The following is a 115343-nucleotide window of genomic DNA, read 5'->3' as shown; positions in this document are numbered from 1 at the left end:
ACAACAGCGACGACGAGCGGGGTCTGGTAGTCCTCGGACTTCACCGGGTCACCAGCGCCGACGTCGGCGGCGAGGGCCTTCGCGGCGGGCAGGTCGGCGTCGTCGCGGTAGAAGACGGTTGTCTCATCCATCTTCTTGCCGTTGCCGGAGGTGACGTTCTCCCAGCCCTTCTCGCGCAGCACTTCGGTCCATTGGCCGGCGAGGCCGTTGGTCTTCGAGGCGTTGTTGACGCGCACCTTGATGGTGCGGTCCACGCTCTGCTCCTCCTCCGTGGGGTCGGCCGATGCTTCGTCGCTGGGTGCGGCCGATGCGGTGGTCTGCGGGGCGGGGTCCGGGGAGCGGGTGTAGGTGTCCTTCTCGCCGGTGAACTGGCTGATCAGCAGCAGGGCACCGATGAGGGCGAGAACGGCGATCGCCGCGATCACGATGTAGTTCAGGTTGGACTTCCAGAACGGTTCATCGGCGCGGTGCGATCCGCGCAGGGGCGCGTTCGCTGCTTCCCGGTCGAATTCGTCTGCCGGGTAGGGGTAATCAGTCTCTGCCACGGTCCTACACTAACGCGAACCACGCCTGATCGCGGGTGAGGCGACGCTCCGTGTTACCGGCGCCGCTCCCGAAGCTCTACCGGCGCCGCTCCCGCAGTCGGTTGATGAGTCCCGGTGCGTACGCCAGGGCCGCCGGGTCGTCGAGCAGCCGGTTGAGCCGCACGTGGTACTGGATGCTGGTCAGGCCGAGCTCGTCGCGGATCCGCTTCTCCTTTGCGCCAACGGATCGGAAGGTGCGCGATTCGAGGTCGATCAGGGCGCGCGCGTCGTCGGACAGCCCGGTGGGCTCGCCGGGCTCGGTGGGGTCGGGGGCGTCGGTCATGCGCAGCAGTCTAGGGGCCGACGGATGCGGCACCCGTCGGCCGCCCCCGGCTGGCCGACCAGCCGGCCCCGCTAGCCTGACGGCATGCCTGACCACGAACCCCAGCCGCCCACTCAGTCCGCCGCCGGTGCATCGCCCGGCCCGAAGCCGCTGAGGGAGATCATCGACCCCGACTGGGCCCGCGCTCTCGCGGACGTCGAACCCGTCGTGCACCGCATGGGTGACTTCCTGCGCGCCGAGCAGGCCGCCGGGCGCGGCTTCCTCCCCGCCGGGGACGCGATCCTGCGAGCCTTCACCACGCCGATGCCACAGGTGCGGGTGCTGATCGTGGGACAGGACCCCTACCCCACCCCCGGCCACCCGATCGGGCTGAGCTTCGCGGTCAACCCGGACGTGCGGCCGATCCCGCGGTCGCTCGTGAACATCTATCAGGAGCTGCGGGACGACCTCGGCGTCGCCACTCCCGACCACGGCGACCTCAGCGCCTGGCAGGACCAGGGCGTGCTCCTGCTCAACCGGTGCCTCACCGTGCAGCCCGGCGCACCCGCCAGTCACCGCGGGAAGGGATGGGAGGAGGTCACCGATGCGGCGATCCGCGCGCTCGTAGCCCGCGAGGAGCCCCTGGTGGCGATTCTGTGGGGGCGCGACGCCCGCTCACTGAAGCCGCTGCTGGGCGACACGCCGACTGTTGAGTCCGCGCACCCGTCACCGCTGTCGGCGCGGCGCGGGTTCTTCGGGTCCCGGCCGTTCTCCACCGCGAACCGTCTGCTGCAGGAGCAGGGCGCGCACCCCATCGACTGGGCGCTCTCCTGACCGAGCAGCCACGTGGTGGCCCCAGTCAGGGTCCGGGCCGGGAACAGTGATAGTAATGAGCCCACTGACCACCACCGCCGCCGAAGGAGACGCCGATGACGCAGCCGCGTCCGCATGATGAGGCACTGCGAGCCGACCTCGTCGCCGCCGCCACTGTCCGCCTCGCCGACCGGGGACCGGACGCGCTGTCGCTGCGGGAGGTCTCCGCCGCGTGCGGCACCTCCACCACCGCGATCTACGCCCTGTTCGGCGGAAAAGTGCAGCTCATCGATGCCGTCATCGACGAAGGCTGGGAGCGCCTCACCACCGCCCTGACCAGCATCGACTTCGACCCCCACCCGCAGCGTCGGCTGCGGGACCTCGGCGTGGCCTACCGCTGCTGGTCCCGCGACAACCGCGAACTGTACGCCGCCATGTTCACCCGCGACAGCGGCACCGACGGGGCCCCGCTGCCCGCTGTCTCCGCCGGCATCCGCAAGGCCACCGTCCCGTTCCACCAGGCGTCCTACGCCGCCATCCTCGGCACCGAGCTCACCCCCGACTCCCCCTCCAGCATCGACGACGCGGAGCAGCAGGAGCTCATCTGCAACGTCGTCACCGCGATGTGGGTCAGCCTGCACGGCTGGATGAGCTTCACCGGGCTCCGCCTCGTGGACCCCAGCGACGTCTCGTTCGAGGAGTTCATCCCGCAGCTCGTGGACGCCGCCGTGAAGTCCGGGCAGGAGCTGTACAACCCGGAGAGCGGACAGCAGCGCCACCCGTGGGCCGCCGCAGGCGCTCGCAGCCCCTACACGCCCGACTGACGCCCCGGCCGATCCGCCGACCGGAACTCCACCTCGACCTCCGGATGCCGGCGGCTGAACCGCTCACGCATCACCTCGATCGCCTGCGGGTTCTCATCCACGAGGACGAACCGCCGCCCCAGCTGCGCCGCGGCCGCGCCCGTGGTGCCCGAGCCGGCGAAGAAGTCCAGCACCCAGTCGCCCTCCCGGCTGGACGCCTGCACGATCCGGCGCAGCACCCCCTCCGGCTTCTGCGTGGCGTACCCCGTCTTCTCCCGGCCCGTGGGCGAGACGATCGTGTGCCACCACACGTCCGTGGGGAGCTTGCCGCGCGCCGCCTTCTCCGGCGTCACCAGCCCCGGCGCCATATACGGCTCGCGGTCCACATCCTCGGAGTTGAAGGAGTAGGCCGACGGGTTCTTCACGTACACCAGGATCGTGTCGTGCTTGGCGGGCCAGCGCCGCTTCGTGCGGGCGCCGTAGTCGTACGCCCAGATGATCTCGTTGAGGAAGCAGTCGCGGCCGAACAGAACATCGAGCAGCACCTTCGCATAGTGCGCTTCCCGGTAGTCGAGGTGCAGGTAGAGGGTGCCGGTGTCGGTGAGGATGCGGCGGGCGTGCTCGAGGCGAGGTTCGAGGAAGTCCCAGAAGTCGGCGAAGGTGTCGCTGTAGCCGTAGAGGGTGCCCTTGACGGTGTCGTAGCTCTGCCCCTTGAACCCGACGCGTGAGCCCGCCGTGCCGAGGGCTGATCGGGTGGTGGTGATCGACTGCCGCTGCTGCCGCCGGCCCGTGTTGAACGGCGGGTCGATGTAGATCAGCTGGAACGATTCGTCCGGCAGGGTGCGCAGAACCTCGAGGTTGTCGGCGCTGACCACCGTGTTCGGGGCGTCCGGGTGCCAGAAGTCGGGAGTCGGTGCGGGCATGGGACCAACCCTATCCGCGGTCCGCGCACGACCGATCCATCGACGTATTCGGGTCTTGTCGCGCCGGCGCTCCCGAATCCGCAGACCGATCGGCGGCACCGGAGGTGGCGAGGGCGCGCGAGGCGGGGCGGGGCAGCAGAACGCCCCGCCGGGTGGGCCGACGGGGCGGTGCGAGAGCTGGAGACGGGAATCGAACCCGCAACCACCTGTTTACAAGACAGGTGCGCTACCGTTGCGCCACTCCAGCGGGGATGGATCGGCCAGCGCGGCCGGCCGAACATCGCGCCTCAGTGTAGCCGATCGCGACCCCGCCCCCAGCACCCAGCGGGGCACCGCATGGGCGGGGTCACGAGACGGATCCGAGCCTCAATCGCTGGCGATCGGGGCGCGCTGGAACCCGTCGGCTGCGATCACTCCTTGGGGGCGTCCGCGCCCTGGACCGCCTTCTTCAGCTCACCGGGCTGAGTCCAGTTGCCCTGCCATTCCTCACCGTTGATGAACACGGCCGGGGTGGCGCGGGACAGGTCCTTGCCTGCGGGCTCGGCGTACTTCGAAGCCCAGCCCTGGTACTTGTTGGAGGAGATGCACTGCTGCGTCTCCTTGGAGGCGCCGGCGTCCTTGGCGTACTTCACCATCTGCTGGTTCGTGAGGCCGGGGCCGGTCTCCTCGGGCTGGTTCTTGAACAGTTCGAGCTGGAACTTCATGAAGAGGTCCGGAGACTCCTCATAGGTGCAGACAGCGGCGCCGGCAGCGCGGCTGGAGTAGAAGTCTGCGGAGGCGCCGTCGAGGCCGGTGCGCACGTTGTAGCGCAGCGTCACCTCGCCGTTCTTCGCCAGCTCGTTGAGGTCCTCGCCGTTGATCTTCTCGAACTCGCCGCAGAACGGGCAGTTGAAGTCGAGGACAATATCGACCTTCGGCGCGGAGCCGGGCTCAGCACCCACGACGAGAGCGGGGTCCTTCGGATCGAGCGTGGTCGTCTCGATGACCTTCGCGCGAGGATCATCCTTGCCCGCGGTGGCCTTCCAAATGCCGTAGCCGATGCCGCCGGCGAGCAGCAGGGCCAGGATCGTGACCACGGCGATGACGGCTCGGCGGATGTTCCGCTGGCGCTTCAGCTCGGCTTGGCGCTGCTTGCGCAGACGCTCCCGCTGGGCATCGCGGCTGGTGGCCTGTCCGCTGGCACGTGACGACATTCGAACTCCTCGACGATGTGGGGCTGGTGGGGCCTACCGTGTCATTAAAGCCTGGTGGGGCGGCGGCCTCCTAGTCCCTCGGGCGGACGTCACGGTCCGGCGGTCAGCGCCGCCAGAAGGCGAGGGTGTCGAACGTCGGCATGCCGGTGAACGGGAAATAGTCGATGGTGCCGCCGCGCGCCAGGATGGTGACGCCCACGGCGATCAGCAGCGCCAGCAGCAGGAACGCCATGATCATCGTCCAGAGTCCGTCGGGCGCGGCCGCATCGACCACGCGGTGGGCGCCGTTGCGGGTGAGGCGGCTGGACAGACCGATCCAGCACAGCAGGATCGTGAAGCCGACGATCCCCGCGCCGTACCAGGACAGCGGCAGGTGCGCATGGAAGCCGTAGAAGGCGACCGCGTCGATCGCGAGCACGAAGACCAGCCCGAGGATGAACGGGAACATCGCCAGCAGTATCGATTCGAGCAGGGCGACGGCGAACCTGGGCAGCGCGAACATCACGGCGCCCGCTCCCCCGCTGCGGCCGCTGCGGGCACGGGCCCGTTCGCCGGACTCCCAGGTGCGCTGCCACGTGCGGGCCAAGGCGCTGACCAGCAGGAAGACGATGATGGCGGTGAAGGGGGCGATGGCGCCGAGCGCTGTCATCAGCACAATGCCGAGCCACACGAGCCACGGCCGGCGGGGCGGCAGCATCGGGGCCGCCATCCCCGGGTGGGCCGACGGGTTCGGGTAGTGCTGCAGCTCGTAGCCCTGCCGCAGGTGGTCGGGCGCGGCCACGGGCCGGTGCTGCGGCGGTGCGTACGCCGGGGCCGGCGCCACCTGCTGAGCCGGTTGCACCTGCTGGAACTGGGCCTGCTGGGCGTAGGACTGTTGGAACTGCTGCTGGTGGTGGATCGGCTGGGTCGGGACGGGGCCGCCGTGGGGCACCCCGCCGTTCGCACCGTACGGTGCGCTGGGCGATTCGAGCGGCACCACCGGCAGTGCCTTCGTGGGGTGCTGTTCGTGGCCGTAGACAGGCAGCACCTCGGTGCGGGGCGCCTCGTCAGCCGCCTCGCCAGCGTCATCGGCGGCCGCATCGCCTGCCGAGTCGTCGAGAGCGTCGAGCCGCGCCGTTGCCATCGGGTCCGCGGCGGGCTCGTCCCGACGCTGGGGCCGCTCAACGGTCGGATGCACGGGCCGCGCATCGCGTGAGCCGCCAGCGCCGAGTGCGGAGCTGCCGCCCTTCGCGGGGGCATCCACCGCGGTCGCCGGATCGAGGTCGAGGCGGGCAAGGCGGTGGATCAGATCCTCCGGATCGGGGCGGTCCTGCACGCGGGGCTGCAGGGCGTCCCGCAGCCAGTCAGCGAGCTGAGCGGGCAGACCGTCCACGTCGACCTCGCCGCGCTCTGCGCGCAGAAAAACCACATCGGGGCGGCCGGAGCCGAACGGGTCGCGGCCGGTCGCGGCGAATGCGATCAGGCCCGCCCACGCCCACCAGTCCACTTCGGGGCCGGTCTCGTTGGTGCGGACCACTTCTGGGTCGAGGTAGGCGGCGGTGCCCATCATGAGGCCGGTGGAGGTGAGGCGGGAGTCCTCCCTCGCCTGCGCGATGCCGAAGTCGATGATGACGGGGTCGATGCGGGACCCGTCGGCCGAGAACTCCGTGAGCTCGGAGGGGCGGGCGCCGCGGATCATGATGTTCGAGGGCTTGAGGTCGCGGTGGATGATGCCGGCGGCGTGGATCTCCTGGAGCGCTTCGCCGAGGACCACGCCGATCTCACGGACGACTTCGAGGTGGAGCGCGCCGTGGCGGCGCACCGCCTCGTCCAGGGTGGGTCCGGGGATGAACTCGGTGACGATGAAGGCGCCGTCGCCGTCGAGTTCGGCGTCCAGGGGGCGGGCGATCTGGTCAGAGCTGACCCGCTGCAGGGCCGCGACCTCGCGGCGGAGGCGTGTGCGGGCGTTCTCGTCGCTCGCCACCTCGGGGCGCAGCAGCTTGAGGGCGACATCGTTACCGGCGCCGTCTTCGGCGAGGTACACGATGCCCATGCCGCCGGACCCAATCTTGCGGAGGATCGTGTACCCGGATTCGCTGAGCGCTGAGGAAGATGGCGACATGCCCTCCATGCTAGCCAGCAGGTGCCTACCGGCCCCCATCCTCGGGTATGGAGAATTCCCCATGGCCTCATCCGCTGGTCGTCAACACCGAGGGCGCCTCCTTGCCGACGCCGCACAGCCCGCGGCTCTGTGCGAGCTGAACACCCCCATACCCCTGAGGGGTATACGATGGGTGCGTTGCTGTTCCCAACCGAGGAGGATCCATGACCACCCAGACCTACGCCGTCACCGGCCTCACCTGCGGCCACTGCGCCGCCGCCATCACCGACGAGGTCAGCGAGATCACCGGCGTCAGCAACGTGAACGTCGACCTGAACGTCGGCGGCGAATCGACCCTCACGTTCGACGCCGCTGAGCCCGTCTCCGCCGACGCTCTTCGCGAGGCCATCGGCGAAGCCGGCGACGCCTACACCCTCATCGCCGACTGACGACTCCGCACCGCCGGCCCCGCCTGTGGCGCCGGTGGGGACCGCTCCCCCTCGTTCCCCGTCGATCATGCAGGCGGGATCCATTAGCGTGATCCACGACTCCCCGCCCCTCGACCTGAAGGAATGCGATGCGATCAGCAATCTTCGACCAGAAGAACCAAGAGATCCAGACCAACGAACGCTGGGCCCTCCAGTCCGACCGCCTGCTGCGCTGCGCCCTCGGCCCGCAGTCTCCTGAGATCATCGCGCGCGCCGGCGCCATGGTCGCGTACCAGGGCCAGATGGACTTCGCCTACCAGGGCTCCGGCGGCGGCATGAAGCTGCTGAAGAAGATGGCCACCGGCGAAGGCGCCAACATCATGCGCGTGCGCGGCCAGGGCGAGGTGTTCTTCGCCAACCAGGCCGAGCACGTGTTCCTCATCCAGCTCGAGGGCGACGCCATCACCCTCAACACCAAGAGCCTGCTTGCGTTCGACTCCTCCATCGAGTGGGACATCCGCTCCCTCGGCAGCGCCGGCGCCGGCTTCTTCGCCGGCGGGTTCTTCAACCTGTTCCTGCAGGGCCAGGGCATGGTCGCCGTCACCTCCGACGGCCCTCCGCTCCTGCTCGACTGCTCCCAGCAGCCCACCTACGTGGATCCGCAGGCGGCCGTGTGCTGGTCGGCGAACCTCACCCCGCAGGTGAAGAACGACTTCAAGATGGGCTCCCTCATCGGCCGCGGCTCCGGCGAATCGTTCCAGCTCGGCTTCCACGGCCCCGGCTTCGTGGTCGTGCAGCCGTCCGAGGGTGCGCCCGTCGTCACCACCAGCTGACGGCGCACAGACTCTCTCCCTCCGTCCACCCGTCGGGTCCGCTGGCACCGGGCCCGGTGGAGCAAGGGGCGTCGCTCGCGCGGCGCCCCTTCGGTCTGCCCAGAATCCGTCGGCCCAGGCGGGGAGGTTGTGTGAAGTCCTGCCGACGGGGCCCGCTTTTCATTGGGCAGCGCCCGCCCGAGCGATACAGTTAACGCAACTGCGGCCTTGTCAAAACTCGTCGCGCCCCGTGGACGCCCCTCGCGCCCCGCCGCGCACACCACAACAGGCCCACCACCCTGCGCAACCGATGAGGAAGTCAGTGACCGAAACCTTTGAGACCACCCCGTTCCGCCTCGCCGTGATCGGCGCCGGCCCCGCTGGCGTGTACGCCGCCGAAACGCTCATGCGCAGCGAACAGGTGACCAGCGGCCGCCTCGCCGTCGAGGTCGATCTGTTCGACGCCCTGCCCGCACCGTTCGGCCTCATCCGCTACGGCGTCGCCCCCGACCACCCGCGCATCAAGGGGATCATCCGCGCCCTCCACCGCATCCTCGGTCGCGGCGACATGCGCTTCTTCGGCAACGTGGTCTTCGGTCGCGACATCACCCTCGAGGACCTCCGCGAGCACTACGACGGCGTCGTGTTCTCCACCGGCGCCCTCAAGGACGCCCAGCTGAACATCCCCGGCATCGACCTCGACGGCTCCTACGGCGCCGCCGACTTCGTCGCCTGGTACGACGGCAACCCCGACTACCCGCGCACCTGGCCGCTCGACCACGAATCCGTCGGCGTCATCGGCAATGGCAACGTGGCCCTCGACGTGGCCCGCATGCTCTCCAAGAGCGGCGACGAACTCCTGAAGACCGAAATCCCCGCCAACGTGTACCTCGGCAAGCAGGATTCGAAGATCACCGACGTCCACGTGTTCGGCCGCCGCGGCCCCGCCCAGACCAAGTTCACCCCGCTGGAGGCGCGCGAACTCGCCCACCCGAAGGGCGTGCAGGTCGTCATGGACCCGCGCGACATGGAGCAGATCACCGACGCCGAGTGGGAGAAGATCCGCGCCGACAAGCGCACGGACCAGATCGTCCGCACCTTCGAGGGCTGGCTGGCCGACCAGCAGGAGCGCGAAGAGAGCGGCGAGCAGCCGACGGATGCCCACGGAGGCGAGGTCAAGGTCCGCCTGCACATGCACTTCTGGCACCGCCCCGTTGAGGTCCTCGGCTCCGGCGAGAAGGACGAGGAAGGCCAGCCCACCGGCCACGTCACCGGGATGCGCTTCGAGCGCACCGCGTTCGACGAGCATGAGCAGCTGATCGGCACCGGCGAGTACGTGGACTACGAACTCGGCCAGGTGTACCGCGCTGTCGGCTACTTCGGCTCCGAACTCGCCGACGTCCCCTACAACGCCGACCGCGGCGTCATCCACAACACCGGCGGCCGCGTCACCGACGCTGAGGGTGCTGTGCAGTCCGGCCTGTACGCGAACGGGTGGATCAAGCGCGGACCCGTCGGCCTCATCGGCGCCACCAAGTCCGACGCCCTCGAGACCGTCACCCACATGCTGGAGGACATCGAGTCCGGCGCCCTCACCCCGTGCGCCGACCGCTCCGCTGACTCCGTGGTGCGGATGCTCGAGGACCGCGGTATCGAGTACACCGACTGGGACGGCTGGATGCAGCTGCACGACCACGAGGTCGCGCTCGGCGCCGCCGAACAGGACGCCGACGGCAACGCCCGCCCGTCCGTGAAGGTCGTGGACCGTGACGAGATGGTCCGGGTGTCCCGCGAGAAGAAGGCCGACGCCAGCGCCTGATCCCGACCCGGCGCTGCCGCCGCTGTTTCCCGTAGCGGGCCGGCCGGACCGTCAGAGCACGCGGGAGAGGAAGTCCTTCGTCCGCTTGTGCTGCGGATCGGCCAGCACGGTCGCGGGGTCGCCCTCCTCAACGATGACCCCGTCGGCCATGAAGACCAGCTTGTCGCCCACCTCGCGGGCGAAGCCCATCTCGTGCGTCACCACCATCATGGTCATGCCCTCGGCGGCGAGCTCCCGCATCACCCCGAGAACATCGCCGACGAGCTCCGGGTCGAGCGCGGAGGTCGGCTCGTCGAACAGCATCATGTCCGGCTCCATCGAGAGCGCCCGCGCAATCGCGACGCGCTGCTGCTGACCACCGGACAGCTGGCTCGGCATCGCCTGGCCGCGCTCCCCCAGACCCACACGGTCCAGGTTCGCCTGCGCGACCTTGCGCGCGTCTTCCTTGGAGCGGCCCAGCACCTTCCGCTGCGCCAGGACCAGGTTCTCCATCACGTCCAGGTGGCTGAACAGGTTGAACCCCTGGAACACCATGCCGATGCGGGAGCGGACACGGTCCAACTCCGTCTCCGGGTCGGTGATGTCGATGCCCTCGATGAGGACCTGGCCGCTCGTCGGCTCCTCCAGGCGGTTCACGCAGCGCAGCAGCGTGGACTTGCCGGACCCGGACGGGCCGATCACGCACACCACCTGTCCGTGGTCCACATGGAAGTCGATGCCGGTGAGCACCTTCTTGTCACCGAACGACTTGTGCAGGCCCCGCACCTCGATCGCCGGCGCAACGGGGTCCATCTCCTGCGTGGGATGCAGGGGCTTGTGGGTGTTCGTGCGGCTCATCGGGATCCGCCTCGCTTCCTCTCCATGCGCGACACGATGCGGGTCAGCGGCAGTGTGATGGCCAGGTAGAACACGGCGGCCATCGTCAGGGACGTGGCGGTGCCGGCGGTGGGGCCGGAGCTCATCATGTCGCGGGCGAAGATGGTGAGCTCCTTCTCGCTCGCGGCGATGCCGATCACGAACAGCAGGGACGTGTCCTTGATCAGGATGACCAGCTCGTTCGTCAGCGGCGGCAACACGATCCGCAGCGCCTGCGGCAGCGTCACCTGCACCATCGTCTGCGCCGGGGACATGCCCAGGGAGCGGGCCGCTTCGATCTGGCCCGGCGGGACCGCTTCGATGCCGGCGCGCAGCGTCTCCGCGAGGTACGCGGCGGCCACCATCATCAGGGCGAGCAGGCCCGCGCCGACGGGGCCGCCGGGGGCGCGCCACCCGAACGCGATCGGCACACCGAACGCCATGAACAGGATGACGATCAGGGCGGGCAGACCGCGGAACAGCTCGATGTAGGCGGTGGCGAGCCAGCGGAACGGCGCCACCGGTGCGAGCTTCATCAGCACCAGGACGAGGGCGAAGACGAACCCGCCGGTGAAGGAGATGATCGTGTAGAGGATCGTGTTCTTCGCGCCGATCAGCAGCATGGTGGGCCAGGTTTCGGCGATGCCGTCGAGCAGGAAGAAGTTGTCGGCGATGGCGGGCCAGTCGGCGAGTGCGATCGCGGCGATGACGAGGAGGATGAACAGGGCGTAGAGCGACCAGTGGATCGCCCGCCTGCGTTGGGTACGGGTCACGGGATGGCTTTCGTCAAGGGGGAAGAGGAGTGGGCCGCCGATTCAGCGGCCCGCGCCCGGATCATTTGTCGGTGGAGAAGTACTTGTCGTAGAGCTTGTCGTAGGAGCCGTCTTCGCGCATGGCCTTGAGCTCCTTGTTGAACTCCTCGATCAGCTTGTCGTTGCCCTTCTTGGCTGCGAATCCGTACTGCTCACCCGTGTCGTACTCCTCCACGATGGCGAACTTGCCGTCCTTGGTGTGGGGGATGTTGACGGGGAGGTCCTGGAGGACGGCGTCGACCTGGCCGGCCTGGATGGCCTGCCACAGTTCGGCGTCACCGGGGAAGCTCTTCAGCTCGGCGCCGTCGAGGTTCTCCTTGGCGTAGATCTCGCCGGTGGAGCCGGTCTGGATGCCGACGGTCTTGCCCTTGAGGTCATCCTTGGTCTTGATGTCGGAGCCCTCGGCGACGAGCAGGGACTGCTTGGAGTCGTAGTAGCCGTCGGTGAACAGGAGGTTCTTCTTGCGGTCCTCGGTGATGGTCATGGCGGAGGCGCCGAGGTCGCATTCACCGGAGTTGAGGGCGAGACCGGACTGCAGGGAGTCGAACGCGGTGTCCTTGTAGACGTACTTGAGGCCCATCTTCTTGGCGACCTGTTCGGTGAGCTCCACATCGAAGCCGGTGTAGCCGCTGGGCGCGTTCTTGTCCTCCATTTCGAAGGGCTCGTAGGGTGCTTCGCCGCAGACGGTCAGGGTGCCGTCCTGGACGAGGTCGATGCCGTCGGGATTGTCGCCGCCTCCGCTGCCGCCGCAGGCGGTGAGCAGGAGCGCCGAAGCGGCGGTCAGGGATGCAAGGGTGCGAATCTTCATGCCCCGAAGAGTACAGTGAAAGTGGCCTCCACCACAGTCCGAACCGTCGACTTCTGGGTGACCCAAGCCCTACTGATCGCTTTCGCGTCCGACATTTCGGACTCGAGGGCCGACAGGTGCCGTCAGCGGCGGATGCCGGCGAGGAAGTCGCCGATGCGGTCCAGCGCGTTCGCGATTGTGTCCGCATCCGGCAGCGTCACCAGACGGAAGTGGTCCGGGCGCGGATAGTTGAAGCCCGTTCCCTGGGTGACGAGGATCTTCTTCTCCCGCAGCAGCGCGTACGCGAGCTGCTCGTCATCCTCCACGGGGTACTGCTCGAGGTCCAGACGCGGGAACATGTACAGCGCCCCGGCCGGCTTGTTCACGCTCACTCCGGGGATCTCCATCAGGCCCTCGTAGGCGACATCGCGCTGCTCGCGCAGGCGCCCGCCGGGCAGCACCAGGTCGTCGATGGTCTGGTACCCGCCGAGCGCGGTCGCGATCACATGCTGCGCGGGGACGTTCGCGCACAGTCGCATGTTGGAGAGGATCGTGAGGCCCTCGATGAAGTCGGCGGCATGGTCCTTCGGGCCGTACAGCATCATCCAGCCGGCGCGGAAGCCGGCCACCCGGTACGCCTTGGACAGGCCGTTGAAGGTGATGGTGAGCAGGTCCGGGGCGATGGACGCCATGGTGTGGTGCTCGGCGTCGTCGTAGAGGATCTTGTCGTAGATCTCGTCGGACAGGATCAGCAGGTCGTGCTCGCGGGCGACCTCCGCGATCTGCGCGAGGCGCTCCTTCGGGTACACCGCGCCGGTGGGGTTGTTCGGGTTGATCACCACGATCGCCTTCGTGCGGTCGGTGACCTTGGCGGCGATGTCCTCCACGTTCGGGAACCAGGAGTCGTCCTCGTCGAGCTCGTAGTGGACGGCCTTCCCGCCGGCGAGGGTGACCGAGGCGGTCCACAGGGGGTAGTCCGGCATCGGCACGAGGACCTCGTCGCCGTTGTCCACGAGCGCCTGCGCGAGCAGCTGGATCAGTTCGCTGACGCCGTTGCCGAGGTACACGTCCTCGATGGAGACGTCCGGCAGGCCCTGCTTCTGGTAGTACTGAGCGACCGCACGGCGGGCCGACGGGATCCCCTTCGACTCGCTGTACCCCTGCGCGGTGGGCAGCTGCTTGATGAAGTCGACCAGGATCTCATCCGGCGCTTCGAACCCGAACGGGGCGGGATTGCCGATGTTGAGCTTGAGGATGCGGTGGCCCTCCGCCTCCATCCGCGCCGCCTCTTCGAGCACGGGACCGCGCACATCGTAGGAGACGTTCCGGAGCTTCGAGGACTGCTTGAGCATCATCGCCCCAGTGTAAGCGTCGGAGCCGACGGATTCCTCGGCGCCCGTCGGCCCCTACCCCGCGGTACCCGCCGCGCCCTCGCCGCCCCCCGGCCGGCCGATCCGCCGACGGTCACGACTTGGTCAAAGCCCCCACGGGCCCGCACCCACCTCTATAGCCTGGGCCCATGACTGAGAACCCCACCGCCGCGAACCCGTTCGCCGAGGCATCCACGCTCCCCTACAACCTCCCCGACTTCTCCGCCATCCGCGACGAGCACTACCTGCCCGCCGTCCAGGAGGGCGTGGCCGAGGCCCGCGCGGCGTTCGCCCGCATCGCCGACGCCACCGACGAGCCCACGTTCGAGAACACGGTGAAGGTGCTGATCTCACCATCGGCGATGCTGGAGCGCGCCGCCATCACCTACTTCAACATCGCCGGTTCCGACGGCACCGAGGAGCGCCTCGCCGTGGAGGGAGACATCGTCTCCGCCCTCACCGAACTCGACAACGACATGGTCCTCAACCCGGCGATCTTCCGCCGCCTCGATGACCTGCACTCCCGCCGCGACCAGCTCGACCTCACCGCCGAACAGCTGCGGATCCTGGAGAAGCTGCACCTGCGCTTCACCCTGAGCGGCGCCGCCCTCAGCGACGAGGACCGCGCCGAACTCGCCGACCTCAACATGCGGATCGCGGACACCCAGACCCGCTTCAGCCAGCAGGTCACCGAGGACATGAACGACGGCGGCGTGCTCATCCACGCCGAGGAGGAGCTCGCCGGCCTCTCCCAGCAGCAGAAGGACGCCGCCCGCGCCGACGCCCAGGCGGCCGGGCACGATGAGGGCTGGATGCTCACCCTGCAGTTCCCCACCATGCAGCCGCTGCTCGCGGACCTGGAGAACCGCGAGGTCCGCGAAATGCTGCACGTCGCGTCCGTGGAGCGCGGCGATTCGAACTGGCAGCTCGCCGCTGAGATCGCGGCGATGCGCGCGAAGAAGGCCGCGATGCTCGGCTTCGAGGACTTCGCCTCCCTCGCCGTCGCGGACCGCACCGCCCGCACCCCCGAGGCCGTGGAGGGCCTGTTCGAGAAGACGGTCGCGCCGGCGATGAGGAACGCCGACCGCGAAGCGGCGAAGATCGCCGACCGCGCGAAGCAGGACGGCATCGACGAGCTCAAGCCGTGGGACTGGTCGTACTACTCCGACCTCATCTCCACCGAGGAGTTCGCGGTGGACCCCGAGGAGCTGCGCCCCTACTTCACCCTCGACCGGGTCCTGGAGGACGGCGTGTTCTACGCCGCGCACATGGTGTACGGCATATCCTTCCGCGAGCGCGAGGACCTCGTCGGCTACCACCCGGAGGTGCGGATCTGGGAGGTCTTCTCAGCCGATGGGGAGGGCATCGGCCTGTTCCTCGGCGACTTCTTCACCCGCCCCACGAAGCGCGGCGGCGCCTGGATGAACCCCCTGGTCAACCAGTCGAAGAAGAGCGGCACGAGCCCCGTCATCGTCAACAACCTCAACATCGTTCCCCCGGCTGAGGGCGCCCCCGCGTACGTCACGCAGGACAACGTGCGCACGCTCTTCCACGAGTTCGGGCACGCCCTGCACGGCCTCCTCTCGGACGTGGACTACGCGGAGGTGTCCGGCACGTCGGTGGAGCGGGACATCGTGGAGTACCCGTCGCAGGTCAACGAGATGTGGATCTACCACCCGGCGATCCTGCCGAACTACGCCCGCCACATCGACACGGGACAGGTGGTGCCGCAGGAGCTGATCGACAAGATGCAGGCCGCGGAACAGTGGGGCGAGGGCTTCGGCACCGTGGAGTACCTGCGCGCCGCCGTGCTCGACTGGCGCTGGCACCGCTTGCCGGCCTCGAGGGACGCTCAGCCGGTCCAGGACCCGGTCGCGTTCGAGAACGACGCGCTGACCGATGCGGGGCTGATGCATCCGCTGGTGGAGTCGCGCTACCGCACCAGCTACCTCAACCATTCGTTCTCCGGCGGCTACGAGTCGGGGTACTACTCGTACCTGTGGGCAGAGGTCTTCGATGCGGACACGGTCGCCTGGTACGGCGAGAACGGCGCCGGGGCCGACGGGGCCCGCGGTGACGACGACGCTGACGCGCAGCTGGAGGCGATCCGTCGCTGCGGTGACGCGTTCGGTCGCCACATCCTCGCGATCGGCGGCAGCGCCCCGATCCCGGAGGCGTTCCGTGCGATGACGGGCCGTGAGGCGCGGATCGAGCCGCTGCTGAAGCGCCGCGGCCTCGCCTGAGCCGCCCAAGCACCGATCCGTCTGCACGTTCGGGATTTTTCCGCCGATCTTTCCCGAAACTGCAGACGGATCGGGCCCCGGCGTGGGAGCCGCGCCTAGCGCCGACCACTTGTCCCCAATCACCCCGCGCCGGTTCACCTGCGCGGGAGGGGAGGTAACGCTGGGGCGCATGGTTCGAGACGATTCTCCGCAGCGCCTTCGGCATGGCGTATTCCTCGTGGGTGAGGCGCTCGCCCTGGGGGTGAGCCGCGACCGCCTGCGGTGCAATGACTTTCAACGGGTGGGTCGCGGACTCTACGCATGGTCGCGCACGCAGATCAGTGAATATCTCCTGGCTGCGGCGCTGTGTCGGCAGTATCCGGGGGCCGTGGTGTCGCACGATTCGGCCGGGCGTCTGTGGGGCATGCCGATGGAGCACAGCCGGGACGCGTGGCGGCCGGGGATGCCGATCCATCTGATGGCGCCGCCGGGGCGACGCATGCGCAGCACCGAGCTGATCACGTGGCACTACGGAGGTCTGGATGATGATGATGTGGTGCACGTCGATGGGACCCGCGGATACGGCGGCTGGGTGCCGAACGACGAGAAGCACCGCTATATCCTTCGGGTGACGTCTCGGTCGCGCACCTGGTTCGATCTGACGCGCTCACTGCCACTGGACTGGGCGGTGGCGCAGGCAGATCATCTGCTGCGCATCCCGCGCGAGCAGTTCGAGCGGCGGACCCGGCCCTATGCCACTCGGGAGTCCCTCGAGCATCTGCTGCGGCGGTGCCGGGGCCGCGCGGGGGCGAAACGCGGCCGGAAGATCCTGTCCTTCGCTCGGGTCGGTGCAGACTCACCAGCGGAGACGCGCTGCCGGCTCGCCTTCCGGTTCGGCAGGCTGCCGGAACCGGAGCTGAACGCTCGGCACCTTGCCGACGATGGGTCAGTGGTGGCGCAGACCGATTTCACGTTCCGTAAGTTCGGCGTCGTCGTGGAGTACGACGGTGCGGTGCACTTCGAGGGGGATGCGGCTCAGCGGGGGCAGCGTCGGACGATCCGCCTGCGCGGGCTCGGGCTGATCGATCTCCACCTGTTCCGCGATGATCTGCCGCGGCCGATCCCCGGGGAGAGCGATGAGAGCGTGATGCGTCGGCTCGCCACGTGCCCGGCGGTGACGGTCGTGGCGGAGGAACTGCGGCGGCAGGGATGGCGGCGCTGAGTGGCCCGTTCTCCGCGGTACCGAGCACCCTCTCTTCGCAGCGATGCTTCGCGCTCCGCCGCGGCACGTTCGATCCGTCTGCGCATGCGGGATTTCCCAGTCGAATATCCCCGAAAGGGACGAAGGATCGTCCACCACGCGGCGAGCGGTCGCGACTTAGCGCGACGACTGCGCGCCGTGGGCTGAACCGAAGGCGCGCACCAGGGTTCGGGCTGTCCTCTCCCCCGCGGTGAGGGCTTCCTCGTATTCGCGGCGGAGCATCAGCGCCAGCGACCCGAGGTACACCACGACCAGCTGTTCGCTGAGTTGCCGCGCGGCTTCGGTGTCGTGGCCGACGAGCGGCAGCGCGTGCTCGTACGTGCGGTCGTAGAGCATGGCGGTCTCCTCATCGAGGACGGCCTGGAGTTCAGGCGTCGGATCGTCGATGGAGGCGGCGGTGCCGCTGAATGCGCACCACCGTTCGGTGAGCCGCACCCGCTGGTAGGTGCGGGTCGCGCTCCAGAGGCAGAGGAGGCGCTCTTCGTCGTCGGCGGCGTCGGCGATGGCGGCGGTCCATTCCTCGCGCCAGACGTCGAGCCGACGCTTCAGTGCCGCGACCAGCAGGCCCTCTTTGTTGCCGAAATGGGTGTAGAGGCTCGGCGGGGAGGCGCCGGCGTGCTTGAGGATGCGGTCCACGGGGGCCGACGGGACCCCGTCGACGAACAGGACCGCGTCGGCTGCGTCGAGGAGGCGTTCGCGGACGGGTTTGGCAGTGCGCGTGCGGCCCTCGGCGGGGTCTGGGGACTGCTGCGTCGATCGAGTGGCGGCCACAGGTCCTCCTTGGGGTGGGCGGCCGACGGTGTCGAGGCAACTGTACGCCGTCCAGGCCGCAGGTCGGTCCAAGGGTGGGGCGCCGCTGGGTCACAGACCTCACACCTATAACGCACATTATTGCCGGCAGGTATAGCGAGCGTTATCGTGCTGTCGATGACGCTTCCGCAGCGACCCGTGACCACCGACCGCTCCGACCCGCGCCGATTCGCCCAGCACCCCCTCTGACCACTGCCCCGTCGGCCCGCGCCTCCACCAGCCCACGCACGATCGTCCGCCGCCATCCCCATCGCCCCGCCATCGACGAAGGAGAACGCCTTGGCCCTCACCCCGACATCCCATGACCACCGCACCACCGCCGACGGCGCCCCCGCCAGCCTCTTCATCGACGGCCAGTGGCTGCCCGCCGCCTCCGGCGCCACCCGGGACATCACCTGCCCCGCCGACGGCCGCCATGTGCTCACCGTGTCCGAAGCCGACCCGGCCGACACCGAGAAGGCGATCGCCGCCGCCCGCCGCACCTTCGACGACACCGACTGGCAGTTCGTCCCCTTCCAGGAGAAGGCGCAGATCCTGAACCGCCTCGCCGACCTCCTCGAACGCGACCGCCGCGAGGTGGCGCGCATGGAGGCGGAGGACACCGGCAAGCGCTACGTGGAGTCGCTGGGCGACATGGACGACATCGTCGGCGTGTTCCGCCATTTCGCGCAGATCGCCGGGCAGGAATCCGGCCGCACCATCGACACCGGTGACCCCACGATCTCCTCGCGCACCGTCACCGAAGCGGTCGGCGTGTGCGCCCTGATCACCCCGTGGAACTTCCCGCTGCTGCAGACCGCGTGGAAGATCGCGCCCGCGATCGCGGCCGGCAACACGTTCGTCCTCAAGCCCGCTGAGCTGACCCCGCAGTCGGCGATGTGGCTGATGGACGCGCTGAAGGAAGCGGGCCTGCCCGACGGGGTCGGCAACCTCATCACCGGCCGGGGCGCCCACGCGGGTGCGCCGCTGTCCACCCACGAGGACATCGACCTCGTCTCCTTCACCGGCGGTGTGGAGACGGGGCGCCTGCTGATGGCCAACGCGGCGACGACCGTGAAGAAGGTGGCGCTGGAACTGGGCGGGAAGAACCCGAACATCATCTTCGCCGACGCCGATCTCGATGCCGCCATCGACAACGCCCTCACCGCGATCTTCCTCGACTCCGGCCAGGTGTGCTCCGCCGGATCCCGCCTCATCGTCGAGGAGTCCGTGCACGATCAGGTGGTGGAGGAACTGGTGCGCCGCACCAAGAACATCCAGCTGGGCGGCATCTATGACGAGAACGCCGAAACCGGTGCGCTCATCAGTGAGGAGCACCTGCAGAAGGTCGCCGCGTTCGTGGACAGCGCCGTGGCGGAGGGCGCGACCCTGCTCGTCGGCGGGCAGCGCGCCACCGGCACGCAGGGCTCGACCGACCTCGCGAAGGGCTGCTTCTACCTGCCCACCGTCCTGGATGACTGCACCACCGAGATGGCCGCCGTGCAGGAGGAGTCCTTCGGCCCCATCGTCACCATCGAGACGTTCACCGGCGACAGCGACGAGGAGAAGGAGAAGGCGGCGCTGCGCATCGCCAACGACACGATCTACGGGCTCGCCGGCGCTGTCTGGACGAAGAACGCCGGCCGCGCCGAGCGGGTCGCGAAGCATCTGCGCCACGGCACGGTCTGGATCAACGACTTCCACCCGTACGTCCCGCAGGCCGAGTGGGGCGGCTTCAAGCAGTCCGGCTTCGGCCGCGAACTCGGCCGCGTGGGCCTGGAGGAGTACCAGGAGATCAAGCACATCTGGCACAACACCTCCCCCGCCCGCGCGAACTGGTTCGCCGACGGCGACGCCCCGTCCGTCATGCCGAACACCAGCTGCTGACCTGTCAGGGCCGACGGACGCCGCGAACCCGTCGGTCCCCCTGCTCTTCGCGCCGACCCGGCGCCCCCACGACTGAAGGAGACCCGCATGTCCAACCGCACCCACTACGACTACGTGATCGTCGGCGGCGGATCCGCCGGATCCGTCCTCGCCAACCGGCTCTCCGCCGACCCCGAGACCAGCGTGCTCGTCCTCGAAGCGGGCCGCCGCGACTTCGTGTTCGACCCGTTCGTGCACATGCCCGCCGCGCTCATGTACCCCTCGGGCAACCCCCTGTACGACTGGCGGTACCAGACCGACCCCGAACCCCATATGGGCGGCCGCCGCGTCTCCCACACCCGCGGCAAGGTCCTCGGAGGCTCCTCCTCCATCAACGGCATGATCTTCCAGCGCGGCAACCCCGGCGACTACGAGAAGTGGGCCGAGAACGAGGGCATGGAGCACTGGGACTTCGCCCACTGCCTGCCGTACTTCAAGCGCATGGAGACCACCCGCGCCGGCGCGGATGCGTGGCGCGGCGGCTCCGGCCCCCTCATCCTCGAACGCGGCCCCGCCGACAGCCCGCTCTTCCAGGCGTTCTTCGAAGCCACCCAGCAGGCCGGCTACGCGCCGACGGATGACGTCAACGGCTACCGCCAGGAGGGCTTCGCCAAGTTCGACCGCAACGTCAACAACGGCCGCCGCTGGTCCGCCTCCCGCGCCTACCTGTGGCCGATCCGCGGGCGCAGGAACCTCGACATCACCACGCTCGCGTTCGTCACCGACCTGATCTGGCAGGGCAACCGCGTCACCGGCGTCCAGTACACCCGCGGCCGCTCCAGTCACACGGTCACCGCCGGTGAGGTGATCCTGTGCGGCGGCGCGTTCAACACCCCGCAGCTGCTGGAGCTCGCCGGAGTCGGCGACCCGGAGGTGCTGAAGAAGGCCGGCGTCACGCCCCGCATCGACCTGCCCGGTGTGGGTGAGAACCTGCAGGACCACCTCGAGGTGTACCTGCAGCACGCCTCCACCCAGCCGGTGTCGATGATGCCGGCGCTGGAGAAGTGGCGCGCCCCGTTCATCGGTGCGGACTGGCTGTTCAACCGCCAGGGCCCCGCCGCCACCAACCACTTCGAGGCCGGCGGCTTCATCCGCACGAACGATGAGGTCAAGTACCCGAACCTGATGTTCCACTTCCTGCCGCTCGCGGTCCGCTACGACGGCTCCGGCGGCGGCCACGACCACGGCTACCAGGTGCACATCGGCCCCATGAACTCCGATGTGCGCGGCCGCCTCCACATCACCAGCAGCGACCCGCGCCAGCATCCGTCGATCCTGTTCAACTACCTCTCCACCGAGAACGACCGCCGCGAATGGGTCGAGGTGATCCGCGCGGCCCGGCACATCCTGTCGCAGCCCGCGTTCGATGCGTTCAGCGGCGGCGAGATCTCCCCGGGACCGGACGTGGAGACGGACGAGGAGATCATCGACTGGGTGGCGCGCGATGCCGAAACCGCACTGCACCCCTCGTGCTCCGCGAAGATGGGCGTGGACGACATGGCCGTGGTGGACCCCCACTCCATGAAGGTGCACGGCACCGAGGGTCTGCGCGTGGTGGATGCGTCGGTCTTCCCCTCAGTCACCAACGGCAACATCTATGCTCCCGTCATGATGGTTGCAGAGAAGGCCGCCGACGCGATCGCCGGCAACACAATGCTCACCCCCGAGAACCCGCCGGTGTACCGCGCGAACGCCGGGATGCCCCTCTACCCGGAGGGCGATCCCCGTAACGACGCCTGGAACGCGAAGGACGGCGTGCCGACCGCGCTCGAGGCCATGGCCGCACAGGACTTCGACGGACTCGCCCGCCGCGGCTTCGCCAACACCGGTGCCGGCGCTGAGGAGCGCTGAGCCATGGCCCGCACCTACACCTCTGACCTCCCGGTGGTGAACGAGCCGCGCCCGAAATGGCTCGTGTTCGGAGTCGCCGCCGTGTTCACCGTGGTGGTGTCCGGCTGGGCGCTGCTCGCCCCCGCCAACGCCGAGGGCGTCCTCGGCGCCGCAGTCGAAGTGATCGGCGACTGGGTGGGCTGGGCGTACATCGCGCTGGCCACCGTGGTCCTCGCGTTCGTCATCTACCTGGCGATCCGCTTCGGCCGGGTCCGCCTCGGCCAGGACACCGACCGGCCGGAGTTCTCCACGTTCGCATGGGCGTCCATGCTGTTCGCCGCCGGCATCGGCACCGACGTCATGTTCTTCGCCGTCGCCGAGCCCGCCACCCAGTTCCTGAGCCCGCCCAGCGGCGAGCCGGGGACCGTGCAGGCGGCGCGCGAAGCGGTCGTGTGGCCGCTGTTCCACTACGGCGTCACCGGCTGGGGCATGTACGCACTGATGGGCATCGCGCTCGGCTACTTCGCGCACCGCCGCGGCCTCCCGCTCGCGGTCCGCTCCGCCCTCTACCCTCTGGTGGGCCGACGGATCCACGGCGCAGTCGGTCACGCCGCCGACATCGCGACGGTGCTCGGCACCATCTTCGGCGTCGCCACCTCGCTCGGCATCGGCGTGGTGATGCTGAACGTGGGCCTCGGGATCCTGTTCGGGTTCGAGCAGGGGGTGCCGGTGCAGGTGGGCCTGGTGGTCCTCGCGGTCGCGATGGCGACGATCTCGGCGACGACCGGTGTGGACAAGGGCATCCGCATCCTGTCGCAGCTGAACGTGGCGCTGGCGCTCGTCCTCGCCGGCTGGGTGCTGGTCACCGGCCACACCACGTACCTGCTGCGCGCCGCGGTGATGAACGTGGGTGACTTCGTGTCCATGTTCCCCGGCCTCACCCTCAACACGATGGCGTACGACTACGACGCCCTCTGGATGAACTCCTGGACCCTGTTCTTCTGGGCCTGGTGGGTGGCGTGGGCGAGCTTCGTCGGCATGTTCCTCGCACGCATCTCCCGCGGCCGCACCATCCGCCAGTTCGTGATCGGCACCCTGCTGATCCCGTTCTCCTACATCCTCATGTGGGTGACGGTGTTCGGGAATGCCACCATCAAGCGCATCACCGACGGCGACACCGCGTTCGGTCAGGTCGCCGCCGATTCACCCGAGTCCGGGTTCTTCGAACTGCTCAGCCAGGTGCCGCTGGCGCCGGCGGTGATCGCAGTGGCGACGTTCGTGGGTCTGCTGTTCTACGTCACCAGTGCCGACTCCGGCGCCCTGGTGATGGCGAACCTGTGCTCCGAACTCCCCCACGCGGAGGCGGATGCGAAGCCGTGGCTGCGGATCTTCTGGGCCGCCGCCACCGGCGTCATCACGATCGCGATGCTGATCGTCGGCGGCATCACCGCGCTGCAGTACGCGACCGTGGTGATGGGTGTGCCGTTCGCGATCGTGATGGTGCTGGTGATGCTGGGCCTGCACCGGGCGCTCAGCGAAGAGGAGCGCACCAGCCTCGCCTACCAGCGCTCCGTGCGCGGAGCGGTGGTCGGGCGCATCGCTGCGCAGGACCGCAACAGCACGGGCGGGTCCTGGAAGCGCCGCTTGGCGCGGCAGTTCGGGTCCGTCACCCAGCGCCAAGCCGAAGCCGAGCTCTCCGCCCGGGTCATCCCCGCCATGGAGGAGGTCCGCAGCGAGCTCCAGGGCCACGGCGTGGACGTCGCGATCAACCATGAGGAGATCCGCCTGGAGTCCGTGGTCAAGGCCGTCACCCTGCTGGTGCCGGCGGCGGAGGAGGGCTATGAGCACTTCGAGTACCGGGTGCAGATCCGTGAGATGCGCGCACCGACCTACGGCCGCGGCATGATCGAAGCGGATGACACCACCTACGAGGTGGAGACGCTGGTGCCCGGTGGCGGTGTCTACAACATCATGGGGTGGAGCGAGGAGGAGATCGCGCACGACATCCTCAATCACTTCACCTGGTGGTCCGGCACGTTCATCAAGCCGGAGGCCGACGTCCAGGCCTGACCCTGCGGCCGCGAGGCGCGCACCGTCAGCGCATGCGCGCTTCGGCGGTGCGCGCCGCGGGGGCTTCGCTGCCGCGGAAGCGTTCGCGGATCCGTCGGGCGGTGCGGAACAGCAGGAACGCACCCGCGATCGCCCCGATGATCACGATGACCGCGACCGCGCCGGCGAGGATCGGCAGCAGGACCGCGAGGAGGGCGAGAACCACAGCGGCGATGTCCTCACCGGTGCTGACCAGTACGTTCGACACCGGCTCCGGGGAGGCGTTGACGACGGCGCGGGTGCCGGCCTTCGCGGCGTGGACGCTCAGCGCGGAGAACGCGCCGACAGCCGCGAGGACAACGGCGTTGGCGGTGTCGGTCTCGCCGCCGAGCAGGAAGCCGATCGCACCGCCGGCGATGGGGCGCACAACGGTGTGGATGGCGTCCCACACGGAGTCGAGGAACGCGACCTTGTCGGCGAGGAAGTCCACCACGAGCAGGATCCCGGTGATGACGAGGACATCAGTGCGGCCCATGACGTCCGGGACCGCGCCGACCTGGAGGAACCGGTCGGCGATGCCGAGCATGAACAGCATCAGGTAGGGGCGGATGCCGCTGACGGCACCGGAGCTGAGGGTCATCATCAGCGCTTCCATGGCGCCTCGCTTTCGTCGTGGAGCGATTCGCGTTCAGTGTAGCCACGCGGTGGGAGGGGCGCGGGGCCGGGCCGACGGGGTCCGCCCTCCCCGGAGGACCGACGGGCTCCGCCGTTCGACGCCAGCCGACGGGGCCCACCGGCCCTAGTGAGCCCGGGCCCCGGGGCGTAGTGTGGCGGCATGGCACAGTTCCGCAGACCCGCATCGCTCACCCCCGCCCAGCAGGAACAGATCGAGGGCGGCACGGATCCCGCTCTGAAGGACCAGATCGCGCACGATTCGGCGGCTGCTCTGCTGCGCGAAACCCGCGGCACCGTGGACCCGTCGGCCGTGGAGCGGATCCTCCGCCTCGCCGAGAGCGAAGGCCTGGACGACATGGCGGCGCTGTGGTCGGGCGCGCCGGCGGTGTCACTGCCGGGTGCGCTGTGGCGGCTGTACGTGCTGCACACGTGGGTGCAGCAGCAGACGGCGGAGGTGCGGCGGCGCTACCAGATCGGGACGCAGTCCGCTCCGGGGCTGCGCTACCGCTCCGGCATCGCGAACCCGCCGGACCTGGACGATATGCGCCGCACTCTGGACGAGATCCTGCGCGGCGCGTTCACCGGCGACCTGTCGATGGCGCTGCTGCGGGCCTCCGCGGTCGCGATGCTCTCGGCCTACGGAACAGCGCACCTCGCGGACGCACCGGGCTCCGGGGCCGACGACCCCTCAGCCGACGGCGCGGGCCGCATCACGATGCAGGCGGACCGTCTGCACCGTCTGGGCGAGGACCTGGAGGCGGCCGGCCGGGCAGCGGCCGGCGGCTCCCTCTTCTGAGCAGAGACCACGTTTTCCGTTGACGTCACGGCCGGTCATCTGACCATCACCTGAACGTTACCGACATGTAACTCCACTGCCCGCCCAAGAAATCCTCTGACCTGGCACAACGCCGTTGCGCAGAATTGGGACCGGGCTGGGCCCACGCGATGGGCCTGTTGTACAGTGGAATCGCGTCGGGTCGCGGCAGCCCCGGGCTCCAACCTCTGCCGCTTCGAGCGGCCTTCGCGCCGACAGGCGCTCCCGGCCCGACGCGTCAACGTCATCCTCCCCGACCGCCGATCACTCCGCCGAGCCCCGCCATCGCGCGTGCACCACGAAGCAGTGGCCGGCGGCGCCGCATCGCCCCGACTGCAGACTGGACATTCCATGCGTCTGTTCGCGCCGAAGCACCAGAAATCGATCTACGACCTCTTCGGCGATCTCTCCCAGATCCTCGTGGTCAGCAGCGAGGCCCTGTCGCGGGCGTTCGGTGAGGCCCCCTCGGAGCGGCCCGTCCTGATCCGACCGATCGAGAAGGGCGCCGCGGACGCCGCGAAGGTGACCCGCCGCATCGCGAACATCCTCGCGGTCTCCCTCATCACTCCGTTCGAAGCGGAGGTCCTGCACGAGCTGTCGCACCGGATGTCGAACGTGGCGGCGCAGATCCATCGCACCGCAGACCTGACCGTGCGCCTCGGCATGGGGTCGCTGCCGCCGCGCCTGCTCGATGCGGCGACGGTGCTGGAGCGCGCCGCCGGGCACACCGTGGAGGCCACCTGGGAGATGTCCGATGTGGCGGCGCTGTCCACGTTCTACGACGAGATGCGCCGCATGGACACCCACGTGCAGGAGCTGCTGCGCCGTGCCCTGACTGATCTGCTGCGCCCCTCGCCGCCGGAGAACGAACAGGCGGGGGCCCGTGCCGCGCAGGGCGCCCCGAACGTGGGCAGCGTGTCGACATCCACCATGGAAACACCGGACCTGTTGGGGGTTCTGCGCACGCGGGAGATCATTGCGGCGATGGAGGAGATCGCTCACGCCCACCAGGCAGTGGCCCAGACCGTCGACCTGCTGAGGGTGAAGGATTCGTGACCCTCGGCATGCTCGGGGTCGTCATTGCGAGTGCGCTCGCGATGGCGTGGATGAACGGCTTCCACGACGCCCCGAACGCCATGTCCACCACGATCGTCACGAAGAACCTTCCGGAGCACACCGCTCTGCGGATCGCCGCGGTCCTCAACGGCCTCGGCGCGGTTCTCGGGGTCGCATTCCTCATCACCGTGGACACCACGCTGGTGTCGATAGCCGGCCTGCCCGCGTTCATGGAGAACGCGGGCCCGCACTTCGGGCTGGTACTGGCTTCGGCAGTGCTGGTGTCGATCCTGTGGAACGTGATCACGTGGCTGGCGGGGATCCCGTCGTCGTCCTGGCATGCGATCTTCGGCGGCCTGCTCGGCGCCATGGTCGCCACCGGCCATCGCAGCGTTGATGCACTGGCGGTGGCGCTCTTCGTGGCGCCTCTGCTGCTCGCACCGGTGATGGGCATGGCCCTGTCCTTCGCGCTGACGCACGTCCTCGCGTCCTTCACCAGCCGGGAGATCGGTCGCACCCGCCATCTGCGACTGCTGCAGACCCTGTCAGCGTCGACCGTGGCGCTGGGCCACGGCATCAACAACGGCCGCCTGCCGATGGGGATCATCCTGGTGGCGCTGGCGGCGCACGGCGGCACCCCGATCGATCATGTGGTGGCAGACGGGGAGATGCGCGTCCCGCTGCTGGTGATGGTGGCGGTGCCGTTGTTCCTCGCCCTGGGAACGCTGGCCGGAGCCAAGCGCATCATCCGCACACTGGGGCGGCGCCTGACTGACCTGTCGACCCCGCAGGGGCTGGCAGCGGAGACGTCCACGGCGCTCGTACTGTACGTGGTGGCGTTCGGTATGCAGGTGCCGGTGTCGAGTTCGCAGACCATCACGTCGTCGATCGCGGGAAGTGCGATGGCGGTGTCGAGGCGCCAGGTGAACTGGGGCCTGTTCATGCGGATTGCGGCGTTCTGGGTGCTGACCCCCGGGTTCTGCTTCCTGGCGGCGCTGCTGGGGGCCGGCCTGGTGGCACCGTTGGTCTGAACCAGCGGACCGCTCACCCTACTTTCGGAGGACGGCCGGCGCCGTCGGCATCACCTAGACTCGCGGTGTTCGCGCGGCCGGTGAGCGGCCTGCGCATCCCGTTCCGCTGTCTGAGGAGAAGCCCATGTCCAGCAACCAGTTCCGCCCCCAGGACGACGAGTCCCGCCGTCCTTCCTTCGGCCTGCCCGGCCCGTCCCAGCCGTCGGCGAACGGTGGTGAGCCGGACTTCTCCGGGTCGGCATCGCACCCGTCGGCCTCCGGTGAGGGCTTCGACGGTTTCTCCGGCTCGATGGATCACCAGTTCGGCCAGTCGTCCGCGTCCCAGTTCGGGTCCTCGGCGCCGGCGAGCGGCGCCGGGTCGTCGGCCCACGGCTTCGGCCAGTCGTCCGCCTCGCAGTTCGGACAGAACTCCACCTCGCCGTTCGGCCAGTACGCTCCGGCGCACCCCGACCACCGCATGGGCCCAACCGGCCTGCCGACGGGCGGCCCGGGCGGCCCGCGCAAGAAGCAGAAGCCGGTGGGCATCATCCTGACGATCATCGGCGGTGTGCTGACGCTGGCGAGCATCGCCATGTTCATCGTGTCGCTCGTGATGTTCGGCAACTCGATCGGTTCCATGGCGGACCAGTTCGCCGGTGACACGGTGAACGGCTCGGCCGTGTCCGGCGGCGAGAGCTCCTACACGGTCAAGACCGACGGCATGGCTGTGGTGATGCCGGCGGTGGCCACCAAGGACCTCTCCACCGCATCCTGCACCGCTGTTGACCAGGACGGGAACGATATCGCCCCGCAGACCGATTCGAACACGGAGACGATCGGCGAGGTCGGCGGCGTGGAGTACTCCACCGCGAAGCAGGCGTTCTTCTCCGTGGACGGGTCCTCCATGACGGTCACCTGCTCCGGCGTCACGGAGCCCATCATGGTGATCGGCCCGGTGGGCATCGGCTCGTTCATGGGGGCCGGTGGCCTCCTGCTCGGTGCGATCGGTGTGGGCCTGCTGGGTGTGGGCCTGCTGATCGCCGGCATCATCGTGATGATCGTGCGCGCCGCCGGCCGCTCGAAGGCCGCTGCCTGATCACAGCATCCGACGGCCCGGTCGGGTTCCCTGCGCGGGGACCGGGCCGGGCCGTCTCATACCGTGCACCCTGCTCACCGTAGGGCGGCGACGGTGGGTACCGTAGGGAGCACTGACGTTCTAGGGAGAGTGGAATGCATCCTCGCGCCGGCAGGGTCGCCGAAGCAGGCGACCTCATCGATGTCGAAGCCCTCATCGACGCATACTTCGACCAGCACCCCGACCCGGAGAACCCCGATCAGCGGGTCGCCTTCGGAACCTCCGGGCATCGCGGAAGTTCGTTCGATACGGCCTTCAACGAGGACCACATCGCCGCGACCACGCAGGCTATCGTGGAGTACCGCGCCCAGCAGGGCATCCGCGGCCCGGTGTACGTGGGTCGCGATACGCACGCACTCAGCCAGCCGGCGTTCGATACGGCTCTGGAGGTGCTGGGCGGCAACGGCGTGACCGCGCTGATCGACGCGCTCGGCACCTACACCCCCACCCCTGCGGTGTCGCACGCGATCCTCACCCACAACCGCGGCAAGGGCGCGAGCGATCCTTCGAGGGCCGACGGGATCGTCATCACCCCGAGCCACAACCCGCCGCGCGACGGCGGCTTCAAGTACAACCCGCCGCACGGCGGCCCCGCGGACACGGATGCCACCAGCTGGATCCAGGACCGCGCCAATGAGCTCATCGCGGGCGGCCTGAAGGACGTGAAGCGGATGCAGCGTGCGCAGGCGCTGCACACGGCGCAGAAGCACGACTACCTGTTCCACTATGTGCAGGACCTGCCGAACGTGGTGGACATCGAGGCGATCCGCCGTGCTGGGGTGCGGATCGGCGCGGATCCGCTGGGCGGCGCCGCGGTGGACTACTGGGCGCAGATCGCGGAGATGCACGATCTGGATCTGACGGTGGTGAACCCGCAGGTGGATCCGCAGTGGGGCTTCATGACCCTGGATGCGGACGGCATCATCCGGATGGACTGCTCCAGCCCGCAGGCGATGGCGTCGCTGCTGGAGAAGAAGGACCAGTTCGACATCGCCACCGGCAACGACGCCGATTCGGATCGGCACGGCATCGTCACCCCGGACGGCGGGCTGATGAACCCGAACCACTACCTGGCGGTGTCGATCGACTATCTGTTCTCGAACCGACCGGACTGGCCGGCGGAGGCGGCGATCGGGAAGACCCTGGTGTCCAGCTCGCTGATCGACCGGGTGGGCGGCCGCCTGGGCCGTCAGGTGCGGGAGACTCCGGTGGGCTTCAAATGGTTCGTGCCCGGGCTGCTGGAAGCGTCCGTCGGCTTCGGCGGTGAGGAGAGCGCGGGCGCGTCGTTCCTGCGGCGCGACGGCTCCGTGTGGACCACCGATAAGGACGGGATCATCATGGCGCTGCTGGCGTCGGAGATCACCGCGGTGACGGGCAGGAACCCGCATCAGCACTACCTGGGGCTCGTTCAGGAGTTCGGTGAGACGGCCTACGGTCGCCTGTCGGCGCCGGCGGATCGCGAGGCGAAGGCGAAGCTGAAGAAGCTGTCGCCGGATGACGTGACCGCGACCGAGGTGGCGGGTGAGCCGGTGGAGACGGTGCTGACTGAGGCTCCGGCGGGCGGCCCGATCGGCGGCGTGAAGGTGCTGACCGAGTCGGCGTGGTTCGCTGCGCGCCCGTCGGGCACGGAGGACATCTACAAGATCTACGCCGAGTCGTTCCGCGGCGAGGAGCACCTGCAGCAGGTGCAGGCCGCGGCGCAGGACGTGGTGGATCGGGCGCTGAAGGGCTGACCGGAGGGGCCGACGGGTGCCGCCGGTGGCGGTGTCCTGAGGCACGGTCGAGACCATCACCCCGTGACATGTCCGAGCCCAGCCCCTAGGCTGGAGCGGTAGAGCAGTCGTCCACGATCGGTGCGTTCCGCGCGCGAAGGGGGTTCGTATGAACCACGATGCTGCGCGTCACCGCACCCGAAAAGCGGCCTTGCACGTGTCTGTGTCCGCTGCGGCGCTGAGCGCCCTGGTCGTGCCCACCACAGCCTCTGCAGAGGCTCCTGGGCCTGCAGAGCACCGGCCCGCTGCCGCAGTGGAGGCATCGTTGAACCGCTCGACTGCGCTGGACGGTCCCACTGTGAGCGGGAAGATCAGCGATTCTGGGGACTCTGACCGCGGGCGGAACAACGAGAAGCGTCCAGGAACGAGCGCACCGGAGACGCCACAGCCTACGGAAACCCCGACGCCGTCCACTTCCGACTCAACGGCCGGCGAGGAACCGACCTCGATCCCGTGGATCGACCTGGTGCCCGCGGAGCCCATCGAGTCGCCGTCGCCGACTCCGACTCCTCCGGATGAGCAGACCAGCCCGGACAGCGACCCGGTGGAGAGCCCGACGCCCACGCCGAGCCCGTCCGACCCGACCGACAAGCCGAGCCCGAGCCCGTCCGACCCGACCGACAAGCCGAGCCCGAGCCCGTCCGACCCGACCGACAAGCCGAGCCCGAGCCCGTCCGACCCGACCGACAAGCCGACTGAGACGCCGACGAAGCCCGCCCCGTCGGACCCCACCGAAAAGCCGAGCGAAAAGCCGACCGACAAGCCCACCGAGTCCCCGACGGACAAGCCGACTGAGACGCCGACGAAGCTCGCCCCGGAGAAGACGCCCACGGCGGAGCCGCAGCCGGAGGCGCCGACTCGGAATCCGAAGCAGAAGCCGGAGGAGGCGCGGCCGGAGCGTCAGCCCCGCGATCAGGGGGACGCGGTGAAGCCGAGCCCGGAGCGCACTCTGTCTGCGCAGGAGCGGGAGCAGCAGGCCCGTCAGCGCGCCGCTGAAGAGCAGGCACCGGCGGCCCGCAGCGGAGAGTTCCAGCGCAATCAGGACGACTCCCAGGCGGGCGCCGCCGCGGGTGACGGCGGTCCGGGCCAGCCCCCAGCCGCGTCGCAGGAGCCCGCAGAGGCTGAGGCGCCGCGCCCCGATACGACCGCCGATATCGCACCGTCGGAGGTGGTGGCGGTGCCGAGCACCGATGAGGGCAATGCCTTCGACCGGTTGATCAACTCCTGGGCCACCCAGAAGAACGGGTTCGGTCAGGTGCGCGTGATCATGCTGTCCACCGTGGGTCTGGGCTTCCTCGTCTCCGGCACCACGGCCTATATGACGCTGCGGGCACGCCGCAAGTAGCACAGGCTCCGCACCCGGGGCGGTGCGGGATGCTCAGTCGAGGCGGCTGCGGATCGCGTCCAGCAGCGACGGCACAGCGCGCTCCAGGCGCGCCACCATCTCATCGAACGCCGGATCATCCTCGTACCACGGGTCCGGCACGTCCAGGTCACTGCCGGTGGCGCCCTCCGGCATCGCCGGATCGAACGCTCCCCACATCCGAACCTCGGTGCCTGCGCACAGCTCCGGCGCCGCCTCCACCTGCCGCTGCAGGGTTTCGCGATGGTTCAGGGTCATCGCCAGCACCAGATCCCACTGGGCGAGCTCATTGACGTGCACCGTTCGCGCCGCGTGCAGGTCCGCGCGGTGACCGGCCCGCTGAAGAGCCGCGGCGGTCCGATCATCCATCGGCATGCCCTCGGCCTCCCAGGTGGTGCCGGCGGACCCGACCTCGACACTGTCGGACAGCCCTGCCTCATCGACCGCGGCTGCGAGCACGGCGGCAGCGGCCGGCGACCGGCACACGTTCGCCGTGCACACGGTGAGGACCCGGAACCTGTTCATCCGGTCATTGTTCCAGACGCCCCGCCGCCGCGCGACGCCCCAAGTCCCGGCGGTGTTGCCTCGGCGTCCCTCCCCGGTCGACCCGGCGCCGTCCGGTGTTCACGGAGTCGATGCCCAAAAGAGACCCTGCCGGCCCTGGAACTCCTGGTGCTCGCGGACTTCTCCCGTACACTGGCTGGGATACGAGAGACCAGCACGAACACCAGGAAGGCCGCCCATGCCGGAGATCATTCACGCCCAGGACACCGACTGGCCGCGGGTCCGCGAGATCCGACTGCGCGCTCTCAGCGCCGACCCCTACGCCTTCGGCCAGTCCTGGGAGACCGAATCCGCCTACCCCGACTCGGTGTGGCAGGAGCGCGTCGCCGAATCGGCATGGTTCCTCGCCCTCGAAGAGGGTGACCCGATCGGCGTTGTCACCACCCGCCACGAAGCGGACTCCCCCGAGGAGGAGCGCGAACTGCAGGCTATGTGGGTGCAGGCCGACTTCCGCAAGTCCGGTGTCGCCCGTGAGCTCGCCGACTCCGTGTTCGAGTGGGCTGCGAACGACGGCGCCTCGGTGGTGACGCTGTACGTGTCGCCGTCGAACCCGGCGGTGAAGATGTACGAGGCACTCGGCTTCACCGACACCGGTGACCGCTGGACCGTCTCGGAGGACGACCCGAAGTCCGCGTGGATCAAGATGGCCCGCCCCCTCTGATCCGTCTGCCTGAGAGAACGCCGCCCCGACCATCACGATGACGCCCACCCCTGTTCCCGCTGACGGCGCCGGTGAGGTCCGCCCCTTCTGGGCCGCCCGCCTGGAGGACGCGAAGAACCGCGTGGTCGGTCGTGTGCTCGATCGCGCCGGGTTCGAACCGCGCCTGCAGCCGTACGACGGCTACGGGTCCCTCACACAGGTGCGGATCCTCGGGAAGGTCCTGTACGGCCGCGCCGGCACCGGCGCCGACCACCACGACCAACCGGTGCAGGACATGCGCGGTCTCGCGGTGCGCGGCTTCCGCAACTTCCTCGGCCAGCCGATGGCGCACCACGCGGTCGAGATCGATCTGCCGACGGTGTCCGGCGTGGAGACGGTCACCGTCGTGGCGGACCGCTCCGGCATCATCGACGCCACCCTCCCCGCCGAACTGGAGCCGGGCATCCACGAGATCCGGATGCGGTCGGCGCACCCGTCGGCTGCCCCGAAGGGCTCCCACCAGACGCAGCGTCCCGCCCTGCGGGACAACACCGTCACCACCACCATCACGGTGATCGACGACTCCCAGCAGCGCCTCGGCGTGGTCTCCGACATCGACGACACCGTCATGGTGACGCTGCTGCCGCGCCCTCTGCTCGCCGCCTGGAACGCGTTCGTGGTGCAGCAGACCGCGCGCCGCGTGGTGCCCGGCATGCCGGTGCTGTACCAGCTGCTGCGCCGCACCTATTCGATCTCGCAGGGCGATGACCGCGGCCCCGGTGCCGGGTCCGTGCCCGGCATCGGCGCAACCACGCCCGGCACCCGCCTGCCGTTCGTGTATCTGTCCACCGGGGCGTGGAACGTGGCACCGGTGCTGGCGCGCTTCCTGTTCAAGAACGGCTACCCGGTGGGCCCGCTGCTGCTGACCGACTGGGGCCCCACCAACACCGGGTTCTTCCGGTCCGGTTCGCAGCACAAGCGCCGATCGCTGGCGAATCTGGCGGAGATGTTCCCGACCATGCAGTGGATCCTCATCGGTGACGACGGCCAGCACGACCCCGAGACGTATTCCCACTTCGTGGCGACCCACCCGGACCACGTGAAGGCCGTGCTGATCCGCGAACTGTCCACCGACCAGCACCAGCTCGCCGAGGGCGGGCGGCACCCGCTGCGCGCCGTCGGTGCCGCGGGCCGTTCACTGCTGTCGCTCATTCCGAAGCTGCCGCACCCCTCGGCGATGCGCGCCCAGATCCGCGACGACGCCCAGGACGGCGCCGATCATGCCGATGATCAGCAGCGCGCAGAGGACCACCACACCCTGCACGGCACCAGCGAGGTGACGGCCGAGGCCCGCGCCGCAGAGGACGCCGGTGATGGCCGCTCCCCCGAAGCCCAGCCCACCGACGAGGCCCGCGGCGTCCTCGCTGAGCGCCGGATCCCGTGGATCAGCTCCGCGACCGGATTCGGGCTGGTGACGCGCCTGCGCGACCGGGGTCTGCTGCCGGACGGCAGGACGGAGAAGTGATGGCGGGGACCGCCGGCGCGGGCGAGCAGCCCCGCGGCCGCATCGTGCCCGCCGAGGTGAGCGACGCCGACGCCATCGCCTCGATGGTGGTGCGCGCCTATCGGCTGCAGCTCGAGGGCTCCTGGACCACCGAGCAGGGCCTCGTGGAGGGCGACCGCACCAACGCCGAGGAGGTCCGTGCCCTCATCGCCGATCCCACCATGCACCTGCTCCTGGCGCGCGGCTACCGCTGGCGGGCCGGCGAGGAGGCCCGCGCCGACGGGGCCGCGGCCGAATCCGCGACGACCGGCGCGAGGGCGGATTCGATCGACGGCTGCATCATGCTGGAGATGCACCCCGGCCACGACATGCCGGAGCTCGGCCTGTTCGCGGTGGACCCGTCGGCCCAGGGGCACGGCATCGGCCGCGCCCTCGTCACCGCCCTGGAGGACGAGGCCCGCCGACGCGGCTTCCCCGGCGTGGTGCTGAACATCCTCGACCACCGACCCGAACTGCAGGCCTGGTACGAGCGGCTCGGCTTCACCACCACCGGCAAGCGCACGGCGTTCCCGCCCGCCCTCGGCGCGAACCGCCCCCTCGTGGACGGCCTGCACTTCAACGAGATGGCGAAGCGGTTCACAGAACCGACTGGATGAAGTCCTTCAGCCGCTCTGAGCGCGGAGCGTCGATCAGCTGACGCGCCGGCCCCTGCTCCACGATCTGACCGTCGTCCATGAACACGAGCGAATCGGCGACCTCGCGGGCGAAACCGATCTCGTGCGTCACCACGATCATCGTCAGGCCCTGCTGCGCGAGGTCCTTCAGCACCTGCAGCACCTCCGCCACCAGCTCCGGATCGAGCGCCGAGGTGGGCTCATCGAACAGCATCACCTCCGGCTCCATCGCCAGCGCACGCGCAATCGCCACCCGCTGCTGCTGACCACCGGACAGCTCGCTCGGGTAATGATCGGCCCGCTCAGCCAGGCCCACACGAGCCAAGAGGTCGCGGGCCTGCGCCTGCGCCTGGGCCTTCGGCATGCCCTTCACGTGCACCGGCGCCTCCATCACGTTCTGCAGGGCAGTGCGGTGCGGGAACAGGTCGAAGCGCTGGAACACCATGCCGATGCGGGAGCGCTGCGCGTCGATCTCCTTCGGCTTCAGACGCTGCAGGCGCCCGTCGGCCAGCGGCTGCTCACGGTAGCCCTGCAGCACGCCGTCCACGTAGACGGCGCCGGCCGTGGGGATCTCCAACTGGTTGACGCACCGCAGCAGAGTGGACTTGCCGGAGCCGGACGGGCCGATCAGGACGGTCACCTCGCCCTCGCGGACCGTCAGGTCGCAGCCCTTGAGGACATGCAGGGAGCCGAACTCCTTGTGGACGCCGCGCAGCTCCACCAGGGGGCGCTGCTGCGGCTCGGACGCAGCGGGGGTGTTGGGATTCTCAGTCATCACAGCTCCACCTGGGGCAGGGGGTCCTTCGGGGTCGTCTTCGCGCGGTTGATGTTCTTCTGCCGCGAGCGGGAGGGGGCACGGTCATCGAAGCCGCGGCCGAAGTACCGCTCCAGGTAGAACTGGCCCACCATCAGCACACTGGTGACCGCGAGGTACCAGAGGGCCGCCACGATCAGCAGCGGGATCGGCTTGAACAGCATGGTGGAGATCGAGTTCGAGGCGAACGTCAGGTCCAGGGTGAACGGCACCGCCAGCACCAGTGAGGTGGTCTTCAGCATGCCGATCGTCTCGTTGCCGAGCGGCGGGATGATCACCCGCATCGCCTGCGGCACGATGATGCGCCGCAGGATCAGCGAGTTCGACATCCCCAGCGCCTTCGACGCCTCGGTCTGCCCCCGGTTCACCGACCCCAGGCCCGCGCGGACGATCTCCGCGAGGTACGCGCCTTCGTTCAGGCCGAGGCCGAGGACGGCGGCGAGGAACCCGGTGAAGTAGTCGCGGGTGGAGAACGAGAACAGCTCCGGCCCGAACGGCACACCCACCGCGATCTTCGGCACGATCACCGTGAACAGGCCCCAGAACACCAGCTGCGTGTACACGGGGGTGCCGCGGAACACAAAGATGTACACCCAGCTCACCAGGCGCAGCACCGGGTTATCGGAGCGGCGCATGACCGCGGCGATCAGCGCCACCACGGTGCCCAGCAGCATCGAGGTGAACGTCAGCAGCAGCGTCCAGCCCACGCCCTGGATGATCTTCACATCCAGGATGTACTGCACCACGATGCCCCATTCGAACACGGGGTTGGTGATGAGGAAGTTGATCAGTCCGGCGGCGATCAGTGCGACGATCACCGCCGCGATCCAGGTGCCGGGGCGGGCTGCTTCGCGGGCGCGGATACGGCCGGGGATCGCGTCGGCGGTCCCGGCGCGATCAGCGGGCGCCTGCTCGGGGGTGGTCATGCGGTGGTCACTTCCAGTCGGTGGCGGGTCGGGAGGCTGCGGGCCGGTGGTGCGGCCCCGGGCGGTGCATAGTCATCCGGCGTCTGCGGGGTTGATCTCGGCGGTGTCGATCATGCCGGACTCCGTGCCCCACGCCTGCATGATGCGCAGCATGTGCCCGGAGTCGATGAGGTGCTGCACGGCGGCTCGTACCGCTTCGGCGAACTCCGGCTCCGACTTCGCCACGGCGATCCCGTTCAGCGCCGACTCCTGAATGTCCCCGATCTGCTCCAGGGTGCCGCGGGAGCGGGCGATGGCGTAGGAGGTGACGGGGGAGTCGGCGATGAGGATGTCCGCCTTCTTCCCGGCCACGTTGGTGACCGCGTCGTTGTTGGACTCGTAGGCGAGGATGCGGAGCCCGTCGGCGCCGGCATCGCGGCACTCCTGGTCCGCGGCGCGCACCAGCTCCTCCTGGTACGTGCCCACCTGGACCGCGGGGGTGGTGCCGCACAGGGCCGACGGATCAATGCGGTAGGGGTTGCCGGTCGCGACCGCGTAGGAGATGCCGGCTTCGAAGTAGGAGATCATGCTGACTGCGGCGAGGCGCTCGGCGTTGATGGTGAAGCCGGACATGCCGAGGTCGTACTTCGACCCGATCGCGGGGATGATCTGGGCGAACACGGCGTTGTCGGTGCGGGTTCCCATGCCGAGGACTCGGCCGATGGCGTTGAAGACGTCGATGTCGTAGCCGACGGGTTCGCCGTTGGAGAGGAACTCACCGGGCGCGTAGTTCGCGGCGCAGCCGTTGACGAGGGTCCCCTTGGAGCGGATGTGCTCCGGAACGAGGGCCGCGATCTCGGGGACCTCGGCGATGGGGCTGAGGTCCACCTCGGGAACGGCGTTGGTCTCCTTCGCGAGGGTGACGGAGGCGGTGGTGCAGCCGGTGACGGCCCCGGCGGCGGGCAGGCCGACGGCGGCGCCGATCAGGCCGCGCATGAGGGCGCGGCGCGATGGGGACGCACCGGTGATGGTGGGGTGGGGCACCGCTTCGCTCCTGCCGAGATCGCCACATAGTCATTCACTTGGTGGCATAGTTTTTCGTTACGTCGGCAGTCTATGCAGTGCGCGCCCCGATCAGGCGATGTCGCGGGCCGCAGAGCGACCGGATTCACGTCCGCTGAACAGGCACCCGCCCAGGAACGTCCCCTCGAGCGCTTTCAGTCCGTGCATGCCGCCACCGCCGAACCCGCTCGCCTCGCCGGCGGCGTAGAGCCCGCTGATCACGGCCCCGTCGGCCCCCAGCACGCGCCCGCCCAGATCGGTCTCCAGACCTCCGAGGGTCTTGCGCAGCAGGGTGTGCAGGCGGATCGCGATCAGCGGGCCGGCCGACGCATCCAGCAGGCGGTGCGGGGACGCGGTGCGCACGAGCCGATCCCCCAGGAATCGACGCGCACCCCGGATCGCCACCACCTGCGGATCCTTCGCATACGGATTCACCATCTGGTTGTCGCGCTCATGAACGGCGGCGGTGATCGCGGCGCGGTCCAGGGGCCCGTCGTTCAGCGGCTCCATCAGGTCCATCAGCTCCTCCAGGCCGGTGGCCTGCACGAAGTCCTCCCCGCGGTCGAGGAACGCCTGCACCGGGTCGGGTGCGCCGGGCCTGATGCGCTGGGCGACCTTCGCCCAGGACTTCCCGGTGATGTCCGGGTTCTGTTCGCTGCCGGACAGTGCGATCTCCTTCTCCGCAATGGCACGGGTCATGATGAACCAGGAGTGCTCACCGCCCCGGGTGCGCAGCTGGCGCAGCGTGGCAAGGGTGTCGAAGCCGGGGTAGGCGGGCGCGTCGAGCCGGTGGCCGGTGTGGTCGAGCCAGAGGGCGCTGGGGCCGGGCAGGATGCGGATGCCGTGGCCGGGCCAGATCGGGTTCCAGTTGCGGACCCCCTCGGTGTAGTGCCACATCCGCTGCTTGTTGATCCAGTGCGCGCCGGCGGCCTCCGCGACCTGCAGGCCGGAGCCGTCCACGTAGGCGGGCACGCCGATCACGGGGTCACGGGGCATGTCTGCGAGGTCCGCGGGCCACATGGCGCGCACCAGGTCCGGGTTTCCGCCGATGCCGCCGGTGGCGAGGACGACCGCGTCCGCGCGGGCGGTGAACTCGCCGATGACCTCGCGGGTGCTGGCCGCGCCGCGGCGGGAAGGGTCGGCCGCAAGGACGGACCCTGCCGCGCCGAGGACCCGTCGGCCGGAGACCTCCAGGTGCTCCACCCGGTGCCGGTGGGCGAAGCGGATGCGGCCGGTCTCCCGGTGCTGACGGACGCGCCGTTCGAACGGCTCTACGATGCCCTCGCCGGTGCCCCAGGTGATGTGGAAGCGGGGCACGGAGTTGCCGTGCCCCGAGGCGGAGGTGCCGCCGCGCTCCGCCCACCCGATCACGGGGAAGATGCGGTGGCCCATCTGGCGCAGCCAGGCGCGCTTCTCACCGTGCGCGAAGTGCAGGTACGCCTCGGCCCACTGCCGAGGACGGACATCATGCGTCGCGGCGGTGAACTGCGCGGACCCCATCCAGTCCTGGTGGGCGAGCTCCGGGCTGTCGCGCACGCCGAGGCGCCGCTGTTCGGGAGTGTCGATCATGAACAGGCCGCCGAAGGACCAGAACGCCTGCCCGCCGAGGTCCTGCTCGCCCTCCTGGTCGAGGAGGACCACGCTGCGGCCGGCGTCGGCGAGCTCAGCGGCGGCGGCGAGGCCGGCGAGGCCATGGCCGATGACCAGGGCGTCGGCGGTGAGCTCGCGCAGCGGGGCTCTGGCTGGGCGGTGGGGCACGGTGCTCTCCTGTCAACGGGGCGGGCGGCGCAGGAGGCCGGCGCGGGCCGACGGCGCGCCCAATCGGGACTTTGGTCGCGATCTGAGGGCCGCACATGGCCTGAGCAGGCGGTTTCGCCGACTGATCGGTGCGAAGCGCTCGACACGACCGCCCCGCCGGTGTGGGATGGGTGACACAGATTATCGTCGATCTCGCCCCACAGCGTGAATGGCGTCCCCGATTTCGGACATTGCGGTCGAATGAGGGGGTACGGGCGGTCGGCTCTGCCAGGATCGACACAACGCCCATCGATCCGCTTCTGAAGCGAGAGCACCATGAACAGTACGCACCCCGGCACAGCGCGCAACGCCCATAACCGTGTCACGCGGTTCATCCTGCTCGCTGACGAGCCACGGATCCTCGCCGATTTCTACGCCCGAGTGTTCGGCTGGACCTTCGAGGACTGGTCCGAGTTCTCGACCGTCCCCTGTCTCGGTGTGCGCACCGGCAGCGGCACCTCCGGGGTCGACGGAGTCCTCATCCCCCGGCACGACCTGTTCAAGACCCAGTCCGAGCCCGAAGACGCCATCGACTTCTCGCACCTGATGATCGCTGTGGAGAGCATTCAGGAGACGATGCGCATCGCAATCCGAAACGGGGCCGTCCCCGATGGGGATCTGGTCGACGTGGAACCGTTCCCGCGGGGCCAGCGCCTGCGCGACCCGGACGGCAACGGTCTCATCCTGGTTGAGGGAGCGGACCTGTGATGACCCACTATCTGCCGTGCTCGGAGCACGCCTCGCACACCTGTGAATGCCCTCCCCGGCCCGCTCCCAGGCCGAACAGCTCCATCAACCGCGTGGCCCGCTTCCACCTCTCCGCACACGATCTCGACCGGCTCAGCGCGTTCTACACCGCCCTGTTCAACTGGCGTTTCGAGGACTGGACGGAGTGGTACGGCAGCCCCCTCTACGGCATCACCACCGGCCCCGGCTCCCCCGGGATCGACGGCGTCGCCCAGCAGCGCCCCGCCCGCGCCATGACGCAGCAGCCGTACAACCGGCATAAGGGGTGGAACTTCCCGCAGTTCGTGATCGGGGTGCACGACCTCGACGCCGCCTCCGACGCCGTCACCCGCCACGGCGGCGAACTGGTGGGCGGTGTGGTCCACCTGGCGCTGTGCAGCCGTGGCCAGCGGTTCTTCGACACCGAAGGCAACCTGCTCGCCCTCGCCGAAGGCGACCTCCTCTGAGCTGACGCTCAGTCGGCTTCGTCGTCGTCGCGGTTGCCCTCGGAGTCGGTGCCGATGCTGACCTGCAGCACCCCATCCACTTCCATCAGCGGCGCCATCAGGTGCTGCTGCGGCCGCTGGCCGTGGAACTGGATGTCCATGTCGATGCGCCGACCGTTCGGATCATCGATGCGGCGCGAGCAGATGATGGAGGAGGAGAACCCCATGTCGGTCGCCGTGGCGAGCACATCCCGCAGAACGCCCTCACCGTCGCGGTAGGAGACGAACAGCTGGCGCTTCCGGTCCGGGTCCGGGATCCGCTTCACAATCGGCGCGACCACGAACAGGGTGAACAGGTGCAGGAACGTCACCACGGCGGCGAGGCTGAGCATGCCGGCGCCGCACGCCATGCCGACCGCGGCGGACACCCACACGGTCGCGGCGGTGGTCAGGCCGCGCACCACGTTGCGGCCCTTGAAGATCACGCCGGCGCCGAGGAAGCCGATGCCGGACACGATCTGCGCTGAGATGCGCGACGGGTCCAGCGTCACATCATTGCCCAGCACCATCGCGAAGCCGTACGCGGAGATCAGCGTGAACGCGCACGAGCCCATTCCCACCAGCACGTTCGTGCGGTAGCCCGCAGCCTTCTGCCGCACCTGCCGCTCAATGCCGATCAGGGAGCAGAAGAAGAACGAGGCCAGCACCAGCTGCACCTCGATGAGGCTGGTGCTGTTGGTGAATCCGACCAGTGACTGCACGGCTCAGTCCCCTTCCGGTGCGCGGCCCGGACCGGCTCCGGGCGTCGGGATCCCACCGGCCGACGGGTCCTCGACGCTGCCGGGCACCGCGGCCGCGGCGGTGTCACCGGCCGGCCCGTGGTCGGGCTCCTCGGCGGCCTCCTGCTCGTCGAGGTCAACGGCGGGCGCTTCGAACTGCGAGCGGTGCAGCTGTGAGTATGCCCCACCGGCGGCCATCAGGGAGTCGTGGTCGCCCTGCTCCACGATGTTACCGTGCTCCATCACCAGGATCAGGTCCGCGTCGCGGATCGTCGAGAGCCGGTGCGCGATCACGAACGCGGTGCGCCCCGACCGCAGACGGCTCATCGCCTCCTGCACCAGGACCTCCGTGCGCGTGTCCACGCTCGAGGTGGCTTCGTCGAGGATCAGCAGCTCGGGCTCTGCGAGGAACGCCCTCGCGATCGTCAGCAGCTGCTTCTCCCCCGCAGAGACGGTGGTTCCCTCATCCTCCAGGACGGAGTCATACCCGCCGGGCATCTGCATGATGAACTCGTGCGCGCACGCCGCCTTCGCCGCGGCCTCCACCTCGGCGTCGGTCGCATCCAGGCGGCCGTAGCGGATGTTCTCCCGCACGGTGCCGCCGAACAGCCACGTGTCCTGCAGGACCATCGCGGTGCGCGAGCGCAGGTCCGCGCGGGTCAGGGCGCGGGTGTCCACGCCGTCCAACAGGATCCGGCCCGCATCCACTTCGTAGAACCGCATCAGGAGGTTCACGAGCGTCGTCTTGCCGGCACCCGTCGGCCCCACGATTGCGACCGTGGTGCCCGGCTCCGCCGTCAGCGACAGGTCCGTGATCAGGGGGCGGTCCTTCGCGTACGAGAACGCAACATGCTGGAACTCGACCCGGCCGCGGCCCACCTGGTCGGCGGGGGCAGTGTCGGCGTCCAGGGCGGTGACCGCAGTGGAGCCCGTCGGCCCCTCCCCCGCCTCGGCGCCGGTGGCCGACGGGGCAGGCGCAGCCGGCGCGGACACCGCAGCGCGGGCAGCGAGTTCGGCGGTGGCGGCGTCGCTGATCTCATCGGGCTCGTCGAGCAGGTCGAACACGCGCTCCGCGGAGGCGACACCGGACTGCAGCATCGTCGCCATCGACGCCAGCTGGCTCAGCGGCTGCGTGAACTGCCGCGAGTACTGGATGAACGCCTGCACATCACCGAGGGTGAGCTGGCCGCTCACAACGCGCAGACCGCCCACCACAGCGACGGCGACATAGGACAGGTTCCCCGCGAACATCATCAGCGGCATGATCAGCGACGACACGAACTGGGCGCCGAAGCTGGCGCGGAACAGCTCCGCGTTCTCCCGCTCGAACTCGTCGGCGATCTGCTTCTCCCGGCCGAACACGGACACCACGTCATGGCCGGAGAACGCCTCCTCCACCTCGCCGTTGACCTTGCCGGTCGCATCCCACTGCTCAGCGAACAGCTTCTGGGCGCGCTTGCCCACCACCGCGGTGATCACACCGGCCAGCGGGATCACGATCATCGCGATCAGAGTCAGCAGCGGGGAGATCCACAGCATCATCGCGATCGTGCCGATCACCGTCAGCAGGCTCGTGACGATGCCGCCGATGGTCTGGATGAGGGTCTGCTGGATGTTGTCGATGTCGTTGGTGACGCGCGAGAGCACATCACCGCGCGAGGTGCGGTCGAAGTACGACAGCGGCAGCGAGTGGATCTTCTCCTCCGTCTGCCGGCGCAGGCGCTTCACCACGCGCAGCGCCACCCGCACCAGGAGGATGCCCTGCAGCCAGTTCAGCACCGCGGACACCGCATACAGGGCCGTCACCAGGCCGAGCACCGCCCACAGAGCGGAGAAGTCGATGCCGTGGCCCGGGTTCAGCTCCATGCCGCCGAGCATGTCCGCGAACTTCTCGTTGCCCGCGGCGCGGGCCTGCTCGATCACCTGCTGCTTCGTGGTGCCCGGCGGCAGGTGCTTGGAGATCACACCGGAGAAGATGATGTCCGTGGCGCGGCCGAGGATCTTCGGGCCCACCACCGCGAGCGCGACCGACGCGACCGCGGTGATGATCGCGGCGATCAGCATGGGGCGCTCCGGCCGCATCTGTCCGAGCAGCCGCTTCGCCGAGGGGAGGAAGTTCTTCGACTTCTGGCCCGGGCGCAGGCCCCGCGTCGTGTCCTTCTCGTCGGCGCTCATGCGCGCACCTCTTCGCTCTCGCCTGCGCCGTCGATCCCGCCCTGGGATTCGACGATCTCTCGGTATGTGGCGCTGCCGGCCATGAGCTCCTCGTGGGTGCCGCGGCCCACCACTTCGCCGTGGTCCAGCACCAGGATGAGGTCCGCGTCCACGATGGTGGAGACGCGCTGCGCCACGATCACCACCAGCGCGTCCCGCGTCTCCGGTTCGAGGGCCGCCCGCAGGCGCGCATCCGTGCTCAGGTCCAGCGCGGAGAACGAGTCGTCGAACAGGTAGATCGGGGGCCGGCCCACCAGCGCCCGCGCGATCGACAGGCGCTGCCGCTGCCCACCGGACACGTTCGTGCCGCCCTGGGAGATCGGCGAGTCCAGCTGCTGCGGCATCGCCGCCACGAAGTCCCGAGCCTGCGCCACGGTGAGCGCATGCCAGATGTCCTCGTCGGTTGTGCCGTCGCGGCCGAAGCCGACGGTGGAGCGCACAGTCCCGGAGAACAGGTACGGGCGCTGCGGGACGTACCCGAAGGCGCGGTCCATCATCGCGGGGTCGGCGCGGCGAACATCCACGCCGTTGATGCGGACGGCGCCGGAGGTGACGTCGAACGCGCGGGTGATGGCGCCGAGCAGGGTGCTCTTGCCGGCGCCGGTGCCGCCGATGATCGCGACCGTCTGTCCGCCGTGGGCGGTGAAGGAGACGCGGTTCAGCACGGGGCGGTCGGCGCCGTCGAAGGTGTAGGAGACGTCGTCGAACTCGAGGGTGACCCGGTCCGCGGGGCGGGCCCCGTCGGCGGGGCCGGATCCGTCGGCCTGGCGGGTCCCGTCGGCCGGGTCGAGGGGGCGTTCGATCTCGTCGGCCGACGGCAGATGCACCGTCGGTTCGGTGTGCAGCACCTCCGTGATGCGCTCCGCGGACACCATCGCCCGCGGAATCATCATCGTCATGAAGGTCGCCATCATCACCGCGATGAGGATCTGGATCAGGTACGCGATGAACGCGGTGATCGACCCGATCTGCATCTCCCCGCGGTCCACGGGGCCGGCCGCCGCCGCCAGCACCACCACGGAGGAGAACGACAGCAGGAACATGATGGTCGGCTGGATCAGCACCATCAGGTTGCCCACCTGCTTGTTCACCCGGTCATAGCGGAGGTTCGCTTCCTCGAACCGGGAGCGCTCATAGTCCTCGCGGACGAATGCGCGCAGCGGGCGGATGCCCGTGATCTGTTCGCGCAGCACGAGGTTGATCTCGTCGATCCGCTCCTGCATCTGCCGGAACAGCGGCACGCTCTTCCACACGATGCCGCCGATCACGACCAGCATCACCGGCACCATCACCGCGATCAGCCACGCGAGCCCGGGCTCCTGGTTCAGCGCCAGCACCACGCCGCCGATGCCGGTGATCGGGGCCTGCACGATGAAGTTCAGGCCGAAGAACACGAGCATCTGCACCTGCTGCGCATCGTTCGTGGACCGCGTGATCAGCGACGCCGTGGAGAAGGAGCCCATCTCACGGCGGGAGAACCCCTGCACCCGGTGGAACACCGCGGAGCGCAGGTCCCGGCCCACGCTCATGCCGACGCGGGCGGCGCACCAATTGGCCGCCACCATCGCGAGGATGTTCACCACCGTGACGGCCAGCATCCAGCCGCCGAGGCGCCAAATGGTGGGGACATCGCCCTGGGCGATGCCGTCGTCGATGATGTCCGCGTTGATCGTGGGCAGGTACAGGGCCGCCAGCACAGCGACCAGCTGCAGGACGATGACGGCGATGACGAAGGAGAGGTACAGACGGGCGTGCGCTGCGATGAGTCGGACGAGCGTCATGACGCTGATTCTATTCTGTGCACCGCGATACTGTACGCCCCCGGCAGCGGAACCCGGGCTCCTGTCCTGCTCCTGCGGGCGCTACTGTGGTGCAGTGAGCAAATCAGCCCAGCGCCTCGTGATCCTGATCTGCGCCCTCGCCCTCGTGGTGCCGGTGGGCCTCGTCGGCTTCTCCAACCTGAACGGCGGCGCGGACCCGTCGGGCGAGCAGAACCCGTCGGCCCCCGCTGACCCGAGCGGCTCCGGCCAGGGCGGGCGGGCCGGCCAGCAGGACCCCAGTGCCGACCCGAACGCCGGCCGGAAGAAGGTCGACCCGGCGTCCCAGCCGAAGCCGACCGCCACGAAGAAGCCCGCCGCGCCCGCCGCCATGTCGCAGCCCACCGACGCCGGCGCCCTCGCCACCACCGACTACCTCTTCGCCGCCTATCCGCCGATGATCGCCACCGGCGACGTCTCCCAGTGGGGCGAGATCATCGCCCCCGAATGCAAGGAATGCGGCGCCTTCATGCAGAACTCCGCGCAGCTGCACCAGGCGGGCGGCTGGGTTGTGGGCGGCGACATCACCCTCACCGACCCGAAGGCCGAAGTGAAGAAAGCCGACGGGGACCCCACCGCCTCCCACACCGCGACGGTCACATCGCCGTTCACGGAGAAGAAGTCCATCCTCATCGACGACCCGCAGTACGAGGGCCACGTGAACCCCGGCTCGAAGGGCGAGGTCACGGTGTCGCTGAAGTACTCCACCGAGAAGAAGGCCTGGAAGGTCACCGGCATCGCGCTGAAGTGACCCGGCGGGTCAGGCGCGGCGGTACAGGAACAGGTCCGTGCGGTACGGAATGCCGACCATGGAGCCGGGTTCGTGGCCCAGGTGGTCGTGGATGTACCAGTCGAGGTTGCTGAGCACCCGCGCCCGGCGCTCCTCCCCCGCCGTCGCCGTATAGCTGCGGGTCAGAGCGAGCCGGATCATCTCGTCGGTGCTGCGCGGATCCTCCCAGGTGATGACGTGCTGGCCCGTCAGTGTGAGCCCCGGGCCGACCTCGGGGCGGAAGCCCTCGCGCAGGATGTCCCCGGCGTGCATGATCCGGGAGTAGCGGTGCACCCACGGGATCGTCACGTCGAGGGTGTTCCAGATCAGGCCGAGCGTGCCGCCGGCCGCGAGGGTCCGCAGGACCTCCCCGGTCGCTTCGGCCGAGTCGAACCAGTGCCATGCCTGCGCGGCGACCACGAGATCGGCGGACGCGTCCGGCAGGCCCGTGGCCTCGGCTGGGGCGGTGACGCGGGTGAGGGCGGGACGGTCAGAGTGGGCCGGGGAGGCGGGGCCGGGTGCCGGGTCGGAGATGAGCTCAAGCATCGCCGCGCTCGGATCCACCGCCGTCACGGACCAGCCGCGGTTCAGGAGGGCGGTGGTGAGTTTGCCGGTGCCGGCGCCGAGGTCGACCGCGCGCTTTGCGGGGTCCAGGGCTGGGCCGGCGGCTCGGGAAGGGTCTGGGGCGGCGGCCGGGCTCGGGCTCAGCGCCGGGCTTTCAGCGGCTCGGGAAGAGTCTGGGGCGGTGGCGTCGAGGAGGTCGAGGGCCGCGTCCGGATAGCCGGGGCGCAGCGCATCGTAGGCGGCGCCCTGCGTCAGGTACGCCTCGGCGAGTTCGCGTTTGCGGGCATCGGTGAGCTTCGGTGCGGCGCGGCGGGAGATCGGCGGGGCAGGCCTCGGTGACTCACGCTCAGACATGCCAACAGTATTCCGCATGCCAGGGTCGTCCGCGCCCGCGCCCCCCCGGCCCAGGGGATGCCCGGTTCCTGCCCTCCCGTCCCGGCCCAGGGGGTGCCCGGTTCCTGCCCTCCCGTCCCGGCCGAAGGGGCGGGCGAGAGGCGCGAAGCTGGCGTGAGAAGAGCGGCCGTGCACTTTCCGACCGAAAAACCCCTGCAGCGCGGGATTCAGCGCGTTGGAGGGCGATTATGGTCGGAAAGTGCACACGGTCCGTGGCCCGGGCACCGTGACCCGCCCAGGGCAAGGTCAGGAAGGAGGGGGCCGGAACGAAAAGAGGACCCCACGGGGCCGGGATCAGCGCGGGGCGTGGGGAGGTCACGCGAGATGGGAGCGGAGCTGTTCAACCCTCTGCAGACGTTCCAGGCCATACTTTCCGCGCGCCTCCACCACCAGCTCACAGACGCCTTCTACCAGTGCCAACATCGGCACCAAGGTATCGGAAGGCCCAGCAGCCTTTACTGACGCCGTCAACAGCCGCTCTGCAAAAGCGGAGATCGGCGACAACCACGGATCCGTCAGGAGAACCACCGTGATCCCTTGTCCATGGGCCGCCTCGGCAAGCTTGGCAAGTTCAGGGTCGTAACGACGAACATCCGCAACGACGAGGACTCCCCGATCAGCAGCGTCCGCCATCTCCGTTGACGACAGAATCACATGAGGCTCCAGCACCCGAGCGTTCCTCCGCACTGGCGCCAATTGGGCAATCAGCGTTCGTGTCACCGCACCTGAATACGCACCCCCCACGGCGAGCAGGGGCCGTCCCTCGTCCGCCAACAGGCCAACAACGGCTTCGAGCTCAGCCGGATCATTGTCCGCAAAGGTGCTGGTTATGCCCGTCAAGTAGGCATCTCGCGCATGGTCAAAAGTGGTCCGCTCGCCCCCTCGAGCTTCAGCCTGCGAGAGGTTGGACTGGTTCTTCACTGCCAATTCCTCGCGCAACGCGCGCTGCAAACTGCGAAAACCGTCGAAGCCGAGGTGACGAGCAAAGCGGACCACTGTCGGAGCGGACACCTTCGCGTGAGCTGCCAAACTCGCCACCGTGTCCAACCCCAACGTTGGGTACGCGGCAAGCAGCGCGCGAGCGATGCTGCGCTCTGACGGTGTCAGATCCGGCATCACGCTCCGGATATGTTCAGCAACGCTACGGGTGCTGCTTCCGGCGGCGCCGTCCTCGCTGGCACCCGTCATAGCGCCGTCACTTGCGCCCATTCGCTTCTCCTCCTGCCTGCACAACGTGCCTTCGAGGGTACCGGTCCCGTCCCCGCATCCCCGCCGACCAGACTCCGAAATATTCATGACACCACTAGCCATCGTCCGGCACTTTATGTAACCTGCACTACACTCACGAACGCGGACCCCATCGGCAGGGCAGTCATCGCCCCCGCCGTCCATCGGAAAGGCCCTCACCATGTCCGAATCCGTCAGCGCTCACCGAGAGCGTCCAACAACCCGAACAACTGCGCCTCATGCATCATCGGTAAGTCCCCAGACGTCAGAAACAGGCAAGGAAGGCCAACTCTCCACACGCCGAAAGCTCTCTCTGCTCGAGGTCTCCGCCATCTCCATCGGCTTCATGGGGCCGGTCATGGCTATGAGCCTCAACGGAATCGGAGTCTCGGGTCTTGTGGGCAAAGGTGTCCCCTTCACGTTCGTGGTGTCCTTCATCGGAACACTGCTCGTCGCCTATGCATTCATTCGGCTCACTCGCTACGTCACCCATGCCGGCTCCGTGTACGCACTCGCAGGAGTCACCCTTGGACCACGTGCTGGGTTCTTCGGCGGCTTCGCCCTGCTCGGCACATACCTGTTCTTCGCCGCCTGCATCGCCGGCGCATGTGCGGTTTTCTTCGAGGCCATGCTGTCCGAGCTCGGCCTGCATCTTCCTGCCGGAGCCTGGATCGTCGTCCCGATCATCGTCGCGGTGTTCGTGGCACTGCTCAACATCCGCGAATCCGCAGTGACTGCCCGCACACTGTTGGCTATCGGGTTCGTCGGCATCATTGCAATGCTCATTCTCTCCGTGGTGATTGTGACGCGTGTCGGTTCCGGAAGTGCTCCGGTCACAACCGGCGTCGATCTGTCCACCTTGTTGCCCGGAAGTGCTTCCCTCACCGCGGTCATGACAGCGTCCGTATTCGGCTTTCTGTCCTGGGCGGGCTTTGAGTCCGGCACCTCGCTCGCAGAAGAGACGAACGACCCCAAACGAACCGTGCCCAAGGCCCTACTGCTGGCTGTGGTGATCGCCGGTGCGATCTACACGTTCGTCATGTTCGCCCAGACAATCGGCTATGGCACTGATGCAGCCGGAATCGAGAAGTTCTCCGGCGCAGCCTCCACGCTCACTGAGCTCTCCGCGACCTACATCGGCTCGTGGTACGCCGTCCTCATCAGCGTCACCGCTTTCTTCGTTGCATTCGCATCGCTGCTGTCATCCACCGCTGCGGCCTCAAGGCTGCTGTTCGCTCTCGCCCGTGACGGCTTCGGGCCCACCGTATTCGCCCGCACAAACGCCCGGACCGGGGTCCCCACGATCGCCGTGCTGTCCGTCGTCGTCCTCACCGTCGTCCTCGCGGCCGCACTTGCAGCCATCGGAGCCACCGCGGTGGATGTCTACTACTGGTACGCCACCATCGCCACTCTGTGCATGGTTGTTGCATATGCCATGACGTCGGTCGGCATCATCAAGTACGCCATCACCTCAGGAACTCGCATCCCCGCATGGGAGGTCATCGTCCCCGTACTTGGCCTCGCATTCCTTGTGTGGGTCTACGCGGTTCAGATCATCGGCCAAGAGGCCCCATACACATGGTTCCCTTGGATCGCCGGTGCCTGGTGCCTCTTCGGCCTCATCATTGTCATCGCCCAGCCGCGTCTCGCTGATCGCATCGGTGAGCGCCTCACCCAGGAGGATCTCGAATGAACCCCGCACACCACACCCCGGCCGACGGTCTGAACACCCCCGGTGGAGCACTCGCCCCCGAGGTGCGCCCCCGCCCCGGCGAACTCGTATTCCTCGCTGTCAGCGACCTATCCGGCATCACCAAGGGGCGCGCTGTCAGAGCCGAAGACTTCGATGAGACATCGTCCGTGGGATGGGTACCGGCCAACCTCGGCATCGGGCCCCTCGGCGAGATCGTCCACGGACTGCCCTACGGTTCTACTGGCGACTGCCGCCTTCGTCCCGACTACGCCTCAGCCGTCCGGATCACCGACATCCCCGGCCAGGAGCCTCACACCCTCGTCTTCACCGACATCGTTGAAACTGACGGATCGCCGTGGGCCGGAGACTCCCGCACGTTCCTGCGTGACACGGTGAAGATGCTCGAGGACGAATTCGGGTTGACCGTCACCGCCGCATTCGAGCACGAATTCACGGACCTGGGGGATGATTCCCCCACCCATCCGTTCTCCCTCGCCGCGCACCGATCACTCGAACCCATCGGTTCTCAGATCATGAACGCGCTCGACAAAATGGGTGCGGAACCGGAGAACTGGCTGCCGGAGTACGCCCCCCATCAGTTCGAAGTGACCGTCCGCCCAACGGATGCGGTCTCTGCAGCTGATCGTGCCGTGCTCGTCCGAGACACCGTTGGTGCCGTTTTTGCCGGCCACCACCGCGATGTCACCTTCTCCCCTCTGCCTAAAGCAGGTGCAGGCGGCTCCGGGGTTCACGTGCACTTCGGTCTCACCACGCTCGATGGCGACCCGGTTGTCTACGACCCCTCCCGCCCCGGCCGCGTGTCGGAAAAAGCCGCCAAGTTCGCGGCAGGAATCCTTCACCATGCACCCGGCATGACTGCCATCTTCGCGCCCCTGGTGATCTCCGGTGAGCGGCTCCGCCCGGATAACTGGTCCACGGCTCGGGCGTTCATGGGGCTGCAGAACCGCGAAGCGCTGCTGCGCATCACGCCCACGAATGAAATGGAAGGCCGGGACCCCGCGCCCCAGCTGCACTTCGAATTCCGAGGCGGCGATATCGGCGCCAACCCCTACCTGTTGCTCGGGTCGATCCTCCGCGCAGGAATCGCTGGTCTGCGTGAGGACATGGATCCCGCACAGGTCGTGCAGGGAGATCTGGACCTCGAAGGGGAGCACAAGGATCTGCCGCAGCTGCCTGAAGATCTGCCGGAGGCACTCGCTGCGTTCCAGGCCGATAGCGAGGTGTCATCATGGTTCACCCCGGAACTCGTGCAGTCGTACCTGGCGATCAAGGAGCATGAGATCGAGACGTTCAAGGACACGTCTATGGAAGAGCGCTGCAAGCGGTACGCCGAAATCTTCTGACTCCACACAACTGGCGGTGGCACGGCTTCTCCTCCGGTGGTCGCCCCGTATCCCAACCATCTGAAAGGAGCGTTCTCCATGACACCCTCTGCGCTGAGGCACAGGACGTCCGCCTCCGAATGGATCGGCTCGATCCCTCTAGTCGACCATCACTGCCACGGAATCCTTGCTACACCAGCGAACCGCAGTCGGTTCGAGGACCTGATCACAGAGTCGGACGGCCACGCGCCGCGGGGAACAACCATGTTCGACACCCAGCTTGGGTTCGCCATCCGTCGCCACTGCGCGCCACTGCTCGACGCTGAACCCTTCTGCTCACCCGACGAATACATTGAGGCGCGGTCCGCTCTGTCTGCCGACGAAGTTGGTCGACGGCTGCTGCGCCCGTCCGGATTCGAGACCCTGTTGATCGAGACCGGCCACCGAGGGGACGAGATCCTCGGTCCAGCACACATGGGCGCGACAGCGAACGCGGGCTACGCCGAGGTTGTTCGCCTGGAGGTGCTCGCCGAAGAGCTGGTCGAAGCCGGTGTGCATCCCAGCGGGTTCGTCGACGAGTATGCGCGAGTCTTGGACGAACGCCTGCGCACAGCGGTTGGAGCGAAGACGATCGCTGCATATCGGACCGGGTTGGACTTCGACCCATCGCGTCCCACCCATGCTGACGTTGCACGCGCCGTTGGCGCATGGATCGATCGAATCAGCAATTACCCCGGGTCGATTCGCCTCGAGGACCCTGTCATCATCCGACACCTGATTTGGAGCGCGATTGATCGTGCTGTACCGATCCAGTTCCACGTTGGGTACGGCGACCCCGATGTGGATCTTCATCGCTGCAACCCTCTGCTGCTCACCGACCTGCTGCGCGCCACCCGCGGGTCCGGTTCGGACATTCTGCTTCTGCACTGCTACCCATTTCATCGAGAAGCCGGCTACCTGGCCCACTGCTTTGAACACGTGTATTGCGACGTCGGCCTGGCCATCAATTACACCGGTTCCCAATCCGCACAGATCATCGCCGAATCATTGGAGCTCACTCCGTTCCACAAGGCGCTGTTCTCGTCGGATGCCTGGGGAGCAGCGGAGTTGTATCACCTCGGCGCGCTCCTGTTCCGCCGCGGGCTGGCTGAGGCACTCGACGACTGGGCACGCCGAGATCAGTGGCCGATCGCCGAACAGCAAAGAGTGGCCCAGATGATCTCACGGGACAACGCCCGTCGCGTTTACAGGCTCGATCAGCTCCCAAGCGCGACGCTCCCATCCTCAACAGCCCACCCCTCGACCCCCTCAACTCACGGAGCATCGGATTGACCTCGACAGACAGCCCCGCCGATTCGACACGAACCACGCTCACCAGGATCGCTGGCGAGTTACGTTCCCGTCTGGACGAACAGCTCTCTGACGCAGCTGCCCTGCGCCGGCGCATCCATTCCGACCCCCGCATTTCCGGCATGGAATACGACACTCGCGACATCCTCGTTTCGGAGCTCGCGGGGATCCTCCAATTCGACGAAGTCGCATCCGCTGGAGCGATAGGCCGGATCGGCCCTGACGGCCCCGCGGTCGGAATCCGCGCTGAGCTCGATGCGCTCCCGGTCCACGAAAGCACCGGCGTCGAATTCGCTGCCAGCAACGGCGCCATGCATGCATGCGGCCATGACGTTCATCAAGCCGCCCTTGTCGCACTCATCCGTGCTGCAGCGCAGGTGGATCTGCCCGTCGCGATCGGTGCTGTCCTCCAGCCGAGAGAGGAGACATATCCTTCTGGTGCATTGGACATCGTCGAAGAAAAAGCTCTGGAGAAGATCAATGTCACCCACATGATCGCTGCTCACGTTCACCCAGGAGTTCTGGCGGGCACCATCGCGGTGGGCGCGGGTTACATCAACGCAGCCGCAGATGAGATCAACATCGTCCTCAGGGGTCGTGGCGGGCACGGCGCCTATCCTCACACCGCGGCCGACCCGGTGACCGCGATCGCCCAGCTCGCGATCGGACTGCCAGAAGCTGTCCGCAGAACTGTTGATCCGATGTCGCCAGCTCTTCTGAGCGTAGGCACTCTCCGCGCTGGCGACAGCGCGGCTAACGTTCTTCCCTCAGAGGCGTACCTGCGCGCCACAATGCGCACCACGTCAAACGAGCAGCGCATCGACCTGTTCGAAGCCGTCCGGCAGATGGCCGAAGGCACCGCTGCCGCCTATGGACTATCGGCGGATATCAGCCGTGATTCTGGTGAACCGGTCCTGACAAACCATAAGGAGCTCGCAGAAGGGGCCGAAGCCTGGTTGGGAGCGATGGGTCATGACATTGCGGAGCCGATGCGGTCACTCGGTGCTGACGACTTCTCCTACTTCTGCTCAGTGATGCCGTCTCTGATGACCTTCGTCGGGGTGGAAGTCGAGGGGTGCTCTCCCGCGCCGTCGCTGCACGATCCTCGATTTCTCCCCACGGAGAGGGCGATCAAAGACGTCGCTCATGCCATGCTGGCCGGTTATCTCGCTGGCGCCGAGCGCATTCTGAACGAGCAGGTGGACGAGGAGATCAACAGATGACGACGACTGCACACAACGGCTCCGCGGCAGGAGACCTGGCCGCACGTGACGCCGATGTCATCGCGGGAGTTGAGAAGCTGCGCTTCTTCCCCTTGACGATTGCCGGCGGAAACGGCAGTGAGGTCACCGACGCTGACGGGCGCACGCTTCTTGATTTCTCTGCCGCGTGGACAGCTGTCGGCCTGGGGCACGGAAACGCGGCGGTCGCCGATGCGGTCAGAGATGCGCTGGCCAGCGGGTGCAGCGCCTCCATCCTGTCCGCCACACACGAACGTGCAGTGCTCCTCGCGGAGCGACTGCTGCAGATGATTCCTGGAAAGCCAGACCGACGCGTCTACCTTGGGCATGCAGGGACAGACGCGAATGATGTCGCACTGCGGGGGTGCCGCCGTGCGACCGGGCGCCAAGGGGTGATCGCCTTTTCCAACGGCTATCACGGCGGACTCGGCCTTGCACAAGGGGTCTCAGGCATACATGTCGAATCCGGCGGAGCCGATGCCGCTGCCGATTCTGTGCTTCTGACGTACCCGTCGGCCGCGCTCACCGACTCGGAGGCACGCACGCACATCGATCAGATTAGGCGCCATCTGCAGACCCAGACCATCGCCGCAGTGATCGTGGAGCCGATCCAATCCGATGGTGGAATCATCATGCCGCACCCTGAGTTCCTGCCCGCACTTCGGCAGATGTGCACAGAAACTGGAACGCTCCTAGTGTGTGACGAGGTCAAAGCCGGTCTTGGGCGGACTGGCCGCCTGTTGGCCATCGAGCACAACGGTGTCCAGCCTGATGTGGTGACGCTCGGCAAAGCTCTCGGCGCCGGCCTCCCGTTGTCAGCGGTGGTCGGGCCCGCATCTGTTCTTGATGAACCCGCGGCTTCCGCGTTGATGACCACCACCGGTAACGGTGCATCATGTGCCGCCGGGTTGGTGGTCCTGGATGAACTGGACGACGGCTCGATCATCGACAACGCAGCCGCGATGGGTGAAGTACTGACCGCCCTGATCAATCAACTGCGCGCCAGCGACCGCCCAGGTGCACGGCTCATCGACGAGGTCCGGGGCCGAGGATTGATGCAGGGCCTCCAACTGTTGCCAAACGGCACCGATGATGCTCTGACGACCTCCGCAAAGGCGGCGTTTCGCGCATTTGAGCTTGGACTCGTCGTCTATCCCGTCGGTGATGGTGCCCTCGAGCTCACACCGCCGCTGACTATCTCACGGGGCGAGTGTGTTCGCGGCATGAAACTGCTCGCGCAGGCGCTGGACGATGTCGCTGAGGGGGCGGTGAGCGACGCCGACATCGCTCCTTACGCCGGTTGGTGAGGTCGGTTCGACCTGCGCCATCGGGCCCCAATACCGACCCCGGTTGGAAGCGTTTCAGCGCTCTTGATCGCCGGAATGCGCGCGAAGACGCATGCAACGGCGAGGCGGCGGTGTGCGGTCAGTGCTGGTTCTTCGTCAGCACGTCCGCGAACAGGGTCAGGGCGATCACCGCGGCGATGACCCCGGCGATCAGCGCCCCGGCGTCCAGCCCGAGCAGCGCCGCACCGAGCAGTCCCAGCGGCGCCACCCAGCCCGCGGTGACCCGCTGGATCAGGTAGATCGGCACCGGCCCCAGCTCGGGCGAGCTGATCGTGGTGAGCACACCGTTGACCTGGTCGGACAGCGCCCGCGTCGGCCCCACCAGGCCGTGCGTCACCGCCGCGGCCGCAACCGCGGCGAACACCAGCACCAGCCACGGCTGCCCGCCCTGCACCAGGTGCACCACGGCAGCTGCGGCGAACGGCACCAGGGCCGTCACCGCGAGTCCCGCGAGCGTCAGCCAGGCCGCCCCGGGCGCAGCTGCAGCGAACACGGACCGCAGCGGCACCGACACCACCAGATCACCGAGGATCGAGGCGAGGCTCAGCGCGGTCAGCAGGGCCGCCACCGCCCCGATCGCGAGCGTGCCCGCGGCCGGTGTGAACGCGGTGGCGCTGATGGCGACCAGAACTGCGATCCCACTGGTGGCGGCAGTGCGTCGGCCAGCGCGGGCGAGCACGGTCACGAACAGCCGCGCCGACGGGTGCAGACGGCGCATCATCCCCGGCGCGAGGGCCCGTCGGCGCGCGGCCGGGCGGGTCAGCTCACCGTGCGTCCGCACCGCACCGACATCCATCGACACGGCAGCGGACCCGGCCGCGGTGACGATCCCGTCGGCCCGCAGCAGTTCCCACCGCGGAATCAGCTCGAAAAAACCGGCCCGCGCCCGGGACCGCACAACCGCGCCCGCGAGCACGATCGCGGCAACCCCGGCGGCGGTGATGAGCGATGCGCCGACGGTGCCGGAGAAGCGGAAGGCGACCAGCAGTGTGACAGCGCCGGCCACGAGCGCGGCGGGCAGTGTGCGGACGGCGGGGAGGAGCCGGCTGCGCTGGGCTCGGGCCAACAGCGGCGGCACCAGCAGAGATGCGGTCGCGAGGATGCCGGTGATCGCGGGCAGCAGCGGCCCCGGCAGCAGGGGCCCGAGCGCGGTGATGAGACCGGACGCGAGAGCCGCACTGAGCATGAGCAGGACGCCGGCGAGGATGCCGAGGGTGGCGGCGCGCCGTCGGGGCCCACCGGTCAGCATCAGTTCCGCTGCCGATGCGGAGAAGGGCCCAAGCTCGCCGGTCACCGCGAGGATCAGCGCGACCATCAGTGCCGTCACTGCGACCACGAGGACGGTGAGCGGGTCTGCGTGCGGGAGGAGCCCGGCCCGCAGCTGCGGGCTGAGCGATGTGAGCGCACCGATCCACACACCGAGGCCGACGGCTGCGGCGAGCACCCCCGTCCAGACGGCGGACAGCACCTCACCGGTGGTGTGGTGGGGTGTGACGCGGGCGATGGGGTCGGTCATGACAGGTGGAGTTCGGCGGCGCCGAGGCGGTCGATCAGCTGCTGCGAATGGGTGGCGAGGATGATGACGGCGCCGGGGGCGATGGCGCGGAGGATGTCCGCAGTGCGCTCCTGGTAGTCGACGTCGAGGCGCTGCTCGGGTTCGTCGAGGATCAGCACGGACCAGGGGCGGACGAGGGCGGTGGCGAGGGCGGAGCGCTGCCGCTGCCCGGAGGAGAAGGTGTGCGGGTGGCGGTTGGCGAGGTCGGCGAGGTCGAGGGTGTGGATGGCGTCGTCGGCGCTCATGAGGGATCCGTCGGTTTCGAGGATCCGCAGGTGGTCGCCGAGGGTGAGTTCGCGCATCCACGCGGAGCCGTCGAGGACGGCGAACACGTCGCGGCGGTGGGCGCGGGAGTTGGCGGTGAGGTCGGCGCCGTCGAGCAGGATGGTGCCGGAGTCCAGCGGCTGGTGGCCGGCGAGGCCGCGCAGGAGGGTGGATTTGCCGCTGCCGTTCGCGCCGGTGACGGCGATGATGTCGCCCGGGTCGGCGGTGAGGTCGAGGCCCTGAATGACGGGGTCGGTGTCGCCGTAGCCGATGGTGAGGTCAGTGGCGGTCAGCATGCGGTCCACTGTATGGAGCCCGGCGGGCCGACGGGCACCGACATTGGTCGACTCACCGATCCCGGGCCGGCGTTGCATGCGTTTCAGCGCTCTTGATCGCCGGGATGGGCGCTGAAACGCACGGAACCGCGCGGAGGTGCCGCGGGGCGGGTCAGGCGAAGAAGTGGTAGCCGGAGACGAGGATGAAGATGGTGGCGCTGATGAGCGCGCAGCCGACTTCGAGGAGAATCCCGATACCGAGCGCCTTCAGCGCGGTGAGGGTGGAGCGGACGGCTTCGTTGGCATCCTTGCGGCGCGCGTACTCGGTTCCGAACAGGGCGAGGATGAACCCGAGGATCAGGCCGGGGCCGGGGATCACGAAGAACCCGACCAGGCCACCGACGATGGCGAGTGCCACCGCCCACCCGGGGGTCTCCTGCCGCTTCAGCTGCCGACCGGTGAGGACATAGCTGCAGGTCATGCCGACGAGCGACAGCAGAGTGATGATCGCGAACGCGACCCAGGCGCCGGTGCCGCCGATGACGATCGCCCAGATGAGAGTGCCGATGATGATCGTGATGGAGCCGGGCAGGACCGGCACGATGATGCCGGTGATGCCGACCGCGAACGCGAGTGCGGCGATGACGGTGACGAGGATGTCCGAACCCATGAGGGCCTTTCGGTCGGCGGGTGGTGCTGGGCGGCGGGCAGTCGACGGGTGCTCCGTCCGGCCGGTGTCAGTGTAGCGAGCGGCGAGGTGCAGTGGGGCGCAACGGCTTGGCAATGCGGAATGCGACGGAGCGCGACCGACTGCGGCGGGGTGCTGGGGGCGCTCGGCAGAGTGGTTACACGGTGATGTCGAGGGTGGAGGTGCCGTCGGAGCGTCGGCGCACGTGGATCTTCTCCGGGATCTGCTGCTTCAGCTCCGCCACGTGCGACACGATCCCGACCGTCCGTCCCGCGTTCCCCAGCGCCCGGATCTCCGCGATCACCGAATCGAGCTTCTCCGGGTCCAGTGAGCCGAAGCCCTCGTCGATGAACAGAGTGTTCATCTGCACCCCGCCGGACTCGGCGGTGACGATATCGGCGAGTCCGAGCGCGAGCGCGAGCGAGACGAAGAACGTTTCGCCGCCGGAGAGGGAGGCGGGGCTGCGACGCTGGTCGGTGCGGCGGTCCACGACCTCCAGGTCCAGGCCGATCTTCTTCGTTCCCCCAGCAGCCGGCTCCCCCAGCTCCAGTTCGAGATCGGTGCCGGACAGGACCGAGAGTCGTGCGTTCGCGGCATCGACCACGGCTTCGAACCGTTTGATCACCACATACGTGGACAGGGGCAGCCGGGCGGAGCTGCCGCTGCCGCCGGTGATGACCTCTGCGAGCGCCCGCTTCTCCTCCGCCGTCGCTGACGTGTCGCGATGCTTCTGCGCAGCCTGTTCCAGGGACGTGAGCGCTGCTGCGGTGGCGGTGGCGGCGCGCTCCGCAAGGGACAGCTGCCGCTGCTTCTCTTCCAGCGCAGCGCGGGCCGCGGCCTGCTGCTCCCGGGCGGCGGTGACGGCGCACTCAGCGTCCTCGAGGGACGTCTCGGCGAGGGTAAGGGCGGCGACGGCCTCATCGGCGAGGAGGTCGGTCAGCTTCGCCTGGGCGGTGGCGCGCTGAGTCTGCACCTGTCGGTGCTGGGCGCGGGTCTCCTCACTGATGCGGGCGGCGGTGACGTCCTCTTCGCTGGTGAAGCCAGCGGTCTGCATCTCGTCGGTGACGGTCTCGGCGGCGGTGAGCCACCGCTGGCGGGCGTCCTGCGCGGCGCGCAGTCGCTTCCCTGCCTCGGCCGCGGTCTTGGCCCGGTTGCTGAGGCGGGTGCGGCGTTCTGCGACGGTGTCGGCGTCGGCGCGGGCCTCGGCAACAGCCGCCTGGTCGCGCTGGATGGCGTGCGCGGTCTCCTCCACGCGGGTGCGGGCCGCGGACAGCGCGGTCTCCGCCTGGTGTGCGGCGGTGGTGAGGCGCTGGGTCTCCTCATCGAACGCGGCGAGGCTGTTCTCCAGGTCCGCGTGGCGCTGCTCAGCGGTGCGGACGTCGGCGAGTTTCTGCTCGGCGGCGGCGACTTCAGCGGCTGCGGTCTCCACGGACCGCTCCCCTGCCGCGGTGTGCGCGGCGGCTCGGGTGGATTCGAGGGCCGCCTTCTTCTCGTTGAGGTCGCTGAGGCGCTTCTCCGCGACGCTTCGGGCGCCCTCCGCCTCCTCGATCTGCTCATCGGTGACGAAGGGCTGGTCGCTGGTGGCGGGGCTGGGATGCTCGGCGGCGCCGCACACGGGGCAGGGATCACCGTCAGTCAGGCTGGTGGCGAGCTCAGCGGCCATGGAGTCGATCCGCTGCTGGCGCAGGGCCCGCTCCGTCTCCACGGCCTGCGCCGCCGCGGTGTGGGCGTCCCTGATCGGGCCGGCGAGCTGCTGGATCTTCTCGGCGGTGGCGGCGGCGAGGCGCGCTGATTCCTGCCGCTCCTGCGAGGTCTCGAGGGTGGCCTGGGCGCCGGCGAGGTCGCGAGACTGCTCGGCGGCTTCCTTCACACGGTCGGCCAGGTCATCTCGATGGGTGGGCCGCTGCTGGAGTGCCGCCTTCTGCTCGGTGAGGCGGGCTTCGGTGGTGGTCACGGCGTCGCGCTGCTCCTCCAGGTCGGTGAGCCTCTTGGGCAGGCCGGTCTCCAGCTGGGCGACGGTGGCGAGCTCCGCGGCAGCGGCGGCAGCGGTCGATGCGGTGGTGTCGTGGTGGGCGATGAGGTCCGGCCACTGCTGCGGCGTCTCCTGGTCGTCCTTGGGGAGGGCGAGGCGGGTCGCGTCGGCGTCGCGTTCGGCGCGGGCGCGGGCCTGCAGGGCGTAGAACGGTCGCTCGGCGCGCTCGTGCGCGGCGAGCTGCCGGGCGGCGAGGTCACTGGCCTCACGAGTCCGCTCGAGGTGCGCGGCGATCCCGTCGGCCTCCTGCCGGCCCTGCACGGCCTGCAGGTGCCGGGTTGCGGCCTCGGTCGCCTTCTCGGCGGTGGTGACGCCGGTGCGGGCCTTCTCGGTGCGAGCCGCCGCGTCCTCGTGGGCGGTGCGGGCCGCGGCGGTGGCTGCGGCGGCGTCGGTGAGGACGGTGGTGAGGCCGCCGGGTGCGGTGAGTTCCTGGTGGGCCTCGGCGCGGGTGTCGGCATCAGCACTGGAGGCTTCGAGGAATCGTTCCAGCGCCTGCGCGAGGGCCTGCTGGGAGGCTTCGGCAGCGGCACGGGCGTCGCGCCGCAGGTCGATGAACTGCTTCTCGATGGTGGTGAACAGGCGGGTGCCGAACACCTTCTCCAACACGTCCTTGCGGTCCTCCGACTTCGCGCGGAGGAACCGCGCGAACTCCCCCTGCGGCAGCACTACGGTCTGCGTGAACTGTTCATGGGTGAGGCCGACGATGCGGTTGATCTCCGCCCCCACCTCGTCGATCCGCACCGACACGGGCTGCACCGCACCAGCGGACTCCTCACCGGCGATGGCGGCGCGTAACGCGTCCTCCGAGGTGTACCGGAACAGCTTCGCGGTGGCGTTCTGCTGGGTGAGGCCGTCGCCGCGGCGCTTGGGCCGCAGGTAGCGCGGTGTGCGGGTGATGCGGAACAGGCCGCTGGTGGTCTCGAAGAACAGGTCCACCGCGCTGGGCTCATCGGCCCCGGCGAAGTGGGAGCGCAGGCGCTCCTGGCTGGAGGCCGCGCCGGCGACCTGGCCGTAGAGGCCGAACACGACGGCGTCGATGATGCTGGACTTCCCGGACCCCGTGGGCCCCTCGAGGAGGAACAGGCCGGAGGCGCCGAGGGCGGTGAAGTCGATGCGGTGCTCACCGCGGAACGGGCCGATGCCGGCGAAGGTCATGTGGTGCAGGCGCATGATGGGTGCTCCGTCCTCCGGTTCAGGCGCGGGCGCGCTGACTGTTCTCGTCATGGGCGGCGCGGGCGTCCCGCACCGCCTGTTCGATCAGCTCCACCTGTGCATGGGTCGGCTCCGCGCCGGCGAGCTGCTGGTAGAACTCCCCCACCACGGCGACCGGGTCCATCGCTTCGGACACCAACGGTGCCGTGGACCGGTCCCGATGGACGGTGGAGACGAACTCGCAGCCCAGCATGTGGGGGAAGGCGCGCCGCAGCTTCTCCTGCATGTGCGGGGGCCGTGTCGTCTCCTGCACCGTGGCGAACACCCAGTCGTCGCCGTGCTCGCCCGCCTGTGCAAGAACCGTGTCGAGGTCCCCGGTGAGCTCGATGAGCCGCCGAGGCACCGGGGTTGGGACCGGGGTGACGTCAACGGACCCGTCGGCCCCCATGTCCACGATCAGCACGGCCTTGCGGTGGTTCTTCTCCGAAAACGAGAACGGCAGCGGGGAGCCCGAATACCAGGCGGCGGGCCGCTGGTCGGGAATGTGCCCGGCCATGTTCTGGCAGCCGTGCAGGTGCCCGAGGGCCACATAGTCGACCCCGGCGAACACGGACCCGGTCACACTGTCCACCCCGCCGATCGTGAGGTCCCGCTCCGAATCAGAGCCCTCACCGCCGGAGACGAACGTGTGCGCCAGCACCACGGACCGCGCACCGCCGTGCTGCTGAACGGTGCGCCGCACCCGGTCCATCGCCTCCCGCGTCACCGACTCGTGACTGCGCGCGAGGGGCTGCTCCCCCTCAGCAGCGAAAGCGAACCGCACGATATCGGGATCCAGGTACGGCAGGCCGAAGAACAGCACCTCCCCGTGCTCATCGGCGACCGTGACCGGCCGCTCCACCCCGCCCGTCTCGGACAGGATGTGCACACCGCGGCCCATCAGCTTCGCCCCGAACCCGAGCCGCGCCGCCGAATCGTGGTTGCCGGGCGTCAGGATCACCGTGGTGATGTCCGCCAGGCGCGTGAGGGTGTCGTTGAGGAGGTCGACGGAGGCGACCGGTGGGATGGAGCGGTCGTACACGTCACCGGCGATGGCGACGACATCCACCTTCTCGCGCTTCACCAGGTCCACCAGGAAGTCATGGAATGTGCGCTGATGCTCGTGCAGGTCCTCCCCGTGCAGAGTGCGCCCGAGGTGCCAGTCCGAGGTGTGCAGGATCTTCATGGCTCCCACCCTAAAGAGGGGGTGCGACATTTAAAGTCGACCCTCCCGAACTCACCGCCGCGTCCGGCGGTGACGAGAGAGGATCTGCTGTGCACAGGACACGATTGACCCGGCCTTTCTGGTGCGTGCGCGGCTAGAATCGGCGGTTCTGTCGTGTCCTGTGCACGCGCCCTTCCCCGCCCCACCTGCCCCGCACTGGAGGAGTTCTGATGCCTGCTGCTCACCGCTTGATCGCCGCGCGGGCCCTTCTCGTGGCGGTCGTGCTGCTGCTGAACTCCACGTTCTACTGGCCGAAGCTCACGCCCGAGGCAGAGGCCGCGGGTGCGCTGATTCCGCACGCAGACAAGCTGGTGCACACAGGGATCTTCGCGCTGACGGTGTGGACGGTGCTGCATCTGCTGGCGCCGCGGCCGGCGGCGAGGTTCGCCGTGGCCGCGATCGGCGCGCACGCGTTCGTGATCGAAGCGGTGCAGTCGCTGATGCCGCTGCGGTCGTTCGATCTCGCGGACATCGTGGCGGACCTGGTGGGCGTCGCGGCCGGGGCCGCGGTGTGGGCCCTCCTTCGGCGGCGGGGCGCGGCGGGCCGACGGGTACCGGAACGCACCGGGCGCTGACCAGCGACAACGGCGGGCCGACGGGTGCGGACGCGGCAGGAACGCCGACCACCCCGCGGACGCGCCGTGGACGGCGAGAAGCGCCGCGGCCTCCTGAACGGATCAGGGGGACCGCGGCGCTTCGCGCTGCTGGACCGGCCGGGTCAGTTGCGACCGAGAAGGTCTGCCGGCGGCCGAATCAGTCGCGGCTGAAGAAGCGGCGCGACAGGATCACCGCGCCCACACCGACGGCGATGAGCACACCGCCCACGGTGAGGTACGGGGCGATCTCCGCACCGGTGCGGGGCAGCTGGTCCGTGTCGGAGGGCCAGGTGTCGGCCTCGGACTCGGTGGCGCTGACCGTCGGCTTCGGGGTCACGTCGGTCTGGAATCCGTCGGCCACGGGGCGGGCGGACGGCTCCGGTGCGGGCTTGGTCGGCTTCGGTGCGGGGGCCTGACCGCCCTGGTCGTCGCCGTCCTCGCCCTGGTCGTCGCCGTCACCGGGAGCGGGGGCCCGACCGCCGTCGTCGTCGCCGTCACCGGGAGCGGGGGTCTCCTCGCCCGGCTGGTCGCCGTCGCCGGGCTGCTCGCCCTCACCGGGAGCCTCGCACCCGGAGCCGTCGCCGCCTTCGATCGTCACCGGGTAGGCGACCTCGGTGCCGGTGTCCGGCACCGCCGTCACCAGGGCGTCCACGTTGCCGGAGGCGGAGCACTCCGGGGCGTGCACGGAGACGTCGGCGAACCATTCGCCGGTCTCCTCATCCTGCTGGTAGGGGGCGCGGAACTCCTGCCCGTCGATCGTGATGATCGCTTCGGTGATCTGCGGGGCACCGAGCGACGTGGAGTGCAGGTTGGTGACGCGCACGGTCCACGGATCGTCCTTGCTGCCCGTCGGCACGGCGCCGTCCTCGCCCTTCAGCACCTGGAAGCCGATGCCGCGCTGCGAGAAGTCGGGCGCGATGTCCTTGTGGGCACGCAGGTAGCCGATCCAGGCGTCACGGTCGACCATGCCGGAGTCCGTGTTGTTGGCGCCCTCAGCGAAGACGGTGAAGTTGTCGCCGCCCTCAGCGAGGAAGCTCTGCACCGCCACCGTGTAGGTCGCGTTCTCGTCGATCGGCTTGCCGTCCAGGGTGACCGAGGTGATGCGCTCACCCTTCGGCGCGGACGCATCGAAGGTGTACTCGAGGTTCTTGGAGAGGCCCAGCTGGAGGTAGTCGCGGCTCTCACCCTCCGGCTGCCACTGCTGCTCCAGCATCGTGTACAGCTGCGCGCCCGTGAGCTCCACCGTGTTGACGTTGTTGGCGAACGGAGTGACGTCGTTCGCTTCGCGGAAGGTGACGACCCCGTCGCCCTCCTTCCGAGCGGACTGCGCGAACAGGAGGTCGGCGCGGACCGAGCCGGGCAGCATCACACCGATGTCGGCGGTGGGGCCGGCGGACTCGTCCTGCTGGGTCGCCCACACGAGCGCATCAGCATTCAGGTTGGAGAGCGCCGAGGAGGCGGAGCGGTCGTCGCCCTTCTCCTGCGTCTGGCCGGCCTTCAGGGACCACACACCGTCGCGGTACTCCGCGCGCTCCGCGTTGAACGCGGTGGTGATGTCGCCCTGGATGGAGCCGACGGGCTTCTCACCCTCGACCTTCGCGAACGCCTCAGCGTCCTCGATGATCCGGTTCGCCTTCACGAAGCGGGGGAACTGGGCGCAGTCCTCGCCCTCGGCGGCTCCCTTGGTGGAGATGAGGTGGGCGGAGCCCTTCTTCACGCTGTAGGACCCGTCGGCCTGCTCCGTGAGGGTGACGGCGCCGAGGTTCGCGCCGTAGGAGCCGGTCTGGATGATCGGGCGCATGCCGTCGCCGCCGGGGGTGGGGGCGTCGAACGCGTAGGACTTGTGGGTGTGGGCGGTGAAGATGGCGTCGACCTCGGGCGAGGTCCCGTTCATGATGGCTTCCAGGCTCTTGGTGAGCGGATCCGGCTGCACGCCGTCACCGGCGGCGTCCTTCCCGCCGCCCTCGTGGTAGCTCGCCACGATCATGTCGTACTGCTCGCCGGAGTCCTTCAGCTCCTGAACGGCCGTGTTCACTTCCTCGATCGGGTCGGTGAACTGCACGTTCTTGATGCCGCCCGGGGAGACGAGGGTGGCGGTGGACTGGGTGACGGCGCCGATCACGGCGACCTTCTTGCCGTCCTCCGTGGTGACGATGGTGTAGGCCGGCAGGAGACGCTCGCCGGTGCTCTTGTCACGCACGTTGGCGCCGAGGTGCTCGAAGTCGGCGCGGTCGCTGACGCGGCCGGTGAGGTCGTCGATGCCCTGATCGAACTCGTGGTTGCCGGCGGCGGTGACCGGCAGCTCCAGCGCATTCAGGTAGTCGATGGTGGGGATGTCCTGGGCGATGAAGGAGGTGAACTCGGAGGCGCCGATGTTGTCACCGGCGGAGAGGAGCAGGGAGTCGCCGTCCTTGGCGCGCTCCTTCTCGATGGTGCAGGCCAGGTCCGCGCCGGACTTGGAGAGACGGCCGTGGAAGTCGTTGATGCCGTAGAGGGTGACCTCATCGCCCTCGGCGGCGAGGGCGCCGCTCATCGGGCTGAGGAGCCCGGCGGCGAGGGTGAGCGCCGCGATGGTGCTCAGACGGCGGGATGCTGCGGGACGCGCGTGGTCAGACATGTCGGTGTCCTTGGAGGGGTGCGTGCACGGGGCGAAAGGGGGATATGAGGGGAAGACTCGCATCCATCCAACACCCGTCAAGCACCCCCTGTCTCCCTTTCCTGAGAATCCACTGGATCTGGTCATATGGCGGACACCCGCTGTTCACACTGGGTGTGACGCAGTCGCAGCCGAGTCCGCCACTGGGCCCGCCGGGTGAGTTGGTGAGGACCTAGGGCCCTACTACTATCGAGAGGAGAGCCGACGGGGCCCGCCCCACCCGGGCGATGCCCACGCATGTGCAGCCGGGCGAGACACTCCCCTGCCGCCGCGGCGCCGACACTTCGCTGCGAAGGAGAACCATGGACCGCGCCAAGAGAAGCTTCCGCCGACGCACCAAACCCGCAACCAACGGCCGCAACTGGCCCCATGTCGTGATCGTCGGCGGTGGATTCGCCGGCGCGAACGCCGTCCTCGGGCTGCGCAAGGCGCGGGTGCGCGTCACCCTCATCGACCAGAACGTCTACAAGACCTTCCAGCCGCTCCTCTACCAGGTCGCCACCGCCGGTCTGAACCCGGGCGACGTCACCATGTTCCTGCGCGGCCTCCAGCTGAAGGTGCCGAACATGCGGTTCCGCCAGGGCCGTGTCCGCGCGGTCGACACCGAGCAGCAGACCGTCACCCTCCACGACCGCCAGAAGATCTCCTACGACTACCTGGTCCTCGCCAACGGCGCCACCGTCAACTTCTTCAACACCCCCGGTGCTGAGGAGTTCGCGATGCCGATGTACACCCGCAGCCAGGCCATCGACATCCGCGACCGCATCTTCGCCGAACTGGAGCGCGCCTCCCAGCTGTCGGAGACCGGCACGAACGACAAGCTGCACATCTCCGTGGTGGGCGGCGGCGCCACCGGTGTGGAGATCGCCGGTGCGCTCGCGGACTTCCGCCAGCAGGAGCTGGATGTGCTCTACCCGGAGATGGACCCGGGCACGCTGCAGATCACGCTGATCCAGCGCGGCAAGGCCCTGATCAAGGACTTCAACGAGAACCTGCAGGAGTACGCGGCCGATGAGCTGCTCAAGCGCAAGGTGGAGCTGCTGCTGGGCCGCGGCGTGAAGTCGGTCGGCTACGACTCGCTGACGCTGCAGGACGACACCGTCATCGAATCGGACATCACGATCTGGGCCGTCGGTGTGGGCGCCGATGACGAGATCAACCGGTGGGGCGTGCCCCGCCGCGACAACGGCCGCATCGAGGTGGACGACACCCTGCGGGTGAAGGGCTTCCGGAACATCTTCGCGATCGGTGACGTGGCTGCGCAGGATGAGGCCCTGCCGATGCTGGCGCAGCCGGCGATGCAGTCCGGCAAGCATGTGGCCTCGCTGATCAGCGCGGAGGTCGATGGGAAGCCGGCCAATGCGCCGTTCGCGTACCGGGATCTGGGCACGATGGCCACAATCGGTCGCCACGCCGCGATCACGCAGCTGCCGTTCGAGAAGGCGCCGGACCTGACGGGCTCCGTCGGCTGGTGGGCGTGGATGGGTGTGCACGTGATGAACCTGCTGGGCGCCCGCAACCGCCGCGCCGTCTCCACGAACCTGATCTCGCTGTACGCGGGGATGGGCACCACGTTCAGTCAGCCGAACCCGGTGATCGGCGAGGTCGATTCGAACCGGGCGCGCAAGGAGTTCGCGAAGCACTCCTCGAAGCGTCGCTTCGGCTTCAGCGCCGGCAAGCCGTTCTCGTACCGGGAGGGCTCCCGCCGTGAACGCGGTGAGCTCACCGCTGACCACCCGTCGCACCGGGCGAACCCGGAGGACGGCCACGGCCTCGCCTGAGGTCCGTCTCGATCTGATCGGAGAGCTCGCGGATCCGCTGCGCATCGTCGCGGCGGGTCCGCGCTTCTTTATGCCCGTACAGTGCCGGCATGACGAGCTCGGCGAGCTCGCCGAGGGCGGCCGACGGATTCGCGGAATCCTCCCGGTTCCGCAGGTCTGTCGCGAGGCGCTGCAGCGCCCGGTCCGGGTCCGCGACGCTGTCCCAGACGGCGCCGCGCTGTGCCGCGAACCGGCGGGCTTCGGCGAGGGCGAGCACCGCAGCGACCTCGTCGGGGGTGTCTGAGGCGAGGGCTCGGTCCCAGGCGCGGTTGCGCTCACGCTGTGCACGGCCCCGTCGGCCGTGGCGCACCCAGAGGACAGCGGCGAGAACGGTGGCGGCAGCGGCGATGGCCACGGCGGTCATGAGCAGGGCACGGCCGGCACCCGTCGGCTCACCCCGGCGGCCCTCCCCCGTGCCCGCGGTCGCGCCGGTGGTGGCGCTGGTGGGCGTGGTGGCTGCGTCGGTCGTGGTGGGCTCGGCCGACGGGGACGTCGACGCGCTGGTGCTGGGGCTGGCGGTGGGGGTGGCCGTGCCCTGGCCGGCATCGGGTTCGGTGCTGAGGCTCTCGAGGGGTTCGATGCCGACGCCGCCGGCGGGTGGGGTGGGTTCGAAGCGGACCCAGCCGTAGTCCTCTCCGAACCACACTTCGGGCCAGGCGTGAGCGTTGCGGTTGGTGACCTCCCAGTGGTCGCCCCTCTTCGTGCCGCCGGTGTAGCCGACGACGACGCGGGTGGGGTACCCCTCGGCGTTCATCATCAGCGCGAAGGCGGCGGCGAACTGTTCGCAGTAGCCGGTGCGGTCCTCGAGGAAGCTGGTGAGGGGGTCAGCGCCGGGCGGGGTGACGGTGTCCAGGGAGTAGGTGTAGCCGGTGTGGAAGTGCTGCTCGAACGCCCGCGCGGTCTCGAACGGGGTGGTGGCGCCGGATTCGGCGCGGACCTTCTCCGCGAGCGCAGTGACCTGCGGGTTGGGGGCGATCTGGACCGCGACGGGTGGGGCGACGCGGTGGATGTCGTCGTCGGTGACGGCGGCGAGGTCCTCGGCGGTGGGCTGCCCGGCGACCGTCGTGACGCGGTAGGTGAGGTCGGTGAGGTCGCTGGTGGCGCCGTCGGAGGCGGTGGCTTCGTCGACATCACGGGGCAGGACGGCGTCGACCCCGGCCTGCGGGTCGAGGCGGACGGGCCGCGGAGGGGTGGGGACGCGGTCGCTGCGCAGCTGGTGGAGCGTCACGGTGTAGGTGGCGAGACCGTCGCGTGGGGTGTCGGACCGGTCGGGGTAGATGAGCTGCGGGTCGCGGACGGGGATGTCGTCCGGGGAGGTGAACTCTTCTCCGTCCCAGCGGGTGAGGGTGTGGACCCGCAGGTAGTCGCCGTCCGGAGCCGGCCCGGACACGGTGTAGGTGAGGACGGTGTGCTCCTTCTGGTCGGTGAGGGAGCGGCGCACGGAGATGGAATCGGTGGCGGCGAGGCCGGGCAGGCCGGGTCCGCCGGAGGCGCGGGCGAGCCGCTCCAGGCTGAGGGGGTGGCTGGGGCGGATGCCGAGGCTGCCGCGGTCGGCGGCGAGCGGTGCGGCGGCCAGCGCGAGCGCGATCACGAGGGCGGCGACGACGGCGGGCACCGCGCGGGCGGCGGCGCTGGTGGGGCGGGGGCCGACGGGTGCCGGGCCGGCAACGGCCCCGCCGTCAGGCGCTGCGCCGACGGGTGCTGCGCCGATGGGTGCCGGGCGGGTGAGCGGGTCGGCGGCGAGGATGACGAGGGCGCCGGCGGCGGGGGCGATGAGCAGGCTGAACGGCGGGTCCGGGATGTGCAGAGCGGGCACGAGCCCGAGGGTCAGCGGGACGATGGAGGCGCCGAGGGCGCGGCGCATGTCCATCAGCACGATCTCGGCGATGAGCGTCACGAGCCCGACCACGAGGATGGCGAGCGCCACCAGGTGCGGGGACAGTGCCACCGGCGGCACCTCGGCGGACAGCTGCTGCCCTGCCGTCCGGAACACGCCGATGATCGCCTCCTTCCACGCGCCGGGATCGACGAGGCCGGAGGGGCCGATGCCGGCGCGGTGCATCCAGGTGCCGACGGCGATCAGAAGCAGAAGGATCTGCGCCGGCGGGGTGAAGCGGCGCAGGCGCGGCACGGCGCGGCCCACCACACCGACAGCGATGAGGCCGGCGGCGACCGTGCCGATCAGCGGCATCGGGTGCTGGAACAGCTGAGCCAGCGGCAGGAAGGCGAGCATCAGCGTGAGCCACAGCAGGGCGGCCCGCACGGACTCGCGGACCAGGGCGCGGGCGGTGGTGGTGCGGCCGGCCCGGCGCGGCGCTGTGGGGCGGGCGGCGGGACGGCGACGCGCGGGAATGCTCATGCGCCGACCTCGCGGACAGCGGTCGTGGTGACGACCGTCGACGCGGCGGCGGAAGCGGCGGCAGAGGCAGGGGCGGCCGCGTGCGCGGCGATCGAGCCTGCGGCGGGGCCGACGGAGACCCCCGGCGACGGGTGCGGAGCCAGCAGCGTTCGCGCAGCATCGGCGATGCGCGCGGTCTGGTGGGCGGCGTCGGCGCCGTCGGTGGGCAGGATGACGAGAGTGCGGATCTTCCTGGAGGCGGTGCTGCGGGTGATCGCGTCGGCGCGGGCTGCGCCGGTCTCCGCGTCGGGCGCGGCGGTGATGACGATCAGCAGCGCTTCCCGGTCAGCGGTCACGGGCGGGATCGCTGCTGCAGGCGCGCCGGTGATCGGTGCACTGCTCTCCCCCGGCATCTCGATGATGCGCGCGTGTGCGCCGTCGGTGCGCAGGGCCCGCTCGAGGGACGCGGCGGCGTCCATCACCTGCTCCGACTGCTCGGCCCGCTCCGCCTGCTCGGTCTGCTCGCCTTCGGTGGCGGGGCCCGGCGTGGAGTCGACGGCGGGACCGGCGGTGTCGGCGAGGATCACCACGCGGGCGGATTCGGGCTGTTCCTCTTCTCGGCTCATCAGCGTCCCGGCGCGGGCAGTGGCCTTCCAGTGGATGCGGCGGATGTCGTCCCCCGGCTCCGACGGCCGCGGCAGCGGCGACGCATCACCGCGGCCGGTGCGGACCGAGGCGGTGGAGTCCCCGTCGGCCCCGGTGCCGGAGGTGAGTCGGCCGAGGGCCAGGAGGCGCGGCGTCACGGTGATGGCGGCGCCGTCGTCCACGGTGCGGCGGGCGCGGGTGAGGCCGAGCGGGTCCACAGCCTGCAGCACGATCACGGGCAGCTCGTGGTGGCCGCGGCGATGGAACCGCTGGACAGTGCTGATGCCGGCGGTGGTGGCGGTGCCGACGAGGCCGGTGAGCCAGCGGGGACGCACCGCGGCGTCGATGGTGACGGCCTCGCCGCGCTGGATCGGCAGCGGTGTGCGGACCGTGCGGGTGGCGTTGGCGACGCGCACCACGACCTGGGTGAGGACGGCGCAGGCGACGAACGCCGCGAGCATGACAGCGGCGAAGGTCCAGGCGGTGGAGACTGCGGTGATGATGCCGCCGATCCAGAGCGCGGCGGCGATGATGAGCCAGCCGGCGCCGCGCTTCGTCAGCATTCCGGCGCCGACGCCCCACGGCCCGTGGCGGCGGGCTGAGCCGCCGCAGCGCCGACGGGTGCCGGGCCCGCGTGGGTGCCGGCGACGGGGACGGTGCCGGTGATGTCAGCGAGGATATCGGCGGCGCGGGCATGGTCCACGGGGCCCGACGGCACCAGGTGCAGCCGGTGCGCCCACACCTCGGTGAGGTTCGCCCGGACGTCCTGCGGCGTGACGTAGGTGCGGCCGTCGCAGGCGGCGGTGGCCTTCGCGGCGCGCACCAGGTGGACGGCGGCGCGCGGGGAGGCTCCCATGATGATCTCGCTGTGGCGGCGGGTGGCGTCCGCGAGCGCGACCACGTACCCGAGGAGCGCCTCGGAGGTGTGGACACGGCACACCAGGGCGAGCGCACGAGCGATGTCGGTGGTGGTGGAGATGGGCCGGACGCGCTGCAGGGGGCTGTCGGCGCGGGGGCCGCTGGTGGTCTGGGTGCGCAGCATGCGCAGTTCGCTGCCCGGGTCGGGGTAGCCGAGGGACAGGCGCATGAGGAAGCGGTCGCGCTGGGCTTCGGGGAGGTCGAACGTGCCGGCCATCTCCAGGGGGTTGGCGGTGGCCATCACCATGAACGGGTCGTCGAGGCGGTGGGTGGTGCCGTCCACGGTGACGGCGTGCTCTTCCATGGCTTCGAGGAGCGCGGACTGGGTCTTGGCGGAGGCGCGGTTGATCTCGTCGGCCAGGAGGATGTGGGTGAACACGGCGCCGGGGCGGAACTCGAAGTCGCGGGTGGCCTGGTTGAAGATGCTGGCACCGGTGATGTCCCCGGGCAGGAGGTCGGGGGTGAACTGAAGGCGCTGGGCGGTGGCGTCGAGCGCGGTGGCGAGCGCCCGGGCGAGCATGGTCTTGCCGACTCCGGGGACGTCTTCGATGAGCACGTGTCCGGCGGCCAGCAGACAGTGGATGATGGAGCGGACGGCGGCGTGCTTGCCTTCGATGACCTTCTCCACCTCGCCTGTGAGGTCGGTGGTGAGGGTGTGCACCCAGGCGGCGTCCGCCTCGCTCAGCGGGGCGTGATCGGCAGTGTCCACGGCGGCTCCTTCACTGGGTGCGGTGCGGCTGAGTCTACCCGCGCGTTGCGACGGGTGAGCCGTGAATCGGTGAGCCCGGCGCCCAGCTATTTCCGTACAATTCGGCGGTCCGGGTCACCGAAGAGCCCACGGGCGAGGACCGCCGCAAGAACGAAGCTCTGGATCGAGTTTGCGGACACGAATACGGCAGCCACCGTGTGATGGACATCGAGGAAGCCGCGCCCTAGGAGCGCCACGAACGCCACAACGCTCACCAGCGACAGCCCAATGGTCCCGAGAACGAACCAGAAAAGGATCTTGCGCTGGGTATTGGCAATGCGCTCACGCATCGCCAGCTCCGCTGTCAGGTCGACACCGCTGGTCATAGGATCGACGGGAGCCTGCTCAAGTACATCGACCTTTTCGGCGAAATGTCCGTGCGTGTCTTCGCCTTTGCTCATATCCCCCTCCGCGTCCTTCAGTCCGCCAAACTCACCGATGTCGGGACAATTCCTGTCTTCGCCAAACTCTCGAGTCGCTTGGCGACGGCAGCCCTGGAGACTCCGAACGTTTCGGCCATGTGTTGGTTTGACAAACCACGGGCAGACATGGACAGGATTTCGCTCTGCGGCATGAGAAGAGCACCCGCGAACTCATCGGCGAAGAACTCATGCAGGTCATACTTCTGCCCGCGCGCCTCTGTGAAGGAGTAGTCACGGTCATGCGCCACCCGGTCACGCTCGACGATGTGGCCGATTTCGTGGGCCCAGGTGAAGCGTCTCCGAGGCGCGGACTCATCGCTGTTGAGCGCGATGATGGGCTGCTTGTCGCGTTCCTTCGAGACGAGTCCAGACAAGCCCGCGCCCATCGACGTCTCGTACTTGGAGGCGCTGACGGCGAGGGTCATTACGTCAAGGCTCACTGGAAGGTTGCCGTCCCAGTGATCGTCGAGAAGTCGCTGTGCTTCTCGGCGAGCCGACTCATAAACGAGCATCTCTTCCCCCTTGACCTATGGCTCAGTGCCTGTCCACTGTCGCCAGACTACCCACCCCCACGCAGTAGAACAAGCGTTCCAGTTCAGAATGTGGGTAAGTGATGGCGTGAGGCAGGGTGAGCCCGTCGAGCCCCTCAGCCCTGCAGGTACTGGGCGAGCGCCGCCCACTGGTCCCGGGGCTCGAAGCCGCTCGCTTCGAGCCGGCTGAGGTCGAACACGGAGTTCAGGGGGCGCGGCGCCGCGCCCGGTTTCGAGGCGAAGTACTCGGTCGTGCTCGTCCCGGACACCCGGGCGGGATCGTGGCCGGTCAGCTCGAACACGCGGCGCGCCACCTCGCACCAGGTGGCGCTCTTCCCGCCGCAGGACACGTTGTACGTCCCGTACTCGGCGCCGGTTTCCAGCAGGTGGTCGATGGCGCGGACGATCTCCGTGGTGAACGTGAGGCGGCCGTTCTGGTCATCCACCACCGACGGATCCACGCCCTTCTCAGCGAGGGACGCCATGGTGCGCACGAAGTTCGCGCCGTCGCCCACCACCCACGAGGTGCGCAGCAGGTAGTGGCGCTCGGTCGCGCTGACGGCGGCGTCACCAGCGGCCTTCGACTGCCCGTACACCCCCAGGGGGCCGACGGGGTCGTCCTCACTGATGAGCTCGGCGGAGCCGTCGAACACGTAGTCGGTGGAGACGTGCACGAGCACTCCCCCGGCGCGGTCCACTGCGGCGGCGAGCTCCGCGACCCCGCGGGCGTTGACGGCCCACGCGGCTGCCCGGCCGTCCGGGGTCTCGGCGGTGTCCACCGCGGTGTAGGCGGCGGCGTTGACCACCACGGAGAAGGGGGTGAAGTCGAAGGCGCGGATCGCGTCGACGTCGGCGAGGTCGAGCTCGTCGCGGGTGACGAAGCGGGTGTCACGGTGTGCCCCGTCGGCCCCCTCGGCGGCCCGGCGACCACCGGCCCACGCCTCGCGCAGTGCCCGGCCGAGCTGGCCGTTCGCGCCGATGACGAGCACGGACCCGTCGGCTCCTCCCCCACCGGGCCCACCGCCCTGCCCGCCGGCGGGTGCGCCGGGGGCAGCCGGGGCGTCGGGGCCGCTGGGCCGCATGGGGGTGACGTCGCCGAGCATCGGGTGGGCGCGGTCCTTCTCGGACAGCTCCGCGTCCTTCAGCGGAATCGGCCAGTCGATCGCGGCGGTCTCGTCAGCGAGGTTGAGGAAGGTGTACTCCGTCTGCGCCTGTTCGGACCAGTGGTCGTTGACGAGGTAGGTGTAGGCGGCGGGCGCTTCGAGGGTCTGAAAGGAGTTGCCGACCCCGGCGGGCACGAACACCGCCACATTGGGGGTGATCTCCTGGGTGTGGACGGCACCGAAGCTGTCGCCCTCTCGCAGGTCCACCCAGGCGCCGAACACGCGGCCGGTCGCCACCGAGATGAACTTGTCCCACGGTTCGGCGTGGATGCCGCGGGTGACGCCCACCTCCTGGTTGAAGGAGATGTTGTTCTGCACCGGCCCGAAGTCGGGCAGGCCGAGCGCGGTCATCTTCTCGCGCTGCCAGTTCTCCTTGAACCAGCCGCGGGCGTCGCCGTGGACGGGCAGGTCGAGCACGAGCAGGCCGGGGATGGGGGTGGTGTGCACGCTCAGCGGTTTCGCCACGGCGTCTCCTTCTCGTCGATTGCGGGCTGAGGACCGGGGGTCACTGACCGGTGCGGGCGTACTTCGCTTCGGTGGCGGCCTTCGCGCCGCGCCACCACGCCTCGTTCTCGCGGTACCAGGTGATCGTGTCCTTCAGGCCCTGTTCGAAGTCCTCGAACTGGGGCGTCCAGCCGAGCTCATCGCGCAGGCGGGTGGCGTCGATGGCGTAGCGGAGGTCGTGGCCGGCGCGGTCGGGGACGTGGTCGAAGTCGTCCTCCGCTCGGCCCATGAGGCGCAGGATCATGCGGATGACCTCGAGGTTGTTCTTCTCGCCGTCGGCGCCGATCAGGTAGGTTTCGCCGATCTCGCCCTTGTCGAGGATGGTGAGGACGGCGCTGGAGTGGTCATCGGCGTGGATCCAGTCGCGCACGTTGAGGCCGGCGCCGTAGAGACGGGGGCGGATCCCGTCGATCAGGTTGGTGATCTGGCGGGGGATGAACTTCTCGATGTGCTGGCGGGGCCCGTAGTTGTTAGAGCAGTTGGAGATGGTGGCGCGCACCCCGAAGGACCGCACCCAGGCGCGCACGAGGAGGTCCGATCCGGCCTTCGTGGCGGAGTACGGGCTGGACGGGTTGTACGGGGTAGTCGGGGTGAACTTCTCCGGGTCGTCGAGCTCGAGGTCGCCGTACACCTCGTCGGTGGAGATGTGGTGGAAGCGCAGGTCGTGCTGCCGCGCGGCTTCCAGCAGGGTGTACGTGCCGGTGATATTGGTGTGCAGGAACGGGGAGGGGTCCTGCAGGGAGTTGTCGTTGTGGGACTCGGCGGCGTAGTGGACGATCGCATCGTCCTCGCCGGTGAGGCGGGCGGCGAGGCGGCCGACGGTGTCCGCATCGGCGATGTCCCCCTCCACGAACTCGACCCGGCCCTCCGGCAGCCCGGTGAGGTTGTCGCGGCTGCCGGCGTAGGTCAGCTTGTCCAGCACGATGACGCGGTCATCGGTGTTCTCGGCGACGTAGTGGACGAAGTTGGAGCCGATGAATCCGGCGCCGCCGGTGACGAGGAGAGTGCGAGGAGCCATGCCGCTATCGTGCCATGCCGACCATATGGTCAGCTGAAGCGTTCGCGCTCCAGCACATCCAGAAGGTAACGGCCGTACCCGGACTTCACGAGGGGTTCGGCGCGCTCGCGCAGACCGTCGTCGTCGATGTAGCCCATGCGCCAGGCGACCTCTTCGGGGGCGCCGATGGAGAGGCCCTGGCGCTTCTGCACGGTGCGGATGAACTCGCCGGCGGCGGCGAGGTCGTCGAACGTTCCGGTGTCGAGCCAGGCGGTGCCGCGGGTGAGGACCTCCACGTGCAGGGCGTCGTCCTCGAGGTAGAGGCGGTTGAGGTCGGTGATCTCCAGTTCCCCGCGGGCCGACGGCGTCAGGCTCTTCGCGCGGTCCACCACGGTGGAGTCGTAGAAGTACAAGCCCGGCACCGCCAGGTTCGACTTCGGCTGGCGCGGCTTCTCCTCCAGGGACACTGCCTTGCCGTCGGAGTTCATTTCGACCACGCCGTACGCGGTGGGGTCACTCACCCAGTAGCCGAACACGGCGGCGCCGTCCACGTCCGCGTAGCGGCGCAGCTGGGTGCCCATGCCCTGGCCGTAGAACAGGTTGTCGCCGAGGATCAGGGCGGCACCCTCCCCCTGCAGGAAGTCCTCGCCGAGGACGAAGGCTTGGGCGAGTCCGTCGGGTGAGGGCTGGGTGACGTACTCCAGCGTGATGCCGAAGCGGGAGCCGTCACCGAGGAGGCGCTGGAACGCGGCCTGGTCCTCGGGGGTGGTGATGATGAGGATGTCGCTGATGCCCGCGAGCATGAGGGTGGTCAGCGGGTAGTAGATCATCGGTTTGTCGTACACCGGCATCAGCTGTTTGGAGACGCCGATGGTGAGGGGGTGCAGGCGTGAGCCGGTGCCCCCGGCCAGGATGATTCCGCGCATGAGGCCAGCCTACCGCGTGGGTCACTTCCTGACCGGACGCTCAAGCACTTGTCGCCGGCGCTTCGCTTCGGGACCGACCTGCACGGTAACCTGAGCGGGTCCAGCCCGCTGACTCCGAGGACTCTCTTCATGGACCCCGTTCCCACCGCTTCGACCGTCTGCGTGATCGGTCTCGGGTACATCGGCCTGCCCACCGCAGCCGTGCTCGCCCAGGCGGGGCATCGGGTGATCGGTGTGGACGTCAACCCCGATACTGTCGCCGCCGTCAGCTCCGGGACGGTTCCCTTCGTCGAGGACGGCCTGGGGAGCGTTGTGGCGGGTGTTGTGGCACGCGGCCTGCTCACGGCGCAGACCGCGACTCCCCCACGCCGACTTCTACATCATGTCCGTGCCCACGCCCTTCGCCGGCGACCACCGGGCGGACCTCACCTACATCCGTGCGGCCGCGAAGGCCCTGGCACCGAAGCTGACCGGTGGCGAAGTCATCGTGCTGGAGTCGACGGCGCCTCCGGGCACCACGGAGCAGATGGCGCAGATCGTCCTCGAGGCGCGGCCGGATCTCACTGATGAGCCGGGCCAGCCGAACACGGTGCACTTCGCGCACGCGCCGGAGCGGGTTCTGCCGGGCCGCATCATGATCGAGATGGTGGCGAACGACCGGATCATCGGTGGTCTCACCCCGGTCGCGTCGGAGATGACGCGCGAGCTGTACGCATCGTTCTGCCAGGGCGATCTTCTCATCACCGACGCCCGGACTGCGGAGATGGCGAAGCTGACGGAGAACGCGTTCCGCGACGTCAATATCGCGTTCGCGAACGAGCTGTCCCTGATCGCCGATTCACTCGACATCGACGTCTGGGAGCTGATCGAGCTGGCGAACCACCATCCGCGCGTGAACATCCTGCAGCCCGGCCCGGGCGTCGGCGGCCACTGCGTCGCCGTGGACCCGTGGTTCATCGTGTCGGCGGCGCCGGAGCAGGCCCGGCTGATCCGCACAGCCCGCGAAGTCAATGATTCCAAGCCCGCAGCGGTGGTCGCGAAGGTGCTCACGGCAGCGGCCGAGCATGCGCGGCCGACGGTTGCCGTGCTCGGCATCGCGTTCAAACCGAACATCGACGACCTGCGCGAATCGCCGGCGAAGCAGATCGCTCTGTCTGTGGCCGCGGCTCTGCCGGAGGGCGAAGTGCTGATTGTCGAACCGCACATCGACACACTGCCGAAGGAGTTCGAGAACGCCGCCAACTGCACCCTCGCCGACGCTGACCGTGCGATCGCCCAGGCAGACGTGATCGCGCTCCTGGTCGATCACGACGCGTTCCGATCCATCGACCCAGCGAGCCTCGCCGGCACGAGCGTCGTCGACACGAAGGGGATGTGGTGAGCGCAGAGGTCCGTGATCTGATTCGCCAGCAACAGGACTCCATCCGGCAGCTGCAGCGCCAGAACGCCGAGCTCAGCGCCCGACTGGAACAGCTTCGCCGGCGCTCCGCGCTGTCCGGCAGGGGCGCGTCAGCCGACGGCGGCGAGGTGGCTCAGCAGGATCTGGCAGCGGCACTGGAAGCCGCCGAGAAGCGTGTCGCCGCTCGAGACCGCCAAGTACAAGCGCTCGAGAAGCGCGTCGCAGTCCGCGAAGAACGAATCGATGCGGTGCAGAAGCGCACCGACGCACAGAAGGACCGAATAGAAAGTCTCGAGAAGCAGGCATCGAACCTCAAGGCCGGGACGGAACGCCTCACAACCGCTCTGCACACGTACCGGAACCGTGTCGAGGGCCTGAAGGACACCGTCACGACGCTGCGTGATCAACTCAGCTCCAGCCGGACCCAGGCCAAAGAGCAGAAGGCCCAACTGGTCGAGTCCCTTCAGCGGTCCCGCGCGTCAACCGTGCATCACCGCGATCGCGCGGCCGCTGAGCAGCAGAAACTGGCATCCGCCCGGGAAAGAGCCGCTCAGCAACGGGAGAAGCTGCAGACCAGCCTTGCTGTCACTCGTGAACGGTTGAAAACAACGACCGAACTGTGGTCCCCCGCGCGCACGTATCTGTCCAGTTATCGGCAGGGCCTCCTGTACGAAGAGATCGAGAAGTCAGACATTGACCTGAGCGCTGACACCTACCTGTCCCTCCTTCCGAGCACTGTGCCCGCGGCTCGGATCCTCTCCCGGAAGCACGGCGGCCGCGTCATCTGCGACTGCGTCGAAAACGTCGAAGTCAACAAGCATTCCCTCGCTCCGACGATCCGACCCTCGGCGCTGGAGCTGGTGAACCTGACGGCGTACGGGTCGCTGATGTGCTGCGACGGGATGATGACCGTCAGCCACGCCGTTGCAGACACCCTCACCCGATTCGGGCCGCCGGTCAGAGTCCAGCCGAACTACCGCTATTACGAGGAAGCACAGCCAGCAGGCGAGCTGCGACAGATGCTCGGTCTCGGCGACACGGAAACGATCCTCCTCACGAGCGGCAACATCGTCGAAGGGTTCGAAAACGTCCTCCAGGCACTCACGCTGCTGCCCTCGACCGTTCACCTAGTCGCGTTCTCAAGGATCAGCCCGCATACCTACCGCGAACAGATCGAGACGACGATCAAGAACCTCGGCCTGAACGCCCGTGTTCATCTGATGGGGCTGCTCCCGTACGATCAGGTCGCCGGGGTCTTCGCCGACGCCGACTTGGGTCTGATGATCCTGGACCCCACCAACGCCAACCACGCTGTCTCGCTGCCGAATCGTGTCTTCGACTTCACGACTGCCACTCTCCCGTTCGCTGTTCCCCCTGTGCCTGAAATCGCCCGGTTCGTAGAAGAGCACGGGCATGGAGTTGCGATGCCGGACGACTCACCGGAGACCTGGGCCGCCACTATCCGATCCCTGTTGACAGAACTGCCTCAGCGCCGCGCTGCAGCGCGCGCAGCTCGTGCGCAGGCAACATGGGAGAGCCTCGAAGACGGCCTGATGGAATTCCTCGGCCAGCCGTCCACAGTCACCATGCTGGGCTTCCGAGACCTGACCCGCTATCAGCGGTTCCTCCGGATAGCCCAGACCCTCAGCGACAGAGGTGTGGCAGTGAAGGCCGTGTGCTTCTCGCAGTCGCCCGTCCCGGTTGAGATCCCCAACACTGAGTTCTTCCACTTCTCGGACCGGTACGGTCGGGGAGAAGGACTCGAGCGTGTACCGAACGCCCACTGATCTCTGCCATCCAAGGAATCCATCGTTCATGCACCATGACGCACCTCGCGTACCCCCGCAGCAGCCGGCTACCCGAGCGCCGGAGCAGATCCGGACGGCATACGCCCGATTCACCAACGATGGTCTCGATCGCATGGACGAACTGATCTCCCAGTCCCGCGACTACACCTCGAACGACTCAGGGCACCTGGCCTGGGACGTCGCCCTTCTCATCCGAGCCGCGCTGATCGCATGGGAGATCGAAGGGGGCGAGCGTCGGCTCGATCAGTCCGTCCGATGGGCTGAGCGTCTGCTCGCCACCACAGACGAAGCCCGCGGGGCAGTCGATTGGCAGGGCCTTTCACGCCCCCTGTGGTCAGCTGGGAGTCGGTACAACCCTGGGTCGGCAGAGGTGGGCCGTGTCGGCGACCGTGCGCTGCATCTGCAGGCGAGCGGGCGAGCGGTCCAGGTCCGGCGCACCAGCGATTCCACGGTGACAGTCGCCATCACTCGGTCAGACGGCTCGCTGTGGGAAAGCCCGGAGGCGTCTCTCCTCCCCCAGCAGGCGAACTATCTGCCGGATCTCCTCTCCACCCAGGGTGCCGCGCTCTCAGCACAGCTGCGGGGACTCACTGAAGAGGCCGACCTTCGCGGCGCCCTCAGTGACGCAGAGATCCCGCTGGAGCCCCAGCAGGCAGCACACCTCGTGCACACCGGCATGATCTGCCGCGCCCTGCTCATGGTCGCTGATGTCCTCCCTGATGACTCAACCCGCTTCATCAGCGCTGCCGAGCGGGCTCTGCGGGCACATCTGCATCTCCTGGGGGTCACCGATCCCGGGACCGACGGCATCCCATTCCGCCTCGACCAGGCGTACGACTTCCCGTCACGACGGGTAGGCGTCGCTCTGCCGCACAACCAGGTGGCGGACGCCGCCACCTGCCTCATGAAGTTGTCCCAGCTGCTCGATGACCCCTTCCTCGAAACCATCGGCAGGAGAATGATCGCGACCGAGGTGGCCGACCTGTCCACAGAGAAGCCGTGGCGGTACTACCCCCAGGACAGCGAAGCGTTCACCGGGGTCGAACGGAATCACCCACTGTATGAACGACGGGTCACCCCGGTGACCCGTCCCGAGGACAGCTCGCACGTGACGATACGCATCAGAGCACTGAGCGACTGGCGCGACCTGGTGCCCGAGCTCGTTGCTGACAGTGATCTCGAACGAGCGGGGTCAGTGTTCCAATCGGATTACCTGACCTCTGGCCCCGATGGGCTCACCGTTCGGTGGACACCGGATCCGTCAATCGCTCCTGCCCGCTGCGGCTACGCTGATTCGTTCTCCGGTGCATGGACGCGGCTGGCCCCGTGGCACCAGTCCATCACCACGCTGGTCAACACTCTCGCCTACCAGCACCCGCCGGACACGGTCTTCGGGGCCACGGTGCTCTCTGCGGCTGAGATCTGGCAGATGAACACGGCCATGCAGAGAACCGCCTAGCGATGGAGTGCGGGGTCGAATCGCTCGAGGGTGATGCTCGGGTCCTGATAGCCAGCGTGGGTGGGCCATTTCTTCGGCTGCTCCCGCCACCGATCGGCGTAGTACCGCAGCATCGCACTGCCGGAAGCCTCCGCGATCGTGGTCAGCGTGTCCACGTGGATCCAGTGGTACTGGTTGAACTGGCGGCCCGCGATCGCCTTGCCGAAGTTCGTCGGGTAGCTGACGATCTCAGCACGATCCCACGGCACCTCCACCTCCAGGGTCTGCCGACCCGCGATGACAGGGCCTGTATGCAGCATCGCTGCTGGTGCGAACCGAGGGTACGTCCTGAGCGGGTCGTACGGTCCATCCCCCATCAGAATATCCATCTCGGCATCTCCGTCGGCCTCGAGGTCGAGGACGACGGTATTCACAACGGGGAAGGTGGCACGCGAAAGGCTGAGATGGACTCGGGCCTCTGAACCAGCGGCGATCCGCTTGGGCAGCTCATTGGCGGCCCAGCCACCAGCGGGCGCCTGCGTCGTGGATGCATCGAAAGTGCCGAAACCCGGCATGCGCACCTCCACGCCGTGCACCGTCACCGCTGCGCCTCGTGTCCGCACTGTCACCTCAGCCGGGCCCTTGAGCCGATATCGGGAGGTCGCGAGATCGGCGAAATCGTACAGCGGAACGAGATCCTCGAGCCCCTGAACAGAGTCATGGAAGAGCTCCCACGCGAGCCCATCGCCGGAAGACTTAGCGTAGCGGTGCAGAATCGCGGTTGCGGTCGTCCACCCGTTCAGGGTGCAGTCCGGGGCCGCCGACGGGTACTCCTCGATCTGAAGCCCCCCGCTTGCAGTGCGGTGGGCGACCCCGCCTTCTGCCACAGGAACGGCCAAGCTGCGCAGAATCGCCGCCATCGGGTCAGAGAACCGTTCCGTTCCCGGGAGGTGCAGAAGACGCGACAGGACATCGACATAGCGTGCCTGAGTCAACCCGCTGTACCAGGACCCCTCCACAGTCGAGACCTTCGTGTTCTCCTGGTCGTAGATGAAGGCAATCGCATCCTCACCAATAGGAGACATCCGTGAGATCGCCGCATCGGCCACAGCACAGGCGGCGTCGAAGAACTGCTGCTCACCGGTGGTGCGGAACTGCGCGAGGTAGTCGGAGATGACATAGCTGCCGTAGATCGGGTGTGCGAAGAGCTCGCCATCGGTGCGCCGGCCCGGATAGCCGTCGGGGAGGAATTCGATCCGGTAGTAGTCCCACACAGCGCGGCGAGCACTGGACAGCGATGGGAAGCCCACGTCCGCCTCATTCGTCACGTCATCAGAAGAAACGCGATCGGCGTTCATCAACAGACCCCTTAGCATCTTCACATTGCGTCAGCGCTGAGGCTCATCGGTGAGCCTCAGCAGCTGCTCGACAGCTCCTGTCAGAATGATCCGCTCATTCTCCCAGGTGTTGGCCTGTCCGAATGCACGGGAGTTCTCGCGCATGACACGGTACGTCTCATCGTCAGCGATGACCGACATGATCGCATCGGCGAGAGCCTTCGGGTCGAACGGATCGTACACCGCGCCGCACTGCGATCCGACCACGATCCGGTGCAGCTCCGGCAGGTCCGAGGACACGATCGGAATCCCAGCCCCGGTGTACTCGAACACCTTGTTCGGCAGCGCATACATGTTGTTCCGCGACACGGGCTGATACGGGATCAGCCCGAGGTCCGCCCCGGCGGTGAAAGCCGGAAGATCGGCGGGCTGAACAGCCGGCAGGAAATGCACCCTGTCCGCCGCACCCACATCCGCGGCCAGCTGCTGCAGCTCCTCCAGCATACGTCCCTTGCCGATGAAGACCAGATGCACCTGTTCAGGCAGGTGTGCTGCCGCGCGGACGCAGACATCCAGGCCGCGGCCGGCCATCAGGCCGCCCTGGTACAGCACCACGACCGTGTCCGGCCCGATGCCCGCCAGCGCACGCAGGTCCTGCGGCTGGGCCAGAACATCGGCCGGCACCGCTGGAGCGCAGTTGCGCAGAACTCGCCCGCCCACCCCGTAGCGCGCCTCGTATTCATCACGGATCGTCTGGTTGACCACCACGACCTCGTCGGCGCGCCGCATGAAGCGCTTCTCGATCGGCCACAGCACACGCCGCTCCCCCGGGCCCAGCGCGGTGCTCTCCAGATACAGCTCATGGCAATCGTGCAGATGGGGGACGCCCAGGCGCTTTGCGGCGATGCTCGCGCCCACCAGCCCCGGCAGGTCCGAGCTGACCACCAGATCCGGCTGATGATATTCGATGCGGTCCGGGGCGGCGGCCCAGAACGCGAAGAAGCGGTTCACCCGATGGCCGCGGTTGAGTTCGCGGCGGATCAGCTGCTGGCGGTCCCGCCGCCGCTCCCGCCACCAGCGGATCTGTGCGCGCCTCTGCTCCTGCCACTGCTGGCGCCTGCGCTTCCGCTCAGCGACAGCGCCCTCGCTCACCCACCGGTCCCGCAGCCGCTGCATGCCCGGCAGGGGCAGGCGCATCCACGTGGGGTAGATCGGCTTCGGCACGAGGGCGGCCTCCGCGCGCTCCGCCCGCTCCCGTGCCCAGCGCACTCTGCGCTCTGCGTTTTTGCGGGAGATCCGCGCCTGGTAGGCCTGGGCCGCTGAGTGCACGTCAACGAAGTCGGCACTGAGGTTCGGGTGCTCAATCCCCTGGAAGAAGTCCACCCGAGGGCGGGAGTTCACCACGATCACTTCCGCCCCCATCTCGAGGAACGTCAGGATGTTGCGGCGGATACGGCCGGCGATCTGCGGCTTCATCGCCACCACAACGACCCGGAAGCGGGGCCCGCCGGCCCTCTTGGGGATTCGCGCTGCAGTACCGGCGCGGCGCTGCAGGAAATCCTCCGACCGAGGCGACACTGCCTTCAGAATGCGGTCCTTCAGCTCGCTGCGGTGCCCCAGCTCGCGGTACACCGAGCGGTAGACCCGCGCGTTCTGATCCCATGTCCGATTCGTGCGCACCCACAGAGCGGCCCGCGCCCCTAGAAGCTTCCGCTCCCGCGTATTGCCTGCGAGGCTGATGATCTGGCGGCCCAGATCGCCCGGGTCCCCCGCACGGAAGGTTCGGGCCGCGCCGGATGCCTCCGCGATCTCCCTCAGCGCCTTCACATCGGACATGATGACTGCGCGTCCCGTGCAGAAGGCTTCGAACGGCTTCAGGGGGGTCACCAGGTCCGTCACCGCCGCACTGCGTCGGGGAACGACGAACAGATCGATGATGCTGTAGTAGTCCAGAATCTCCTCGTGCGGGACCCGGCCCGTGAACACCACGTTCTGCACACCGGCATCTCGCACCTGCTGCTCGAGGGTTTCCCTTTCACTGCCGTCGCCGACGATCAGCAGGTACAGCGGGCCGCGCACCCGGGGGCTGTTCTGCTGCTGCGCGCGGTGGAACCCGTCGATGAGGACATCAATGCCTTCGTACCCGACGAGGGAGGAGATGTAGCCGACCGTGATCGCATCGTCCGGAATCCCGAGGCGGCGGGCGAGATCGCCGTTGCGCTTGCGGGTGTCGAACTCATCGGGCTGGACGGCGTTCGGCACCACGTGTACATGGTCAGCGCTGAGCTGATCATCCGACGACGCCACGATGTGTCGGCGCATAGTCTCCGACAGAGTCAGGTTGCGGTCCACCAGCGATCGCACCGTGATCTCCGCACGGCGCCGCTCGATGTACTCGTCCGGCAAACCGAGGCTGGAGAAGACCTCATCTGCGTGATCGGCCCAGGGCTGCCGGTGGACCATCCGGTCCAGCCAGCTCTCCTCCCAGAACCCGCGACTCTCGTACACGGTGGGGATGCCGTAGGCCTTGCCGACCGCGTGCACGATCAGTGCGTTGTAGAAGTCCGAATGGGCGTGCAGGATACTGGGGCGCAGTCGCTGCACGAGCCGGGCGAACTCGGTGACGCTGCGCTGGAGCCACCGGTCAGCGCTCTGTGCGCTGCGGGGGCGGCCCGGCAGAAGGTAGTAGGGGACCCCGTCATGCAGGTAGCGGGTCGTCTCGCGGACCGGGGTGGTGCTGATGCCCGGCTGAGCGACGACCGCCGCTGTGAGCCCCATCCGCCGCTGTGCCTGCACCGTGTAGTGCGTGCGCAGGGTGTACCCGGTCTGCGTGTCCGGCAGCACACGCCCCACCAGGTGCAGGATCGGACCGCGGGCGGAGTACGGAGACGGGCGGTGGACTGGAACCCTCGGCAGGTCAGTGATCTGCATGACGGTCTGTTCGGCGCGGATCTTCTCCAGCTGCTGCTTGTCACTCGCTTTCCCGGACACGGCCGTGACCCTCGTGAGGACCTGGACGGCCAAGTGGGTGTACCCCGCGCCCCGGAAGCTCTTGTACAGGGTGCGCAGCTGGGACAGGGACAGTTCGGCAGGAACGCCGAAGGCCCGGATCAGGGGACCGGTGCGCAGCGGGGCACCCTCCGCCAGGTACTGAGTGATGAAGACCCGTGCTTCATCAGCGCTGACCATGGCGCTGACGTCGCGTCCCTGTGCGATCCCGTTCTCCACTGCGAGCCGAACGGCACGATTCCCGGCGTCGTTGCGGCGCTCATTCTCCGGTTCTTCGGCGGCATCATTCGGCCGGCGCTGATCGGCCGGGTCAGCTGCGTCCGCAGGCTGCTCGAACGGCGACTGGGTTCGGTGCGCGGGCGTGGTGTCCCTCGCTCGCTCAAGATGGCTGACGCGGGTTCTGACGAGGTTCCTGCTGTGCGTGATCCGCCGCTCCAGGCCGAGCGCCAGCACCGCCCCGATGAGGATCAGTCCGGCGCCCACCGCTGCGGTGACGATGACGGCCAGAGTGGACCGGTCGATCGCAGTCCAGATCAGCAGGCCGAGAAGGACAAGACCGCCGAAGGCAGCCGCGAGAACAGAGATCCTCAGATAGGAACGCACAGGCACGCCTCCCAGTGGATGGGGCTCGAAAAGCTTGTCCAAGGCTAGCGCATCTTCAAGAAGACAAGGATGCTCGGGTAACCTCCGGATATGCCCGCCTGGACGACGCCACCATCTGGTCCCCAACGCCGTCGGATCCCGGGCCGTGGAATCCCTCTGGCAGGTGCTGTCGTCCTGGTCATCGCCGCTGTCGCCGTGGCCCTTCTGCTGATGCGGCAGACCGACGACGGCCGCCCCGACCCCAGCGGCCCCCGACCAGTCGCCACAGCTCATGAAAAGGCATCGTTCACCATTCCCGGCCAGATCACGGTTGCGAAGAAGTCATTCCCCGTCAACCAAGGCCAGCCGTACCATGTGTCGTTCAGCATGACTCCTGCGCCATCGTCACTGGCAGACGGTGCTGCGGCGGCGTTCATCGGTGTCCGCATGGAGTGCCGCCGCTCGGACGGGACGCTGCTCGGCCAGACCGGCGGGACACGCAACATCGAGCCGGGTGATGCCACTGCATTCACGAATCAGATGCTGATCACCGCCGATCGGCCCACCACCGCGACCTGCGTGCTACATGTCTACAACACCGTCTCGGAGGTCTCTGCTGCGGGCTCCACGATTCCCGTTGAAGCGTCGTGGACCGCCATCGCGGCTGACCCGTCGGCTGCCTCCGCACCCCTGGAGAACTGGCTGCCGGCCACCCTGCAGCCGAAAGACCGCGAAGTCGCCGCCTCGATCATCCTGGACCCGCGGACATCAGGGGACGTGACCGGCCGCTCCACACTGCACCTCACCACCTGCACCATCCTCAACGGATCCACCGAGGGAGGCCGGCGGCTCTGCAGCACACCCGGCCTCGATGATGCCGGCAGCACCGCGGCTCTCGAGTTCCGCACGGTCGCGCTCGACGACTCCGGGCGGGTGTGCGGCACCTACGGGCGCACCGAAACGCGCATCCGGATCTCACGCCTGCGCCACCACGAACTCGTCCCCCTCACGCACCGCGCCACCATCCCACCACCGAATGACCGATGCGGGAAGGAACTGCGGATGCAGGTGCGGGTGCTGAACGAGGGCCCTGCTGACCTGGTCGTCCACCGCGCGAACTCGTCCCTCATCGCCGACCGCGCCGCAACCGGCTGAGGAGATCCCCACCCGGGGCTCCGCGAATCGGGTCAGCTGGTCAGCTCCACCTGGGCCGCCCCCGACAGTAGGGAGATCCGCTCCGTCCCGTACGGGGTGCGCAGCTGCAGCACGGCGGCATCGCCCGCCTCCCCCATGCCCGACGGCTCCTCCACCACGGTGAGCTCCGCGGGAGAACCACCGCGGACCACAGCGGTGATGAACGTGATGTCCCGGCCGGTGCGGCGCTCCGTCACCGCGGGCGCCGGCTCCTTCTGCCGCCAGCCGACGGAGACCCAGCCGTCGAACGGGTCCTCCTGCGCGAGAGTGATCTGCGGGTGAGCACCACTCGACCACAGGAGGCAGGCGGTGCGGTCAGCGGAGCGCAGGTGAACGCTGCCTCCGTCGGCTGCCTCGGCGGTGACGGTATGGCCCATCTGCCACCGCTGCACCGCCGTGACCTCCTGCTCCGCGACCACGCGGTCCACCACGACGAGCGATTCACTGAGCCGCGAGAACACCACCCTGCGCTCGAGTTTCACCCCCTCGTAGGACGGGTCCGCGATGACCAGCTCGTCGTGGCTGGCCGAAGTGGTGGCGCGGACGAGAGAGACCACCGCGTCCTGCGACGGCTCCTCGCCGTCGATCAGCACAAGGCTGTGGGAGGCGCGAGCGATGAAGTGGTCACGGGCCGCGTTCGAGTTGTACTGGAACTTCCCCGGGTCCACCAGCCAGTTCTGGCCGTCCGCGGAGAACGTGAGCGAAGTTCCGTCCGCGTGGCCGTGGACGCGGCGCGCCGGACCGAAGCGCGCCGAATAGAACGTGTGATCCGCAAAGGGGCGCTCCTCACTGCCCCAGCCGCTGCGGCCGAACACATAGCCCGCGCGGTAGGCGCGCATCAGATCAGCCGGCGGCTCGCCCTTCGCGCCCGCGCTCGCAACATAGTCCGTGGGGGCGTCACCGGTGCGGCGGGCCGCCTGGATGTCCGTGTCACCGATGGTGACGAGGGTCCCGTCGGGCCGGGTGGCGTGGGCGATCTCCTCCGGTGCGCTGAGGTGGCGCTCGGCGCCGGACGGTCGCGGCAGGCCGGCGCGGTCGAAGCGCCGCAGGGCTGACTGCCACCACGAATAGTTGTTGACGTGGTAGGCGATCGCGCCCTCGGCGTTCACGCCCTCCTCGTCGTACTCCGCTTCCAGCAGGGTGCTCATCCGCTCCGCGGCGATGCTGCGGTACCGCTCGTCATCGAGCACAACACCGGTGAGGAACAGGGCATCATGCTGGTGCAGGGCGTGGTTCGCGCTGCCGAGGTTCTCCGGGTCGGCGAGCCATGCGGCGTGCGTGGCGATCAGGCCCTCCAGCCACGGCAGCTCCTGCGGGGCGTGCTCCGCGATGGCGGGCACGGCCAGGCACAGCTGGCGGGCGCGGAGGCCATCGGACATGTCCCTCCAGCCCCATTCGGTGGGTGACGCGCCGACGGGGTTCGCCTCCGCCCAGTTCTTCACCCACGTCAGCCACATCTCCAGGGCGGCCTGGTCGCCGTCGCCGGCTGCGCGCCACAGCGGCTCCAGCCAGCGCAGCATGTGGTACTGGAACGTCCAGTTGCGGTCGTTGAACGGGTCCTCGTGCCACGTGGGCTCTGCGGGCAGGTCCCACGCCGGGTGGGGCCGCATCTGGAGCCGACCGGCGAGCAGCTGATCGACATCCTCCCGTCGGTAACGCGGGCTGAGGTCCTGGCGGCGTGCGGCCTCAACATCCAAAGTCACCGTCTGTCTCCATTCGCTCTTCCGCCCAGGCGGGTCCCGATCACGTCAAGCCATCGTAGACATCCGCCACCTGAGCGGCGAGGACACGCCACGAATGCGTGTCAGCGACCCACTGCCGCGCCCGCCGGCCGACGGATGCCCGCAGCTGCGGGTCCTCGAGGAGCCGCCTGAGCTGGTGCGCGAGCGCCTCCGGGCTGCCCGCCTCGTGGACGAGACCGGTCGCACCGTCCTCGACGATCTCGGTGAGGGCGCGGACATCGGAGACGACCACGGCTTTGGCCATCGCCATCGCCTCGAACGGCTTCAGCGGGGACACCATGTGGCACACCTGCAGCGGCAGGCGCGGGAACGGCGCGATGTCGATCAGGGAGTACAGGTCCTCCACCTGGGCGTGCGGCACGCGGCCCGTGAAGCGGACGACGCCCTGAAGGCCCCGCCGCTCCACCTCGGCCTGCAGCTGCGGCAGCATCGGGCCGTCGCCCACGATCAGGACATGGAAGCCGGCGTGGCTGGTGCGCAGGAGGTCCGCGGCGGCGATCAGCTGATCCAGCCCCTCATAGTCGAGGAGGGAGCCGACATAGCCGATCACGGGGGCATCCCCGATGCCGAGCCGGTCCGCCAGGTCGGTGTTCCTCTGCGTGGGGACGAACCGCTCCACGTCCACACCGTTGGACAGCACGCTGATCCTCTCCGCTTCCACACCGCGGTCCACGAGTTCGCTCTTCAGCGCCCCGGTGAGGGCAAAGACATGGTCGGCGGCGCGGCACGCGTCGGCCTCCATCCGCACCTGGAAGGCGAAGTCATCGCTCGCGGCCCACGCGGGTTCACGGGAGGAGCGGGTGATCTCCCACAGTCCGCGCACCTCGTACACGCTGGGCAGGCCCAGCCGCCGCGCCGCGAGCGCTGCGGACAGGCCGTTCACATAGTTCGAGGCGGCGTGCAGCACCTGCGGTCGCAGCTCTGCGGCGAGATCGGTGAGCGCATCGCTGCAGCGCTCCGTGTAGTTCAGCAGGGGCCGCCGCAATTCCAGCCGGCGCTGCGGGATGAGCCGCCGATAGGTGAGGCCGTCGACCTGCTCTTCGAGGGCGATATCGGGGATGTCGCGCAGTTCTCGGACGTCGTACGGGTAGCCCAGACGCGTCACCGGGGTGACGTTCCACCGGGTGCGGTTGAGTTCGGTGAGCAGGGCGTGGGTGCGGGTGGCGTAGCCGCGGGAGTGGAACGGCAGGGCGTTGTGCACCATGTAGAGCGCCCGGCCGGTGACCGGTTCGTACGGCGGGGCCGGTTCCGCCGCCGGCATCGGGTAGCCGCGGTCGGTGAGCTGGCCATCGGTCAGGGTGCGGGTCTGATGGCGGCCCGGGCCACGGGTGGACGGTGTGCGCCGGCGGGGCTCGGAGCGCTCTCGCTTCGGGGACTGGGCGTGGCCCGCGCGGGGACCGGGCGGGTCGGCAGCACCCGTCGGCCCGCCTCCCGGGGCCGCGGCAGCGGCGCTCCTGCACCACCACAGAGCCACCTGGGCCGGGCCTCCGGCGCGCAGGTGCCACAGCGCCTTCCGGGCGACTTCGGCGGCCACCGCGGCGGGGATCAGCATGACGCTGGCACGCTCCGCCCATCGACGGTCGGCGCGAACTCCTCGGGGCGGTCCCCGCCAAGGAACTTCCAGCGGATCGCCTGGAGGGTGCGCTCCGCGGCGCGGCCGTCGCCGTACGGGTTGACCGCATCAGCCATCGTTTCGTACGCCGCAGCACACTTCAGCAGCCGCGTAACCTCCCGGACGATGCGCTCCCGGCTCGCACCGATGAGGGAAACCGTTCCCGCCGCGACCGCTTCGGGCCGCTCCGTGTTCTCCCGCATCACCAGCACCGGTTTGCCGAGGCTCGGAGCCTCCTCCTGCACTCCCCCGGAGTCGGTCAGGACGATGCTGGCGATCCGCAGCATCTGGGTGAACTCGGCGTAGCTGAGCGGCTCCACCAGGATGATGTTCTGCCTGCCCTCCACGGTGGGCAGGATGCTGTCGCGGACCATCGGATTGCGGTGGATCGGGAGCACGATCGTGAGATCGGGGTGCCGGTCGGCGAGGTCCGCGAGCGCCTGCCCGATCTGCCGCATCGGATCGCCCAGGTTCTCGCGGCGGTGCGCCGTCACCAGCAGGACGGGTGCTGTGCTGTCGCCGCTGTCGTGGGCGCTGCGCAGCTGCTCGAGGCGGTCGTCGGTGAGGCGGATGTCGGGATTCTGGGAGGCGGAGATCAGCGCGTCGATGACGGAGTTGCCGGTGACTATGATGTCGTCGCCGGAGATGCCTTCGGCGAGGAGATTGTCGCGGCTGCGGGGCGTGGGCGCGAGATGCAGGGAGGTCACCTGCGTGGTGAGTCGACGGTTCGCCTCCTCCGGGAACGGCGAGAGGAGGTGGCCGCTGCGCAGGCCCGCTTCGACATGGATCACGGGAATGCGGCGGTTGAACGCGCCGATGGCGGCGGCCATCACGGTGGAGGTGTCGCCTTGGACGAGGACGGCATCCGGCTTCTCCTCCTCGAGGACCGAGTCGAGACCGGTGACGACGTTCGCGACGATCTCATTGAGGGACTGCCCGCCCCGCATGATGTTGAGGTCGTGGTCGGGTTCGATGCCGAACATGTCGTTCACCTGGTCGAGCATCTCGCGGTGCTGCCCGGTGACCACGGCGATGCTCTCCAGACCGGGCGCTGAACGGATCGCGAGGATCAGTGGGGCCACCTTGATGGCTTCGGGTCTGGTGCCGTACACGGTCATGATGCGCATTCATCGGCCTTTCCGGGGCTGGTGAGCCGCTGAGGGGAACTGGGAAGGGGATCGGTCGGTGCGCAGCGCTCGGGCGAACGATGAGGACCCGTCGGCCCCGTCCTCCTGATGGGTCTGCAGGAACGACGAGGCGTAGGCGAACCGTTCACTGGCGCGCCACTGCTGGTTCGCCCGGGACAGGACGGCCGCGGCCTCCTTCTGCTTGCCCTCGGCCAGGAGTGCAGCGAAGCGCCGATACTCATCGGTGACGGTGACGGCGTCGCCGTCCATCACCACGGACCCCGCCTCCAGCCACACCGCCCGGGTGCACATGGTCTTGATGGCGCTCAGAGCGTGGTTGACCATGATCACGGTACCGGCGCTCTGCAGCATCTGGGTCATCGCGGCGCGGGCGCGCTCGGCGAACGTCTCGTCACCGGTGGAGAGAGCCTCGTCGATGATGAGGATCTCCGGGTCCGCGGCGAGTGAGATCGCGAACTTCAGCCGCGCCGCCATCCCGGAGGAGTAGGTGCGCAGCGGGCGCTCGATGGAGTCCTCCAGTGCGGACAGCTCCACGATGCTGTCGAACTTCTCCTCCGCCTGTTCCGGGGTGAGGCCCATCGCCAGGCAGCCGAGACGGATGTTCTCCGCGCCCGAGAGGGAGTCGATCATGGCGGCGCTGACGCCGAGCAGGAGCGGCGTGGAGGACGTGTGGGTGGTTCCTGAGCTGATCGGTTCGAGGCCGGCGAGCACGCGCAGGAGCGTGGACTTGCCGGAGCCGTTGCGGCCCACGATGCCGACGAACTCACCGGACTGGATCGTCAGGGACACGCCGCGGACGGCGTTGACCACGGCGCGCTGGCGCCGCAAGCCGAACAGTCCCCGGCGGCGGACATCCCGAGTGGTGGTGTAGCGGACGCGCACATTGTCCGCGACCACGGTGAGGGGCGCGTCCGCATCGACCGTGCCGGCTTCGCGGATCGGCTTGGCGTAGGCGCTGTACTGGCGTTTAGCGGCCATAGGTGGACTCCCCCCGCCAGAAGAACACGAAGCCGGTGCTGACCAACACCACCACCCACACGATGAGGGTGGCCCATGTGCTGGCGGGCGGCATCTCGTTGTGGATCAGCAGCGACCGGTACGCGGTGAGCATCTGGAAGATGGGGTTCAGGTCGCAGATGGTCTTCACCAGCGGCATGGTGAGGAAGCGGTCGATCGGGAAGATCACGCCGGAGCCGTACATCAGGAATCGGACCGCAACTGAGATGACGCGGCTGAGGTCCGGCAGCATGTGCCCGAGGCGGGCGAGCCAGAGGGCGAGGCCGAGGTTCAGCCCCGCCTGGAGCAAAAGGACGAACGGCATCAGCAGCCACATCACGCCCACCTCGACGCCCGGGGGGATCGCGATGATCAGCACCAGCATCACCGCCACCATGGGGAAAACGGCGAGCAGCTCGCGCAGCACCCCGGAGATGGGGACGGATGCGCGCGGGAACACGAACGCGCGGATCATGGCGCGGCTGGAGCGCAACGACACGGTGGCGCTGTTCATCACGCGGGCGGTGGAGCGGAACATGAGCACGCCCACGATCACGTAGGCGACGAAGTTGTCCATTCCGCGGGAGACCCCAAGGACTACACCGAAGATCAGCCAGTAGAAGACGGCGTCGATCAGCGGCATCAGGAAGAACCAGAGCCGGCCGAGGAACGTGCCGGCGTATTGGGTGCCGCTACGGCTGCGGGAGTCGCGCCAGATGAAGTGGCGGCGCTGCACGAGGTCCGCCCAGTACTGCGCGAGTCCGGGGCGCACGGTCGCGGGCCGCAGGTGGTCCACTGTGTGGCCCGCGGTGGTGAGGGCTGCGAGGAGCCCGCGGTTCTCTGTCGATGTCACCGGTGGTCCGCCCCTTCAGCATTCATCACGTCACTACTGTAGACGCCGGCGTAGACCTCGCCGTAGAGGCCGGCGGCTCGAGCCCAGGTGCGCTGCTCAGCCTGGTCACGGCCTCGCGCGAGCTGCGCCGAGGTGCGGCCCCCAGCTCCCACCGCCTGTGTGGTCGCGGCATCCGAGCGATGCGTGGTCGGGGCCTGCGCGAGGCCCGTGATCGCCGACGCCAAGGCCGACGGGTCCTCCGGCGGCACCAGCATGCCGCAGTTGCCGTCGGCCAGCAGTTCCCGCAGCGCAGGCAGATCGGAGGCGATCACGGGGCGGGACAGTGCCATCGCCTCCACCGGCTTCAACGGCGTCACTGAGCGGGTGACAGCGGTATCGCGGCGCGGCACCACCACAGCGTCCAGAGCCTGCACCCAGCGGGCCGATTCGCCGCGCGTCAGCCGCCCCGGCAGCACGGCCGCGTCCTCGAGCGCCAGGTCGCGCACCTGCTGCAGCAGCGCAGGGCGGCTTACGCCGTCCCCACCGAGCAGGAGCCGCACATCCGCGCCGCGCTCCCGAGCCTCGGCGACCGCATCCACGAGCAAATCGAACCCCTCATAGTCCACGAGGGAGGACACGGCCCCCACCCAGAACCCGTCGGCCGGCAGACCGAGCGCGCGGCGCGCCTCGACGGGGGTCTCGGTGCGCTCCAAAAGGGCAGCGTCGATCGAGTTCGGGACCAGGGTGATGGATTCGGCGGGCACGCCGCGGTCCACGAGCTCGTCCCGCATCGTCGCCGACAGGGTCACGACGGCGTCGGCCTGGCGGGCGAGGGCGCCTTCGAGTCCGGCGATGAGGCGGGCGCGCTGGGAGTCGAGCGCAGCGGCTCGTGCCTGCGCGGTGGGTTTCGCGGCTGCCCAGGTCTGCTCCATCAGGCCCCGCACTTCGAACACCCACGGGATCCCCGTGAGGTCCGAGACCGCGCGGGTGACCAGGGCGTTCGTGTAGTTCGTGGTGGTGTGCAGGTGCGTGGGCCGCTCCCCCATCGCGATCTCGATGAGCGCCGCTTCCACCTGCTGCCGCAGGCGTTCGATCATGGTCCGGCCGAGCCTCGTCGGCAGAACGCGGATGTAGTCGATGCCGTCCACCGTGTCCACGGGGCGGGCGCGCCACGCACCGATCAGCAGCGGGTAGCCCACGCGGGTCATCGCCCGCACCCGCATCCCCGCGCCCCTCTGGGCCAGGAGGATCGCGTGGGAACGCAGCGTGTACCCCGACTGGGTGTGCGGCAGGGAGTTCGTCAGGATGTGCAGGACCGTCGCCGCGCCGCTCGAGCCGTCGCCCTGCGGCACACCGGGCGCACCATTCTGATCGGCGGCCACGCCGAGACCGCGGGCGAGGCCGCGCAGCTCATCGGTGACGAGGTCGAACGCGGGATCGAGGAGTTCGCGTTCGGATTCGAGCCGCGCCAGGGACGAACGCGCCGCCCGCGCCCGAGCGCCCCGCACCCCTGGTCGGAGGGCGCGGCGAAGGGTCGCGATGGCGCCGTCGAGGTCGCCCTCCTGCCACAGCTGGCGGGCGAGCGTTGCCGGGTTGGCCCGAACGGATTCCAGGTCCGCGGCGCCGGGCGCATCGGGGGCGGGCGCCAGCTGCATCGCCACCGCCATCTCCCCGGCCAGACGCGAGGCGGCCGGCGCGGACCGGATCGCGTCCGCCGCATCGGCGTGGCGCCCCTGGACCACGAGACCGAACGCCCGCACACCGCCGAGGCGACGCGAGGACCGGCCGAGCTGTTCAGCAGCGACACCGACCGCGCGGGCCGCGCGCTTCGGCATCCGCCGAGAGATCTGCAGCCCCAGCAGCGCCGGATCGTCCACGGAGTGGCGCCACGCCACCGTTGCCAGCACCCGCACGGTGCGCGCCGCCTCACCCAGAGAACGCCGGGCCGCGCGGCCCCCTGACGCAGACCCGGTCATCGGCGCACCACCGACCCCAAGAGCTCCAGGTAATCCGCAGCGATCGTCTCAATGTTGGCGTGCTCCGCGAGCCATTCAGCGCCGCGGGACTCCCGCCGCAGGCGGTCGCGGTGCGCGGCGAGGGACTCGAAGTGGTCAGCGATCGCCTGCGCGTCACCGGGCGGGACCACATCGCCGGCGCCCGCCTCCTCGATGATCCTGGCGGTCTCCCCCGCCACCACCGCCGTGATGTGCCGGCCGGTGGCGAGCAGCTCATAGGTCTTCGACGGGATCGTCCACTCGAACGGCGCCCAGTTCTGCAGCGACACCAGCACCGTGTCCGCCCACACGTAGTGCGCACTCGCCTGCTCCTGCGGCACCCGAGACAGCACCGTGACCGGGGCGTCCAGCTCCGCCGCAAGTCGCTCCAACCGGGAATGGTCGAAGCCGTGACCCACGAACCGCACATCCAGAAGCGCACCGCGGGCCTTCGCGATCGCGGCGCCGCGCACCACGGCGTCCAGCCCCTGGGAGCGGCCGATGTTCCCGAAGTACAGAACCCGCAGTGCGGGCGCCTCCAGCGGCGGCTCCGGCAGGTCCATGCGCGGCCCCGTGCGCGGCATGTTCCGCAGTACCCGCACCTGCTTCACGCCGCGGTCCTGCAGGATATCCGCGAACCCGACCGTGGTGGTGACGACGGCGTCGGCGCGCTTCTGCAGGGCGCTGATCTGCCGGTGCACCAGGCGCTTGATCCGCACGGTCACGGCTCGGCGGCCCCGCACGGTGCGCGATGTGCCCGCGAGGCCGTAGCCGCGCCCGATCAGCCGTTCCGGCGGCGGGCCGTCCTGCGCCGACGGGAACGACAGCTCCAACGTTGCGCGGTTCCGACGATCGGGGCCGGCACCCGTCGGCCGCCCCAGTGCTTCCACCCGCGCCGCCGACGCTGCCCGCGGAAGCCTCACCGGCTCCGCCGACACGTGCGTCACCAGGTCCGGCCACGCGTCCCGCATCTCCGCCACGAACGGCACCCCGAGCAGCCGCGCCGTCACCAGGCCGGCCAGCAGCGAGGGGATGCCGGGGGCGGTGGCCACCACCACGTCCGGCCGAGCAGTGCGCCGACGGATGCCGAACATCCACAGGGCCAGAAGCGCAGAGTCGAAGGCCGCCACAGCGTGGTCAGCGGTGCGCGAGTAGATGTCGGATCGGTGCGGAAGGTACGCGCAGCGCACCACCTGCTCGCCGTATCGGCCCTCCCGCGTGGAGTGCACGTGGGTGCCGGCGCGCAGGTGGGGCGGCACGGTCCCGCTGGGATAGTGCGGCGGGGGCGCCACAACGGTCACCTCATGGCCTGCGCGGCGGAACTCGGCGATCAGAGACGCCCAGCGGCGCTGCGGTGCGCCGTACTCCGGCAGGTAGTAATGGGTGAACAGCAGAAGCTTCACAAGCTCAGACTAGACCGATCCGAGGGAGAGCCCCCGCCGATCACAGCGGCAGGGGGCTCCCTCTCATAGAGTCCAACGGTTGGACTGACGGCAGCGCGGATCAGTCCTGCTCACGCAGGCGAGGCATCAGCATGCGCAGGCATTGGCCGAGGTCATCGTCATAGAGCTGGTCGCCGGTGAGGCGCTCGCGCAGGAACGCTCCCATCCAGTGCACCACGAGCATGCGGGCGGCGAAGTCCGGTGTGACGCCGTCGGCGAGGCCGCCGCGGGACTGCACGTATCGGAAGTAGTCGGTGACGATCGACTCCACCTGGGCGCGCAGCTCCAGCAGGGGCTCACGGCCCGGGTGCTCTTCGTCCACGATCTCCGCCATGAGGACGGAGACGAGGGTGGCTTCGACCGTCACGGAGGACTGCCACGCCTTGATCTCCTCGAAGGAGTTGCAGTTGCAGAAGTCCTTCACGACCTGCAGGTACCCCTGGCCGGCGCGGTCGATGACCGCCAGCAGCAGGGACTCCTTGTGCGGGAAGTGGTGCAGCATGCCCGGGTGGGAGATGCCCACGCGCTCGGAGATGTCCCGCAGTGACGTGCCGCGGTATCCGTAGACCGCGAACAGGGCGGTGGCTTCGGTCAGGATCAGTTCACGGGTCTGTTCGCCGCGGGCCTTGGTCAGGTTGACGCGCGGACGCGCCTGTTCGCGGCGGCGGGTGCGCATCGGCGCCCGGGTGGTGCTCGGCGTGGACATGGGATACCTCCAGTGGGTGGTGGGAGAGGTGAATCCGCTGTGCCCAGTCAGGGGTATGACAGGCCCTGAAGAGTCGGATTCGGACATGTGCAGTGTCGGTCAGAATTTCGTATTGATGACGTGCTCGGCAATCTGAATGGCATTCAGCGCCGCCCCCTTGCGCAGATTGTCTGCGGCAACGAAGAGGACGAGCCCCTGGTTATTGGGGACTGCCTGGTCCTGCCTCACTCGTCCTACGAATGTACCATCCCGACCGGTAGCCTGTCGAGGACCCGGCAGATCGGTCAGTGACACGCCCTCTGCACCTTCAAGAACAGCGGTTGCGTCCTCCGGGGTGATGGGTGCAGAGAACTCTGCATGGACCGATAGTGCATGCCCGGTAACAACTGGAATGCGCACACAGGTGCCGGAAACGCGAAGATCCGGAATACCCAGAATCTTGCGCGACTCATTGCGGAGCTTCTGCTCCTCATCGGTCTCCAGAGAACCGTCGTCCATCAGATTTCCGGCCAGCGCCACCGCATTGAACGCAATGGGTGCTGCGTACACCTGCGGGGCCGGTTCGGAATCGACCTTGCCGTCCGTGACCAGAGCGGGGATGTCGCTCGCGAGGGTCTGGACCTGACTGGTGAGCTCCTGCACCCCGGCGAGGCCGGACCCGGACACGGCCTGGTAGGTCGCGATGGTCAGGCGCTCCAGCCCGGCCTTCTCGTGGAGGGCCTTCAGGGCGGGGATCGCCGCCATGGTGGTGCAGTTCGGGTTCGCGATGATGCCCTTCGGGGCGGTGAGTGCGAGCTCGGCGTTCGCTTCGGCCACGATGAGGGGGACCTCGTCGTCGCTGCGGAACGCGGAGGAGTTGTCGATGACGATCGCGCCGGCCGCGGCGAAGCGGGGTGCGTGCTTCTTCGAGGCGGCGCCGCCGGCGCTGAACAGGGCGATGTCCACCGCGTTGTCACCGGTGATGTCCGCGGTCTCGACGTCCTCCACCGTGTACTCCTCGCCGCGCACGGTCAGGGTGGTGCCGGCGGAGCGGGCAGAAGAGAACAGGCGCAGGTGCGAGAACGGCACCTCGCGCTGCTCGATCAGGGACAGCATCACCTCGCCGACCTGGCCGGTCGCGCCGACCACGGCGATGACGGGTGCTGAAGAAGTGGTGGTCATCGTCCGGTTCCTCCGTACACAACTGCTTCGTCCTGGTCCGAGTCGAGCCCGAACGCGGTGTGGATGACGCGGACCGCGTCGTGCATGCGGTCAACGTCGGTCACCACCGAGATGCGGATCTCGGAGGTGGAGATCATGTCGATGTTGATGCCCGCGTCGCCGAGGGCGCGGAACAGCGAGGCAGAGACTCCGGGGCTGGACTTCATGCCGGCGCCGATGAGGGACACCTTCGCGATCTGGTCGGTGTACACCAGAGTCTGGTAGCCGATCTCGTCCTTGACGGCGCGCAGCGCTTCGATCGCCTTCTTCGAATCCGCTTCCGGCAGCGTGAAGGACACGGCGACGGTGCCGTCCACGGTGGAGACGTTCTGGACGATCATGTCGACGTTCGCGCCGGTGTTCGCCACGGTCTCGAAGATCAGCGCGGACTTGCCGGGGACGTCCGGCACCTCCACCAGGGTGATCTTGCCTTCGCTGTCGTCGTGGGCGACCCCGGAGATGATCGGGGCCTCATGGCCGGGTTGGGTCGTGTAGGACACGGACTGTTCTCCTCGATCTGGTCGTTCAGTGGGCGGCGGCGGCCTGCTGCTTACGGGTGATGATCGGGTCCACGGGGAAGTCGCGGTCCGAGTCATCGCAGATGATGGTGCCGATCTTCCCGCTGTAGCTGGAGCGCACGTGCAGCGGCACGCCGAAGCGGCGCGCGTACTCCACGCAGCGCAGCATCAGGATCTTGGCGCCGCTGGCGGCCATCTCCAGCATCTCCTCGGCGGAGAGCTCGGGGATGCGGCGGGCGGTGGGGACGATGCGGGGGTCGGCGGTGAAGACGCCGTCCACGTCGGAGTAGATCTCGCAGACGTCGGCGCCGAGGGCGGCGGCGAGCGCGACCGCGGTGGTGTCGGAGCCGCCGCGGCCGAGGGTGGTGATCTCCTTGGCGCTGTGGGAGACGCCCTGGAAGCCGGCGACGATGGCGACATGGCCCTGGTCGAGGGCGCTGCGGATGCGGCCGGGGGTGACGTCGATGATGCGGGCGGAGCCGTGGGAGTCGTCGGTGATGACACCGGCCTGGGACCCGGTGTAGGCGTGGGCGGAGATGCCGAGGTTGTTCAGCGCCATGGACAGCACGGCCATGGAGATGCGCTCGCCGGCGGTCAGCAGCATGTCGAGTTCGCGCGGCGGCGGGGTGGGGGTGACCTCTTCGGCGAGGTCGATGAGCTCATCGGTGGTGTCGCCCATGGCGGAGACCACGACGACCACTTCATGACCGGCCTTGGAGTACTTGGCGATCCTCGCAGCGACTCGCTTGATCGCGGTGGCGTCCTCTACGGACGACCCGCCGTACTTCTGGACCACGAGGGCCATGCGCCTGCTCCTTCGACGTTGCGGTGACTACCGAGGTGAAAACTTTCAGTTAGCCCTCGGTAGATCTTGGCACGCTCTGCGCCCGCAGCCCAACAAGTGTGTCCAATTCCTGCCAATTGGACGGTCACCTAAGGCAGGTGCGGCATCCGTCGGGTGGCCGACATCCGTCGGCCGGGATGGGGACCTACCAGCGCTCCACCCGCCGGCCCGCTCCCCCGGCGCGTCGCTCACCGGCGCGGCCCGCACGCCCCGCGAGGCGACCGATCAGCCGGCGCGCACGCTCCCCCGTCGCGCCGACGCCGCGGTCGCGCAGCACATCCACCCCCGCGGGGATGCCGTTGCGGTCCGAGGTGGCCTCCGCGCGGTGCCGCAGGATCGGGCGGGCGGCTGCGGCGGACCGGCCGAAGTCGGGCAGGCGCACGGTGCTCTGCTTCTGCACCGGGGCGCCGTGGCGGATGCGCGCCGCGGGCAGCATCTCGTCCACACGGGTCCTCACCTGCTCCGCGCCCTGCCGCACGGCATCCTGCGCGGGAGCGGGCACGTGAGGGGCCGACGGCATCTGCTGCTCCTCGGCCCGGGCCGCCTTCTGGATCCGGCGCTCCTCCTGCGCGAGAGCACGGCGGGCCATCGTGCGGTGCTCCGCGTCCTGCACGTCCAGCCGCTGCGCCCACTGGGTGCGGGTCCCCGTCGGCGGCACGATCGCGGTGAAGTCCACCGGGCGGCGCGCATACCAGTGGGCCGGGCCCACCAGCACCGTCACCGCCTGCCGATGCAGCACGATCCCCATCGCGATGAACGCGAGCAGCGCCAGCGGCACCATGACCACCGGCTGCGTGAGCAGCGCATCGAGCGTCGCCCGGCCCGACCACCCCAACGGGCCGCGCAGCACCAGCAGCGCCACCAGGAGCGCCCCGCCGAGGCCGACGGATGCCGCCGCAGCGATCCACGACGCCGCGAACCGGTTCGGCAGCAGCCGCAGCAGGCCCGCATACGCCGCCGTGCTCGCTGCGACCCACCCGGCGAGCGACACAGCGGCCAGCAGGACGAGCGGCAGCGGGTAGCCGACCAGGTCGGAGGAGGAGTCGTACCCGGCGGCGATGAGCCACAGCAGCGGCTCCTCCATCATCAGCATCAGCGGGAACACCACGAGCGCGGCCACCCACGCACCCCGGATCACCGCTTCGAGCGCGCGAAGCGGCATCTGTGGACCGATGTGCAGATCCACGTGGGCGAGGTCCGCGGCGAGGACATGAGCGGCGCGGGGGTCATCGACACCGAGGACCGCGCGCGCCCGGTCCGAGCGCGCCGCGTCCGTCAGGGCGACTGTGCGCAGCGCCCCCACGCTCTGGATCCCCAGCAGCCTCGGCACCGGCACGGCGGCGCGCAGCAGGCCGTACGCGCAGGAGCCCGCCACCACCATCCACATCAGCAGGAACGGCCGGTGGGCCGCAAAGTAGTCCCAGCCGGCGTCGCCGAGCCTGCCCGGCACGAGCAGCAGGAACGGCACGGTCAGCAGCAGCGGCGCCAGCACAACGGCCGCGATCCGTCCCGCCACAGCCTGCTGGAACGCTGCCTCGGTGCCGTACGCGCGGGGCCGGACCCGCGCCGCCAGCAGCAGACCCGCCGGCACCATGACTGCGGAGACCACCGCTCCGAGAGCGGCGAGCCCTCCGGCCAGCAGCACGGTGGTGACGAAGCCGGAGGGGAATGTGCCCAAGCCGGTGTGATCGCGGGTGATGGTGCCGATGGCGGCGGTGCCGGCGAACACGCCGCCGAACCCGGCAAGGAGCGACCCCACGATGAACAGCGGCCAGACGAACGCGCCGAGCAGAGCGGCGGTGACGTAGAGGCCGACGGGTGCCTGCCTGACGAACGCCCGAGGCGATTCGGCGAGGATCTCACTGGGCAGGTCGATGTGCCGACTCTCGGGGCGCAGCGGCGCGAGTCGGCCGGGGGCCTCGGTGGGGTGGGGTGTCGGCATCGTGTCCATGCTTCGACACTACGCAGATCATGCGCGGCGCGGCATGGGTCCCGGTGGGGAGTTCGGCCCCGCGGACCGTTCAGCTCGGCCGGGAAGGCTCAGATCGAGCGGCGGCCGAGGAAGGCGCGGCCGAGCGTCATCTCGTCGGCGTAGTCGAGGTCTCCGCCCACCGGCAGCCCGGAAGCGAGGCGCGTGACCTTCACATCCTGCGCGCCGAGCATGCGCGCCAGGTACGAGGAGGTCGCTTCGCCTTCGATGTTGGGGTCGAGCGCGAGGATGACCTCGTCGGTCTCGCCCTTTGCGATGCGCTGCATGAGCTCGGAGATGCGCAGGTCGTCGGGACCGACACCGCCGATCGGGTCGATGGCGCCGCCGAGCACGTGGTAGCGGCCGCGGAATTCGCGCAGGCGTTCGATCGCGAACACGTCCTTGGACTCTTCGACCACGCAGATGATGTCGTTGGAGCGCCGGGCATCGGAGCAGATGCGACAGATCTCGGTCTCGGAGATGCCACCGCAGATCTCGCAGAAGCGGACCTTCTCCTTCACCTCGATGAGGACATCGGCGAGGCGGCGCACGCTCTCCTCGTCGCGGTCGAGCAGGTGGAAAGCAATGCGCTGCGCTGACTTGGGGCCGATGCCGGGCAGCGTCCCGAGCTCATCGACCAGATCCTGAACCACACCTTCGAACACGCGCCCCACTCTACCGGGGTGGGTGGGGCCCCGGGAGGCTGGCGGCCGGGCAGGCGGGCGGCCACAGGCTAGTGGCCGGGCAGCCAGGCAAGCAGGCGGGCGGGCTCACTTGTACGGGACTTCGCCGGAGAAGTCGATCTTGTTCGTGGCGTCGTTCCACGTGTACGTGGAGACGTAGTCCCTGCCGTCCTCTTCCATGTACGTGACGGTGATGGACGACGGGCTGTTCCGGTCGATCCGGTACCATCCGGTCTGCGCCTTGCCGGTGGTGGTGCCGATGTACGTGCCCTTGTGGAACAGCATGATCTGCGAGGCCGCGAACTCGGCGTCAGCGTCCGACGCGAGCGTCGCATAGGACAGCGGCAGGTTCGGATCGTACCCGTGGGAATTCGTCAGCCACCCTTGGAAGGATCCGTTTTCGGGCTGCTTCACCTTGCTGAACCCACGCTTCACTTCGGCGGGCGCGCCGTCGAGGCCGTCAGCGGCCGGGCCGTTCCCAGCAGGGCCGGGGTCCGGATTGTTGGTGGATGGCTGCTGCGCGGGCTGCTGCGCGGGGGCGCTCTGGTTGTTCTGCGCCTTCGGCTTCGGCGCTGCGGAGGACGGCGCAGCCGTCGGCGACGGTGCGGCGCTGGTGCTCTCCGCCGGGGTGGCCGACGGGGTCGCGCTTGCCGATTCGCTCGCGGTCTCACTGGGCGACGCGCTGTCGTCCGCGGTGGGCGACTCGCTGGGCGATGCGCTCGGCGAGCTGTCCTGGGCCGCCGTCTCCTTGCCGGTGAAGGTCGGAGAGGCGTCAGGATCGGACCCGCTGAACTGGTCGATCATGCCGCAACCGGCGATCAGAGCAGCCGACGCGACCGCGGCGGTGGCGGCGGCAACAGCGCGAGTGGCCCGAGTGGTCACAGATGTGCGGAACGTTCGATTCGTCCCCATGGCTGGACCGTACCCGGCACCGAGTCTCCGGGGGCCATTTCGTTATCTTTTTATGACCGGTTCCACCGGGCGTGACCAAAGCTCCGGATGTGTCGGCCCGTCGGCGCGTCTGCCCCCTCGGTGACGGGGCATGGGAGGGCGCCTGCCGGGGTTCAGGTGACACCCGAATCCGTCGGTCCTGCGCCGATAGTGTGGTGCGCAACTGCGGCGCGCCCGCGCCCCATGGAAGGAAGCTCATGCCCCAGTCCCCCGCACCGTTCGAGTCGGTGACCGTGCTCGCTCCCGAAGCGGAGCCGATCGCCGTGGTGAAGCAGACCGGTCTCGCGTTCGCTGACCTGCCCGCTCTGATGGATGCCGTGTTCACGCACCTCATGCCGACGCTCGCCGCCCAGGGTGTGGAGCTCGTCGGCGCACCCCTGTCCTATTACACGCGCCTGGAGCCGTCGGGCATCGACGTGCAGGTCGGGTTTCCGATCGCTGAGGAGTCGACCGCGGCGCTGTCGGAGCCTCTGCAGCTGGCGGACACGGAGTACACCGTGGAGCTCTCGCACTTGCCGGAGTCGCGGGTCGCGGCGCACACCTACATGGGTGGGTACGACGGCCTCGGCGGGGCATGGCAGTCGTTCCTCGGGCAGGTGGCGGAGCGCGGCCTGGTGCCGACGAAGCACTTCTGGGAGGTCTACGTCACCGAGCCGACGGCCGACGGGGACCCGGCGCTGAACCGCACAGACCTCTTCATTGCGCTGGACAACGACGAGGACGGCGAACCGGACGACCTCGTCGCCTGACCTGCTCGTGAGCTCAGACATCGGCTGCGCCACCGGGCGCGGTGGTCAGTAGGCGTCGGTGTTCTTCGTCTCGTCGATGACTTCGAGGACTTCGCCGCCGAGGATCTGTTCCACGATGTCGCGGCCGGGCCGACGTGACGTGGAGGGACCGGTGGCGTCGGCGTCGTCGCGGGACGCGCCGCCGAACGGGTCGTCGTCGATCGGGGCGGCGGCGCTGCTGACCGACGGGTTCCCCGCATCAGCGATGCCGGGGCCGCGGCCGCGGGCGTTCGCGAGGTTCTGTCGGGCGGCGGCGCGAGCGAGGTCGGCGCCGGACAGCGGGCGGCCCTGCTGGCCGGCGGCGGGGCCCACCTGCGTGGCGGCCGGAGCCGAGCTAGGACCGGAGGTCGAGCCGGGCGCAGAGGGCGGCTCGGCTGCGGGCGGCTGCGCAACAACGGCATCGCCCCAGGAGGCGGGTTCGGGCGAGGCAGCACCGGTGCCGGCGGAGGTGTCGCCGAAGGGAGCGGGGCCAGGGTCGGCGGCGGGGCTTGCGGGGCCCGCTGGGGGCGCGTCCTGTGCGTCGGCATCGGCCTGCGCTCCGGCATCGTCGGATCCGATCACGAGTGTCGCCGACGGGGCGAAGTCCGCTCCGTACGCCTCGCGCATGGCGGCGACGAGTTCGCCCTGGCCGTGGGTGCGCGGCTCGTCCTCCCCCGGCTGCGGCGGGAGGCTCACCGGGTCGATCGCTGCGGGCTTCGCCGGGGCCGGGCGCTCATCTGCGCCTCGTGATGCGGGCGCCTGCGCGGCATTCTGCTGCGCGGCAGCGGAGGCGCCTCGCTCGGAGGGGGCGGCGTAGCCGTCGTCGGCGGGGAAGTCGTCGTGGTAGGGGTCGAACGGGGGCTCCTCGTCGATGAAGGAGTCCTCACCGGCTGACCCCTGGGGCGCCGGCGGCGCCGACGGGGCGGGAGTCGACTGGGCAGACGCGTTCGCAGTGGGGGCAACGGACTCATGATCCGCGGCTCGTGGCGACGGGGATGCGTCGCCGGCTGCGTCGCCCCACTGTGCGGGTGCAGCAGAGGTTGCCGACGGGGCGGCGGACTGCACTGGTGCTGGCTCTGCCGCCTTCGCTGGCACTGACGCCTGCTGCGGAGGCGCTGCCTCGCTCGGCGGGCGGTTGACCACGACGTCACCCCAGCCACCATCATCGCCCGCCTGCGGAGATGCCGACTGCGCCCCACCGCTACTCGACGCGTTCTGCGAGCCCGGTCCAGTGCCAGCGGCACCCGTCGGCCCGCCGCCCTGCCCCTGCGGTCCGCGACCAGCCTGCTGCCCGCCCCGGTGCATTCCACCCTGGTTCGGGCCACCCTGCCCCTGCGGGCCGCCGGCTGCGGGCCCGCCGCTCGGGTCGCTAGCCGCCGGGCCGCCCGCCGCCGGGCGTCCGGCACTACCCGATGGGGGCATCTCTCCCCCGGCCGTGGCCTCCACGGTCACGTCGAGGTGGGTGATCTTCTTGACCGCTTCGGCCATGTTCTGCTGCGCGGTCCCGCGGTAGAACGCTGCCACCAGGCCGGTGGAGCGGAACGCGAGGACGAGCTGAGTGCCGTCGAACGAATGCACGGTGCCGTTCTGCGCGATCAGCGCCCAGGACGGCCGACGGATCGACTGCAGCTGGTCCATGATCGCCGACCAATGCTGCTCGATGCGCTCCGCCCCGCCGGGTGCAGAGCCGCCCTCGGCGGGAGGCTGCGCGGCACTCGGCTGCTGCGCCGACTGCTGGGCAGCGCTCGGCTGCACGGCGCTGGCCTGAACAGCACTGGGCTGCACGGCGCTGGCCTGGCGAGCGCTCGGCTGGGATGTGCTCTGCTCGGCAGGGCGCTGACCGTTCGCGCCGGTCGATGCGGCCTGCTGGCCGCCGCCCTGGCCGTTCTGCTGCGCCGGCGCGGACTGGCCGCTCGACGGGGAGATCGCCTGAGCCCCTCCCCCGCCGGGCTGAGCGACAGGTCCCCAATCATCAGCATCCGCGGCCGGGGCGGGCGCCGCGGACTGGGCAGGCGCCGCGGAGGGGGCGGAAGGTGCGGGCGCCGCGGACTGGGCAGGCAGGGCTGACCGGGCGGGCGCCTGCGGCGGCGCGCCGCCCGGCATCTGCTGCTCCGCCTGCGCCCGACGGTTCCGCGACGCCTCCGCCTGCGCACGCGCCACCTGCATCGCACGCTCCCGTGCCGACCCGCCCGAGCCGGCACCCGTCGGCCCCTGCGAGCCACCCGCCGCACCGGCACCGCCAGCGCGACCGGCCGCGGACCCGCCCGCAGCGGCACCCGTCGGCCCCTGAGCATGACCCGCCTGCGGCGCCGCCTGACCGCGCAGCATCAGCTTCGCCGCCAGCAGCTCCAGGTGCAGCCGCGGCGCCGTAGCCCCCGACATCGCATCCAGCGCCGCCGAGACGATCTCCGCGCAGTCCGTCAGCTCCCGCGGCTGGAACCGCTGCGCCTGCTCCATCAGCGCCTCCAGCTGGTCCACCGGCACATCCGGCAGCAGCTCCGCCGCATGGTCCGGCGCCGCCGTCAGCACGATCAGGTCGCGGAAGCGCGCCAACAGGTCCTCCACGAACCCGCGCGGCTCATGGCCCGAGCCGATCACCTCATCGATCGCCGTGAACAGTGCGTTCGCATCCGTCTCAGCGATCGCGAGGGTCGCCCGGTTCATCAGCTCGATATCGGTGAAGCCGAGCAGCGCCGCCGCCAGCTCCACATCCAGACCCCGCTCGTCCGACCCCGCCATCAGCTGGTCCAGCACCGACAGGGTGTCGCGGGCGCTGCCGCCGCCCGCACGGATCACGAGGGAGAGCACGCCCTCGCCCACCGGCACGTTCTCCTGCCGGCAGATCTCCTCCAGGTACGGCAGCAGGACCTGCGGCGGGATCAGCCGGAACGGGTAGTGGTGGGTGCGCGACCGGATCGTGCCGATGACCTTGTCCGGCTCCGTGGTCGCGAAGATGAACTTCACATGCTCCGGCGGTTCCTCCACCAGCTTCAGCAGCGCGTTGAACCCCGCCGAGGTGACCATGTGGGCCTCGTCGATGATGAACACTTTGAACCGGTCCCGCACCGGCGCGAACGAGGCGCGTTCGCGCAGTTCGCGCGCATCGTCCACACCGCCGTGGCTGGCCGCGTCGATCTCCACCACGTCGAGGCTGCCGGCGCCGTCCCGGGCCAGGTCACGGCACGAATCGCAGGTGCCGCAGGGAGTGTCCGTGGGGCCCTCCGCGCAGTTCAGACAGCGCGCCAGGATCCTGGCTGAGGTGGTCTTGCCGCAGCCGCGCGGCCCGGAGAAGAGGTAGGCATGGCCGACGCGGTTCGCGCGCAGCGCGCGGCGCAGCGGTTCGGTCACATGGTCCTGGCCGATGACCTCGGCGAAGGATTCCGGACGGAGACGACGATACAGAGCAGTAGTAGCCACCGCTCCAGCGTAGTTCAGGGCCGGGCCCGCGCCGCCCGGGTTGTGGATCACCAGCAGGACCAGCCGGTGGGTACGAAACGACCCCTCATGCACCTGCCAGAGCTCTCCTGCCCTTGCTGCCGTCAAGCCCTGGGGGATTCAGAAAGATGACACCGCATGAGGGGTCGCTCCCACTGTACACAGTGAGGGCCCTCCAGTCGAAAGGAGCGCGGCGCAGTTCACGCGCCGCGGCCCATGCCGCTGGCGGTCGCGCCGCTGCCCGTTCTGCCGGGGATCGCGCCGCTCAGGCCGGCGAGGTCAGCGCAGGTGCTCCGCCAGGAACGGATCCACCACGGCGAAGAAGCCCTCCGGCTGGTCTTGGCGGACCCCATGACCGGCGTTCGGAACCTCCGCCACCTCGACCAGCTCATTGCCGATCACTTCGAGCTCGCGGCGCTGCTCCGCGCCCACGAGGACCTCACTGGTATCCGAGGTGATGACCATCGTGGGGACCTTCAGCGCAGCGGCGACGTCCTGCCACGGCGTGGACGGCGCCACCTGGCCGAGCCGCACCAGCTCCGGGTCGGTCCGCAGCCACGACAGCACCGACACGACCGCATCCTCCGGGGCGCGCTGCGGCCGCTGCTCGACCAGCTCCTTCACCACGGCGCCCGGATCCTTCCGCGCACGCACGAGGTCATCCGACGCGCCGCGCGGGCCCCGCTCGCGGTACCCGTCGGCCTGCTCCTCGGTCAGCCAGGCGGGGTCCTCCAGCACCGCGCAGGCGACCTTCTCGGGGCCGACGCGGACGGCGACCTCGGCCATGACGGCGCCGCCCATGGAGTGGCCGATCAGGCCGACGGGGCCGTGGGATGCGGCGATCTCCTTTACCAGGTCGATCATCGTGTCGACCGCGGCGTCGGGTGCCGCAGCGCGCTTGAGGTCGTCGGCGCTGAAGCGGGGGGACGAGCCGTGGCCGAGCATGTCGACCGTGATCACGCGGTAGCCGGCGGCGGCGAGGTGAACGGTCTGGCCGTGGAGGGCGGCGGAGCTGCCGGTGACGCCGTGGACCGTGACGAGGGTGGGACCCGCCGCGGGCCCGGTGACGGTGTAGGAGAGGCGTCGATCAGAGCTGAGGAGGCCGACGGAGGCCGCGGAGCGAGTGGTGTCCATGCGGCGGATTGTCCCAACGCGCCCTTGGGGAGCGATCACGAACCGATAACGAATAGGTAACACTTACCCATGGCCGACAATCCTGGCTGGACGCAGATTGTTGAACAGGGCACACTAGCCGGGATCCCTATGGGGTGACCCAAGCCACAACGGAGTCTTGGCTCGCACCCCCTTCTCCTCGGAGGACACTCAATGGAACCACTCATCTCCTGGTTGAACGACGTCATCTGGTCGGACTACCTGGTCTACCTGTGCCTGCTCGCAGGCCTCTACTTCACCATCCGGACCCTGTTCCTGCAGGTGCTGCACCTGCCGGACATGTTCACCTCGATGGCCCGCGGCGCGAAGTCGCCCGACGGCATCTCCTCGTTCCAGTCCCTGATGCTGTCACTGGCCGGCCGAGTCGGCATGGGCAACATCGGCGGCGTGGCCACCGCCATCGCCTTCGGCGGCCCCGGTGCCGTGTTCTGGATGTGGGCCGTGGCGTTCCTCGGCTCCGCCACCTCGTTCGTGGAGTCCACCCTCGGCCAGATCTACAAGGAGAAGGACCAGGACACCGGTGAGTACCGCGGCGGCCCCGCCTACTTCATCGAGAAGTCCTTCGCCCACACCAAAGCCAGCGGCATCTTCAAGGTGTACGCGATCGTCTTCGCGATCATCACCATCCTCGCCATGAGCTTCTTCCTTCCGGGCGTGCAGGCCAACGGCGTCTCCCAGGCCGTCGACCAGGCCTGGGGCATCAGCCCGTGGATCTCCGCGATCGTCCTGGCAGGCGTCCTCGCCGCCATCGTGTTCGGCGGCATCAAGCGCATCGCCACCTTCGCCGGCATGGCTGTGCCGTTCATGGCCGTCCTCTACATCCTCGCCGCGATCATCGTCATGATCGTGAACTTCCAGCAGATCCCCGAGGTCTTCGGGCTCATCTTCCGCTCCGCCTTCGACGCCGAGGCTGCGTTCTCCGGGATGATCGGCGCCGCCATCGCCTGGGGCGTGAAGCGCGGCATCTACTCGAACGAGGCCGGTCAGGGCACCGGCCCGCACGCCGCTGCAGCCTCCGAGGTGTCCCACCCGGCAAAGCAGGGCTTCGTGCAGTCCTTCGCGGTCTACGTGGACACCCTGTTCGTGTGCTCCGCGACGGCGTTCATGATCATCTCCACCGGTGCGTACAACGTGTACCGCGACGAATCGATCGAGGGCGCCGTGGTGCACAACGGCAAGAACATGCCGATCGACCAGGAGCCCGGCCCCGCCTACGTGCAGTCCGGTCTGGACAGCCTGGCGCCCGGCTTCGGCCCCACCTTCGTGGCCATCGCCATCGCCCTGTTCTGCTTCACCACCGTGCTCGCCTACTACTACATGGCGGAGACCAACTTCACCTACATGAACCGGTACGTGAAGAACCCCGCTGTGCGCCGCGGCATCATCTGGTTCCTGCGCATCCTGATCTGCATCTCCGTCATCTACGGCGCAGTCTCCACCTCGGGCGCAGCCTGGGCCCTCGGCGACATCGGCGTGGGCAGCATGGCCTGGCTGAACATCGTCGCAGTGCTCATCATGCAGGGCCCGGCACTCAAGGCACTGAAGGACTACCGCGCCCAGAAGAAGGCCGGCAAGCTGTTCGAGGACATCACCTTCGACCCGCGCGCCCTCGGCATCGCCGGTGCGACCTTCTGGGAGAACCGCATCGACGGCATCACCGACCGCGAAACCGTCGGCCACGAAGCCGTCGACCACGAAGCCGTCGGCAAGCCGACCGGCGACACCACGCTCGACGAGCGTCGCTGACGGCCCGCACACCAGCTCCGCTCGGAGCATCGAAGCGCCCGGCTCACTGCCCCCGCAGTGGACCGGGCGCTTCACTTTCCCCGTCGGCCACCAACCCGCCCCCGTCAGCCGCCCACCATGTGAACACTCTGGTCTCGAACTGCCACGTTTCGCATACTTATTCCTCTGATCAGCAATCCACAGAAGGCAGACATGGCACGTCCATCCACCTCAACCCCGACGGAGGCAGCCGACCGCGGCGCCTTCTCGGGCCGCACCGCGTTCATCTTCGCGGCCATCGGCTCGGCAGTGGGCCTCGGCAACATCTGGCGCTTCCCCTACACCGCCTACGACAACGGCGGCGGCGCGTTCATGATCCCCTACCTGATCGCCCTGCTCACCGCCGGCATCCCCCTGCTGTTCGTGGACTACGCCATCGGCCACCGCTGGCGCGGCTCCGCACCGCTGGCGTGGCGCCGCATGAACCGTCGCGCAGAAGCAGTCGGCTGGTGGCAGGTGCTCATCTGCGTGGTCATCGGTGCGTACTACGCAGCGATCCTCGCCTGGTCGCTCTGGTACACCCTGTTCTCCTTCACCAAGAAGTGGGGCTCGGACCCCGCCGCGTTCTTCGGCGAGTTCACCCAGGCCGACGCCCCTGAGACCGCCTCCATCACCTGGGACTTCGTCCCGGCGCTGCTCGGCGGCATTCTGCTCGTGTGGATTCTGGTCGCCGTGGTCCTCGCGCTCGGCGTGCACAAGGGCATCGCGCGCTCCTCCGCAGTGTTCATCCCCCTGCTGATCGTCATGTTCATCGTGCTGGTGATCCGCGCCGTCACCCTGAAGGGCGCCGAGGTGGGCCTCAACCAGCTGTTCCAGCCGGACTGGAGCGAGCTGACCAACGGCAGCGTCTGGGTCGCCGCCTACGGACAGATCTTCTTCTCCCTGTCCGTCGCGTTCGGCATCATGCTCACCTACGCCTCCTACCTGAAGAAGAAGACCGACCTGACCGGGTCCGGTCTCGTGGTGGGCTTCGCCAACTCCGGCTTCGAACTGCTCGCCGGCATCGGCGTGTTCGCCGCGCTCGGCTTCATGGCGACTGCCACCGGCCAGGGCGTCAACGACGTCGCCGCCGCCGGTGTGGGCCTGGCGTTCATCGCCTTCCCCGCGATCATCAATGAAGCACCCATGGGTGAGCTGGTGGGAGTGCTGTTCTTCGGCTCCCTCGTGCTGGCCGGCTTCACCTCCCTCATCTCGATCATCGAAGTGGTCGTCGCGGCAGTGCAGGACAAGCTCGGCCTCGGGCGCCTGAGCGGCACACTCGCCGTGGTGCTCCCGATGTCCGTGATCTCCGTGCTGCTGTTCTCCACCACCTCCGGCCTGAACCTGCTGGACGTGACGGACAAGTTCATCAACTCCTTCGGCATCGTCACCGCCGCACTGGTGGGCACCTTCCTGGTCGCCTTCGTGCTGAGGGCCCTGCCCACCCTGCGCGACCACCTGAACATGTACGGGACGTTCCGCGTGGGCAACTTCTGGCTGATCACAGTGGCGGCCGTGGCGCCGCTGATCCTGCTGAGCACCCTGTGGCTGGATGCCAGCGACATCCTGAAGAACGGGTACAACGGGATGCCCAGCTCGTTCGTCAACACGTTCGGCTGGGGCATGGCCGGCGCTGTCGTGGTGGTGGCAGTGCTGCTGAGCCTGCTGCCGTGGTCCGCGCGCTCCAACGCGCACCGTCTGGACTCCGACGGCGACCCCATCGCCGATCCCGCGATCCCCGACACCCGCCTTGAGGCGCCGCACGGCCACCGCTACCCGCAGGAGCTGCGCGCCGATGTCGCCGCGGTGCGGCAGGCGGACCCGGTGGACGTCCCCGCCGGTGCGGTGATCGCCGGATCGCATGCCCAGCCGGACAAGGTGGGCCCCGGTGGGATCGCCGTGGAGGCCGAAGGTGAGTCCTCGGCCGCTGACCTCGGCACCGGCCAGACCCATCGGGCCCCGCACCCCGGCACTGATGCCGACATCACCGACACTGCCGCGAAGGGAGACGCCCGATGAGCACCGGAGCCATTGTTCTGCTCGTTCTGTCCATGGTCCTGCTCTGGGGCGGCCTCGGCCTCGCCGTGCTGAACCTGATCCGCAACGAGGACTACTCCGCTGATCGGCACAACCCCGACACGGCTGATGCGCCTGCCGACCGTTCTCAGTCCCGCGGCGGTGCGGACTCCGTCGGGCGCGACCAGGAGGCCGACGGGCACGCAGCGCTCAACGGTTCCCACGCCGCCGACCGGTGACGGCTGGCCGTGACTGCTGACCGCTGACCATTGCGGCCGGCCGCTCACCGGTGACCAGACGCCGCTCACCGCGCACTGCACGCCACGAGTGTGACCTTCGCCCCCGCAAGGGGGCTGAGGATGCAGGCAACGGGAGCGTCCGCTAGGATGGAAGCCACTGCTCGCGAGCACATGTGTTCGCGGACAGCTCGAGGAGGATTCGCATAGCGGCCTAGTGCGCACGCCTGGAACGCGTGTTGGGTTAATAGCCCTCGGGGGTTCAAATCCCCCATCCTCCGCCGAGCAGAAGAGCCCCGATCTCACGATCGGGGCTCTTCTCGTTTCCACGCCGAACGGCTCTGCCGTTCCCGCGCCGGAGCTGCAGCACCCAGCACGCCTCACGGACAGATTCCGCGACGAAACCGCCTCTCAGTGGCATCTGACTGCCCGAACGGCCGATTCTGTCGCGGTTCTTGTTCGGCCAGGCCCAACACGACCGAGCCCATCGAGCCGCGGCGTGCACTTTCCGACCAAAATTCCACCGATCCGGCCATTTTCGCGGCCGAACGGGCAATCTGCTCCAACTTTTGTACGGCGCTGCACCCGCCCGCAGCATCTCGCGCCCTTTGCACGACCACCGACGCCCCGCACCCGCGCTCAGGCTGGGCCCGTCACCTCACTTCGCGCGGAACCCTGCGATGTACGGGTCGTGGTCGGAGAACGCCGTCGCATCCGGGCGGTAGAAGTCCTCCCCCACCGTGCGGTACTGCGCGTACTGCAGCAGCGGCGACTGCACCGAGTTGATGTTCCAGACGTCGGCGCCGGTCATGCGGGCCGCGAGCGACGGCGAGAGAAGCAAGTGGTCCAACGAGCCGACCTGCCCGCCGAACACGTAGGAGAACTCGCCGGTCGCAGCCGGACGGTAGTGCGCGCCGTACAGGACGTGCATCGGGTCCTCCTGCGCGTAGGAGTTGAAGTCGCCGAGCATCGCGATGTCGGCAGAGCCGGAGTCCCGCACCAGCTGCGGCGTCCAGTCCACGAGGGCCTGCGCCTGTTCGATCCGGGCGGCGTTCCAGTTGCCCTGGCCGTCGCCCTGGTCCTTGTTCGGGCCGGCCTTCGGTGCGGAGCCCTTGGACTTGAAGTGGTTCACGACCACGGTGGTGGGCACGGCCTTCTTGCCGCTCTTGACTGCAGTGAAGGTGGCGGCGATGGGAGTGCGCGCGTTGTGGAAGGCGCCGTTGTCGCCGGCTTCCTCGTCGAGGGCCTGCACGTGGCCGGTGGGGCGCGCCTCGGCGGGCTGGTAGATGATCGCGTTGGTGATGAAGTCCTGGTCCTCGATCGCCGGCAGCTCGGAGTCGGGGATCTCGATGTAGTCCCATTTCGCGTAGCCGGCGTCCTTGTTGAGGGCGGCAACGAGGTTCTTCGTCGCTTCGTCCTTGCCCTCACCGAGCTTGGCGGAGTTCTCCATCTCCATCAGGCCCACCACGGAGGCGTCGAGACGGTTGATGGCGGCGACGGTCTTCGCCTGCTGGCGGTGGAGGTCGTCGCGGTCGAACACGCCTCGCACGTCGCAGGGGTTCCCGGCGACGTTGTTGGTGCCGTCGGTGGAGTAGTTGCCGCCCTTGCAGCCGAGTTCATCGCCGGTGGTGGTGAAGTAGTTCAGGACGTTGAACGAGGCGATGCTGATCTGCCCTCCGGGCTTCGGGACGGGGTGGGCGCGGCCGTGGAAGCGGGCGGGTTCGTCGCCGTCGGTGATGGGGCG

At 68.9% G+C, this 115343-nt stretch carries 88 protein-coding genes, 2 tRNA genes, 1 other RNA gene and 2 pseudogenes (1 of these 93 running past the window's edge); 38 read left to right on the top strand and 55 right to left on the bottom strand.

Going from position 1 to position 115343, the window contains the following annotated elements; genetic code table 11:
• Both MHY20_RS03785 and MHY20_RS03780 read right to left on the bottom strand, forming a co-directional pair.
• On the bottom strand, positions 1-545 hold the 5' portion of the coding sequence (locus MHY20_RS03785) for a LytR C-terminal domain-containing protein (RefSeq protein WP_183376499.1). It extends 13 nt beyond the left edge of the window; 545 of the gene's 558 nt are visible here — the first part of the coding sequence; it begins with the start codon at positions 543-545; its stop codon lies beyond the left edge, outside the window.
• A 76-nt stretch (positions 546-621) separates the two neighbouring features.
• A complete protein-coding gene (locus MHY20_RS03780; protein ID WP_239374920.1) occupies positions 622-867 on the bottom strand; it encodes a DUF3263 domain-containing protein in 246 nt (81 codons plus the stop codon).
• 84 nt (positions 868-951) lie between these two features.
• On the opposite strand from MHY20_RS03780, the gene MHY20_RS03775 reads away from it, so the two are divergent.
• Together MHY20_RS03775 and MHY20_RS03770 are read left to right on the top strand one after the other, a co-directional pair.
• Positions 952-1680 carry a uracil-DNA glycosylase gene (locus MHY20_RS03775; RefSeq protein ID WP_239374918.1) on the top strand — a complete coding sequence of 243 codons (729 nt, stop codon included), beginning with the start codon at positions 952-954 and terminating at the stop codon, positions 1678-1680.
• Between the two features lie 95 nt (positions 1681-1775).
• Positions 1776-2483 carry a TetR/AcrR family transcriptional regulator gene (locus MHY20_RS03770; RefSeq protein WP_239374916.1) on the top strand — a complete coding sequence of 236 codons (708 nt, stop codon included), beginning with the start codon at positions 1776-1778 and terminating at the stop codon, positions 2481-2483.
• Here the strand turns inward: MHY20_RS03770 and MHY20_RS03765 are convergent.
• The 4 genes from MHY20_RS03765 to MHY20_RS03750 all read right to left on the bottom strand — a co-directional run bounded on the left by MHY20_RS03765 (position 2468) and on the right by MHY20_RS03750 (position 6679).
• Positions 2468-3385, bottom strand: coding sequence for a site-specific DNA-methyltransferase (locus MHY20_RS03765; RefSeq protein WP_239374914.1), 918 nt, complete (start codon positions 3383-3385; stop codon positions 2468-2470). The two genes, MHY20_RS03770 and MHY20_RS03765, sit on opposite strands and share 16 nt — an antisense overlap.
• 175 nt (positions 3386-3560) lie before the next feature.
• Positions 3561-3632, bottom strand: a tRNA-Thr gene (locus tag MHY20_RS03760).
• 163 nt (positions 3633-3795) lie between these two features.
• Positions 3796-4578 (bottom strand): thioredoxin domain-containing protein, encoded by a 783-nt coding sequence (locus MHY20_RS03755; protein WP_239374912.1) that lies wholly within the window; start codon positions 4576-4578, stop codon positions 3796-3798.
• A gap of 103 nt (positions 4579-4681) precedes the next feature.
• Positions 4682-6679 carry a serine/threonine-protein kinase gene (locus tag MHY20_RS03750; protein ID WP_239374910.1) on the bottom strand — a complete coding sequence of 666 codons (1998 nt, stop codon included), beginning with the start codon at positions 6677-6679 and terminating at the stop codon, positions 4682-4684.
• A 203-nt stretch (positions 6680-6882) separates the two neighbouring features.
• On the opposite strand from MHY20_RS03750, the gene MHY20_RS03745 reads away from it, so the two are divergent.
• From MHY20_RS03745 to MHY20_RS03735, 3 genes are all read left to right on the top strand, one after another.
• Positions 6883-7107, top strand: coding sequence for a cation transporter (locus MHY20_RS03745; RefSeq protein WP_183376485.1), 225 nt, complete (start codon positions 6883-6885; stop codon positions 7105-7107).
• Positions 7108-7235: 128 nt separating this feature from the next.
• Positions 7236-7919 carry an AIM24 family protein gene (locus MHY20_RS03740; protein WP_183376483.1) on the top strand — a complete coding sequence of 228 codons (684 nt, stop codon included), beginning with the start codon at positions 7236-7238 and terminating at the stop codon, positions 7917-7919.
• A gap of 301 nt (positions 7920-8220) precedes the next feature.
• Positions 8221-9717 carry an FAD-dependent oxidoreductase gene (locus MHY20_RS03735; RefSeq protein ID WP_239374908.1) on the top strand — a complete coding sequence of 499 codons (1497 nt, stop codon included), beginning with the start codon at positions 8221-8223 and terminating at the stop codon, positions 9715-9717.
• A gap of 51 nt (positions 9718-9768) precedes the next feature.
• On the opposite strand, the gene MHY20_RS03730 is transcribed toward MHY20_RS03735, so the two are convergent.
• The 4 genes from MHY20_RS03730 to MHY20_RS03715 form a co-directional block, all read right to left on the bottom strand.
• On the bottom strand, positions 9769-10554 hold the full coding sequence (locus tag MHY20_RS03730; RefSeq protein WP_221187287.1) for an amino acid ABC transporter ATP-binding protein: 786 nt from the start codon (positions 10552-10554) through the stop codon (positions 9769-9771).
• Positions 10551-11345: an amino acid ABC transporter permease gene (locus MHY20_RS03725; protein ID WP_183376479.1), complete on the bottom strand. Its 795-nt coding sequence runs from the start codon at positions 11343-11345 to the stop codon at positions 10551-10553. The genes MHY20_RS03730 and MHY20_RS03725 overlap by 4 nt, the downstream gene beginning before the upstream one ends.
• A gap of 61 nt (positions 11346-11406) precedes the next feature.
• Positions 11407-12192 carry a basic amino acid ABC transporter substrate-binding protein gene (locus MHY20_RS03720; protein WP_183376477.1) on the bottom strand — a complete coding sequence of 262 codons (786 nt, stop codon included), beginning with the start codon at positions 12190-12192 and terminating at the stop codon, positions 11407-11409.
• Between the two features lie 122 nt (positions 12193-12314).
• Entirely contained in the window at positions 12315-13526 is a 1212-nt protein-coding gene (locus tag MHY20_RS03715; protein ID WP_239374905.1) for a pyridoxal phosphate-dependent aminotransferase, read from the bottom strand.
• Between the two features lie 164 nt (positions 13527-13690).
• Between MHY20_RS03715 and MHY20_RS03710 the strand changes: the two genes are divergently transcribed.
• Positions 13691-15784 carry a M3 family metallopeptidase gene (locus tag MHY20_RS03710; RefSeq protein ID WP_239374902.1) on the top strand — a complete coding sequence of 698 codons (2094 nt, stop codon included), beginning with the start codon at positions 13691-13693 and terminating at the stop codon, positions 15782-15784.
• 169 nt (positions 15785-15953) lie between these two features.
• Entirely contained in the window at positions 15954-16985 is a 1032-nt protein-coding gene (locus MHY20_RS03705) for a hypothetical protein (protein WP_183376471.1), read from the top strand.
• A 156-nt stretch (positions 16986-17141) separates the two neighbouring features.
• Here the strand turns inward: MHY20_RS03705 and MHY20_RS03700 are convergent, their stop codons facing one another.
• Positions 17142-17795, bottom strand: a complete 654-nt coding sequence (locus MHY20_RS03700; RefSeq protein ID WP_183376469.1) for a TetR/AcrR family transcriptional regulator — start codon at positions 17793-17795, stop codon at positions 17142-17144.
• A 318-nt stretch (positions 17796-18113) separates the two neighbouring features.
• Between MHY20_RS03700 and MHY20_RS03695 the strand changes: the two genes are divergently transcribed.
• From MHY20_RS03695 to betT, 3 genes are all read left to right on the top strand, one after another.
• The gene (locus tag MHY20_RS03695) at positions 18114-19700 is read left to right on the top strand and encodes an aldehyde dehydrogenase family protein (RefSeq protein WP_239374899.1); all 1587 of its coding nucleotides are present in this window, start codon (positions 18114-18116) and stop codon (positions 19698-19700) included.
• 87 nt (positions 19701-19787) lie between these two features.
• Positions 19788-21590: a choline dehydrogenase gene (gene betA, locus MHY20_RS03690; protein ID WP_183376465.1), complete on the top strand. Its 1803-nt coding sequence runs from the start codon at positions 19788-19790 to the stop codon at positions 21588-21590.
• 3 nt (positions 21591-21593) lie between these two features.
• On the top strand, positions 21594-23639 hold the full coding sequence (betT, locus tag MHY20_RS03685; RefSeq protein WP_239374896.1) for a choline BCCT transporter BetT: 2046 nt from the start codon (positions 21594-21596) through the stop codon (positions 23637-23639).
• A gap of 25 nt (positions 23640-23664) precedes the next feature.
• On the opposite strand, the gene MHY20_RS03680 is transcribed toward betT, so the two are convergent.
• Entirely contained in the window at positions 23665-24261 is a 597-nt protein-coding gene (locus MHY20_RS03680; RefSeq protein WP_239374893.1) for a DUF4126 domain-containing protein, read from the bottom strand.
• Positions 24262-24453: 192 nt separating this feature from the next.
• Between MHY20_RS03680 and MHY20_RS03675 the strand changes: the two genes are divergently transcribed.
• From MHY20_RS03675 to MHY20_RS03650, 6 genes are all read left to right on the top strand, one after another.
• Positions 24454-25089 carry a hypothetical protein gene (locus tag MHY20_RS03675; RefSeq protein ID WP_183376454.1) on the top strand — a complete coding sequence of 212 codons (636 nt, stop codon included), beginning with the start codon at positions 24454-24456 and terminating at the stop codon, positions 25087-25089.
• A 369-nt stretch (positions 25090-25458) separates the two neighbouring features.
• Complete coding sequence (locus tag MHY20_RS03670) at positions 25459-26163, top strand: hypothetical protein (protein WP_239374890.1); 705 nt, start codon at positions 25459-25461, stop codon at positions 26161-26163.
• A complete protein-coding gene (locus tag MHY20_RS03665) occupies positions 26160-27194 on the top strand; it encodes an inorganic phosphate transporter (protein WP_183376450.1) in 1035 nt (344 codons plus the stop codon). Before MHY20_RS03670 ends, MHY20_RS03665 begins: the two co-directional genes overlap by 4 nt.
• A gap of 124 nt (positions 27195-27318) precedes the next feature.
• Positions 27319-28269: a hypothetical protein gene (locus tag MHY20_RS03660; RefSeq protein ID WP_239374888.1), complete on the top strand. Its 951-nt coding sequence runs from the start codon at positions 27319-27321 to the stop codon at positions 28267-28269.
• A gap of 134 nt (positions 28270-28403) precedes the next feature.
• Positions 28404-30041 carry a phosphoglucomutase (alpha-D-glucose-1,6-bisphosphate-dependent) gene (pgm, locus tag MHY20_RS03655; RefSeq protein ID WP_239374885.1) on the top strand — a complete coding sequence of 546 codons (1638 nt, stop codon included), beginning with the start codon at positions 28404-28406 and terminating at the stop codon, positions 30039-30041.
• A gap of 505 nt (positions 30042-30546) precedes the next feature.
• Complete coding sequence (locus MHY20_RS03650; protein WP_239374882.1) at positions 30547-31425, top strand: hypothetical protein; 879 nt, start codon at positions 30547-30549, stop codon at positions 31423-31425.
• A 33-nt stretch (positions 31426-31458) separates the two neighbouring features.
• Here the strand turns inward: MHY20_RS03650 and MHY20_RS03645 are convergent, their stop codons facing one another.
• Positions 31459-31968 carry a protein tyrosine phosphatase gene (locus MHY20_RS03645; RefSeq protein WP_183376442.1) on the bottom strand — a complete coding sequence of 170 codons (510 nt, stop codon included), beginning with the start codon at positions 31966-31968 and terminating at the stop codon, positions 31459-31461.
• 217 nt (positions 31969-32185) lie between these two features.
• Between MHY20_RS03645 and MHY20_RS03640 the strand changes: the two genes are divergently transcribed.
• From MHY20_RS03640 to MHY20_RS03630, 3 genes are read left to right on the top strand one after another with little or no spacing between them, the layout of a single operon-like run.
• Entirely contained in the window at positions 32186-32668 is a 483-nt protein-coding gene (locus tag MHY20_RS03640) for a GNAT family N-acetyltransferase (protein WP_183376440.1), read from the top strand.
• Between the two features lie 37 nt (positions 32669-32705).
• Entirely contained in the window at positions 32706-34172 is a 1467-nt protein-coding gene (locus tag MHY20_RS03635) for a phosphatase domain-containing protein (RefSeq protein WP_239374879.1), read from the top strand.
• The gene (locus tag MHY20_RS03630; RefSeq protein ID WP_239374876.1) at positions 34172-34807 is read left to right on the top strand and encodes a GNAT family N-acetyltransferase; all 636 of its coding nucleotides are present in this window, start codon (positions 34172-34174) and stop codon (positions 34805-34807) included. Before MHY20_RS03635 ends, MHY20_RS03630 begins: the two co-directional genes overlap by 1 nt.
• Here MHY20_RS03630 and MHY20_RS03625 read toward each other — a convergent pair.
• From MHY20_RS03625 to MHY20_RS03610, 4 genes are all read right to left on the bottom strand, one after another.
• Complete coding sequence (locus MHY20_RS03625) at positions 34788-35600, bottom strand: amino acid ABC transporter ATP-binding protein (protein ID WP_275436503.1); 813 nt, start codon at positions 35598-35600, stop codon at positions 34788-34790. The two genes, MHY20_RS03630 and MHY20_RS03625, sit on opposite strands and share 20 nt — an antisense overlap.
• Positions 35600-36565 carry an amino acid ABC transporter permease gene (locus tag MHY20_RS03620; protein ID WP_239374873.1) on the bottom strand — a complete coding sequence of 322 codons (966 nt, stop codon included), beginning with the start codon at positions 36563-36565 and terminating at the stop codon, positions 35600-35602. Before MHY20_RS03620 ends, MHY20_RS03625 begins: the two co-directional genes overlap by 1 nt.
• 72 nt (positions 36566-36637) lie before the next feature.
• Positions 36638-37588: an ABC transporter substrate-binding protein gene (locus tag MHY20_RS03615; protein WP_239374870.1), complete on the bottom strand. Its 951-nt coding sequence runs from the start codon at positions 37586-37588 to the stop codon at positions 36638-36640.
• 90 nt (positions 37589-37678) lie between these two features.
• Positions 37679-39364: an FAD-binding dehydrogenase gene (locus MHY20_RS03610; protein ID WP_239374867.1), complete on the bottom strand. Its 1686-nt coding sequence runs from the start codon at positions 39362-39364 to the stop codon at positions 37679-37681.
• A 315-nt stretch (positions 39365-39679) separates the two neighbouring features.
• On the opposite strand from MHY20_RS03610, the gene MHY20_RS03605 reads away from it, so the two are divergent.
• Complete coding sequence (locus tag MHY20_RS03605; protein WP_239374864.1) at positions 39680-40111, top strand: VOC family protein; 432 nt, start codon at positions 39680-39682, stop codon at positions 40109-40111.
• A gap of 92 nt (positions 40112-40203) precedes the next feature.
• Positions 40204-40596: a VOC family protein gene (locus MHY20_RS03600; RefSeq protein WP_239374861.1), complete on the top strand. Its 393-nt coding sequence runs from the start codon at positions 40204-40206 to the stop codon at positions 40594-40596.
• Positions 40597-40604: 8 nt separating this feature from the next.
• Here the strand turns inward: MHY20_RS03600 and MHY20_RS03595 are convergent, their stop codons facing one another.
• Genes MHY20_RS03595 through MHY20_RS03585 form a run of 3 tightly spaced genes read right to left on the bottom strand, consistent with a single transcriptional unit; the run spans position 40605 to position 45349 of the window.
• A complete protein-coding gene (locus MHY20_RS03595; RefSeq protein ID WP_239374858.1) occupies positions 40605-41336 on the bottom strand; it encodes an MgtC/SapB family protein in 732 nt (243 codons plus the stop codon).
• Between the two features lie 3 nt (positions 41337-41339).
• Positions 41340-43529, bottom strand: a complete 2190-nt coding sequence (locus MHY20_RS03590; RefSeq protein WP_239374856.1) for an ABC transporter ATP-binding protein — start codon at positions 43527-43529, stop codon at positions 41340-41342.
• A complete protein-coding gene (locus tag MHY20_RS03585) occupies positions 43526-45349 on the bottom strand; it encodes an ABC transporter ATP-binding protein (protein WP_239374854.1) in 1824 nt (607 codons plus the stop codon). Before MHY20_RS03585 ends, MHY20_RS03590 begins: the two co-directional genes overlap by 4 nt.
• Before the next feature lie 94 nt (positions 45350-45443).
• Between MHY20_RS03585 and MHY20_RS03580 the strand changes: the two genes are divergently transcribed.
• A complete protein-coding gene (locus MHY20_RS03580) occupies positions 45444-46136 on the top strand; it encodes a DUF6318 family protein (protein WP_239374852.1) in 693 nt (230 codons plus the stop codon).
• A 9-nt stretch (positions 46137-46145) separates the two neighbouring features.
• On the opposite strand, the gene MHY20_RS03575 is transcribed toward MHY20_RS03580, so the two are convergent.
• A complete protein-coding gene (locus MHY20_RS03575; RefSeq protein WP_239374850.1) occupies positions 46146-47072 on the bottom strand; it encodes a class I SAM-dependent methyltransferase in 927 nt (308 codons plus the stop codon).
• Between the two features lie 354 nt (positions 47073-47426).
• Complete coding sequence (locus MHY20_RS03570) at positions 47427-48320, bottom strand: MurR/RpiR family transcriptional regulator (RefSeq protein WP_183376428.1); 894 nt, start codon at positions 48318-48320, stop codon at positions 47427-47429.
• A 199-nt stretch (positions 48321-48519) separates the two neighbouring features.
• Here MHY20_RS03570 and MHY20_RS03565 point away from each other — a divergent pair, with 199 nt between their 5' ends.
• The 5 genes from MHY20_RS03565 to MHY20_RS03545 all read left to right on the top strand — a co-directional run bounded on the left by MHY20_RS03565 (position 48520) and on the right by MHY20_RS03545 (position 55272).
• On the top strand, positions 48520-50031 hold the full coding sequence (locus tag MHY20_RS03565; protein WP_275436500.1) for an APC family permease: 1512 nt from the start codon (positions 48520-48522) through the stop codon (positions 50029-50031).
• Between the two features lie 62 nt (positions 50032-50093).
• Positions 50094-51395: a glutamine synthetase family protein gene (locus MHY20_RS03560; protein ID WP_239374846.1), complete on the top strand. Its 1302-nt coding sequence runs from the start codon at positions 50094-50096 to the stop codon at positions 51393-51395.
• A 243-nt stretch (positions 51396-51638) separates the two neighbouring features.
• Entirely contained in the window at positions 51639-52706 is a 1068-nt protein-coding gene (locus MHY20_RS03555) for an amidohydrolase family protein (protein ID WP_239374844.1), read from the top strand.
• Positions 52703-53947 carry an amidohydrolase gene (locus MHY20_RS03550; RefSeq protein ID WP_239374841.1) on the top strand — a complete coding sequence of 415 codons (1245 nt, stop codon included), beginning with the start codon at positions 52703-52705 and terminating at the stop codon, positions 53945-53947. Before MHY20_RS03555 ends, MHY20_RS03550 begins: the two co-directional genes overlap by 4 nt.
• Positions 53944-55272: an aspartate aminotransferase family protein gene (locus tag MHY20_RS03545; RefSeq protein ID WP_239374839.1), complete on the top strand. Its 1329-nt coding sequence runs from the start codon at positions 53944-53946 to the stop codon at positions 55270-55272. Before MHY20_RS03550 ends, MHY20_RS03545 begins: the two co-directional genes overlap by 4 nt.
• A gap of 118 nt (positions 55273-55390) precedes the next feature.
• On the opposite strand, the gene MHY20_RS03540 is transcribed toward MHY20_RS03545, so the two are convergent.
• The 5 genes from MHY20_RS03540 to MHY20_RS03520 all read right to left on the bottom strand — a co-directional run bounded on the left by MHY20_RS03540 (position 55391) and on the right by MHY20_RS03520 (position 62502).
• Positions 55391-56827 (bottom strand): hypothetical protein, encoded by a 1437-nt coding sequence (locus tag MHY20_RS03540; RefSeq protein WP_239374836.1) that lies wholly within the window; start codon positions 56825-56827, stop codon positions 55391-55393.
• Positions 56824-57426 (bottom strand): ATP-binding cassette domain-containing protein, encoded by a 603-nt coding sequence (locus tag MHY20_RS03535; RefSeq protein WP_239374833.1) that lies wholly within the window; start codon positions 57424-57426, stop codon positions 56824-56826. The genes MHY20_RS03540 and MHY20_RS03535 overlap by 4 nt, the downstream gene beginning before the upstream one ends.
• Before the next feature lie 151 nt (positions 57427-57577).
• Positions 57578-58075 carry a DUF456 domain-containing protein gene (locus MHY20_RS03530; protein WP_239374830.1) on the bottom strand — a complete coding sequence of 166 codons (498 nt, stop codon included), beginning with the start codon at positions 58073-58075 and terminating at the stop codon, positions 57578-57580.
• Positions 58076-58250: 175 nt separating this feature from the next.
• Positions 58251-61295 carry an SMC family ATPase gene (locus MHY20_RS03525; RefSeq protein ID WP_239374827.1) on the bottom strand — a complete coding sequence of 1015 codons (3045 nt, stop codon included), beginning with the start codon at positions 61293-61295 and terminating at the stop codon, positions 58251-58253.
• Between the two features lie 22 nt (positions 61296-61317).
• The gene (locus MHY20_RS03520) at positions 61318-62502 is read right to left on the bottom strand and encodes an exonuclease SbcCD subunit D (protein ID WP_239374824.1); all 1185 of its coding nucleotides are present in this window, start codon (positions 62500-62502) and stop codon (positions 61318-61320) included.
• 209 nt (positions 62503-62711) lie between these two features.
• Between MHY20_RS03520 and MHY20_RS03515 the strand changes: the two genes are divergently transcribed.
• Positions 62712-63116 (top strand): VanZ family protein, encoded by a 405-nt coding sequence (locus MHY20_RS03515; protein WP_239374822.1) that lies wholly within the window; start codon positions 62712-62714, stop codon positions 63114-63116.
• A 178-nt stretch (positions 63117-63294) separates the two neighbouring features.
• Here MHY20_RS03515 and MHY20_RS03510 read toward each other — a convergent pair whose 3' ends face one another.
• Complete coding sequence (locus MHY20_RS03510) at positions 63295-65754, bottom strand: 5'-nucleotidase C-terminal domain-containing protein (protein ID WP_239374820.1); 2460 nt, start codon at positions 65752-65754, stop codon at positions 63295-63297.
• 341 nt (positions 65755-66095) lie between these two features.
• Between MHY20_RS03510 and MHY20_RS03505 the strand changes: the two genes are divergently transcribed.
• A complete protein-coding gene (locus MHY20_RS03505; RefSeq protein WP_239374818.1) occupies positions 66096-67574 on the top strand; it encodes an NAD(P)/FAD-dependent oxidoreductase in 1479 nt (492 codons plus the stop codon).
• Here the strand turns inward: MHY20_RS03505 and MHY20_RS03500 are convergent.
• The 8 genes from MHY20_RS03500 to rfbA form a co-directional block, all read right to left on the bottom strand.
• Entirely contained in the window at positions 67516-69972 is a 2457-nt protein-coding gene (locus MHY20_RS03500) for a DUF3488 and transglutaminase-like domain-containing protein (RefSeq protein WP_239374816.1), read from the bottom strand. The two genes, MHY20_RS03505 and MHY20_RS03500, sit on opposite strands and share 59 nt — an antisense overlap.
• The gene (locus tag MHY20_RS11580) at positions 69969-71159 is read right to left on the bottom strand and encodes a DUF58 domain-containing protein (protein WP_275436499.1); all 1191 of its coding nucleotides are present in this window, start codon (positions 71157-71159) and stop codon (positions 69969-69971) included. The genes MHY20_RS03500 and MHY20_RS11580 overlap by 4 nt, the downstream gene beginning before the upstream one ends.
• The gene (locus MHY20_RS03485; protein ID WP_239374814.1) at positions 71153-72223 is read right to left on the bottom strand and encodes a MoxR family ATPase; all 1071 of its coding nucleotides are present in this window, start codon (positions 72221-72223) and stop codon (positions 71153-71155) included. Before MHY20_RS03485 ends, MHY20_RS11580 begins: the two co-directional genes overlap by 7 nt.
• 86 nt (positions 72224-72309) lie before the next feature.
• Positions 72310-72663, bottom strand: coding sequence for a hypothetical protein (locus MHY20_RS03480; RefSeq protein WP_183376403.1), 354 nt, complete (start codon positions 72661-72663; stop codon positions 72310-72312).
• Positions 72664-72680: 17 nt separating this feature from the next.
• Positions 72681-73196 carry an ImmA/IrrE family metallo-endopeptidase gene (locus tag MHY20_RS03475; RefSeq protein WP_239374812.1) on the bottom strand — a complete coding sequence of 172 codons (516 nt, stop codon included), beginning with the start codon at positions 73194-73196 and terminating at the stop codon, positions 72681-72683.
• 134 nt (positions 73197-73330) lie between these two features.
• A complete protein-coding gene (locus tag MHY20_RS03470; protein WP_239374810.1) occupies positions 73331-74842 on the bottom strand; it encodes a bifunctional dTDP-4-dehydrorhamnose 3,5-epimerase family protein/NAD(P)-dependent oxidoreductase in 1512 nt (503 codons plus the stop codon).
• Positions 74843-74882: 40 nt separating this feature from the next.
• Positions 74883-75899 (bottom strand): dTDP-glucose 4,6-dehydratase, encoded by a 1017-nt coding sequence (gene rfbB / locus MHY20_RS03465; RefSeq protein ID WP_239374808.1) that lies wholly within the window; start codon positions 75897-75899, stop codon positions 74883-74885.
• A 29-nt stretch (positions 75900-75928) separates the two neighbouring features.
• A complete protein-coding gene (gene rfbA / locus MHY20_RS03460) occupies positions 75929-76804 on the bottom strand; it encodes a glucose-1-phosphate thymidylyltransferase RfbA (RefSeq protein ID WP_239374805.1) in 876 nt (291 codons plus the stop codon).
• 129 nt (positions 76805-76933) lie between these two features.
• Here rfbA and wecC point away from each other — a divergent pair.
• From wecC to MHY20_RS03445, 3 genes and pseudogenes are all read left to right on the top strand, one after another.
• A pseudogene (gene wecC / locus MHY20_RS03455) lies at positions 76934-78185 on the top strand (UDP-N-acetyl-D-mannosamine dehydrogenase).
• The gene (locus MHY20_RS03450) at positions 78182-79990 is read left to right on the top strand and encodes a glycosyltransferase (protein ID WP_239374803.1); all 1809 of its coding nucleotides are present in this window, start codon (positions 78182-78184) and stop codon (positions 79988-79990) included. Before wecC ends, MHY20_RS03450 begins: the two are co-directional and overlap by 4 nt.
• A gap of 133 nt (positions 79991-80123) precedes the next feature.
• Positions 80124-81470 carry a hypothetical protein gene (locus tag MHY20_RS03445; protein WP_239374801.1) on the top strand — a complete coding sequence of 449 codons (1347 nt, stop codon included), beginning with the start codon at positions 80124-80126 and terminating at the stop codon, positions 81468-81470.
• Here MHY20_RS03445 and MHY20_RS03440 read toward each other — a convergent pair.
• Positions 81467-82807, bottom strand: a complete 1341-nt coding sequence (locus tag MHY20_RS03440; protein WP_239374799.1) for a D-glucuronyl C5-epimerase family protein — start codon at positions 82805-82807, stop codon at positions 81467-81469. The genes MHY20_RS03445 and MHY20_RS03440 overlap by 4 nt on opposite strands.
• A 30-nt stretch (positions 82808-82837) precedes the next feature.
• Positions 82838-86404: a glycosyltransferase gene (locus MHY20_RS03435; protein ID WP_239374797.1), complete on the bottom strand. Its 3567-nt coding sequence runs from the start codon at positions 86402-86404 to the stop codon at positions 82838-82840.
• Between the two features lie 189 nt (positions 86405-86593).
• Here MHY20_RS03435 and MHY20_RS03430 point away from each other — a divergent pair, with 189 nt between their 5' ends.
• Entirely contained in the window at positions 86594-87532 is a 939-nt protein-coding gene (locus MHY20_RS03430) for a hypothetical protein (protein ID WP_239374795.1), read from the top strand.
• 32 nt (positions 87533-87564) lie between these two features.
• Here MHY20_RS03430 and MHY20_RS03425 read toward each other — a convergent pair whose 3' ends face one another.
• The 13 genes and pseudogenes from MHY20_RS03425 to MHY20_RS03365 form a co-directional block, all read right to left on the bottom strand.
• The gene (locus tag MHY20_RS03425; RefSeq protein WP_239374793.1) at positions 87565-89274 is read right to left on the bottom strand and encodes a heparinase II/III family protein; all 1710 of its coding nucleotides are present in this window, start codon (positions 89272-89274) and stop codon (positions 87565-87567) included.
• 40 nt (positions 89275-89314) lie between these two features.
• Positions 89315-90865, bottom strand: coding sequence for a glycosyltransferase family 4 protein (locus MHY20_RS03420; protein ID WP_239374791.1), 1551 nt, complete (start codon positions 90863-90865; stop codon positions 89315-89317).
• Positions 90859-92052: a UDP-N-acetylglucosamine 2-epimerase (non-hydrolyzing) gene (wecB, locus tag MHY20_RS03415; RefSeq protein WP_239374787.1), complete on the bottom strand. Its 1194-nt coding sequence runs from the start codon at positions 92050-92052 to the stop codon at positions 90859-90861. Before wecB ends, MHY20_RS03420 begins: the two co-directional genes overlap by 7 nt.
• Positions 92053-93051, bottom strand: a complete 999-nt coding sequence (locus MHY20_RS03410; protein WP_239374784.1) for an ABC transporter ATP-binding protein — start codon at positions 93049-93051, stop codon at positions 92053-92055.
• Positions 93041-93922 (bottom strand): ABC transporter permease, encoded by an 882-nt coding sequence (locus MHY20_RS03405; RefSeq protein ID WP_239374781.1) that lies wholly within the window; start codon positions 93920-93922, stop codon positions 93041-93043. The genes MHY20_RS03410 and MHY20_RS03405 overlap by 11 nt, the downstream gene beginning before the upstream one ends.
• Entirely contained in the window at positions 93919-95877 is a 1959-nt protein-coding gene (locus MHY20_RS03400; RefSeq protein WP_239374779.1) for a glycosyltransferase family 4 protein, read from the bottom strand. The genes MHY20_RS03405 and MHY20_RS03400 overlap by 4 nt, the downstream gene beginning before the upstream one ends.
• Positions 95874-97298 (bottom strand): glycosyltransferase family 4 protein, encoded by a 1425-nt coding sequence (locus MHY20_RS03395; RefSeq protein WP_239374776.1) that lies wholly within the window; start codon positions 97296-97298, stop codon positions 95874-95876. The genes MHY20_RS03400 and MHY20_RS03395 overlap by 4 nt, the downstream gene beginning before the upstream one ends.
• A 100-nt stretch (positions 97299-97398) precedes the next feature.
• Positions 97399-98043 (bottom strand): TetR/AcrR family transcriptional regulator, encoded by a 645-nt coding sequence (locus MHY20_RS03390; RefSeq protein ID WP_239374773.1) that lies wholly within the window; start codon positions 98041-98043, stop codon positions 97399-97401.
• Positions 98044-98142: 99 nt separating this feature from the next.
• The gene (locus MHY20_RS03385) at positions 98143-99204 is read right to left on the bottom strand and encodes an aspartate-semialdehyde dehydrogenase (protein WP_183376393.1); all 1062 of its coding nucleotides are present in this window, start codon (positions 99202-99204) and stop codon (positions 98143-98145) included.
• A pseudogene (locus tag MHY20_RS03380) lies at positions 99201-100566 on the bottom strand (aspartate kinase). Before MHY20_RS03380 ends, MHY20_RS03385 begins: the two are co-directional and overlap by 4 nt.
• A 184-nt stretch (positions 100567-100750) precedes the next feature.
• Positions 100751-102556 (bottom strand): hypothetical protein, encoded by a 1806-nt coding sequence (locus tag MHY20_RS03375; RefSeq protein ID WP_239374770.1) that lies wholly within the window; start codon positions 102554-102556, stop codon positions 100751-100753.
• 89 nt (positions 102557-102645) lie between these two features.
• A complete protein-coding gene (recR, locus tag MHY20_RS03370; RefSeq protein WP_183376383.1) occupies positions 102646-103239 on the bottom strand; it encodes a recombination mediator RecR in 594 nt (197 codons plus the stop codon).
• Between the two features lie 105 nt (positions 103240-103344).
• A complete protein-coding gene (locus tag MHY20_RS03365; protein WP_239374767.1) occupies positions 103345-104169 on the bottom strand; it encodes an LppP/LprE family lipoprotein in 825 nt (274 codons plus the stop codon).
• A gap of 236 nt (positions 104170-104405) precedes the next feature.
• Here MHY20_RS03365 and MHY20_RS03360 point away from each other — a divergent pair, with 236 nt between their 5' ends.
• On the top strand, positions 104406-104957 hold the full coding sequence (locus tag MHY20_RS03360) for an AraC family transcriptional regulator (protein ID WP_239374765.1): 552 nt from the start codon (positions 104406-104408) through the stop codon (positions 104955-104957).
• A gap of 45 nt (positions 104958-105002) precedes the next feature.
• On the opposite strand, the gene MHY20_RS03355 is transcribed toward MHY20_RS03360, so the two are convergent.
• The 3 genes from MHY20_RS03355 to MHY20_RS03345 form a co-directional block, all read right to left on the bottom strand.
• Positions 105003-108392 (bottom strand): DNA polymerase III subunit gamma and tau, encoded by a 3390-nt coding sequence (locus MHY20_RS03355; RefSeq protein ID WP_239374762.1) that lies wholly within the window; start codon positions 108390-108392, stop codon positions 105003-105005.
• A 73-nt stretch (positions 108393-108465) separates the two neighbouring features.
• Positions 108466-108561: signal recognition particle sRNA small type (gene ffs, locus MHY20_RS03350), an RNA gene on the bottom strand.
• A gap of 128 nt (positions 108562-108689) precedes the next feature.
• Positions 108690-109544, bottom strand: a complete 855-nt coding sequence (locus MHY20_RS03345; protein WP_239374759.1) for an alpha/beta hydrolase — start codon at positions 109542-109544, stop codon at positions 108690-108692.
• Between the two features lie 192 nt (positions 109545-109736).
• Between MHY20_RS03345 and MHY20_RS03340 the strand changes: the two genes are divergently transcribed.
• The 4 genes from MHY20_RS03340 to MHY20_RS03325 all read left to right on the top strand — a co-directional run bounded on the left by MHY20_RS03340 (position 109737) and on the right by MHY20_RS03325 (position 113880).
• Positions 109737-111329 (top strand): alanine/glycine:cation symporter family protein, encoded by a 1593-nt coding sequence (locus MHY20_RS03340; RefSeq protein ID WP_239374756.1) that lies wholly within the window; start codon positions 109737-109739, stop codon positions 111327-111329.
• 192 nt (positions 111330-111521) lie between these two features.
• Positions 111522-113366, top strand: coding sequence for a sodium-dependent transporter (locus tag MHY20_RS03335; RefSeq protein ID WP_239374753.1), 1845 nt, complete (start codon positions 111522-111524; stop codon positions 113364-113366).
• Positions 113363-113602: a methionine/alanine import family NSS transporter small subunit gene (locus tag MHY20_RS03330; RefSeq protein ID WP_183376369.1), complete on the top strand. Its 240-nt coding sequence runs from the start codon at positions 113363-113365 to the stop codon at positions 113600-113602. Before MHY20_RS03335 ends, MHY20_RS03330 begins: the two co-directional genes overlap by 4 nt.
• Positions 113603-113794: 192 nt before the next feature.
• Positions 113795-113880, top strand: a tRNA-Ser gene (locus MHY20_RS03325).
• A gap of 377 nt (positions 113881-114257) precedes the next feature.
• Here MHY20_RS03325 and MHY20_RS03320 read toward each other — a convergent pair.
• A partial coding sequence (locus MHY20_RS03320; RefSeq protein WP_239374751.1) for an ExeM/NucH family extracellular endonuclease occupies positions 114258-115343 on the bottom strand: 1086 nt, incomplete at its 5' end.

Source organism: Helcobacillus sp. ACRRO (assembly GCF_022347125.1).
Classification (GTDB): Bacteria; Actinomycetota; Actinomycetes; order Actinomycetales; family Dermabacteraceae; genus Helcobacillus; species Helcobacillus massiliensis.
Note: the sequence above shows the minus strand (reverse complement) of the source record. Positions and strands in the feature narration are given on the sequence as shown.

Coding starts and splice junctions, on each gene's coding strand:
- MHY20_RS03780 (WP_239374920.1), bottom strand. CDS start 867: ATGACCGACGCCCCCGACCCCACCGAGCCCGGCGAGCCCACCGGGCTG.
- MHY20_RS03775 (WP_239374918.1), top strand. CDS start 952: ATGCCTGACCACGAACCCCAGCCGCCCACTCAGTCCGCCGCCGGTGCA.
- MHY20_RS03770 (WP_239374916.1), top strand. CDS start 1,776: ATGACGCAGCCGCGTCCGCATGATGAGGCACTGCGAGCCGACCTCGTC.
- MHY20_RS03765 (WP_239374914.1), bottom strand. CDS start 3,385: ATGCCCGCACCGACTCCCGACTTCTGGCACCCGGACGCCCCGAACACG.
- MHY20_RS03755 (WP_239374912.1), bottom strand. CDS start 4,578: ATGTCGTCACGTGCCAGCGGACAGGCCACCAGCCGCGATGCCCAGCGG.
- MHY20_RS03750 (WP_239374910.1), bottom strand. CDS start 6,679: ATGTCGCCATCTTCCTCAGCGCTCAGCGAATCCGGGTACACGATCCTC.
- MHY20_RS03745 (WP_183376485.1), top strand. CDS start 6,883: ATGACCACCCAGACCTACGCCGTCACCGGCCTCACCTGCGGCCACTGC.
- MHY20_RS03740 (WP_183376483.1), top strand. CDS start 7,236: ATGCGATCAGCAATCTTCGACCAGAAGAACCAAGAGATCCAGACCAAC.
- MHY20_RS03730 (WP_221187287.1), bottom strand. CDS start 10,554: ATGAGCCGCACGAACACCCACAAGCCCCTGCATCCCACGCAGGAGATG.
- MHY20_RS03720 (WP_183376477.1), bottom strand. CDS start 12,192: ATGAAGATTCGCACCCTTGCATCCCTGACCGCCGCTTCGGCGCTCCTG.
- MHY20_RS03715 (WP_239374905.1), bottom strand. CDS start 13,526: ATGATGCTCAAGCAGTCCTCGAAGCTCCGGAACGTCTCCTACGATGTG.
- MHY20_RS03710 (WP_239374902.1), top strand. CDS start 13,691: ATGACTGAGAACCCCACCGCCGCGAACCCGTTCGCCGAGGCATCCACG.
- MHY20_RS03705 (WP_183376471.1), top strand. CDS start 15,954: ATGGTTCGAGACGATTCTCCGCAGCGCCTTCGGCATGGCGTATTCCTC.
- betA (WP_183376465.1), top strand. CDS start 19,788: ATGTCCAACCGCACCCACTACGACTACGTGATCGTCGGCGGCGGATCC.
- betT (WP_239374896.1), top strand. CDS start 21,594: ATGGCCCGCACCTACACCTCTGACCTCCCGGTGGTGAACGAGCCGCGC.
- MHY20_RS03680 (WP_239374893.1), bottom strand. CDS start 24,261: ATGATGACCCTCAGCTCCGGTGCCGTCAGCGGCATCCGCCCCTACCTG.
- MHY20_RS03675 (WP_183376454.1), top strand. CDS start 24,454: ATGGCACAGTTCCGCAGACCCGCATCGCTCACCCCCGCCCAGCAGGAA.
- MHY20_RS03670 (WP_239374890.1), top strand. CDS start 25,459: ATGCGTCTGTTCGCGCCGAAGCACCAGAAATCGATCTACGACCTCTTC.
- MHY20_RS03660 (WP_239374888.1), top strand. CDS start 27,319: ATGTCCAGCAACCAGTTCCGCCCCCAGGACGACGAGTCCCGCCGTCCT.
- pgm (WP_239374885.1), top strand. CDS start 28,404: ATGCATCCTCGCGCCGGCAGGGTCGCCGAAGCAGGCGACCTCATCGAT.
- MHY20_RS03645 (WP_183376442.1), bottom strand. CDS start 31,968: ATGAACAGGTTCCGGGTCCTCACCGTGTGCACGGCGAACGTGTGCCGG.
- MHY20_RS03640 (WP_183376440.1), top strand. CDS start 32,186: ATGCCGGAGATCATTCACGCCCAGGACACCGACTGGCCGCGGGTCCGC.
- MHY20_RS03635 (WP_239374879.1), top strand. CDS start 32,706: ATGACGCCCACCCCTGTTCCCGCTGACGGCGCCGGTGAGGTCCGCCCC.
- MHY20_RS03630 (WP_239374876.1), top strand. CDS start 34,172: ATGGCGGGGACCGCCGGCGCGGGCGAGCAGCCCCGCGGCCGCATCGTG.
- MHY20_RS03625 (WP_275436503.1), bottom strand. CDS start 35,600: ATGACTGAGAATCCCAACACCCCCGCTGCGTCCGAGCCGCAGCAGCGC.
- MHY20_RS03620 (WP_239374873.1), bottom strand. CDS start 36,565: ATGACCACCCCCGAGCAGGCGCCCGCTGATCGCGCCGGGACCGCCGAC.
- MHY20_RS03605 (WP_239374864.1), top strand. CDS start 39,680: ATGAACAGTACGCACCCCGGCACAGCGCGCAACGCCCATAACCGTGTC.
- MHY20_RS03590 (WP_239374856.1), bottom strand. CDS start 43,529: ATGAGCGCCGACGAGAAGGACACGACGCGGGGCCTGCGCCCGGGCCAG.
- MHY20_RS03585 (WP_239374854.1), bottom strand. CDS start 45,349: ATGACGCTCGTCCGACTCATCGCAGCGCACGCCCGTCTGTACCTCTCC.
- MHY20_RS03575 (WP_239374850.1), bottom strand. CDS start 47,072: ATGTCTGAGCGTGAGTCACCGAGGCCTGCCCCGCCGATCTCCCGCCGC.
- MHY20_RS03570 (WP_183376428.1), bottom strand. CDS start 48,320: ATGGGCGCAAGTGACGGCGCTATGACGGGTGCCAGCGAGGACGGCGCC.
- MHY20_RS03565 (WP_275436500.1), top strand. CDS start 48,520: ATGTCCGAATCCGTCAGCGCTCACCGAGAGCGTCCAACAACCCGAACA.
- MHY20_RS03555 (WP_239374844.1), top strand. CDS start 51,639: ATGTTCGACACCCAGCTTGGGTTCGCCATCCGTCGCCACTGCGCGCCA.
- MHY20_RS03545 (WP_239374839.1), top strand. CDS start 53,944: ATGACGACGACTGCACACAACGGCTCCGCGGCAGGAGACCTGGCCGCA.
- MHY20_RS03540 (WP_239374836.1), bottom strand. CDS start 56,827: ATGACCGACCCCATCGCCCGCGTCACACCCCACCACACCACCGGTGAG.
- MHY20_RS03535 (WP_239374833.1), bottom strand. CDS start 57,426: ATGCTGACCGCCACTGACCTCACCATCGGCTACGGCGACACCGACCCC.
- MHY20_RS03530 (WP_239374830.1), bottom strand. CDS start 58,075: ATGGGTTCGGACATCCTCGTCACCGTCATCGCCGCACTCGCGTTCGCG.
- MHY20_RS03525 (WP_239374827.1), bottom strand. CDS start 61,295: ATGCGCCTGCACCACATGACCTTCGCCGGCATCGGCCCGTTCCGCGGT.
- MHY20_RS03520 (WP_239374824.1), bottom strand. CDS start 62,502: ATGAAGATCCTGCACACCTCGGACTGGCACCTCGGGCGCACTCTGCAC.
- MHY20_RS03515 (WP_239374822.1), top strand. CDS start 62,712: ATGCCTGCTGCTCACCGCTTGATCGCCGCGCGGGCCCTTCTCGTGGCG.
- MHY20_RS03510 (WP_239374820.1), bottom strand. CDS start 65,754: ATGTCTGACCACGCGCGTCCCGCAGCATCCCGCCGTCTGAGCACCATC.
- MHY20_RS03505 (WP_239374818.1), top strand. CDS start 66,096: ATGGACCGCGCCAAGAGAAGCTTCCGCCGACGCACCAAACCCGCAACC.
- MHY20_RS03500 (WP_239374816.1), bottom strand. CDS start 69,972: ATGAGCATTCCCGCGCGTCGCCGTCCCGCCGCCCGCCCCACAGCGCCG.
- MHY20_RS11580 (WP_275436499.1), bottom strand. CDS start 71,159: ATGCTGACGAAGCGCGGCGCCGGCTGGCTCATCATCGCCGCCGCGCTC.
- MHY20_RS03480 (WP_183376403.1), bottom strand. CDS start 72,663: ATGAGCAAAGGCGAAGACACGCACGGACATTTCGCCGAAAAGGTCGAT.
- MHY20_RS03475 (WP_239374812.1), bottom strand. CDS start 73,196: ATGCTCGTTTATGAGTCGGCTCGCCGAGAAGCACAGCGACTTCTCGAC.
- rfbB (WP_239374808.1), bottom strand. CDS start 75,899: ATGGCTCCTCGCACTCTCCTCGTCACCGGCGGCGCCGGATTCATCGGC.
- rfbA (WP_239374805.1), bottom strand. CDS start 76,804: ATGCGCGGAATCATCCTGGCCGGGGGCACCGGCTCACGCCTGCACCCC.
- MHY20_RS03445 (WP_239374801.1), top strand. CDS start 80,124: ATGGACGAACTGATCTCCCAGTCCCGCGACTACACCTCGAACGACTCA.
- MHY20_RS03440 (WP_239374799.1), bottom strand. CDS start 82,807: ATGAACGCCGATCGCGTTTCTTCTGATGACGTGACGAATGAGGCGGAC.
- MHY20_RS03420 (WP_239374791.1), bottom strand. CDS start 90,865: ATGCTGATCCCCGCCGCGGTGGCCGCCGAAGTCGCCCGGAAGGCGCTG.
- wecB (WP_239374787.1), bottom strand. CDS start 92,052: ATGCGCATCATGACCGTGTACGGCACCAGACCCGAAGCCATCAAGGTG.
- MHY20_RS03410 (WP_239374784.1), bottom strand. CDS start 93,051: ATGGCCGCTAAACGCCAGTACAGCGCCTACGCCAAGCCGATCCGCGAA.
- MHY20_RS03400 (WP_239374779.1), bottom strand. CDS start 95,877: ATGACCGGGTCTGCGTCAGGGGGCCGCGCGGCCCGGCGTTCTCTGGGT.
- MHY20_RS03390 (WP_239374773.1), bottom strand. CDS start 98,043: ATGTCCACGCCGAGCACCACCCGGGCGCCGATGCGCACCCGCCGCCGC.
- MHY20_RS03385 (WP_183376393.1), bottom strand. CDS start 99,204: ATGACCACCACTTCTTCAGCACCCGTCATCGCCGTGGTCGGCGCGACC.
- MHY20_RS03375 (WP_239374770.1), bottom strand. CDS start 102,556: ATGGACACGATGCCGACACCCCACCCCACCGAGGCCCCCGGCCGACTC.
- MHY20_RS03365 (WP_239374767.1), bottom strand. CDS start 104,169: ATGGGGACGAATCGAACGTTCCGCACATCTGTGACCACTCGGGCCACT.
- MHY20_RS03360 (WP_239374765.1), top strand. CDS start 104,406: ATGCCCCAGTCCCCCGCACCGTTCGAGTCGGTGACCGTGCTCGCTCCC.
- MHY20_RS03345 (WP_239374759.1), bottom strand. CDS start 109,544: ATGGACACCACTCGCTCCGCGGCCTCCGTCGGCCTCCTCAGCTCTGAT.
- MHY20_RS03340 (WP_239374756.1), top strand. CDS start 109,737: ATGGAACCACTCATCTCCTGGTTGAACGACGTCATCTGGTCGGACTAC.
- MHY20_RS03335 (WP_239374753.1), top strand. CDS start 111,522: ATGGCACGTCCATCCACCTCAACCCCGACGGAGGCAGCCGACCGCGGC.
- MHY20_RS03330 (WP_183376369.1), top strand. CDS start 113,363: ATGAGCACCGGAGCCATTGTTCTGCTCGTTCTGTCCATGGTCCTGCTC.